Annotated in this window: 99 protein-coding genes and 7 tRNA genes (2 of these 106 cut by a window edge); 87 read left to right on the top strand and 19 right to left on the bottom strand. The window is 30.6% G+C overall.

What is annotated here, in order from left to right; translation table 11 throughout:
- From EII29_RS02000 to EII29_RS01950, 11 genes are all read left to right on the top strand, one after another.
- Positions 1-655 carry the 3' portion of a DciA family protein gene (locus tag EII29_RS02000; RefSeq protein ID WP_125235866.1) on the top strand. 335 nt of this gene lie to the left of the window's left edge, so 655 of the gene's 990 nt are visible here — the last part of the coding sequence; the start codon falls outside the window, past its left edge; its stop codon occupies positions 653-655.
- Between the two features lie 78 nt (positions 656-733).
- Entirely contained in the window at positions 734-994 is a 261-nt protein-coding gene (locus EII29_RS01995) for a DUF370 domain-containing protein (protein ID WP_125235865.1), read from the top strand.
- A gap of 12 nt (positions 995-1006) precedes the next feature.
- Positions 1007-2017, top strand: coding sequence for a tetratricopeptide repeat protein (locus EII29_RS01990; RefSeq protein WP_125235864.1), 1011 nt, complete (start codon positions 1007-1009; stop codon positions 2015-2017).
- Positions 2018-2114: 97 nt separating this feature from the next.
- Positions 2115-2936, top strand: coding sequence for a hypothetical protein (locus EII29_RS01985; protein WP_125235863.1), 822 nt, complete (start codon positions 2115-2117; stop codon positions 2934-2936).
- Positions 2937-2960: 24 nt separating this feature from the next.
- Positions 2961-4943: a DNA topoisomerase (ATP-hydrolyzing) subunit B gene (gyrB, locus tag EII29_RS01980; protein WP_125235862.1), complete on the top strand. Its 1983-nt coding sequence runs from the start codon at positions 2961-2963 to the stop codon at positions 4941-4943.
- Positions 4944-5055: 112 nt separating this feature from the next.
- Positions 5056-5526 (top strand): GNAT family N-acetyltransferase, encoded by a 471-nt coding sequence (locus tag EII29_RS01975; protein ID WP_125235861.1) that lies wholly within the window; start codon positions 5056-5058, stop codon positions 5524-5526.
- A gap of 266 nt (positions 5527-5792) precedes the next feature.
- A complete protein-coding gene (gene gyrA / locus EII29_RS01970) occupies positions 5793-8255 on the top strand; it encodes a DNA gyrase subunit A (RefSeq protein ID WP_125235933.1) in 2463 nt (820 codons plus the stop codon).
- A 67-nt stretch (positions 8256-8322) separates the two neighbouring features.
- A complete protein-coding gene (locus EII29_RS01965; RefSeq protein WP_125235860.1) occupies positions 8323-9078 on the top strand; it encodes a GntR family transcriptional regulator in 756 nt (251 codons plus the stop codon).
- 11 nt (positions 9079-9089) lie between these two features.
- A complete protein-coding gene (locus tag EII29_RS01960) occupies positions 9090-9539 on the top strand; it encodes a YfcE family phosphodiesterase (RefSeq protein WP_125235859.1) in 450 nt (149 codons plus the stop codon).
- A 463-nt stretch (positions 9540-10002) separates the two neighbouring features.
- Positions 10003-10275 carry a hypothetical protein gene (locus EII29_RS01955; RefSeq protein WP_125235858.1) on the top strand — a complete coding sequence of 91 codons (273 nt, stop codon included), beginning with the start codon at positions 10003-10005 and terminating at the stop codon, positions 10273-10275.
- Positions 10275-10547, top strand: a complete 273-nt coding sequence (locus tag EII29_RS01950; protein ID WP_148096395.1) for a hypothetical protein — start codon at positions 10275-10277, stop codon at positions 10545-10547. The genes EII29_RS01955 and EII29_RS01950 overlap by 1 nt, the downstream gene beginning before the upstream one ends.
- A gap of 815 nt (positions 10548-11362) precedes the next feature.
- Here EII29_RS01950 and EII29_RS01945 read toward each other — a convergent pair.
- Both EII29_RS01945 and EII29_RS01940 read right to left on the bottom strand, forming a co-directional pair.
- Positions 11363-12433, bottom strand: a complete 1071-nt coding sequence (locus EII29_RS01945; protein WP_125235856.1) for a S66 peptidase family protein — start codon at positions 12431-12433, stop codon at positions 11363-11365.
- Positions 12434-12906: 473 nt separating this feature from the next.
- Positions 12907-13776 (bottom strand): hypothetical protein, encoded by an 870-nt coding sequence (locus EII29_RS01940; protein WP_125235855.1) that lies wholly within the window; start codon positions 13774-13776, stop codon positions 12907-12909.
- A gap of 142 nt (positions 13777-13918) precedes the next feature.
- Between EII29_RS01940 and EII29_RS01935 the strand changes: the two genes are divergently transcribed.
- The 18 genes from EII29_RS01935 to EII29_RS01850 all read left to right on the top strand — a co-directional run bounded on the left by EII29_RS01935 (position 13919) and on the right by EII29_RS01850 (position 33567).
- Entirely contained in the window at positions 13919-14620 is a 702-nt protein-coding gene (locus EII29_RS01935; RefSeq protein ID WP_125235854.1) for a DNA-3-methyladenine glycosylase, read from the top strand.
- A 145-nt stretch (positions 14621-14765) separates the two neighbouring features.
- Positions 14766-15662, top strand: coding sequence for a peptidylprolyl isomerase (locus EII29_RS01930; RefSeq protein ID WP_125235853.1), 897 nt, complete (start codon positions 14766-14768; stop codon positions 15660-15662).
- 47 nt (positions 15663-15709) lie between these two features.
- Positions 15710-16099 (top strand): hypothetical protein, encoded by a 390-nt coding sequence (locus EII29_RS01925; protein WP_125235852.1) that lies wholly within the window; start codon positions 15710-15712, stop codon positions 16097-16099.
- Positions 16100-16139: 40 nt separating this feature from the next.
- Positions 16140-17600: a hypothetical protein gene (locus EII29_RS01920; RefSeq protein WP_125235851.1), complete on the top strand. Its 1461-nt coding sequence runs from the start codon at positions 16140-16142 to the stop codon at positions 17598-17600.
- Between the two features lie 22 nt (positions 17601-17622).
- The gene (locus tag EII29_RS01915; RefSeq protein WP_125235850.1) at positions 17623-17868 is read left to right on the top strand and encodes an RNA-binding S4 domain-containing protein; all 246 of its coding nucleotides are present in this window, start codon (positions 17623-17625) and stop codon (positions 17866-17868) included.
- A 170-nt stretch (positions 17869-18038) separates the two neighbouring features.
- A complete protein-coding gene (gene spoVG / locus EII29_RS01910) occupies positions 18039-18314 on the top strand; it encodes a septation regulator SpoVG (protein WP_125235849.1) in 276 nt (91 codons plus the stop codon).
- Positions 18315-18598: 284 nt separating this feature from the next.
- Positions 18599-19270 (top strand): ATP-binding cassette domain-containing protein, encoded by a 672-nt coding sequence (locus EII29_RS01905; protein ID WP_125235848.1) that lies wholly within the window; start codon positions 18599-18601, stop codon positions 19268-19270.
- Positions 19267-19923 (top strand): methionine ABC transporter permease, encoded by a 657-nt coding sequence (locus tag EII29_RS01900; protein ID WP_125235847.1) that lies wholly within the window; start codon positions 19267-19269, stop codon positions 19921-19923. The genes EII29_RS01905 and EII29_RS01900 overlap by 4 nt, the downstream gene beginning before the upstream one ends.
- Positions 19923-20699, top strand: coding sequence for a MetQ/NlpA family ABC transporter substrate-binding protein (locus tag EII29_RS01895; protein WP_125235846.1), 777 nt, complete (start codon positions 19923-19925; stop codon positions 20697-20699). The genes EII29_RS01900 and EII29_RS01895 overlap by 1 nt, the downstream gene beginning before the upstream one ends.
- Positions 20700-21080: 381 nt before the next feature.
- Positions 21081-21647 (top strand): aminoacyl-tRNA hydrolase, encoded by a 567-nt coding sequence (gene pth, locus EII29_RS01890; protein ID WP_125235845.1) that lies wholly within the window; start codon positions 21081-21083, stop codon positions 21645-21647.
- 554 nt (positions 21648-22201) lie between these two features.
- Positions 22202-22579: a hypothetical protein gene (locus EII29_RS01885; protein ID WP_125235844.1), complete on the top strand. Its 378-nt coding sequence runs from the start codon at positions 22202-22204 to the stop codon at positions 22577-22579.
- 72 nt (positions 22580-22651) lie between these two features.
- Positions 22652-23521, top strand: a complete 870-nt coding sequence (locus tag EII29_RS01880; protein ID WP_125235843.1) for an RluA family pseudouridine synthase — start codon at positions 22652-22654, stop codon at positions 23519-23521.
- 58 nt (positions 23522-23579) lie between these two features.
- Entirely contained in the window at positions 23580-25169 is a 1590-nt protein-coding gene (locus tag EII29_RS01875) for an AMP-binding protein (RefSeq protein ID WP_125235842.1), read from the top strand.
- A 334-nt stretch (positions 25170-25503) separates the two neighbouring features.
- A complete protein-coding gene (gap, locus tag EII29_RS01870; protein ID WP_125235841.1) occupies positions 25504-26511 on the top strand; it encodes a type I glyceraldehyde-3-phosphate dehydrogenase in 1008 nt (335 codons plus the stop codon).
- A 1109-nt stretch (positions 26512-27620) separates the two neighbouring features.
- Positions 27621-28904, top strand: a complete 1284-nt coding sequence (locus EII29_RS01865) for an autotransporter outer membrane beta-barrel domain-containing protein (RefSeq protein WP_125235840.1) — start codon at positions 27621-27623, stop codon at positions 28902-28904.
- A gap of 506 nt (positions 28905-29410) precedes the next feature.
- Positions 29411-31618, top strand: coding sequence for a glucose PTS transporter subunit IIA (locus EII29_RS01860; RefSeq protein ID WP_125235839.1), 2208 nt, complete (start codon positions 29411-29413; stop codon positions 31616-31618).
- Positions 31619-31692: 74 nt separating this feature from the next.
- Positions 31693-32778, top strand: a complete 1086-nt coding sequence (locus EII29_RS01855) for a glycerol dehydrogenase (RefSeq protein ID WP_125235838.1) — start codon at positions 31693-31695, stop codon at positions 32776-32778.
- A gap of 39 nt (positions 32779-32817) precedes the next feature.
- Complete coding sequence (locus EII29_RS01850; RefSeq protein ID WP_125235837.1) at positions 32818-33567, top strand: DeoR/GlpR family DNA-binding transcription regulator; 750 nt, start codon at positions 32818-32820, stop codon at positions 33565-33567.
- A 284-nt stretch (positions 33568-33851) separates the two neighbouring features.
- On the opposite strand, the gene EII29_RS01845 is transcribed toward EII29_RS01850, so the two are convergent.
- Together EII29_RS01845 and EII29_RS01840 are read right to left on the bottom strand one after the other, a co-directional pair.
- Positions 33852-35312 (bottom strand): carbon starvation protein A, encoded by a 1461-nt coding sequence (locus EII29_RS01845; RefSeq protein WP_125235836.1) that lies wholly within the window; start codon positions 35310-35312, stop codon positions 33852-33854.
- 241 nt (positions 35313-35553) lie between these two features.
- Positions 35554-36270: a transaldolase family protein gene (locus EII29_RS01840; protein ID WP_199726005.1), complete on the bottom strand. Its 717-nt coding sequence runs from the start codon at positions 36268-36270 to the stop codon at positions 35554-35556.
- Between the two features lie 261 nt (positions 36271-36531).
- Here EII29_RS01840 and EII29_RS01835 point away from each other — a divergent pair, with 261 nt between their 5' ends.
- Both EII29_RS01835 and EII29_RS01830 read left to right on the top strand, forming a co-directional pair.
- A complete protein-coding gene (locus EII29_RS01835; RefSeq protein WP_125235834.1) occupies positions 36532-37323 on the top strand; it encodes a glycyl-radical enzyme activating protein in 792 nt (263 codons plus the stop codon).
- Positions 37324-37411: 88 nt separating this feature from the next.
- Positions 37412-39817: a glycyl radical protein gene (locus EII29_RS01830; protein WP_125235833.1), complete on the top strand. Its 2406-nt coding sequence runs from the start codon at positions 37412-37414 to the stop codon at positions 39815-39817.
- Positions 39818-40123: 306 nt separating this feature from the next.
- On the opposite strand, the gene EII29_RS01825 is transcribed toward EII29_RS01830, so the two are convergent.
- Positions 40124-40846, bottom strand: a complete 723-nt coding sequence (locus tag EII29_RS01825; RefSeq protein ID WP_125235832.1) for a biotin--[acetyl-CoA-carboxylase] ligase — start codon at positions 40844-40846, stop codon at positions 40124-40126.
- Between the two features lie 549 nt (positions 40847-41395).
- On the opposite strand from EII29_RS01825, the gene pckA reads away from it, so the two are divergent.
- The 12 genes from pckA (at position 41396) to EII29_RS01765 (ending at position 53767) form a co-directional block, all read left to right on the top strand.
- Complete coding sequence (gene pckA, locus EII29_RS01820; protein WP_125235831.1) at positions 41396-42979, top strand: phosphoenolpyruvate carboxykinase (ATP); 1584 nt, start codon at positions 41396-41398, stop codon at positions 42977-42979.
- A 26-nt stretch (positions 42980-43005) separates the two neighbouring features.
- Positions 43006-44022, top strand: coding sequence for a [citrate (pro-3S)-lyase] ligase (citC, locus tag EII29_RS01815; protein WP_125235830.1), 1017 nt, complete (start codon positions 43006-43008; stop codon positions 44020-44022).
- Positions 44019-45311, top strand: coding sequence for a citrate lyase holo-[acyl-carrier protein] synthase (gene citX / locus EII29_RS01810; RefSeq protein ID WP_125235829.1), 1293 nt, complete (start codon positions 44019-44021; stop codon positions 45309-45311). The genes citC and citX overlap by 4 nt, the downstream gene beginning before the upstream one ends.
- A 105-nt stretch (positions 45312-45416) precedes the next feature.
- Positions 45417-46763, top strand: a complete 1347-nt coding sequence (locus EII29_RS01805) for a 2-hydroxycarboxylate transporter family protein (protein WP_125235828.1) — start codon at positions 45417-45419, stop codon at positions 46761-46763.
- Positions 46764-46858: 95 nt separating this feature from the next.
- On the top strand, positions 46859-48253 hold the full coding sequence (locus EII29_RS01800; protein ID WP_125235827.1) for an oxaloacetate decarboxylase subunit alpha: 1395 nt from the start codon (positions 46859-46861) through the stop codon (positions 48251-48253).
- A gap of 18 nt (positions 48254-48271) precedes the next feature.
- Entirely contained in the window at positions 48272-48598 is a 327-nt protein-coding gene (locus EII29_RS01795; protein WP_125235826.1) for an OadG family protein, read from the top strand.
- A 103-nt stretch (positions 48599-48701) separates the two neighbouring features.
- Positions 48702-49061, top strand: a complete 360-nt coding sequence (locus tag EII29_RS01790; RefSeq protein ID WP_125235825.1) for a biotin/lipoyl-containing protein — start codon at positions 48702-48704, stop codon at positions 49059-49061.
- A gap of 20 nt (positions 49062-49081) precedes the next feature.
- The gene (locus EII29_RS01785; RefSeq protein ID WP_125235824.1) at positions 49082-50200 is read left to right on the top strand and encodes a sodium ion-translocating decarboxylase subunit beta; all 1119 of its coding nucleotides are present in this window, start codon (positions 49082-49084) and stop codon (positions 50198-50200) included.
- 45 nt (positions 50201-50245) lie between these two features.
- Complete coding sequence (gene citD / locus EII29_RS01780) at positions 50246-50530, top strand: citrate lyase acyl carrier protein (RefSeq protein ID WP_125235823.1); 285 nt, start codon at positions 50246-50248, stop codon at positions 50528-50530.
- Between the two features lie 48 nt (positions 50531-50578).
- Positions 50579-51478 (top strand): aldolase/citrate lyase family protein, encoded by a 900-nt coding sequence (locus EII29_RS01775; protein WP_125235822.1) that lies wholly within the window; start codon positions 50579-50581, stop codon positions 51476-51478.
- 4 nt (positions 51479-51482) lie between these two features.
- Positions 51483-53027, top strand: coding sequence for a citrate lyase subunit alpha (gene citF, locus EII29_RS01770; protein WP_125235932.1), 1545 nt, complete (start codon positions 51483-51485; stop codon positions 53025-53027).
- Between the two features lie 653 nt (positions 53028-53680).
- Positions 53681-53767: transfer RNA gene (locus EII29_RS01765), tRNA-Ser, on the top strand.
- 42 nt (positions 53768-53809) lie between these two features.
- On the opposite strand, the gene EII29_RS01760 is transcribed toward EII29_RS01765, so the two are convergent.
- Positions 53810-54178, bottom strand: a complete 369-nt coding sequence (locus EII29_RS01760) for a YbaN family protein (protein ID WP_125235821.1) — start codon at positions 54176-54178, stop codon at positions 53810-53812.
- 174 nt (positions 54179-54352) lie between these two features.
- On the opposite strand from EII29_RS01760, the gene pheS reads away from it, so the two are divergent.
- The 11 genes from pheS (at position 54353) to EII29_RS01705 (ending at position 69783) form a co-directional block, all read left to right on the top strand.
- The gene (pheS, locus tag EII29_RS01755; protein ID WP_125235820.1) at positions 54353-55369 is read left to right on the top strand and encodes a phenylalanine--tRNA ligase subunit alpha; all 1017 of its coding nucleotides are present in this window, start codon (positions 54353-54355) and stop codon (positions 55367-55369) included.
- 54 nt (positions 55370-55423) lie between these two features.
- The gene (locus EII29_RS01750) at positions 55424-56212 is read left to right on the top strand and encodes a hypothetical protein (protein WP_125235819.1); all 789 of its coding nucleotides are present in this window, start codon (positions 55424-55426) and stop codon (positions 56210-56212) included.
- A gap of 9 nt (positions 56213-56221) precedes the next feature.
- Entirely contained in the window at positions 56222-58621 is a 2400-nt protein-coding gene (gene pheT / locus EII29_RS01745; RefSeq protein WP_125235818.1) for a phenylalanine--tRNA ligase subunit beta, read from the top strand.
- Between the two features lie 477 nt (positions 58622-59098).
- Positions 59099-59743, top strand: a complete 645-nt coding sequence (locus EII29_RS01740; protein WP_125235817.1) for a thiamine diphosphokinase — start codon at positions 59099-59101, stop codon at positions 59741-59743.
- Between the two features lie 83 nt (positions 59744-59826).
- Positions 59827-59901 (top strand) — tRNA-Gln (locus EII29_RS01735).
- A 247-nt stretch (positions 59902-60148) separates the two neighbouring features.
- Positions 60149-61873 carry an acyltransferase family protein gene (locus tag EII29_RS01730; protein WP_125235816.1) on the top strand — a complete coding sequence of 575 codons (1725 nt, stop codon included), beginning with the start codon at positions 60149-60151 and terminating at the stop codon, positions 61871-61873.
- 270 nt (positions 61874-62143) lie between these two features.
- Positions 62144-62701: an NADPH-dependent FMN reductase gene (locus EII29_RS01725; RefSeq protein WP_125235815.1), complete on the top strand. Its 558-nt coding sequence runs from the start codon at positions 62144-62146 to the stop codon at positions 62699-62701.
- A gap of 47 nt (positions 62702-62748) precedes the next feature.
- Entirely contained in the window at positions 62749-64104 is a 1356-nt protein-coding gene (locus tag EII29_RS01720) for a glucose-6-phosphate isomerase (protein WP_125235814.1), read from the top strand.
- Between the two features lie 374 nt (positions 64105-64478).
- Entirely contained in the window at positions 64479-65852 is a 1374-nt protein-coding gene (locus EII29_RS01715) for an aminopeptidase (RefSeq protein WP_125235931.1), read from the top strand.
- A 61-nt stretch (positions 65853-65913) separates the two neighbouring features.
- Positions 65914-68988: an alpha-amylase family glycosyl hydrolase gene (locus EII29_RS01710; RefSeq protein WP_125235813.1), complete on the top strand. Its 3075-nt coding sequence runs from the start codon at positions 65914-65916 to the stop codon at positions 68986-68988.
- A 24-nt stretch (positions 68989-69012) separates the two neighbouring features.
- On the top strand, positions 69013-69783 hold the full coding sequence (locus EII29_RS01705) for a DeoR/GlpR family DNA-binding transcription regulator (RefSeq protein ID WP_125235812.1): 771 nt from the start codon (positions 69013-69015) through the stop codon (positions 69781-69783).
- 296 nt (positions 69784-70079) lie between these two features.
- Here EII29_RS01705 and EII29_RS01700 read toward each other — a convergent pair whose 3' ends face one another.
- The 5 genes from EII29_RS01700 to EII29_RS01680 form a co-directional block, all read right to left on the bottom strand.
- A complete protein-coding gene (locus tag EII29_RS01700; protein WP_125235811.1) occupies positions 70080-70310 on the bottom strand; it encodes a DUF3343 domain-containing protein in 231 nt (76 codons plus the stop codon).
- Positions 70297-71400 carry a YedE family putative selenium transporter gene (yedE, locus tag EII29_RS01695; protein WP_125235810.1) on the bottom strand — a complete coding sequence of 368 codons (1104 nt, stop codon included), beginning with the start codon at positions 71398-71400 and terminating at the stop codon, positions 70297-70299. Before yedE ends, EII29_RS01700 begins: the two co-directional genes overlap by 14 nt.
- Positions 71401-71500: 100 nt before the next feature.
- Positions 71501-72658, bottom strand: a complete 1158-nt coding sequence (locus EII29_RS01690) for an aminotransferase class V-fold PLP-dependent enzyme (RefSeq protein WP_125235809.1) — start codon at positions 72656-72658, stop codon at positions 71501-71503.
- Positions 72659-72925: 267 nt separating this feature from the next.
- Positions 72926-74083: an iron-containing alcohol dehydrogenase gene (locus tag EII29_RS01685; protein ID WP_199726004.1), complete on the bottom strand. Its 1158-nt coding sequence runs from the start codon at positions 74081-74083 to the stop codon at positions 72926-72928.
- A gap of 174 nt (positions 74084-74257) precedes the next feature.
- A complete protein-coding gene (locus EII29_RS01680; protein WP_125235808.1) occupies positions 74258-74800 on the bottom strand; it encodes a phosphatase PAP2 family protein in 543 nt (180 codons plus the stop codon).
- A 133-nt stretch (positions 74801-74933) separates the two neighbouring features.
- Between EII29_RS01680 and EII29_RS12985 the strand changes: the two genes are divergently transcribed.
- From EII29_RS12985 to EII29_RS01585, 20 genes are all read left to right on the top strand, one after another.
- Positions 74934-75059, top strand: a complete 126-nt coding sequence (locus EII29_RS12985; RefSeq protein ID WP_255411000.1) for a hypothetical protein — start codon at positions 74934-74936, stop codon at positions 75057-75059.
- A 209-nt stretch (positions 75060-75268) separates the two neighbouring features.
- The gene (locus EII29_RS01675) at positions 75269-75811 is read left to right on the top strand and encodes a type II secretion system protein (protein WP_125235807.1); all 543 of its coding nucleotides are present in this window, start codon (positions 75269-75271) and stop codon (positions 75809-75811) included.
- Entirely contained in the window at positions 75812-77122 is a 1311-nt protein-coding gene (locus tag EII29_RS01670) for a ComEC/Rec2 family competence protein (protein WP_125235806.1), read from the top strand.
- Between the two features lie 209 nt (positions 77123-77331).
- Positions 77332-77955 (top strand): DUF445 domain-containing protein, encoded by a 624-nt coding sequence (locus EII29_RS01665; protein WP_125235805.1) that lies wholly within the window; start codon positions 77332-77334, stop codon positions 77953-77955.
- 13 nt (positions 77956-77968) lie between these two features.
- A complete protein-coding gene (gene ruvB / locus EII29_RS01660) occupies positions 77969-79036 on the top strand; it encodes a Holliday junction branch migration DNA helicase RuvB (protein WP_125235804.1) in 1068 nt (355 codons plus the stop codon).
- Positions 79037-79057: 21 nt separating this feature from the next.
- Entirely contained in the window at positions 79058-79765 is a 708-nt protein-coding gene (locus tag EII29_RS01655) for a 16S rRNA (uracil(1498)-N(3))-methyltransferase (RefSeq protein WP_125235803.1), read from the top strand.
- Positions 79752-81116 carry a tRNA (N(6)-L-threonylcarbamoyladenosine(37)-C(2))-methylthiotransferase MtaB gene (gene mtaB / locus EII29_RS01650; RefSeq protein WP_125235802.1) on the top strand — a complete coding sequence of 455 codons (1365 nt, stop codon included), beginning with the start codon at positions 79752-79754 and terminating at the stop codon, positions 81114-81116. The genes EII29_RS01655 and mtaB overlap by 14 nt, the downstream gene beginning before the upstream one ends.
- Positions 81113-82117, top strand: a complete 1005-nt coding sequence (locus tag EII29_RS01645; RefSeq protein ID WP_125235801.1) for a LytR C-terminal domain-containing protein — start codon at positions 81113-81115, stop codon at positions 82115-82117. Before mtaB ends, EII29_RS01645 begins: the two co-directional genes overlap by 4 nt.
- A gap of 29 nt (positions 82118-82146) precedes the next feature.
- Positions 82147-82491: a ribosome silencing factor gene (gene rsfS / locus EII29_RS01640; protein WP_125235800.1), complete on the top strand. Its 345-nt coding sequence runs from the start codon at positions 82147-82149 to the stop codon at positions 82489-82491.
- A 25-nt stretch (positions 82492-82516) separates the two neighbouring features.
- Complete coding sequence (gene mrdA, locus EII29_RS01635) at positions 82517-84475, top strand: penicillin-binding protein 2 (RefSeq protein WP_125235799.1); 1959 nt, start codon at positions 82517-82519, stop codon at positions 84473-84475.
- Between the two features lie 34 nt (positions 84476-84509).
- On the top strand, positions 84510-86378 hold the full coding sequence (locus EII29_RS01630) for a ribonuclease J (RefSeq protein ID WP_125235798.1): 1869 nt from the start codon (positions 84510-84512) through the stop codon (positions 86376-86378).
- Between the two features lies 1 nt (position 86379).
- Positions 86380-86706 (top strand): YhbY family RNA-binding protein, encoded by a 327-nt coding sequence (locus EII29_RS01625; RefSeq protein ID WP_125235797.1) that lies wholly within the window; start codon positions 86380-86382, stop codon positions 86704-86706.
- Positions 86703-87164: a divergent PAP2 family protein gene (locus tag EII29_RS01620; RefSeq protein WP_125235796.1), complete on the top strand. Its 462-nt coding sequence runs from the start codon at positions 86703-86705 to the stop codon at positions 87162-87164. The genes EII29_RS01625 and EII29_RS01620 overlap by 4 nt, the downstream gene beginning before the upstream one ends.
- 118 nt (positions 87165-87282) lie before the next feature.
- A complete protein-coding gene (locus EII29_RS01615) occupies positions 87283-88020 on the top strand; it encodes a TlyA family RNA methyltransferase (RefSeq protein ID WP_125235795.1) in 738 nt (245 codons plus the stop codon).
- 19 nt (positions 88021-88039) lie between these two features.
- Positions 88040-89344 carry a S41 family peptidase gene (locus EII29_RS01610; RefSeq protein WP_125235794.1) on the top strand — a complete coding sequence of 435 codons (1305 nt, stop codon included), beginning with the start codon at positions 88040-88042 and terminating at the stop codon, positions 89342-89344.
- A gap of 16 nt (positions 89345-89360) precedes the next feature.
- Complete coding sequence (rsmI, locus tag EII29_RS01605) at positions 89361-90068, top strand: 16S rRNA (cytidine(1402)-2'-O)-methyltransferase (protein ID WP_125235793.1); 708 nt, start codon at positions 89361-89363, stop codon at positions 90066-90068.
- The gene (ylqF, locus tag EII29_RS01600; RefSeq protein WP_125235792.1) at positions 90065-90943 is read left to right on the top strand and encodes a ribosome biogenesis GTPase YlqF; all 879 of its coding nucleotides are present in this window, start codon (positions 90065-90067) and stop codon (positions 90941-90943) included. Before rsmI ends, ylqF begins: the two co-directional genes overlap by 4 nt.
- Before the next feature lie 27 nt (positions 90944-90970).
- Positions 90971-92227, top strand: coding sequence for a glycosyltransferase (locus EII29_RS01595; RefSeq protein ID WP_125235791.1), 1257 nt, complete (start codon positions 90971-90973; stop codon positions 92225-92227).
- A complete protein-coding gene (locus tag EII29_RS01590) occupies positions 92121-93152 on the top strand; it encodes a glycosyltransferase family 4 protein (RefSeq protein ID WP_233573222.1) in 1032 nt (343 codons plus the stop codon). The genes EII29_RS01595 and EII29_RS01590 overlap by 107 nt, the downstream gene beginning before the upstream one ends.
- Before the next feature lie 293 nt (positions 93153-93445).
- Positions 93446-94387 (top strand): DUF6602 domain-containing protein, encoded by a 942-nt coding sequence (locus EII29_RS01585; protein ID WP_125235790.1) that lies wholly within the window; start codon positions 93446-93448, stop codon positions 94385-94387.
- Between the two features lie 63 nt (positions 94388-94450).
- Here EII29_RS01585 and EII29_RS01580 read toward each other — a convergent pair whose 3' ends face one another.
- The 8 genes from EII29_RS01580 to EII29_RS01545 all read right to left on the bottom strand — a co-directional run bounded on the left by EII29_RS01580 (position 94451) and on the right by EII29_RS01545 (position 105387).
- Positions 94451-95362 carry a hypothetical protein gene (locus tag EII29_RS01580; protein ID WP_125235789.1) on the bottom strand — a complete coding sequence of 304 codons (912 nt, stop codon included), beginning with the start codon at positions 95360-95362 and terminating at the stop codon, positions 94451-94453.
- Positions 95363-95795: 433 nt separating this feature from the next.
- Positions 95796-96824 carry an endo alpha-1,4 polygalactosaminidase gene (locus EII29_RS01575; RefSeq protein WP_158612444.1) on the bottom strand — a complete coding sequence of 343 codons (1029 nt, stop codon included), beginning with the start codon at positions 96822-96824 and terminating at the stop codon, positions 95796-95798.
- Positions 96825-96981: 157 nt separating this feature from the next.
- A complete protein-coding gene (locus tag EII29_RS01570) occupies positions 96982-97950 on the bottom strand; it encodes an outer membrane beta-barrel protein (RefSeq protein WP_125235788.1) in 969 nt (322 codons plus the stop codon).
- The gene (pelG, locus tag EII29_RS01565) at positions 97950-100259 is read right to left on the bottom strand and encodes an exopolysaccharide Pel transporter PelG (RefSeq protein ID WP_125235787.1); all 2310 of its coding nucleotides are present in this window, start codon (positions 100257-100259) and stop codon (positions 97950-97952) included. The genes EII29_RS01570 and pelG overlap by 1 nt, the downstream gene beginning before the upstream one ends.
- Position 100260: 1 nt before the next feature.
- Entirely contained in the window at positions 100261-101679 is a 1419-nt protein-coding gene (gene pelF, locus EII29_RS01560) for a GT4 family glycosyltransferase PelF (RefSeq protein WP_125235786.1), read from the bottom strand.
- A gap of 25 nt (positions 101680-101704) precedes the next feature.
- Positions 101705-102643, bottom strand: coding sequence for a hypothetical protein (locus EII29_RS01555; RefSeq protein WP_125235785.1), 939 nt, complete (start codon positions 102641-102643; stop codon positions 101705-101707).
- 1 nt (position 102644) lies between these two features.
- On the bottom strand, positions 102645-104471 hold the full coding sequence (locus EII29_RS01550) for a DUF2194 domain-containing protein (protein ID WP_233573221.1): 1827 nt from the start codon (positions 104469-104471) through the stop codon (positions 102645-102647).
- Positions 104461-105387, bottom strand: coding sequence for a hypothetical protein (locus tag EII29_RS01545; protein WP_125235783.1), 927 nt, complete (start codon positions 105385-105387; stop codon positions 104461-104463). Before EII29_RS01545 ends, EII29_RS01550 begins: the two co-directional genes overlap by 11 nt.
- Before the next feature lie 491 nt (positions 105388-105878).
- On the opposite strand from EII29_RS01545, the gene EII29_RS01540 reads away from it, so the two are divergent.
- The 13 genes from EII29_RS01540 to EII29_RS01480 all read left to right on the top strand — a co-directional run.
- Positions 105879-106481, top strand: a complete 603-nt coding sequence (locus tag EII29_RS01540) for a hypothetical protein (RefSeq protein WP_125235782.1) — start codon at positions 105879-105881, stop codon at positions 106479-106481.
- A gap of 193 nt (positions 106482-106674) precedes the next feature.
- Positions 106675-106751, top strand: a tRNA-Pro gene (locus EII29_RS01535).
- 24 nt (positions 106752-106775) lie between these two features.
- Positions 106776-106851: transfer RNA gene (locus tag EII29_RS01530), tRNA-Gly, on the top strand.
- A gap of 31 nt (positions 106852-106882) precedes the next feature.
- Positions 106883-106958: transfer RNA gene (locus EII29_RS01525), tRNA-His, on the top strand.
- Positions 106959-106961: 3 nt separating this feature from the next.
- Positions 106962-107037 (top strand) — tRNA-Lys (locus EII29_RS01520).
- A 22-nt stretch (positions 107038-107059) separates the two neighbouring features.
- Positions 107060-107143 (top strand) — tRNA-Leu (locus EII29_RS01515).
- 194 nt (positions 107144-107337) lie between these two features.
- The gene (locus EII29_RS01510) at positions 107338-107907 is read left to right on the top strand and encodes a xanthine phosphoribosyltransferase (protein WP_125235781.1); all 570 of its coding nucleotides are present in this window, start codon (positions 107338-107340) and stop codon (positions 107905-107907) included.
- A 57-nt stretch (positions 107908-107964) separates the two neighbouring features.
- On the top strand, positions 107965-108747 hold the full coding sequence (locus EII29_RS01505; protein WP_125235780.1) for a metallophosphoesterase: 783 nt from the start codon (positions 107965-107967) through the stop codon (positions 108745-108747).
- A gap of 736 nt (positions 108748-109483) precedes the next feature.
- On the top strand, positions 109484-110710 hold the full coding sequence (gene pgk, locus EII29_RS01500) for a phosphoglycerate kinase (protein ID WP_125235779.1): 1227 nt from the start codon (positions 109484-109486) through the stop codon (positions 110708-110710).
- Positions 110711-110990: 280 nt separating this feature from the next.
- A complete protein-coding gene (nadN, locus tag EII29_RS01495) occupies positions 110991-112766 on the top strand; it encodes an NAD nucleotidase (RefSeq protein ID WP_125235778.1) in 1776 nt (591 codons plus the stop codon).
- A 75-nt stretch (positions 112767-112841) separates the two neighbouring features.
- On the top strand, positions 112842-113255 hold the full coding sequence (locus EII29_RS01490) for a MazG nucleotide pyrophosphohydrolase domain-containing protein (protein ID WP_233573220.1): 414 nt from the start codon (positions 112842-112844) through the stop codon (positions 113253-113255).
- Positions 113252-114994, top strand: a complete 1743-nt coding sequence (locus EII29_RS01485) for a bifunctional UDP-sugar hydrolase/5'-nucleotidase (protein WP_125235777.1) — start codon at positions 113252-113254, stop codon at positions 114992-114994. The genes EII29_RS01490 and EII29_RS01485 overlap by 4 nt, the downstream gene beginning before the upstream one ends.
- A gap of 55 nt (positions 114995-115049) precedes the next feature.
- Positions 115050-115343, top strand: partial view of a hypothetical protein gene (locus tag EII29_RS01480; RefSeq protein ID WP_125235776.1) — the 5' portion only. The gene runs 267 nt beyond the window's last position; 294 of the gene's 561 nt are visible here — the first part of the coding sequence; it begins with the start codon at positions 115050-115052; its stop codon lies off the right edge, out of view.

Genomic DNA, 115343 nt, shown 5'->3' with positions numbered 1-115343 from the left:
GACAGGAAAAATTGAAGAAGAAGAAATAAAAAAAGTTAAAAGTGCAGATATTGAAGAAATAGAAGAAGAAATAGAGCTTCCTTTTTCAGAAATGGAAGACATAAGAAAATGTATAAGGAAAATAGATGAAAAATATGAAGATATCAGAGAAAAACTTGAAAAGATAGCTATAAACAGGAAAAAAAAAGATATATTTCTTATTTCAAGAGGATATATAAAATGTGAAAAGTGTCAGGACATTTTTTATCCTCTCAAAAATCAAAAAATATGTTTTAACTGTTATGAAAAGGAAGAAAATATTAAACAGGAAAGAATGATGAAAATAATAACTGAAAACCCTTTAATCGGAGAAAGGGAGGCAGTAAGTAAAGCAGGAACGGAATGGCAGGTATATTATAAAGTAAGAGATATTTTAGCTCAGCGGTCATATAATGAGCTTTTAGATTTTTATATTACGAAAAATATTGAAATAGAATATAGCGAAGATTATAAAAATGAAATAAAAAATGAGGCAAATATAGATTTTGAAGTATATGTCAAAAATTATATAGATTATAAAATCGGAACTGATGATAAAAATGTTTTTAATATTGAAAGAAAAAAAATAATAAGAAAGTTGAAAAATGAAAGGGAATATATGAAAAAATATAAATAAAATACAATTCATATTTATAAAAAAGACAAAAAATGATATAATATATTTAACACTGAGAAAGAATGGAAAAATGAAAAAATGTATCTGTACATAGAAAATAATATATATATAAACTTAAATGAAATAGAACTGCTTATTGATTATAATGATTTTATTTTAAAAAATGATATTATAAAAACAGCAGGGAAAAGAAAAATACTGAATTTATCAGCTGAAAAAAAGGAAAAGAGAACAATTATATTTACAAAAAGATTTGTTTATATAACATCATATACAAACAGGGCATTGAAAATGAGAGCTGATGAATATGATAATTTAGTAAACAGTGTATTATTTTAAATAAGGAGAAAAATGAAAATAACGGAATTATTGCAGGAAGCTGTAAAATCTTATGATGAAATGAAATATGATGACGCTGTCTTATATTTGGAAACAGTACTTGAAATTAATGAAAATAATTATGAAGCTCTTGTTCTTCTTACGAAAATATACACAAGTGTAGGATTTTATAAAGAAGCACTTATACATTGCGAAAGGGCTTATAAAAATAATAAAGAAGATAATCTGATTCTTTTTAATATGGGATATATACATCAGTCTCTGGGAAAACCTAAAAAAGCCATATATTTTTATAAGAAGTATATGGAATTTCAAGAAGATTATTATGTGCTTTTAAATATAGGACTTGCCTATGTGGATATGAAATACTATAAAAAAGCCATGAGTATTATAAATGATGCTATAAAAATGGATCCTGAAAATTCAGATGGTTATATGGATAAGGCTGAATGTTTTATAAAACAGGGAAAATATGATGATGCTTTAAAAATTTATGAAGAAATATTGGAAAAATTTCAAAATAATGTGGAAGAATATTATATTTATACAAAAATAGCGAATGTGAAAAATAAAAAAGGTGATACAGAAGGATCGGAACATAGTTATAATATAGCTATAAATTGTGAAAATGCCGATGAATACGCATATGAAACATTTTATGAATTTCTTCTGAAAGAAAAAAAATATGAGGAAATAGAACTGTTGTTTATAAATTATGCTAACAGTTCCGTTCAAAGAGAAAAATCACTTAATCTTGAAGGACGGTATGCAGCATATATAGAGGATTTTCAAAGGGCAAAAAAAATATGTGAGAAGCTTCTTATATTGAATCCTGAAAATCCTCTCCATTATTTTAATTCGGCTTATATTTCCGAAATGTTGAAAGATTTTGACAAAGCCCTGGAGTTCATAAAAAAAGTAGAAAAGAAAGTAGATGATAAAGAACTTGTTAAAAGTGCGAGAAAAAGAATAATGAAATCAAAAAGGAAATATGCAAAATTAATGAAACAGAGCGGAAAATAAAATTAAAGAAAACCTCTGACAAAGTCAGTAATTTGAAAAGCCCGTGTTTTTATGATAAAATTAAAATATATAAAGAAGATAAAGAGGCTTTAAAACAATGATAAATAAACAGAACTATAAAATAAAAGAAAATTACAGTAAAGATGTTTTATTTGATGTGTTGGGAAATTTTAATTCTTCCGGAGAGTTTGTCACTCAAGGAGGAAGAAATCAGATAAAAAAATTTAAAATAATAAATAATGGAAAAGAAAAAGAAATAAATATAAAAAAATTCGGAAGAAAAAATATTTTGTCTCAATTTATATATAAATATTTTATTGGTTCAAAAGCAAAAAGATCTTATGAATTTGCAAATAAACTCCTTGAAAAAAATATAAAAACTCCTGAACCGATAGCTTATTTTGATGACTATACAGATAGAGTAACAGGAGAAAAAATAAATTTTTATATAAGTGAAGAGCTGAAATATGATTTTACATGTAGAGAAGTTTTTTGGAATGAGGAAATGCCTCTTGATATGAAAATGAAAATATCAAATAACAAAGATGAGATAATAAAGCAATTCACAGAATTTACTTTTGACTTGCATGAAAAAGGTATAAAGTTTGAAGATTTTTCCCCGGGAAATGTACTCATAAAAAAAGAAGGGGATAAATACGGATTTTATCTTGTAGACCTGAATAGAATGAAATTTTATGAAAAACTTAATTTTAATACAAGAATGAAAAATGTTTCAAGAATGATGGAATTCAGAATTTTTGTAGAGAAGTTTTCCAGAGAATACGCAAAACTTTATAAAATATCTTATGAAAAAGTGTTTAAAAAACTGTACTTTTATGTGACAGTACATAAATATAGAGTATTATTCAAAGATAATACCAGATTTCTGAGGGAGATATTCAGAAAGAAAAAAAATTAAAAATTATGGAAAGTGGAGGAAAAAATGGCCAATAATTACGGAGCCGAGAACATTAAAGTATTGGAAGGACTGGAGGCGGTAAGAAAAAGACCCGGAATGTATATAGGATCGACATCATCCAGAGGACTTCATCATCTTGTCTGGGAAATAGTGGATAACAGTGTGGATGAAGCATTGGCAGGTGTATGTGATAATATAACTGTAAAAATTCTTGAAGATAATATAATAGAAGTTTCTGATAATGGAAGAGGAATACCTTTCACAACTCATGAAACAGGGAAATCAACATTGGAAGTAGTTATGACAGTGCTTCATGCAGGGGGAAAATTTGACAATGATAATTACAAAGTTTCAGGAGGACTCCACGGAGTAGGGGTATCAGTAGTAAATGCTCTGTCCGAATGGTTGGAAGTAACCGTAACAAGAGACGGGCAGGTTGTAAGACAGGTATATAAAAGAGGAGAACCTGTAACTGGTGTCGAAAATTTAGGAGAAGCTCCTCATGGAGTTCACGGGACGACTACAAAATTTAAAGCCGATTCGGAAATATTTGAAACAACAGTTTATGATTTTTCGGTATTGGAATCAAGATTAAAAGAATTGGCATATCTGAATAAAGGGCTGAAAATATCTCTTTTTGATGAAAGAGATAAAGAAAAAGAAAGAAAGGAAGAATTTCTCTTTGAAGGGGGAATAAAGGATTTTCTTGCAGAAATAGCCGATGAAGAAAAAATAACCGATGAGATAATATATATGAGTGATACTTATGAAATCGAAGAAGCAAAAGAAATAGAAGGTGTCGATGATAACGGAAATACCGTAAAAAAAATAAAGTCTGCAAAATTTGTCGAAGTGGAAATAGCTATGAGTTATACTATTTCTCAAAGAGAAAATGTTTATTCTTTTGTAAATAATATAAATACTCATGAAGGAGGAACACATGTAAGCGGATTCAGAACCGCTCTTACGAGAACTATAAATGATGTTGCAAAGCAAATGAATATAATAAAAGATAAAGACGGGACTTTTCAAGGAACTGATGTAAGGGAAGGTCTTGTATGCGTAATAAGTGTAAAAATACCTGAACCTCAGTTTGAAGGACAGACTAAAACAAAGCTTGGAAATAGTGAAGTTACAGGGATTGTATCAAATATAGTAGGAAACAATCTGAAATTTTATTTGGAGGATCATCCTAAAGAGGCTGAAAAAATAATAGAAAAAATGTCAATGTCCAAAAGGGCGAGAGAAGCTGCTAAAAAAGCAAGAGAACTTGTTTTAAGGAAAAATACTCTTGAAGTAGGTTCACTTCCGGGAAAATTGGCTGATTGTTCTTCAAAGGATCCCTCAGAATCTGAAATATTCATAGTCGAAGGTAATTCCGCAGGAGGTTCGGCAAAACAGGGAAGAGACAGAAGATTTCAAGCAATACTGCCTTTAAGAGGAAAAATACTGAACGTAGAAAAATCAGGAATGCACAAGTTACTTGAAAATGCTGAAATAAGAGCAATGATAACAGCTTTCGGAGCCGGTTTCGGTGATGATATGGACTTGGAAAAATTAAGGTATCACAAGATTATTATAATGACCGATGCAGATGTGGATGGAGCTCACATAAGGACATTAATGCTTACGTTCTTTTACAGACAGTTAAGAGAACTTATAAATGAAGGATATATATATATCGCTCAACCGCCCCTTTATAAAGTGCAGGCGGGAAAAGCCATAAAGTATGCTTATTCTGATGAACAGTTAAGAAAAATAACTTCAGTGTTGGAAAGAGATAACAGAAGATACACTATACAAAGATATAAAGGACTGGGAGAAATGAACCCCGAGCAGTTATGGGAAACGACTCTTGATCCTGAGGTAAGGACATTGCTTAGAGTTACTATGGAAGATGCTTCTTATGCAGATAAAATGTTTAATATATTGATGGGAGATAAAGTAGAGCCGAGAAGACAGTTTATTGAAGAAAACGCTAATTATGTACGTAATCTGGATGTATAATCTTATTTAATATACAGGTATAATTTACAGATGAATTTATATTTGTAATCTAAAAATGAAGAAAAAGTAAAGTTTAATCATTTAATTTTACTAAAAAAGGAAAGACAGAAATATGAAAATAAGAAGAGCTTTAAATAAGGACATTCCTCAAATAAATGAATTGCTGTATCAAGTACATAAAGTACATTCCGATAAAAGACCCGATATTTTTAAGCAGGGAGCTAAAAAATATAATGAGCGGGAGTTGGAACTTATTTTAAAAAATGACAAAAAACCTGTATTTGTTGCTTTAAATGATGAAGAAACAGTAATAGGATATGTTTTTTGTATTTTTCAGGAATATAAATCTTCAAGTTTAAATAATGTAAAAACTTTATATATTGATGATTTATGTGTAAATGAAAAAGTAAGAGGTCAGAAAACAGGGCAGAAGCTTTATGAATATATACTGGAATATGCAAAAGAAAATAAATGTTATAATCTAACGCTTAATGTATGGGCATGTAATGAGCAGGCTTTAAAGTTTTACGAAAAATGCGGATTAAAAGTTCAGAAAATAGGAATGGAAAAAATATTGAATTAGAAAAAATATATAAAATAATAAAATTCTGTTATTTTAGAATTAATACAATAGTTTAAAATAAAAATTTCAGACAAGAAATTTTGTCGGAAAATTTTTAAAACAAAGAGAAAGGAGATGTATAATTTTAGGAATAAAAAAATTCCGATTATACATAAATAAACATAATGTCTGATGATTTCAAAGATAATGAAGAAAGAGAAGATGAGGTAATCGAAGAGACTAATGATGATAGAGATATTATCGTTGAAGAAATAAAAGAAACAAATATGACAAATGAAGTAAATATATATATTGAAGATGAAATAAAAGCATCTTATCTTGATTATTCTATGAGTGTCATAGTAAGCAGGGCATTGCCTGATGTAAGAGACGGACTGAAACCTGTCCATAGAAGAATACTTTTTGCAATGAATGAAATGGGAATGACTCATGAAAAACCTTTTAAAAAATCTGCCAGAATCGTAGGGGAAGTTTTAGGTAAGTATCATCCTCACGGAGATTCATCGGTATATAATGCAATGGTGAGATTGGCACAGGATTTCAATATGAGATATATGCTTGTAGACGGGCACGGTAACTTCGGATCGGTAGATGGTGATGAAGCTGCGGCAATGAGATATACCGAAGCTAGGATGGCTAAAATAACTGCTGAACTTCTTGCGGATATAGATAAAAATACAATAGACTTTAGGAAAAACTTTGATGAAAGTTTGGATGAACCTACAGTATTGCCTGCAAAGCTGCCTAATCTTCTATTAAACGGCTCTACAGGAATAGCTGTAGGTATGGCAACCAATATTCCTCCGCATAATTTATCTGAAATATGTGACGGAATAGTGGCATTAATAAATAATCCCGAAATAAGCATAGATGAACTTATAACTTATGTAAAAGGTCCTGATTTTCCTACAGGAGGTATAATAAATGGAAAACAGGGGATATATGAAGCATATAGAACGGGGAGAGGGAAAATAAAGGTTGCCGGAAAAATAAAAATAGAAACTTCAAAATCCGGTAAAGAATCAATAATAGTTACCGAACTTCCTTATCAAGTAAATAAAGCAAGATTAATAGAAAAAATTGCCGAGCTTGTCAGACAAAAAAAATTGACAGGAATATCGGATTTAAGGGATGAGTCTGATAGAGAAGGTATAAGAATTGTAATTGAGCTGAAAAAAGGTGAAGAAAGTGAACTTATACTTAACAGTCTTTATAAATTTACGGATTTACAGAATACTTTCGGAATAATAATGTTGGCACTTGTGAACAATGCTCCGCGAATTTTGAATTTAAAGCAGATTCTGGAAAATTATCTGGTGCACAGATACAATGTTGTCACAAGAAGAGTACAGTTTGAGCTGAATAAAGCTGAGAACAGGGCACATATATTGGAAGGATTTAAAATAGCCCTTGACAATATAGATGAAGTAATAAAAATAATAAGAGGATCAAAAGATGCCAATGAAGCAAGGGAAAAATTAATATCAAGTTTCGGATTTTCTGAAATTCAAGCAAAAGCCATACTTGATATGAGATTACAAAGGCTTACAGGTCTTGAAAGAGATAAAATCGAACAGGAATACAGGGAACTCATGCTGTTAATAGAAGAACTGAGATCAATACTTGCAGATGATTCTAAAAAGTTCAGAATAATAAAAGATGAAGTTATTAAACTGAAGGAAGATTTCGGAGACAAGAGAAAGACGGAAATAAAGGATGCAAGAATAGAAATAGGTATAGAAGATTTGATAAAAGATGAAGATGTTGTCGTTACTTTGACTGAAAAAGGTTATGTAAAAAGAATGGCAACTGATACATATCATTCCCAGAGACGTGGAGGAGTAGGAGTAAGTGCTACAAATACTGTGGAAAATGATGTTATAAAAGATATGTATATAGCTAGAAATCTTGATACTCTCCTTATATTCACTACAAAAGGGAAAGTATTCAGCATGAAAGTCTATGAAATTCCTGAAGCGGGCAAACAAGCAAGAGGTAAGCTCATAAATAATCTTATTAAACTGTCTGAAGATGAAAAAGTAAGTACGGTAATAAGAGTCAGAGAATTTGAAAAAGATAAGACATTGTTTTTTATAACGAAAGACGGAGTAGTAAAGAAAACGGAACTTACACTTTTTGCAAACATAAATAAAACAGGAATAAGAGCATTGACTTTGCGTGAAGAAGACGAGCTGAAATTTGTCGGACTTACGAGCGGAAGCCGTAAAGATGAAGTATTTATTGCTACAAGAAACGGTATTTCCATAAGATTCTGTGAAGAAGATGTAAGAAGTATGGGAAGAAGTGCTGCAGGAGTCAAAGGTATAACATTAAGAGATGGTGACTATGTTGTTGCTGCAGTTATAATAACGTTAGCTATGAAAGAAGAAAATAGAAACTTGAGTGTTATGACGATAACGGAAGAAGGATATGGGAAAAGAACGGATCTTAATGAGTACAAAGTTCAAACAAGGGGCGGAAAAGGAATCATAAACTTAAAAATCAGTGGAAAAACAGGAAAAATAGTAGATGTTAAAATAGTAGATAATACAACAGAAATAATGCTTATAACTTCTGAAGGAACTTTAATAAGAACAAAAGTGGATACGGTTTCAGTAATAGGAAGATCCACATCGGGAGTGAGAATTATGAAAGTAAGGAATGAAGAAAAAGTTGCTTCTACTGTTAAAATAACTGAAAATCCTGAAGCTGAAGAAGAAAAAGAATAAAAATTGTATTGAAAGAAAACGGTAACAGTTTTAAAAATATATAAAATAGTAAAAGGGAGTGATTCTTATGTTGTTAAAAAAAGCTTTGTTTTTAGTTTCAGCTGAAAATGAAATTGAACCGCTGCTTGAATTCGGAAAAGTGTTCAAAAAGAAATATAATGTTGAAATAGATGCATTATATGTAAAAGATATTCTCAAATATGAAATATTTCCTGTAACAATAGAAGGAATAGGGTTAAACATAGGTGCAAATTATGCTTTTAAAGAGTATAAGGAACTTGAGGAGAAAAGTTTTAAAACTGTAAAGGAAAAGATGGAACGGGAATTTTCGGAAGTATATTCCAAAGATGGAGAAACAGTGGAAGTTGCTCTTGATGAATTAAAAAAATATGATTTACTTGTAGTTGTTAAAAATGAAAAAGTAAGTCCATATTTAAAGGAATTGTTAAGAAGCAGCTTTAAACCTCTTGTTATTCTTCCCAATATTGAGACGTTTGAGCTTGATAAAATCGTGCTGTTGGATGACGGAGCTTACAATGCAAATAAAACGCTGTTTACTTTCTTTTATATGTTTGATGAGCAGAAAATAGACGTTTTAAGAGTAAATGTAAATTCAGAAGATAATTTAAAGGAAAAATTCGGTGATAATTACAATCTTATTGAAAAAACAGGAGATACTTTTAAAACTATAATGGAAGAATCTGAAAAGTATGACTTTATTTTAATGGGTGATTTGAGATATACTGTCATGGTTGAAAGAATTACGGGGAAATTAGGCATAAGACTTCTTGAAAATCTTAAAAAACCTATATTTATAGTGTAGAAAGGAAATATATGAAAATACTTATTTGCTCTGACAGTCATACAAGACTTGAGTATTTCCAGAAAGCAATAGAAACGGAAAATCCTGAATTGGTTATTTTTGCAGGAGACCACAGTACAGATGCTATTGATATGTCTTTTGTATATGATAAGATACCTTTTAAGATAGTAAAAGGAAACACCGATTATTACGATAGGGAAACAAAGGATACTGAAATATTTGAACTTAACGGAAAAAAAGTGTTACTGACTCACGGACATCTTTTCGGAGTAAAAGGAAATTTAAACGAGCTTGAGAAAAAAGCGTTTTCTGAAAATGTCGACATATGCATATACGGACATACTCATATAGAGTATATGAAAGAAAAGGACGGAATAGTATATTTGAATCCCGGAGCATTACAAGACAGAAAATATGTAATTTATGACGGAAAGGGATTTGAACAGAAAAGATTAAGATAATAAAACTTCGCTATATAGAATCTCGCTATTTAATAAGATTTATTAAAATCAAACAGAAATAGCGAGGTTTTTTAAATACGGATTTAAAATTAATATTTATAATATATTCAGAAAGGAGACTGTTTTTAAAATAAAAAATTTTTAACTTGTAAAACTTAAAATAAAACAGTAAATAAAAAGTGTTAAGCAGTATATTTTAAAAATTTGACAAATAATAATTCCGTATTGTAGAATATTTATATAAAATAGAAAAGTTGGCAGTCTTAAAAAATGTGGTTATTAAAAGGAGTAAAGAAATGAATGATCCAAAATTTAAAGACGGTGCAGGAAAAATTTATACTATAAATCAGTGAAAACAAATTAAACCGTAATTCTAAATTAAGTAACACTAAAATGTTAGAAATAGCGATAAGAAATGATTATAATTTAACACAGGAACAATAATGCAATATATAGAAATGTTGTGGACAAAGAAAAAATAGAAGTTAAAGATGTTTTTATATTGGCTGCGGGAATTGTAACAAACTATTTTTTAAAAAATTCATATCTTGGAATAATAGGAACACTTTTAACGGTATATGAAGCAGGAGAAATTTTGAAAAAGTTAGTTTCAGGATATGGAAGTGAAAAACGCACAGCATTTAAAATAGCTTACAGCTTGGAAATAGTAAAAACAATAGCTGCAACTAAAATAAATGAAACAGAGATGGAATTTGTAAAAAAATCTTGCATTTAATGGTGGTAGTAAAGATTTTGCATCTTAATATAGCTATATATCCGGGTAACTACAAATTACCAAAAACTGAAGAGGAAACAATAAAAAAAGGATTACTAAATTATAATAAAATAAAAGGAGGAAAAGCATTAACATATCCAGAAATATTGGAAATATTACAAAGAGATTATTATTACCGTAAATATAAAGGAGATTCAAGAATTTATATTAACAATAAGGGAAGAGCGATAGAATTCAAAATTTCTCAGAGAGGGAATGAACATGTGAGATAAAATAAAAAAATTTTATTTTATATATTCCATTTTAATTATGATATTGAGTTGTTATGTTATATCGTCGGTTTTTTGGTTAATTTCATATATTATCTGTCTTATTTTTCACGGATTGTATAATCCTTATAAAGAAATTAATATAAAAATTTATAAATTCCGTTTTATTTTACCAACAATTTTATCTTTATTTTTTATAATTCTGTTTAAATTTTTATTTTAGGAGAAAAAAATTGAAAAAAATAATATTATTTATATATTATATTAGATATATATTAACTATTTTAATATTTTTTAATAGTACAAAATATATACATAGAGAAATGCTCAAAGCTGTAACAATAATTACAATTATTTCAATTTTTTGAGAAGTGACCATATTAAAAAATAAAAATAAATTGAATAAAGATAAGGAAAAAATTTTTTTGTCAATTTTAATTTTTAATGCAGCAGCAGTAATTTTATGTCTGATTAAGGGAATACAGTAAAATATTCAATATTTCTAAAAAAATAACGATATCGGTAATTATAAATTACTTTTATAAATAATTAAAAAACACTTATTTTCCATATGTAAAATTTTTATTTCAAATAAAAATGTTTAAAGATAGGGAACTTATTACTGAAAAAAGTCGGAAGTTTTTAAAATTCCAACTTTACGCTCATTTACTTTATGAAAAATGAGATTGTATCTAGTTTTTTACCTTTATATGAAAATATATGTTATGAAAAAATAATATGTTATACATACTGTACTTAATATAAGTAATATTATTTTTAAATTTATCGGAATCATTACTTAAAAAATTCTATTAAAATTACTGAAACAAAGGTTCTTTAAATAGAATCTTTTTTTCTGAATGATTGTAATCAATATTAAGCCCGTAGGGCAAAATACAACGGGGATAAGCGTGACCGAAATTAACATTATAAAGAATAGGAAGTTCAGTATTATTAATAACTTTACATAAAATTTTTTTATACTCATCATAGTAGACTTCATCTTGGGGTTTTCCCACTATTATTCCGTTTATTACATTAAAAATTTCTTTTTCCTTAAGCGTTTCAAGCATTTTTTCATATTCTTCAGGTAAGGGTTTTCCTTCGGCAGTTTCTATAAACAGTATTTTTCCTTTCCATTCTTCTTTAGAAGGAAAAATTTTGTATTTTTCACAAATTTCTTTCTGTTCGTTAAATCTGTCTCCTGATATGATATTGTAAAGAGATTCCAAACAACCTCCGAGTAATTTTCCACTGAAGGTTTCTTTTCCTTGAAGAAGTTCAAAGCCTCGAGATTCTTTATGTGATATTCTCGGTATTCCCAGAGATTTTTCAGAAAAGTCGGTTCTTTCTTCATACCATATATCACTCGAAATAATTTTATTTAAAGGGTTTCCCAAATAGATATTCCAGTATTTTTCAGTATAAGGTAAAAGGTTGTTATCAAGCTCGGCTATGTCAGTCAGAAAAGTTGGTCCGTAAAAACTTTGCATTCCTAAACGATGAAACATCAAGTGATGAACTGTAGTATCTGAAAAGCCTGTAAATATTTTAGGTTTTTCTTTTACTAAACTGATAAATTCTTGATCTTTCATAAGATAAGGAAAAATCTTATACCCGTCAATGCCTCCTATGGCACAGATAATTCCTTTTATATTATCATCTTTAAAGGCCGCTTTTAAATCTTCAGCTCTTTTTTCAGGATGTTTTTCTATATATTCGATTCCTTTCAGAGAATTAGGCATAAAAATAACTCTAAATCCCATTTTTTTCAATCTTTCAGTTCCAAGTAATTGCTGGTGTTTGCAGAAATTTTCTCCAAGAACTCCTTTTGATAAGCTAACAACAGCAATTTTATCTCCTTTTTTCAATATTTTAGGTTTGTGCATAGCTTTACCTCCTATAATAGCAGATATTTATTGATTTTATAATAAATTTCTGTTTTTCACATTATATCATATTAAATATTCAAAAATAAGTTATAATAATTATGTTTTTACATTAATTTTACAGTAAATTAACAGTTAGTTTACAAAGGAGAAGTATAATAAAACATAGCTATTCTTTTAATAGAGTTTTATCTTATTAAAAAAACATTTTACAAGATGTCTTTTTTTATGTTGATACTTCACCATTTTTTACCCCTTTTTTACACCGGCACTATGCTGATGGACTTTAACTATTGTAGAATTTATACTCAAGTTTTTATAATCAGCCTCTTCATTAAGATGGTGAAATATTGAGATAAGTACTTCAGGAAAATTTTTAAAAGTAGATAAAACTATGAGGGCGAAAATAAGCCCTCATAAATTTTTTTAATTAAAAATCCAATATTTACTATATTTAAATTTAAGATATATCTTTATTCTTTATAAGTATCACATCTTTTAAACCAACCTTCCAGCCATCTTTTTTCATTTCTTGAAGGATCTGAATTATTTACTCTTCTTTGAAGAACATATTTTGCAGAATCGCTGAATTCAATGAGGGCTTCTTTTCCTGGACTGGTTCCTTTCATATTTTCAAGGATTTGAAGTAATCCCCAGCCTTCTTCTTTATATCTTTCCTTTGGATTTGTGCCTTCACCTTTAAAATTTACATAATCAATTAGAGGATAAAGTCCGTTAGGAGAGTTTGCTACCCTGTAAAATTGCTTTTTCACATTTTCCTTATTTTTAGAAATTGCGAGCATTTTTCCGAGGGAAGCTTCCAGACGTTTAAAAATGAATTCAATTTGTATATCTTTAGTATTATATAAGAATTCCGTCAATTTTTCTATAGCGGGATTTTTTTCATCTTTTAATTTCATAAGTTCTTCTCTATTTGTCCATGGTGCATATTTATTTTTTTCAATAATTTCAGGTAATTTTACATTTTTAGATTTAAAATATTCTATAAGAGGAGGAAAACTTTCCTCAAAAATCCCTCTTTCATCTTTTTTATACCATATAAAGTGGCCTATTCCAAGAGAAGGAAAATTTTCTCCTGTATTCCAGTAGACTAAATTACTTTTTATACCTGAAGCTTCATTTTTGAAAACTTTTTCAGCAACTGTATTAAGTTCTTCTTTTGAAATTGAAATTTCAGCTTTTTTCATAGATTTTACCGAATTTTTAGAAAGTAACTTTTTTGATTTTGGTTGATTTGCCGGAAGATAAGAAAATAATAATAGTGATAACACAGAAGTAATGATTAAAACTTTTTTTTTAAATTTGAATTTCAATTTTTCCATTTTAATTCCTCCTTGAGTTTTTTAATATTTTATCATATTGAAAAAGAAAAATACTATAATTATTTTTCATAGTGGAAAAAAACTTTAATATAATGTAAAATGTAGAAAAAATTAAGAAAAATTGAAAAGGAAATTTTAAAAAATGAAAGTAAATAAAGAAAAAAACATATTTAAGGATTTTTTTAAGCAAGATACTGTAACATTGGCAAAAAGTTTACTTGGAAAGCTTTTGATAGTAAAAAGTGGTGAAAATATTCTGTCTGGCTATATTACTGAAACGGAAGCATATCTTGGAATTATTGATAAAGCCTGTCACAGTTATAAAGGAAAAAGGACACCTAAAGTGGAAGCATTGTATGGAAAAGGAGGAACGGTGTACATTTATACAATGCACACTCATAAAATGCTTAATATCGTCGCATGTGAAAAAGGAAACCCTCAGGCAGTTCTTATTAGAGGAATAGAACCTTTAGACGGACTGGGTATAATGGAAACAAATAGAGGGAAAACAGGTATTCTTGTAAGTAACGGTCCGGGAAAGCTTACAAAAGCTGTAGGAATAAATGATAAATTCAATATGTCGGAAATAACGGTTATAAATAGAAATGAAAATGTACAGAAAATAAATGAAAATATATTATATATTGATTTTGAAATGAGTAAGGAACCTAAAAAAATAATGAAATCTCCTAGAATAGGAATACCTGATAAAGGAATATGGACTCGGAAATTTTTGCGTTTTTACGTTAATGGAAATAAATATGTTTCAGGAATGAAAAAAGGGGATTTTAGTGAAAAATGTTGGAAAGAAAAAAATTATAAAATAAAATTTAAAAAATCATAGAGAAATCTAATATTTATGAGTTATACTTTAGTAAAATTCACAGTAAATATTAAATGTAGTTAAAAGGTATGATTAATAAAAAATAAAGCTATTAATAAAATAAAGTTTGTGGATTGTTATATAAATAAATTTATTGGAGGATAAAATGAAAAATAAAATGAAACTGTCAGTTATTACTATATTATGTATTTTTGCATTTGCATGTGGAAATTCAGGGAAAAGTGGAAAGGTAGTGTTTGAATCTGAAGACAAAAAAATAAAAGTTTATGAATCCGAATTAAATTATGAACTGGAAAGAAATCTTGAAGCTGCAGGAGTCGAATTGAAAGAAGTTCCTAAAGAGCAATTGGAACAAATGAAAATAAGTATTATACAAAATATAGCCACAGCAAGAGCTTTTGCCTTTGAAGCAAAAGAAAAGAAACTTGATAAGAGTAAAAAATATATAGATGGAATAGGGATAGCAAAAGAAAATCTTCTTGCATCGGTTGTTATGATGGACAGGTTAAATTCCATAAATATATCCGATGATGAAGCGAAGAAAATATACGAAGCAAACAAGACAAATTTTGAAAGAACAGAAGATGAAGTAAGACTTCAGCTGATTGTGACACCTACAAGTGAGAAAAGTAAAGCTGAAGAAGCTTTGAAAGAAGCAAAAGCAAATCCTGAAAAATTCGGAGAGTTAGTTAAAAAATATACAGGAGTCCAAAATGGTTCCACAGGGGAAACTGAGATAATAAAAATGTCCGATCTTTCTGCAAAATATGCTCCTGTAAGTGAGGCTGTAAAGTCACTTCAAAACGGTCAGATAGCTGACAGTGTAATAGTAGTGGGAGATGAAGCTTATGTAGTGAAACTGTTGGAAAGATATCCTAAAGGAGTGGAAGCTTTTGATAAAGTTAAAGATCAGATAAAAGCTCAGATGAAAGCATCGAAAAGACAGGAAGAAACACAGAGATTCATTGAAGATATTGCAAGAGAGTATAAACTGGATAAAATAAATAAGGAAACAGTAAAGTTACCGGAATCTAAAAAATAAAAATTTTAAAGAAATTAAATATTAAAAAATGTCTGAGAGGGAAATTTATGATAAAGAAAAGTTATCTTATTATGTTGCTGATGTCCGTAGTTATGATTTCATGTACTACAGGTGATCCGTATGCAGGAGTTTCAGGTTCTACAGGAAGTTCTAAAGCATCTACGGGAGGAACTTCAAAAAGCAGTTCAGTCGGTGAAGTGGATGGGAAATTTGATGCTACAGACCAAAAAATAGTCGCTTTTATTGATCAGAAAGTGTATGAAGATTCAGCACAGATTAAGCAAGTAACAGTAGAAAGTCTGAATAAATTATTAAAAGAAAAAAATATAAGAATGACAAAAAGGGAGTTTCTTGCAAGAACATATCAGATTATAAGGGATAATAACATGAATTCCTTTTATCTGGCTGCAGGAAGATTGCTCAATCAGCTGAAATAAAAGATGCTGTGAAATAGAATTTATAAAAAGGAGGCGTAACATGAAGTTTTTAAAATTCCTACTGGTTTTAGTTATGATTGGAGTAATTACAGTTTTGGGAGGAGTGATTTTTTCAAACAAAATTCTTTCTCATATGACAAAGACAGAAGATACGGAATTTCAAAATTTGAGATTTTCAATTAAGGATAGGGAAATTTTATTTGATAATTTTGTATTGGGTGGAGAAAAATTAGGAAGAGGAAAAGCTAAAATCAGTATAAAAGGAAGCGGAACTTTTGGAATAATTCCGAAAATAGAACTATCCGCAATGGAACTTCAAGAAATGGATTTGCAGACGGTGTACAATGCCCCTGATTCCAGAATAGACGCTTTTCTTGAAAAAATCAATATTCCTATAGAAAATGAAAAATTTAGGAAAACGACAGAAAGTTATATAAAAGAAACAATGACGGAAATAAATGGATTGAACAGAGATATAGCTGATTTTTCCCAAAGTATAAAAGAAAAAATTAATTCTACAAATAAAATTAAGCAAGATTATAACGGATTAGTAGATTTAAAGAGTAAAGCTCAGAAGTTGAAAGAGCTTAATAAAGAAACGGGAGTCCTTACAAAAAATATTAATGAACAAAAAGAGAAAATAGCGAAAACCGTATATAAAATTGAAACTGAGAGGAGTACGATTCTGGAAAATATTTCAGGAGATCTGCTAAAACTTGAAAGACTTATATCTTTAAATGATATTCAAAATATAAATTCGTATATATTTTTGGATAAAGGAAAAGAAATAGTAAATTCTTTAAATAAATCTTTAAAAATTCTGAAATTCATAAAAAAAATAAAAAATATTTCGAGTATTTCTATTTTAGATATTTCAATAAATAACGGAGAAATAAAATTTAAAAATCTGGAAAAAGGAAAAAAATCTGTTTCAGGTGAAGTACAGATAAATAATGGAGCAAAGGCTGATATTAAAGAAACCGAAAAAGGTTATGAAGTTATTTACAATGAAGGTACTTTAGGAATAACAGCATTATTTGGAGAAGAATTTTCCGTTGTTATAAAATATTCCAAAAATGATTTAGTAGAAGGGAAAATGTTAAAGTTGGTTTCTGAACTCATTTTTGAAGATAATAATGTCAGAAATATAAATAAAACTGATTTATCCGAAGAAGAGAAAAAAAATCTTTCCGAAAAAATAGAAAATATGAAATCTTCACGTTATGCTAAAATAATGTCAGAATATGAAGAACAGACAAAACTTATAGAAAACTTAGTAAACGGTGTTTACGAAAAGGAAATGAAACTAAGTAAATTACAAAGGGAGCTGCAATCCTTGAACACTATTATAAATATAAACGATTTTGAAAGCGAAGGAAGTCCACGGAATATAGAAACAATACTTCAAGAAAATACTGTAAATACAGGTGATGAAGCAAAATCAGAATCGTCCTCAACGGCTAAAGATGCAAAAAAGGAAATTGACAAATTATTTAATTAATGTTCTGAAAAAGGATAATATTATGAGACTTGATAAATTTTTAAAAATAACAAGAATAATAAAAAGAAGAACAGTAGCTAAAGAACTGGCGGATAATGGAAATATTACAATAAACGGAGAAGAAAAGAAATCTTCTTACAATATAAAAAAAGGAGATATTCTTGATATAAAATATTTTAACAGAAATATAAAAATACATGTAAAAGATGTTCCGCCTGAAAACTTAAAAAAAGATTTTATAGATGAATACATTGAACTAATAAATTAAAATCAGAAATATATTTTATAAAATGAAAAATTAAAATGCGAAAATAAAAGCTATGCTGTTTAATTTTCTGAAATTTGTAAAAAAAAGATTATTATTTTCACTTGTTTTTTGAAAATAATGGGGTATAATAGTTATTAGAAAAACATCTTATTTTTTACAAGGAGAAGCGTATGAAAATAACAGATATCAGACTCAGACTCGGAAGAGGTTCTGAAGAAGGCGGGAAATTAAAAGCATATGTAGACATTACACTTGATGAAAGTTTTGTTGTACACGGACTGAAAATTATTGAAGGACAGAATGGGCTTTTTGTTGCAATGCCATCAAGAAGAATGCCTAATGGAGAATTTAAAGACATAGCTCATCCTATCACTCCTGAACTAAGATCCGAATTAACAAGGGTAATTTTGGAAAGCTACGAAAAAGAAAATACAGCAGCTGTATAAATAATTAATAAATAAAATAAATTGCTTGTTAAACGCCTATAATCAAAAACAGCCGGACATATATTTCAGTCCGGTTTTTAAATTCTTAATGTTTAATTTTACAGTCGAAAAAATAAAAGGATTTTATTTGATATTTTAATTATCAAAAAAATTGTGAAAAAATAGGAATAAAATAAATTTAAAATATAAAAATATAGATTTTGATAAACAAAATATTTTAAAAACAAACTTTCTGTTTTTTAAAAATTATGATATAATTGTATATAAAAAAATCAGGAGGTGAAATGGTAGAATTAATAAACATTGAGAAGAATTATCCGAATTTTAATCTGAAAGTGAATTTTAAAGTTAACGAAGGTGAAATTTTTGGACTTGTAGGGCAATCAGGAAGTGGAAAATCTACTATTCTGAAAATGATACAAGGAATAATCAAATTCGACAAGGGTCTGATAAAAATAAAAAATAATACTGAAACAGCTTATATATTCCAAGAATTTAATTTATTATATAATAAAAATGTATTTGATAATGTATCTTTACCTTTAATATTGAAAAGAAGATTTTCTGAAAAAAAAGTTGAAGAAGTTCTGAAGTTTGTAGGATTATATGATAAGAAAAACTCTTATCCGATTTCTTTAAGTGGAGGAGAAAAACAGAGAGCTGCCATAGCAAGGGCTTTAGTCTCAAATCCGGGATTACTCTTATGTGATGAAGTTACAACTTCCCTTGATAAAACAGTCAAAGATGGGATACTTGATTTATTTGAAGAAATAAACAGGAAATATGGAGTAACTATTATAGTTGTAACTCATGAGTTGGAAGTGGTCAAAAGGCTGTGTGACAGAGTTGCAATAATAGAAAAAGAGAGAATATCGGATATATTTAGTATTGAGAAAAAAGAATACAATAAAGAAAATGTAAATTATACCGATTATGTGAGGGGGGTGCTGAAATGATAGATATTGAGTTGCTTACAGCAATAAAAGATACATTTATCATGGTTCTCATTCCCGCTTTATGTGCAGTTTTTATAGGGATACCTTTAGGAGCTGTGGTTTTTCTCACTAATAAAGGTTCTATAAAAGAAAATATGTATATAAATATACCGTGTAATTCATATATAAATATAGTTAGAAGTTTTCCATTTCTAATATTTGTCGTTGTTCTTATACCTTTTACAAGACTGGTATTCGGTACGGCATTCGGCCTCCTGCCTGCAAGTTTTCCGATATGTTTTGTAGCAGTGGCTTTGTATGCAAGATTTGTAGAGCAGTCTTTTTATGACATTGATAACGGAATAATAGATGTGGCTTTGTCTATGAAAGCGACACTGTTTCAGACAGTATGGCATTTTTTACTTGTAGAAGCAAGAAGCAGTCTTATTTTAGGATTGACTTCATCAATTATAAGTTTTATTTCCTATTCTACTGTTATGGGAGTAGTTGGCGGAGGCGGCATAGGAGATTATGCTATGAGGTACGGATACAATGAATATAACTATATTTTAATCTATAAAGTAGTAATTATAATGATATTTATAGTGTTTTCTATTCAAATATCGGGAAATAGGATTGCAAAAAAATTAGATAAGAAAAGGAGAGTAGACTAATGTCAAAAAAAATATTATTTTTATTATTTATATTTGTTACTGCAATAGGGTTTGCAAATAATAAAGTTATTAAAATAGCTACAGCAGGTTATCCTATGGATCAGATAGCTAAAATAGCAGCAGAAGATTTAAAAAAACAGGGGTATGATGTGAAATTAACTTTATTGACCGACTATGTGACTGCAAATATAGGACTTAATGCAGGAGATTTTGATGCAAATTTTCATCAGCATGAACCGTTTATGCAGGTGTTTAATCGGAAAAATAATGGAAAGCTCGTAAAAATTAAAGGAATTTATGATGTTTATGTAGGATTTTATTCAAAAAAATATAAAAGTAAATCTCAACTTCCTAAAGGAGCCAGAACAGCTATACCCAATGATCCTACTAATCAAGACAGGGCATTAAGAATACTGGCAAGAGAAGGATTAATAGATTTAAAGCCTAAAAATGGTTTATATACTTTAAGTGATGTAATAAATGTAAAGAAAAATCTTAAATTTATATCGGTACCTATTCCTTCCCTTGTGCAGGCTTATCAGGAAGCGGATCTTGCTTTTAACTGGCCGTCACATATGTTGAAAATAGGTGTAAGTGTAAAAAATGCTTTATTTACTGAAAAAGGATCAGCGGGAAAATATGCAGTGAGTCTTGTGGCAAGACAGGATAACAGAAACAGTAAAAAAATTCAGGATTTGACAAGAGCAATGACTTCTGAAAAAGTAAGAAAATTTTTAAAAGAAAAATATTTCAATGAAGGCTTTCCCGTATTTTAATAAAGGATCTTTGTCAAGCGTGGGGAGTGAAAAATTTTAATAACATGAAAAATATTGTTAAACTTAGGATCTCTTAAAGTTGTTGAATTTTTTAATCTCCATAGATATTACAGAGACTAAATATTAAATCAGAGGAAAATTTATATAAAGCGGAAAATTCCATAAAAGAAATGAATTAATTTTATTTTTTATGGAATTTTTGCTTTTTTATTGAATGTTAAATATGCTATAATTATTTAAAATAATAAGGCTATTTCATAAAGTATAAAAATATATCAAATTATAAAATTTTATTTTATATCCATTATTTACAGCTAGTAAGATTATCTTTAAATTATGAAATGGCTTGATATTAATATAAAAATAAATGAAAGGTGAAAAATGAAACTAATTGTCGGATTAGGAAATCCCGGAGAACAGTATAAACTTACGAGACATAATATCGGTTTTATATTTATAGATGAATATTTAAAAGAGAATAGGATAAATGATATAAGAGAGAAATATAAGTCTGAGTTTATCCAGACAAATTATAAAGGGGATAAAGTATTTTATCAGAAACCGCTTACATTTATGAATTCAAGTGGAGAGGCTATAGGAGAAGCAGTAAGATTTTTTAAAATCAATCCTGAAACCGAACTTTTTGTTATTTATGATGATATGGATATGGAATTTGGAAAAATAAAAATAAGAAAAAACGGAAGAGCAGCTGGACATAACGGAATAAAATCCATAATCAGTCATGTAGGCGAAAAATTTATAAGGATAAAATACGGTATAGGAAAACCTGAATCAAAAGATAAGACAATAGGATATGTTCTGGGGAAATTCACTCCTGATGAAAAAGATGTGTTAAAAGAAAGCAGAAAGAAAATTTTCAGTTTAATAGATGATATTAAAGACGAAATGTCTATTGAAAGATTAATGAACAAATATAATACGAAATAACTGAATTCCGGAAGAACAATCCTGAAAAAATATTAAAGATACAAATCCTTTGTATTTGTATTTCGAGAAATAAAACTATATGCTCTTAATCAAAATTTTGGAACGTATTGTATTTTTCCTTTCTAAAAACATAGTCTCAGTAATATTGATAAACAAATTCCTAAAATCAAAATAAAAAAATTCAGAGAATGTAAAAATTTAAATACTGAAACTATAAGTAAAAAATTATTTTTAGGAATTATTTAGGAAAAATAAGGATTGGAGTAAAGTATAAAAGTAAAAAATATTTTGAATCCGGTTTAAATTCGGGAAAAATGCGATAAAGAAAATTATTAAAGCTGTTATATTTAAATTAAAAAATCCTTTCTGACCGGAGTTTTTATTTATTTTATTATAAAAACAGTGAAATAAACAGAAGAAACATAAAATAAATCATAACTTGTTATAAGGTGAAAAATAATGTAAAATTAACTGAAAAATAAATAATAAAGAGGGATTGAAATGGCAAAAATAAGTGTTGAAAGTAGATGCGGTTTAGACATGGAAATAATATTATGAGGGTAAATTTAATTTTAAATGAAATAAAAATAGCAAATGTAAAGTATAGACAGAAACTGAAAAAAACATTAAAAGAGGGTATTTATGAAATACAGGGGCAATATTTTATATTTAAAAGCAGAGGAATTTCAGTAAATGTAAATAAACCTCAAACTAATTTACAGATAAAAATCAACAATATGGTAACAGTTATATTTATTCTAATAAATATAATTACAATTTTAATGCCTATTTTATTCGTGCTGAATCTGAAAATTATGGAAAGTTCAAATATAGCGACATTGTTTATAGGGATTGGACTGATTTCGACGATGATAAATATTTTAAATTGGTTGTTGCTCGTATTAAATGTAATTGGAATGATTGAAGTGTAATAAACTTAATAAATATCATAAATTAACCGAAATAAAGTCTTGGGAAAAATAAAAAATATATAAAGGAAAAACATGAAAAAATTTAAACTTGAAAAACAGTACCACAGAATGAAAATATCTCAATATTTAAGAGAAGTGCAAAATTATTCAGGAAGAAGTTTAAGAAATGTAGAGGTTTTTTTAAATGGGAAACAAGTAAGAACGACCAAAAAACTTCCATCAGGAGGAATACTGAAAGTAATTGAAAAAAGTAAAGTAACAGATATAAAGCCGATAAAACTTGACTTGGATATAGTATATGAAGATGCTGACTTGCTCATTGTAAATAAAGAACCGTTTTTACTGACACATCCTACACAGAAAAAAGCGGATTTTACACTTGCAAACGGGATAGTCCATTATTTTAAAGAAAAATACGGAGAAGAAAGAATACCGAGATTTTATAATAGGTTGGATATGAATACATCAGGACTTATAATTATTGCTAAAAACAGTTTTGCTCAAGCATTTCTTCAAAATTTTTCAATTTTTGAAAAAAAATATCTGGCAATAGTTGACGGTATTATGGAAATCGGTAATGAAATTATAATTGAAAAACCCATTTATAGAGATGGGGATAAGTTGGAAAGGATAATAGACGAAAGAGGGCAGTATGCAAAAACGGCTATAAGATTTTTAAAAAAATATGACGAAAAAAATGTCACATTAGTCGAATGTGAACTATTTACAGGGAGAACTCATCAAATAAGAGTGCATTTAAGGTCCGTAGGGCATCCGATAATAGGAGATGAGCTTTACGGTAAAGGGATAAATCCTGAAAAAGGTATAAAAAGACAATTTCTCCATGCTTACAAAGTAAGGTTCACTCATCCGTCAAAAAATGAAGAAATTGAGTTGGAAATACCCATATCTGAAGATATGAAAAAATTTCTTGAAAGGTAAAAATAAAATTAAAATATGGTTTTGGGAATAGATAGTAATTTCAGAAAGGATGTTTAATATGACAATAATTAATAAAATTAAAGAATTACGGGAAAAATATCCTTATAAAACAGCATTAGTCGATATAAAAACAGGAAATAAACTTACTTTCAGTCATATGGACATAAAATCTGACCGGATTTGTACATATTTTGAAAAAAATGGATTTAAAAAAGGAGATAAAATTGTAATTTTTATGCCTATAGGATTGGAATTTTATCTTATTTTAATGGCGATTTTTAAAATGGGATTGGTAGCGGTAATAATAGAAGCTGATAAAGAAATGGAATGTGTGGACAGATATTGCGGTGCAGTTTCCGCTGAAGGCATATTAGCCGACAGGATAACACTTTTTAAAGGGATTTTATTAAAAAATATAAGAAAAATAAAGAAAAAAATCAACTATAAAAAAATGATTGAAAGCTCTGAAACTTTACCTGTAATTGTAAAGAAAAAGCCTAAAAAATATGAAAAAGAAGAAAAGGAAATAAATGAAAACAGTCTTGCGTTAATAAAATTTAGAGATATAACAGATATAGGAGAAAAAATTTTTAAAACCATTATGGGTACTCATGGATTTTTATTGGGGCAGTATAACGTTTTGGAAAGAAATATGAGATTTAATAAAGAGACAAAAGTTTATTCATTATCACCTCTGTTTATTCTTTCGCACATGCTTACAGGAGTAACAACTTTTATTTCCGATGTGGATTTGAATAATTTTGAGAAGACGGAATACGGAGATGTAGTAAAACAAATCAATGAAAATAATATACAGAATATAATATTGCCTGTGATAATATTTGAAAATCTAGCTGAATATGCTTTAAAGAAAAATATAATATTTAAAAATGTACAGACAGCATATATTACAGGAGCGTCTGTGTTTCCGAAAATTATGAAGAAAATAAAAAAAATCTTTATAAATGCTGAAATAAAAGTGTTTTATGAGATTTCGGGAGTTGAGCCGGTTTCTGTACTGAATTTTGAAGATATTACTAAAGAAGATTTGGAAAAGATGAAAGACGGTAAAGGCTTAATAATAGGAGAAAAAGTAAAAGAAATAGAGTTTGAAATAAAAGAAACTGAAAAAGAAGTTGATGAAGAAAGTGATTCTAAAGAATTAAAAAATACTGACAGAGAAAATAAATCAACTAAAAATACATGGGAACAAACAGGAGAGATATTTGTCAGAGGAGAACATATATTGAAAGGAAACTCGAATACGGATGAAAATAAAAATAGAAAATGGCATAAAACAGGAGTTTCAGGATATGTTGATGATAAGAAGCGGTTAATATTATTAGGAAAAATTGAAAGTAAAATAGATATAGAAGGAAAGGAGTATTATCCTTTAGCTATAGAAACAGCATTTTCTTTTTGTAAAGCAGTCAAAAAATCTGCTTTAATTTCAAAAGATGATAAGTTTTATCTTGTTTTAGAAAGAAATCCCGAATTTACAGGAAATATTGAAGAAAATCCGGAAATAAAGGAATTAAGCAAGAAATTCGGAATATTTAAAATAATTGAAGAAAAAATACCTGTGAATAAAAATTGTAGTGGTGAAGCTGACTCGAAAAAACTGAAAGAGTTAATCGACAAAATATAATTTGAAAATTTATAATATTTATGAATATTTAAATGTTATTGAAGATTTTACGGATATAAAAAATTAAGTATTTTTAAAAGAGGAATTCATTTTCATTTTAAAAGTACAGGATATTAATGATGTCTTCTCAGGTTTGAATCACTTAAAAATTTGATGAAAAATATTTTTATTCTATAACTTTACAGAATGAAATTTTTAAAAGCTATATAAAAGGAAAAATGGAAATTGAAAGTGAAATTTGTTAAAAGAAAAACTTCAAATTTTAAATGAATTGTGATATACTTAACTTGTAAACAAATTATGTTATATAAAAATTTTAGGAGGTAATAGTAATATGGCAGTTAAAGTAGCAATTAACGGATTTGGGAGAATAGGTAGATTAGCATTGAGATTAATGGCTGATAATCCTGAATTTGATGTAGTCGCAATTAATGATTTGACAGATACTGCAATGCTTGCACATTTATTCAAATATGATACGACTCAAGGAAGATTTAATGGGGAAATTCAAGTAAAAGAAGGGGCTTTCGTTGTAAACGGAAAAGAAATCAAAACTTTTGCAAATGCAGATCCGGCTCAATTACCATGGGGAGAATTAGGAGTAGATGTAGTATTAGAATGTACAGGATTCTTCACTTCTAAAGAAAAAGCGGAATTACATATTAAAGCAGGAGCTAAAAAAGTAGTTATATCGGCACCTGGTTCAGGAGAAATGAAAACAGTTGTATTTAATGTAAACCACACTATTTTAGACGGAACGGAAACGGTACTGTCAGCAGCTTCATGTACGACTAACTGTCTTGCACCGATGGCTAAAGTATTAAATGATAAATTTGGAATAGTTGGAGGGTCAATGACTACTATCCACGCTTATACAGGAGATCAGAATACACTTGATGCTCCACACAGAAAAAATGATTTCAGAAGAGCAAGAGCGGCGGCAGCAAATATAGTTCCTAATACTACAGGAGCAGCAAAAGCTATAGGACTTGTAATACCGGAATTAGCAGGAAAACTTGACGGAGCAGCTCAAAGAGTACCTGTACCTACTGGATCATTAACAGAATTAGTAACTGTTTTAGGTAAAAAAGTTACTAAAGATGAAATTAATGCAGCTATGAAAGAAGCTTCAAATGAATCATTCGGATATACTGAAGAAGAACTTGTATCTTCAGATATAGTTGGAATTCATTTCGGTTCATTGTTTGATGCAACTCAGACAAAAGTTATTGAAAGTGGAGATCAGCAATTAGTTAAAACAGTTTCATGGTATGACAATGAAATGTCTTACACTGCTCAATTAGTAAGAACATTAAAATACTTTGTTGAAATAGCGAAATAGTTAATTTGAAAAGATAAAATCGGTTGAGAAATTAACCGATTTTTTTATTTACATAATTTTTTCTTTCCATGGGGCTTTATCGTTATTCTTATACTCTAGTTACTGACTTCAAAATTCATTTCTCATAAATATTCATTATGTTTGAAAAACAGTAAATTTAATTTTCAGAAAATTGCTTTCCTGTTCGGCAAAATTTTATATTCTTTTAAAAAAGTTTGAATGCCGGAGAATAAAGATAAATAAAGTAATTTTAGGTAAAAATTAAAGAATGCATACTATAGAAGTGTACGACATAACGGAAAATATAGGAAATATAGGGACAATAGAAGTAGAAGATAACATAATGTTATAAGGATATATAGGAGCTAAAAGGAATATATCGATAGAAGAAATTAAAAGAAAAATATATATAAAAGCTTCTCAGAGCAAAATAATGATAGATAATAAAAGTGTGAAGGCAAGAATAGTTTTAATATTTAATTTGAATTCGGGGGAGAATAGAAGAAGGGCATTAAAGAAGGTTATAAAGTGTTGAAAGAAGGAGCTAATATAGAAAGAATAGGAAGCTTCATAAAAGGCATATTAAAAGACAGAAGTTTTTTTGAGAGCTTTGAAGAAGAGAAAAGACAATAAATATAAATGGGTATACTGTTTAAGAAATCGAATTTGGGAAGAGTGTCGGAAGGAATAGAACTAAGTATCAAAAGAGCAAAACAAAGAATATGAATGAATATTTACAACACATAACGACAAATATAAGAGCAGGACGGAGTGGTAAAGTAAAGAAAGAGGAAAATTACATATTAAACAAAAAACAGTAGTCTACAGTCTTAAGAAAGAATTTAAATTCATTTTTTATAATAAAATATTAAGAGAAGGTATAAATTAAATGAAAATTTTTAATAATAAAATTGTATATTGAAATAAATACTCAATATACTTGTTATTCAGATATATTTATAATTTTTATTTATGTATATAAATGAATTTTTAAGAGTAAGAAAGAAATTTGACACTTTATGAAAGTTGGGGTATAATATAAAGCAATGAAAAATAAGACAAAAGAAAGTTAAATGTAACAAATTACAAAATAATTTAGGAGGTAACAAATGAAAAAAATATTATTATTAGGAGCAATAATTGCCAGTGTAAATGCTTATTCATTGTCATTTAATGGAGTTTCTACAGGTAGTGGTTCGAGTTATTCAGGAGGAACTATAAGTACAAGTGCAGGAATATTTTCAGGAAATGTTACAATTAATGCAGGAGATTTTACTCTAACATTAAATCCTACTGATAGAATTACAGCAGGAACATCTGTAACTGTAGCACCGGGAGCAAATTTTAAAGTAGTTAATTCAAGCGGTACGGTAATAGGAACAATAACAGGAGGGAATACTTTTAATTTTACAAATCAAGTAACGGGAAGTGATACGTCATTTAATACATTGCCTGCACCGTCGCCGTCACCATCACCTTCTCCAAACCCAACGCCTACACCAACCCCGATACCGGGAACACCGACTACAAAAGTTTATATACCTAGATCAAAAGTTGATTTGGAATTGACTAAAAATATAACTTCAAGCGGATTCAAAAGTTTGGAAGACGCACAGAATAACAACGGAACAGGCTTAGATATCCAATATATAGGAGGAGCAGGACGTTATACTGATAACTCTCAAGTTATAAAATATGATTCAAAAAGTAACGGAGTAGCATTAATAGGAACTAAAAGCTTCGGAAACTTCACATTAGGAGGAGGATTCGGATATCAAAAATCAAAAGTAAAATATAAAGAAACATTTGACGGTATAAAAGAAAACTTGGATTCTTACCAATTTATGTTAAGTGGAAAATATAATTTTACTGAAAATGTTGATTTGGCAAGTGTATTGACATATTCACACAACAGTCATAAATATGAAAATAGAAATAAAGTAGCTATTGAAGGAACTAAATTTAATTCAAATATTATTGATTTTCAAACAAGATTCGGATCCAAATTCAGTGGAAATACTGGTTATGTAAAACCTTATATAGGATTGGGAGTAACGAGAGTTGAAGAAGGGGCAATAGATAAATTAAATGCCTCAAAAGCGAGAGGAACAAGTGGAAATGCAAATGTAGGAGTATATGGACAAGTTGCATTGGGATCAGCAGTTGATTTATTCGGAAATGTAGAATATGAACATAGATTTAACAGAAAATCTTATCATAGAGATAGAGATGTAAAAGACGGATCAAAAATAGAAGGATTGGATTATGATAGCGGAATGAAATTAGGATTGGGATTGAAATATAAATTCTCCAAATTCAATATGACAACAGCTTATGAATTGAATGACAATAAAAACAATGTATTTAAAGTAGGATTCGGAGCGGAATTCTAAGAACGGCTAATAATCTTAATCAATTTTATATGGGCACTTTCACTTGTTTTATGAAGTGAAAGTGTCTTTTTATATAAAAAATTATCAGAATAATTTTTATTTAATCCTATAAATTTATAAACTTTTACTCCGGAACCGGAAAAATCATTTCTTTATAAAACTTGGTAAAAATAATAATTTTTAATTTTTTAAAATGTATGTTGCTTATAGTATAGAAGTATTTTTGATTTATAAAATGATCCTTAAGCGGTAAAGCCAAGAAAAATTAAAAAAATATTATAAAAAAATAACTATATTTAAAAATGCAAAAATATGCAAATTTTAGAATAAAATTTTTAATAATTAAATTAATATACATTCTTTGTAATATAATAATGCAAAAATATGCAAAAGTTTACTTGACTTTTCCGAAAATAGAGTTATAATAAAAATAAAATGAAATAAAAAGAAACTAATCGAAATAAAAATGCTGTTATTAAATATTTTTATTATAAATGGAGGAAATTATGGAAAAAATTAAAAAGGAAAACCACGTTTTTTCAACATTACAAAGTATAGGAAGGTCGTTTTTCCTGCCGGTATCTATTTTGCCTGTTGCGGGATTATTACTTGGATTAGGAGCTTCATTTACCAATCCAAAAACTATAGCATCATATAATCTGGAGTGGTTGCTTGCTCCGGGGACACCGTTAAGTTACGTTTTAACTATAATGAGCGGAGTAGGAGGTGCAATATTTGCAAATTTACCTTTAATATTTGCTATGGCAATTGCATTCGGAATGTCAAAAAAAGAAAGAGGAGTAGCGGTACTTTCAGCTGCCCTGTCATTTATAATAATGCATGTTACAATAAAAAATTTACTTATTTTTAATGGAACTATTACAGCAGACGGTCAGGTAGCTGAAAGAGTTCTGAGCGGAGCTGTAAGTATGGTTTTAGGAATACAGACATTGGAAATGGGAGTGTTTGGAGGGATTGTTGTAGGATTGGGAGTAGCTGCACTTCATAACAGGTTTTACAAAATAAAATTACCTGCGGCGGTTTCATTTTTTGCAGGAGTGAGATTTGTGCCTATTGTGTGTACTTTTGCATATATCGGGATCGGATTTATAGCTTTTCTTGTATGGCCGTTTATCCAACAGGGGATATTTTCCATAGGAAGAGTTGTTACCGGATCAGGAGATATAGGAATATTTATTTTCGGATTTATGGAAAGAATACTCATACCTTTCGGGCTTCATCATATATGGTATATTCCATTCTGGCAGACAGGTCTTGGAGGAAGTATGATGGTAGACGGTCAGTTGATTCAGGGAGCACAGAATATCTTTTTTGCGGAGTTGGCATCTAAAAATACTACACGTTTCAGTATAGAAGCTGCAAAATTTATGACAGGTAAATATTCATTTATGATGGCGGGATTACCGGGAGCGGCTTTGGCAATGTATCATTGTGCAAAACCGTCCAAGAAAAAAGTAGTGGGAGGATTACTTCTGTCAGCTGCATTGACAAGTTTTCTTACGGGAATAACAGAACCTATTGAATTTACATTTTTATTTGTTGCTCCTATAGTATTTGTAGTACATTGTATTTTTGCAGGAATTTCCTTTGTGTTAATGAGTGTGCTGAATATAGCCATTGGTACGACTTTTTCCTGTGGCCTTATAGATTTTACATTGTATGGATTGTTACAGGGAAATGCAAAAACGAATTGGGTTATGTTGCTACCTGTGTTTGTACTTTATTTTGTATTGTATTATATGTTTTTTAGATTTGTCATACTGAAATGGGATTTAAAAACACCGGGAAGAGAAGATGAAGATGTGGAAACGAAACTTTATACAAAAAATGACTATAATGCAATGAGAGAAGAAAGAAAAAAAGGCATGGTTATGGAAGATACAATTTCTCAGTCTATTATAGAGGGTCTGGGAGGATTGGATAACTTCAGTGATTTGACATGCTGTGCAACAAGGCTTAGAATAAAAGCGAATAATCTTGATTTGATAAACGACTCATTATTGAAACAGACCGGAGCAATGGGGGTTATAAAAAAAGGAAATGGAATACAGGTAGTATACGGTCCTACAGTTTCAGTAATAAAAAGTAATCTGGAAGAATATATAGAAAAAATAAAAGAACATGGAATGGAGTCATCTTTTGCAGATAAAGAGACATCTAAAAATATGAATATAAATGTTTTAGGATTATGTGAAGACTGTACAGTGGAAAATAAAGATTCTCTTGAAGAAATTAATAAAGTGATTTCTCCGTTTAAAGGAAGAATAATAGATATTGAAAATATTCAAGATAAAATATTCAGTGCTAAAGTTTTAGGTGACGGTTTTGCAGTGGAAATTGAAAGTGACGAAATAATTGCTCCGATAGACGGAAAAATAATAAATATTTATTCAACCGAGCATGCCTTTATTTTAGAAGATAATTACGGACATAAAATATTAATTCATATCGGACTGGGAACAGTAAGTCTAAATGGTAAAGGTATAAAAGTGCTTAAAAAATTAGGAGATTCTGTAAAACAGGGAGAAAAAATAGCTGAAATAGATAGAAAAGCTATTATGGAAGCCGGATACTCCTTAGTTTCTCCTGTAACGTTTTTAAATGTGAATAAATCCAAATACGGTATACAGGTCGATAAGGAAGGAATGGTCGAACAGGGAGAAGAAGCAATAATTTTTGTAACAAAAAAATAATTGATAAATTTGTAAATAAAAGGTATAATTAATCAGAGATTAAATAAAAAAATAACAAGATGGGGAGTGATTTTATGAGCAAAATTATCAATGCACCTACAAAATATATACAAGGTGCAAATGAAATTGCCAATCTGGCAAAATACTACAAGGTAAAGGGAAACAGCTCTGCTTATATACTTGCAGATAAGTTTATATTTGACAATTTTAAGCAAAAAATAGCTGAAAGCTTTGAGAAAGAAAACATACCTTATCATATGGAGGTATTCGGTGGAGAATGTTCTCAAAAAGAAATTGACAGAAACATTGAGATACTTAAAACTAAGAAGTGTGATGTTCTTCTGGGAATAGGAGGAGGTAAAACTCTTGATGCAGCAAAAGCCATTGCTTATTATGAAAATATTCCTGTGCTTATAGTTCCTACTATAGCTTCTACAGACGCACCGTGCAGTGCATTATCAGTTGTATATACTCCTGAGGGAGAATTTGAAAAATATCTTTTCCTCAGATCCAATCCTGATATGGTTATAATGGATACGGACATTATTGTAAATGCTCCCGTAAGACTTCTTGTAGCAGGGATTGGAGATGCTCTTTCCACTTATTTTGAGGCAAAGGCTTGTGTAGATTCCAATGCTACATCAATTGCAGGAGGTAAAGCTACAAAAGCGGCTCTTGCTATAGCTGAATTATGCCTGAATACATTGTTTGAAGACGGTCTTAAAGCTAAAATAGCAGTGGAAAACAAAGTGTGTTCAAAAGCAGTGGAAAACATAATAGAAGCTAATACATATTTAAGCGGTATAGGATTTGAAAGTGGAGGACTTGCAGCTGCCCATGCAATACATAACGGTCTTACAATACTTGAAGAGGGACATCATATGTATCATGGAGAAAAAGTAGCTTTTGGAACTATAACTCAGATGGTCCTTGAAAATAGACCTCTTGAAGAAATAAATGAAGTGGTGGAACTGTGTAAAAGCATAGGGCTGCCTACTACATTGGAGCAACTCGGACTGGGAAGTGTATCAAAAGAAAGACTTTATAAAGTGGCACAAGCAAGTACGGTAGAAGGTGAAACAATCCATAATATGCCTTTTAAAGTTACAGCTGATGATGTTTATGCTGCAATACTGGTTGCGGATAAACTGGGAAAATGATACAGCTTTTGTAAAAAATTTTAAACAGGGAATGATAAAATGCTGAAAAAGGAACGACAAGATTTGATACTTATGAAACTGAATACAAAAGGGAAAGTAATAGTGAATGAATTGGCTCTTGATTTATCAGTTTCTGAAGATACTATAAGAAGAGATCTTATGGAAATGGACAAAAAGGGAGTACTCAAAAGAGTCTTCGGAGGAGCTCTTCCTTTAAACAGATATGTAATAAATTACTCTGAAAGGGAAAATTTTGAACCTGAGTTAAAGTACGAATTGGCATTAAAAGCAGTAAATCTTATGAAAGAAAATCAAGTAATTGCCATTGACGGAAGTACAACGAATTTACAGTTAGCAAGAGCAATTCCTGTTAATCTCAGTCTGACTGTGCTTACTAACAGTCTGTCTATTGCCAATGAACTTTGTAATCACAAAAATATAGATGTCATAATGATAGGAGGAAATTTATTTAAAAAAATTATGACAAATGTAGGATACTTGGCTGAAAATCAGATAAAGGAATATTATCCCGATATTTGTTTTATGGGAGCTTATGCAGTACATCCTATAATGGGGATTACAAGTCCTTACGAAGAAGAAATTGGAGTGAAACGTCAGTTTATAAAATCTTCGGGAAGAACGGTAACTCTTGTCATACCTGAAAAGTTTAATGTAATCATGCCTTATAAAGTATGTGATATAAAAGATATTACAACTATTGTAACTGATAAAAGAATATCAAGGGAAATTTTGGAAGAATATGAAAAAATTGGAATAGAATGTATATAAAGTCGATATTTTGAAAGTTACTACAATTTTTAAATAAAATTTATGAGGGTAGTGATATGCCCTCATATTTTTGTATTATTTTTTAAAAAACTTAGTGAAATATTTTCAAACTTTTTTGTGAGGATGACGATGCATCCTCACATTCCAATTTCCGGATATAAAGTTTGTTGTTTTTTTGAATAGTTATAATTCATATTTTTTGAGAAAATTTTTTGATATAAGATTTTAAAATGAATGAATAATTTCAAGTATTTCTAAAACTGAGAGTAAAAAATTATTTTTTATTATGCTTTAACTCCTGAAACTGATATATTTGAAATTTTATTTTTATACATAAACAGAAGAGCAGTGCAAATTATCGTAACAATACCCGCTATTATAAATCCGTACATTTCTATTGTATGGACAGGAACATTTTTGAAAAATCTTACAAATCCTTCAGGGGCAATAACGATATATGAAGTAACTACCATTGTCATAAACATGGATGGGAGTAAAGCTATCCAGAAAGATTTTCCTTTTTTTACAAGCCAGACTGTTGCTGTCCATAATGCAACAGTTGCCAATGTCTGGTTAGCCCATGCGAAATATCTCCATATAATATTGAAATCAATAGTAGTCAGATATATTCCTGCTGCAAATAAGGGTATAGCTACTAAGAAACGATTTTTAACAGGTGCCTGCTTTATATTGAAAATTTCAGCAATTATTAGCCTTGCTCCCCTGAATGCAGTATCTCCTGAAGTTATAGGGCAGGCAACAACACCCAGTATGGCAAGGAAAGCACCGATGATACCTAAAAGCTGACTGGAAGCTTTATTTACAACTACTGCAGGAGAACCGACAGCTGCCAGTTCTTTAATTCCCCCGAAAACAGTCATTGCAGCGGCAGCCCATATAAGAGCGACAACACCTTCAGCAATCATAGCTCCATAAAATACTTTTCTTGCTTCTGTTTCATTTTTTATACAACGAGCTATCATAGGTGTTTGTGTAGCATGAAATCCACTTACTGCACCGCATGCAATGGAAATGAATAAATAAGGGAATAAAGATGTACCTTTAGGATGTGGATTTCCTTTAAAAATGTCAGTAATTTCAGGTATGACAAAATTTCCTTTTAAACTTCCGTATATAAGCATACCACCGATACCAATAGCCATGAACAATAAGGCGAATCCGAATAAAGGATATATTTTAGCTATAATTTTGTCTATAGGAAGAACGGTTGCAAGTATGTAATATACAATAATAGCTATTGTAAATATCATTACATCAATTTTTGTCAAATTGGACAGTATATCGGCAGGAGATTTTACAAACACTACTCCTACAAGAAGCAATAATACAATTGAAAAAACACGCATAATTTGCTGCATTGTTTTTCCGAGGTTTTCTCCGACTATTTCACCGATGTTGCTTCCTTTTGACCTCAATGAGAGCATTCCTATCAAAAAATCATGTACGGCTCCACCGAAAATACAACCGAAAACAATCCATAGAAAAGCCGCAGGTCCCCATAAAGCTCCTGCAATCGCTCCAAATATCGGACCTGTTCCTGCAATGTTGAGAAACTGTATAAGGAAAGATTTAGGTGTGCTTAATTCTACATAATCGACACCATCTTTAAATTCAATCGCCGGAGTAGGTCTTTGGGGATTAATCCCGAAAATCTTTTCTACAAGTTTACCGTAGAACACATAACCTAATATAAGAGCGATGATTGACAAAATAAAAGAAATCATATTTATTACCTCCATTTAAAAAAGTTTTTTACTCCTTTAATATAATAATATCCCGATTTTTCAAAAATACAAGGGGATGAAGATTTTTAAAGTATTAAAAATATGATTTCTATATATTTATTTTATTGTGTTTTGTTGAATTATATAAAAAATTTCTGATATATGATTTATTGATAAATGAAGACAATAATAAAATTTTCAATTTTAAAATTTTTTGTCTTCAGAATCTGTTATCTTTAACTTATAATAAATCCAGAAGGGTTTTATTTCCGTATGCTTTTTCCCAGTCGGAGTTAAATGTATCCATACTCCAATCTGTATAAGGATGATATATAAGCCTTTCAAAAACGTCAGGAGCTATAGTAACCGATTTTGAACCGGCAAGCATTGTTTCATGGACCTGTCTTACATTTTTAAAGGAAGCTCCGAGAATTTTCGGTTCAAAAATTCTTTTATATCTTTTCAGACATTCCTCATCGGTTTTTTTAACAGTTTCAAGTATCGTAAAAGCATCTTTAACTATTTCTATTCCGCTTTCTCCTATGTTATCGGATCTGTTTATATAAGGTGCCATATATTCCGCACCTGCTTCTGCCGCCATTATGATTTGTTGAGAAGAAAGAATTCCTGTGGCAGTTATTTTGTGTCCGTCTTTTGCAAGTATTTTCATAGCTTTTATTCCTTCAGCAGTCACGGGAATCTTAGTATAAAAATTTTCTCCGAAAGTGTCTCTTAATAAATTTACTTCTTTAATTATAATATCGGCGGTATATCCTACAGCCTGAGCATGTACTATTTTGTCTTTTCCTATAATATTGTAAATGTCATTTATGATTTCTTTAAAGTCTCTTTTTTCTTTTGCAATGATTGAAGGGTTGGTAGTTACTCCTGTTAAAGGGAAAATATCATTAATTTTTTTAATGTCGTCTAAATTTGCAGTATCTAAAAAATATTCCATAAAATTTATCCGGTAACTTCTGTAAAGAGTGTTACCGCTCCTTTCTTTAATTTTAAAATTGTTTCAAAATAAAACGTTTCTATTTCGATATATTTCGTTTTATTTTGGTTATATTTTAATATTAGCATATTTACTTTAAGAAGTCTATAAAATTTTTAAAATTTTTGTTGACAATAAATGATAAATAGTGTAATATGAAATATATCGAAACAAAACGAAACTTAAAAATATTTTTGTATTAAGGGAGAGAGAAGACAGTTTATGGAAGAAGCACTTGTTACCGGAATAGAAAGAGGAGCAACATTTGATGGTCCCGGTATAAGGACAGTAGTATATCTGAAAGGGTGTCCGCTAAGATGTTTATGGTGTTCGAATCCTGAAACTCAAAAAACTGAAAATGAAGTTTACTGGGATTATGGGGCTATCTGTCCTATTACGGGAGAACTGCCTAAAGTAGCAAAAAAAATGACATTAAATGAAGTATTTAAAGAAGTTATGAAAGATGAGAAATTTTATAGGAAATCAGGAGGAGGGGTCACTTTAAGCGGAGGGGAAATTCTTGTAAATGCAAAGTTTGCAATAAAATTATTTGAAAAACTTAAAGAAGAATATATAGGAACAGCTATTGAAACTACAGGATTCGGCAATTATGAAGAACTTGAAAGTCTGGCAAAACTTACAGATACGGTTTTGTTTGATATAAAACATATGAATAGTGAAAAGCATAAACAATATACTGCTGTTTCAAATAAAGTAATATTGGAAAATCTTGAAAGGCTTTCAAAATGGCATAAAAATATAATAATGAGATTTCCTTTTATAAAAGGAGTGAATGATGATAAGGAAAATATAGCTGAAACTGCAAAGTTTCTGAAAAAAGTAAATTTATTGGATGTGGACATATTGCCATATCATACTATGGGACTTGAAAAATATAGGAAACTCAGAAGACCTTATCCTATGCCGACTTTAGTAAAACATACAAAAGAAGAGCTGGAAGAAGCTGTGGAAATCATGAAAGAAATAGGAGTAAGGGCAAAAATAAATCAATAAAATAAATTTGTCAGTAAAAAATGAATATATATGAGTTATAAGAAAATTACAAAAAAAATGAAAATAAAATATATTGGAGGAAAAAACTATGAAAGAGTATATTTTGAAAAGTGAAAGAGTAAAAAAACTTAGAGAATCGGCACTGTCCAAGTTTCCGGGAGTTAGTGTAGAAAGGGGAAGACTGCTTACAAAAGCTTACAAAGAGCATGAAGGAAAATCCAAATATCTTGTGAGAGCCTATGCAGTAAAGGAAATTCTTGAAAATATGACAATATATATAAAAGATGGAGAACTTATTGCAGGAAACCAGTCTGTAGATGAAAGAACTGCTCCTTTCTTTCCGGAATATGCAGTAGACTGGATTGTTGATGAACTTAAGGAAAAAGGTAATTTTGATTCAAGAGAAGGGGATAAATTCCGTGTTCCTGAAGAAGAAATACCTGAAATGATTGAAATATGCGAATGGTGGAGAGGGAAAACCTTAAAAGACAGAGCTTTTGCACAAATGCCTCAAGAAATAAAAGAAGCGGGAATTGTAAAAATAATCCATGGAGAAGGGAACATGACATCAGGTGACGGTCATATAGTTCCGTCTTTTGAAAAAGTTTTGAACAAAGGGTTAAGAGGTGTAATAGAAGAAGCTAAGGAAGCAAGGGAAAAGGTAGATATAACAGTATACGGAGGATACAATAAAGTAGATTTTCTGAAATCGGTGGAAATTGTAGCGGAAGCAGTTATAAACTTTGCCCATAGATATGCCGATCTGGCACTGAAACTTGCTCAATCGGAAAAAGACGAAACAAGAAAAAAAGAATTGCTTCAAATACATGAAAACTGTCTGAAAGTTCCTGAAAATCCTGCAGACACATTTTGGGAAGGAGTACAGGCAATATGGTTTATTCATCTTGTGATACAGATAGAAAGTAACGGACACTCAGCTTCATTGGGAAGAGTGGATCAGTATTTGTATCCGTTGTATAAACAGGATATAATTGATGGAAATGTGGAAAGAGATTTTGCAAAAGAGCTGTTACAGTGCCTTTGGGTAAAACTGTATTCGGTAATAAAAGTGAGATCCACTTCCCACTCAGGTTACGGTGCAGGTTATCCTACTTATCAGAATGTAACTTTGGGAGGATCAAAGGCTAACGGGAAAGACTGCACAAATGAACTGAGTTATTTAATATTGGAAAGCGTAGGAGAAAATAAATTGACACAGCCTAATCTGGCAGTGAGATACCATGCCAATTCTCCTGAAAGATTTATAAGAGAATGCGCTTCTGTTGCCGCTACAGGGTACGGAATGCCTGCTATGCATACTGATGAAATAATAATACCTGCTCTTTTAAATAAAGGTGTAGATTTTAAGGATGCTTATGACTATACTATGGTAGGTTGTGTGGAAGTTGCCGTACCGGGCAAATGGGGATACAGATGTACAGGAATGACATTTTTAAACCTTGTAAAAGCTACCGAACTTGTTTTAAATGACGGATATGACAATAGAACAGGACTTCAGATGTTAAAAGGTCAAGGTAAATTAACTGATTTTGAAACTTATGATGATTTATGGAGAGCATGGGAAAATCATATAAAACATTATACAAAACTGACAGTTGCTCTTGACACTCTTGCAGACACTCATTTAGAGGAATTCCCGGACATATTGTTATCAAGTCTTGTAGATAACTGTATAGAAAGAGGATTGACAGCAAAAGAAGGAGGAGCGGTTTATGATATCGTTTCAGGACTTCAAGTTGGAATAGCTAATGCTGCAAACTCTTTGTATGCTTTGAAAACGTTAGTATATGACGGAAAAGTGCTGACAAAGGAAGAAGTATATAATGCATTACAAAATGACTATGCAGGAGAAGAAGGAGAAAGAATACGTAAAATATTACTTGAAGTGCCTAAATACGGAAATGATATTGATGAAGTAGATGAATTTGCAGAAAATATTTATTGGTCATATATAAATGAAATACAGAAATATCATAATACAAGATATGGAAGAGGCCCTAAAAATGGAGGCTATGGAGTATCAACTTCCGGAATATCTTCAAATGTGCCTATGGGAACTGTAAGCGGTGCTACTCCTGATGGAAGACGAGCTTATACTCCGGCTGCTGAAGGAGGTTCACCTACACAGGGAACAGATGTAAACGGACCTACTGCAGTACTTAATTCGGTAAACAAACTTCCTACTCTTATGATTACAGGAGGACAGCTATTGAATCAGAAATATTCTCCTGACCTTGTGAGAAGCCCTGAACAGTTTGAGAAATTTGTAGATGTTATAAAATCATTTATAGCATCTAAAGGTTGGCATATACAATTCAATATTATTTCAGGAGAAACATTGAAAGCTGCCCAATGTGAGCCAGAAAAACATAGAGATATTATAGTGAGAGTCGCAGGATATTGTGCACAATTTGTCACATTGGATAAAACGACACAGAATGATATTATTTCAAGAACTGAGCAGAAATTATAATTGACAGTTAAAAAAAATAATGTTATACACCTGATAAATTTGATAAAAAATGCTCTGGATAGGCTTTGTGAAGTTTGTTCAGGGCATTTTTTTAAATAGACTTGTTATCTTTACCTCTCGGTTAATAATCAAAAAACTTTTTGAAGATTCAAAAAGTTTTATTATGAGTCGAAATTGGCAAACTCACTTTGTTCGGACATTGATTTCCGTAATTGGTATAACTCGATTGGCATAACTCATATTTTCTTGGAAAAATTTTTAATATTGAAAGGATGGGGTAAATAATATAAAAAGCTTATATCCCTGCTATTTTTCAATTATAATCTTTTTATTTACAACTTCTCCGAAAGAAAAAGATAAAATACCGTTATTTGCAAGAATTTCAATTTCTCCTTTATTGTTTATATCTCGTGCAATTCCTGAAATAAGAGTGTCAGCTATTTTTATGCTTACTTTTTTATCTTTCAGATAGTTTATGGAATTAATCTCTGACAATATGTTTTTCCAGAGTCTGTTTATAAAGTCATTATAAAGAATTTTAAATTCTTTAATAATGGAAGAAACAATATCTGTAATATCATATTTTTCTCCTGTAATTTCCGAAAGAGAAACTGCAATTTTTTCAAGTTCGACAGGTAAAATATTGTTAATATTTATTCCTATACCTATGTAAAAATTATCTTCAATTCTTTCTACCAAAATACCGCTTAATTTTCTTTCGTTAAGATAAACATCATTTGTCCATTTAAATTTATAATCCAGTTTTTCAAAATGATTTAATCCTTTTATGACTCCCATTCCTGCTAACAAAGGTAATTTCATATATTCCGAATCTTTGATTCCTTTATGTTTTTTTACAAGAAAAGTAAAAAGTGCCATTCCTTTATCGGAAAACCATAAATTTCCTCTACGGGCTTTTCCTTTTGTCTGACTATCGGCAATAACCGCATCAAATTCTTCAAAGGTTTCCATATGATTTTTCATGTATTCGTTTGTAGAATCGAGAGTATCAAATTTATAGATTTTCATAGTTTCTCCTTTTTTTGCTTTGATTTGTATTTTAATATTATATTATAAATAAAGAAAATTACAATACAAATTTTTATTAAAATTTATTGTCTTCAAGAATAAAAATATAATTATTATGGAAGAATTATATTCAAAAACTTTAAAAATGTAATGAAGTATGTTATAATAAACCATAGCATGTTAAGAATAAAAGTAATAAAATGTTTTGCATTAAGAAAAGTGGGTGAAAAAATTAACTCGAAAGAAGAAGCATTTAAAATATAAAAACAGAATGTACAATAAAATTAAAAATAGATGATAAGACAGGATATATAAAACTCAATATAAAAATTTCTAAAAAACGGTTCACGGAAGTAAACGGACTTGATATTTTTTGAAGGGATACTGTTAGATAAGAAAATACAGAGAAAGATACCAAGAAGAACTTTAATTTATTTTGGAATGGGAAATGAAAAGTTTGATTTTAGTTGTTTGAATAAAAAGTTACTATGATAATAACCGTACAGAATTAAATTTTATAAAATAAATAATTTAAACGGAGGTAGTATCATGAGAACATTCGGACTTGAAAAATTGGGAATTATAAACACCGGGAAAATTCACCGTAACTTATCCCCTACAGAATTAATTGAAATTGCTGTTCAGAAAGAAGAAGGCAAACTGTCAAAAACAGGAGCACTTGTTGTAACAACCGGTAAATATACCGGACGTTCTCCTGAGGATAAGTTTATAGTCGACACTCAGGGAATTCATGACTCCATTGCATGGGGGAATGTAAACCGCCCTATTGAAAAGTCAAAGTTTAATGCTATTTACGGGAAGCTGGTTTCCTATTTTCAGAATAGGGAAATTTTTATTTTTGACGGAATAGCGGGAGCTGATCCCGTGTGTAGAAAAAAGTTCAGGATCATAAATGAGCTTGCCAGTCAGAATTTGTTTATTCATCAACTTTTAATAAGACCTTCGGCTGAAGAGCTTGCAAATTATCATAGTCCTGATTTTACTATTATTGCAGCGCCGGGATTTAAGTGTAATCCGAAAATAGACGGAACTCATTCAGAAGCTGCTATCATCATTGATTATGAAGCGAAAATAGGGATAATATGCGGTTCGAGATATTCGGGAGAAATAAAGAAAAGTGTATTTTGCGTAATGAATTATTTAATGCCGAGTATGGATGTGCTTCCTATGCATTGTTCCGCAAATATAGATCCGGTTACAGGCAAAACTGCCGTTTTTTTTGGACTTTCAGGTACAGGAAAAACGACTTTGTCTACAGATCCTAATAGAAAATTAATAGGTGATGATGAGCATGGCTGGTCCAATCATGGAATTTTTAATTTTGAAGGGGGTTGTTATGCTAAGTGTATAAATCTGAAAGAAAAATATGAGCCTGAAATATATCGGGCAATAAAATTTGGAAGTCTTGTGGAAAATGTCATAATGGACCCGAAAACAAGAGAATTGGACTTTAAAGATAAAACATTTACTGAGAATACCCGTGTAGGTTATCCCATTAATTATATAACAAATGCTCAAATCCCGGGAGTAGGAGGAATACCTTCTGTAGTTATATTTCTTACAGCAGATGCTTTCGGTGTACTGCCTCCCATTTCAAGGCTGAATCAAGATGCGGCAATGTATCATTTTATTACAGGATTTACTTCAAAACTTGCAGGTACCGAGCGTGGAGTCACAGAACCTCAACCAACATTCTCCACTTGCTTCGGAGAGCCTTTTATGCCTATGGAACCATCAGTTTATGCGAAAATGTTTGGAGAAAAAATTGAAAAATATAATACAAAAGTGTATCTCATAAATACAGGATGGTCAGGAGGACCTTACGGGATAGGGAAGCGTATGGAACTGAAATATACTCGTGCAATGGTTACAGCGGCTTTAAATGGCGAACTTGATTCGGTTGAATATAAACATGACGATATTTTCAATGTGGATATTCCTCAATTTTGCCCAAATGTTCCATGTGAAATTATGAACCCTGCCGATACTTGGGAAAATAAGGAAGCTTACATTGTCTATGCAAAAAAATTGGCTAAAATGTTTCAGGAAAATTTTGAAAAAAAATATCCTCATATGCCTGAAAATGTCGTAAATGCAGGACCGAGAGCTTAGACAGGATAAATCGGGAGGTTATTTAGATGAATGTATCAAAGCTGGATTATAAAAACAGTTTTGAATTGAGGGAGTTAAAAGAATTTTTAGAGAAATTTGAACTGGAGTTTGACAGTTCAGTAGATTACACTGCAGTAATAAGAGAAAATGAAGAAATTATAGCTACTGTCTCTAAAGACAGGAATATTATAAAAGATTTCGCAGTGGATAAAAGTCATCAGGGAAAAGGACTATCTAATATCCTGCTAACAGAAATAAGAAATAAGCTTGTTGAAGAGGGATACTTGTCATCAATGATATTTACTAAAATTGAAAATAAGTTTATTTTTGAAGACATGGGATATAAAAAAGTTGCATGTACGGATAAAGTTATTTTGTTAGAACAGGGGAATGAGGATATCGAAGGGATAATTTCAAACATTATAAAAAATAATAATCTGGATATCAGACATAAAAGGGCTATGATAGTAATGAACTGTAATCCTTTTACGTTAGGTCACAGATACCTTATTGAAAATGCCGCGAAAAATAATAATGAAGTTATTATTTTTGTACTGGAGGAAAATAAATCGACATTTTCTTTTAAAACGAGGATACAACTTGTAAAAAAGGGGACGGAAGACCTTAAAAATGTAAAAGTAGTTCCATCTACGAAATATATAATTTCTTCAGCAACCTTTCCTTCCTATTTTCTGAAAGACAAAAATTCGATGCTCACTGAATATGCAAAACTTGACTCTGAAATAATTGCAACAAAATTTTGCAGACGGTTGAATATAAATCACAGATATTTAGGGGAGGAACCTTTTGATGAAGTGACATCAGTTTATAATAGAATCATTTCAGAAATTTTACCTAAATATGGAATTGAAGTTAATATTATTCCACGTAAATCTATTGATGGAAAAATTATTTCCGCCTCTTCAGTGAGAAAGCTTTTAAAGGAAGGAAAAATGGAAGAAATTAGAAAGATTGTTCCTTATACGACTTTTGAATATCTGGATTCTCTTAAAAATAAAGAAATTTCAGGTAAATTAAAATGAACATAGGAAATTTTTTAAATGATAGAGAAAAAAGAGTGGAATACCAGAAAAAGTTAATTGAAAAATATAAAAAAACTCTTGTTGTATTAAAGGCGAATTTTCCCGGAAAAAATAAGAATCTTCCTTTAGCAGATAATATAGTAGATGCAATTTCTGAAGAAATTGACAAATTATTTGAAAAAAATATAATTTTTAGAGAAAACTTCAGAAATGAGGAAGGGAAATTTTTCTTTTATATATTGGAAGGTAATGCCTATAATATAAAAAAATCTATGATTATTCTTGAAGAAAGTCATGAATTGGGAAGATGTGCAGACATAGATGTTCATACTCCCGAAGGAAATGTACTTTCAAGAAAAGATATCGGAAATTCTTTCAGGAAGTGTTTTCTTTGTAATGACAAGGCTTATAATTGTGTAAGAAGTATGAAGCACAGTTATGAGGAGCTTTATAATTTTCTTGAAGAAAAATACAGAAATTACATAGCTCACAAATTTTCATTGGCAGCACTTGAAGGACTTATTTATGAAGTTTCCGCTTATCCGTCTTTCGGTCTTGTGTCACCTGTTAATACAGGTTCTCACAAAGACATGAATTTTTATACTTTTCTGGAGAGCGGCTTTGCCATAGAAAAAGCTTTTTATGAAATAACAAGGATAGGGTATTCTGATATAGAGCTCGATACTGCATTTTCTATTGCAAGGGAAATCGGGAAAAAAGCTGAAATTTCCATGATGAGGGCTACAAAAAATGTAAATACTCATAAAGGGCTTATATTTCTTATGGGAATAACAGTACTGGCAACAGCAAGAAATTTTTATTTAGGAAAAAATATAGAAAAAATTCCTGAGTTGATAAGGAAAATTACTAAAAATATTTTAGATGATTTTAAAAATATCGGAAATAAAGAAAATCTCACAAATGGTGAAAAATTATATGTAAAATATGGTTTTACAGGAATAAGGGGAGAGGTCAGAGAAGGTCTGACCGGCATTTTTGATGATATATTGCCTTTTTATGATGAAAATCTCAAATGTTACAGTAAAAATACAGTCTGTTCAATGACTCTCATAAAACTGATGAATATTATAAATGACAGTACGATTGTTCATCGACACGGGATAGAAATGTTGAGTGAAGTCAAAAAAAGGACGAAATCTTTAATAGGTATATCAGAAAAGGAAAAACTTGAAAAATTTGAAAAATGGTGTATTGAAAATAATATCAGTCCCGGAGGTTCTGCAGATGTTCTTGCAGTCGTAATTTTTCTGCATAACATTTATTATTGAGTATTTAGGAGACTGAGTTTGATAAATTATTAATTTACAATAATTATATAAACTAAAAAGAAAGGAGTTACAGTATACACAGAAGTGTACTGTATAAATGAGAAAATGAAAAAATTTAAGGAATTATTTGATGAAAAAGAATTTAAGTGGGGAGGGGCAAATTTATTCATGTACCTTTTCATGCTTGCGGTTACATTAGTTGTTGTTTATGTACCTTTTGGAGGAAAGGAACTGGCATTTTTAAGACCCAATTTCCTGACAATGTTTTCTTTATTAGCTGTTTTCGGGATCTTTTTTGGAGTAATCGGAGATAGAATACCGTATTTTAATGATTATATCGGTGGAGGAACGGTTCTTGTATTTCTTATGGCAGCTGTTTTCGGAACTTATAAACTGGTTCCTGAAAAGTTACTGGAACATATTGATATTTTTTACGGAGAGCAGCCTGTGAACTTTTTGGAAATATTTATACCTGCACTTATAGTGGGATCGGTTTTGACAGTTAATAGAAATACTCTTATAAAATCCATAGCAGGGTATATACCTCTAATAGTATTGGGTGTAATTGGAGCGGCAATAGGCGGAATCGGAGTAGGGCTTATATTCGGAAAATCACCTTTGGATGTAATGATGAATTATGTACTTCCTATTATGGGAGGAGGAACCGGAGCAGGAGCTATACCTATGTCCGAAATGTGGGCGGCAAAAACAGGAAGACCCGCTAAGGAATGGTTTGCGTTTGCTATATCCATTCTTACAATAGCAAATATTATATCAATATTATCAGGGGCTCTTTTAAGCAAACTGGGAGAAAAGAAACCCGAACTTACAGGAAACGGTCAACTTGTTATTGATAATTCAAAAGAAGCTGTAAAAGATAAAGAAGTAGATATAAAAGCTGAACTTTCAGACGTTGCTATTGCAATATTCTTCACAGGTATACTTGCTATGACGGCACATATATTTGCTGTAATATGGAAAAGTTGGAAATTACCTTTTGAAATTCACAGACTTGCTTTTCTTGTTATTCTAGCTGTACTTTTAAATGTGTTTAACGTTGTTCCTGACAGAATAAAAGCGGGAGCAAAAAAAATGCAGACATATTTTTCAAAACATACAATATGGGTATTAATGGCAGCAGTAGGATTCGGAACTGATATAAATGAAATTAAAAATGCACTGACAGTTCCTAATCTGATAATAGCATTAGCAATAGTATTCGGGGCAGTTGGAATGATAATGCTTGTTGCAAAAAAAATGAAATTTTATCCTGTGGAAGCTGCTATAACAGCCGGATTATGTATGGCAAATAGAGGCGGAGCAGGAGACGTAGCGGTTCTGGGAGCTGCAAATAGAATGGAACTCATGTCTTTTGCACAGATTTCTTCAAGAATAGGTGGAGCTATGATGCTTATTTTAGGTTCAGTATTGTTCGGATTATTTGCAGGATAGAAAACTTGAACGGAATCGGGAGTTTTAAATAAATTCCCGTTCAGTTTTATTAATAGTAAAATATATTTATTATAAACAAGTTAGGAGGAAAAATCTTGAGTAAAGTGAAGATAACGGATACTACATTGAGAGATGGACATCAGTCATTAATAGCAACAAGACTGACAACTGCGGAAATTCTTCCTGCAGTTGAAATGATGGATAAAGTCGGGTATCATTCCCTTGAAGTATGGGGAGGGGCGACATTTGATTCGGCAATAAGATTTTTAAATGAAGATCCGTGGGAAAGACTGAGGGAAATAAGAAAAAGGGCAAAAAATACAAAACTTCAGATGCTCTTGAGAGGACAAAATTTACTCGGATACAGACATTATGCCGATGACATAGTGGACAAATTTGTAGAAAAATCCATAAAAAACGGAATAGATATAATAAGAATATTTGATGCACTGAATGATGTAAGAAATATAAGGCAAGCATGTGAGAGTACAAAAAAATATGGAGGTCACAGTCAGTTGGCAATATGCTATACAATAAGTCCCGTTCATACTACCGAATATTTCAAAAATCTGGCTAAGGAAATGGAAGATATGGGTGCCGATTCCATTGCTGTAAAAGATATGTCGGGGATACTGCTCCCTTATAAAGCTTATGAGCTTATAAGTGAGTTGAAAAAAACGGTAAATGTTCCTATTGAACTTCATACTCATGCTACTGCAGGGCTTGGAGCAATGGCAAATCTGAAAGGGATAGAAGCAGGAGCAGATATAGTTGATACTGCAGTTTCCCCTTTATCAGGAGGGACATCCCAGCCTACAACGGAATCTCTTGTAAGAACACTTCAAGGAACTGAATATGATACGGGGTTTGATTTGGAACTTTTAAAGGAAATAGCCGAATATTTCAAACCGATAAGAAAAAAATATCTGGATAACGGAACATTAAATCCACAGGCATTATTTGTCGAACCGAGCATAGTTGAATATCAGCTTCCGGGAGGAATGCTTTCAAATATGTTGTCACAACTGAAGGCGCAGAAAGCGGAACATAAATATGAGGAAGTGCTCAAGGAAATTCCTAAAGTAAGGGCCGATCTCGGGTATCCTCCTCTTGTAACTCCTTTAAGTCAGATGGTTGGAACACAGTCTGTATTTAATGTACTTACAGGAAACCGATATAAAATGATTCCCAAAGAAATAAAAGATTATGTAAAGGGTCTGTATGGTAAATCTCCGGTACCTATTTCAGAAGAAATGAAAAAAACTGTAATAGGCGAAGAAGAATTATTCACAGGAAGACCGGCGGATTTAATAGATAGTGAATATGAAACAATAAAAAATGAGGCGGGGGATTTGGTAAAATCTGATGAAGATATACTGATGTATGCCATGTTCCCTCAAACTGCCCAACCTTATCTGGAAAATAGGAATAATCCTGAAAAAGGGAAAAAAGAAGAAGTAAAAGAGCAGACTATAAATGTAATATTTTAAAAGAAAGGGAAAATTTATATGAGAATAATATATGGAAGTTCACCGATAACATTGACGGAAGCATTATTTGTAACAGTTATAAGTATGACGGTAGTATTTTTAGTATTGATTTTAATTTCTTTCATTCTATCTCTTTTTAAATATATTCCTTCGGAAAAGGAAGGAAATAAACGGCAATCACAACCGACTGTTTTTAAACCTTCCCAAGAAAACAGGGCAAAATTGAGTCCTGAAGATATAAAGGATGATAAAATGTTGGCAGCGGTAATGGTGTCGGTAATAGAAGCTGCGGGTGAAGATGAAAATGCATATGTGAGAGTAAAGTCAATAAGAGAAGTTAATTAATTCGTATAAATTCAAGGATTTTAATAATTAAATGGATAAAGTAATAAAGGATTGGATGTTATCCTGAAAAAACGTAAATTATATTTTTATAAGGAGATTGACTATGATAAAAATGTACAAAATAAAAATAGGAGAAAAGGTCTATGAAGTGGAAGTGGAATCTGTAAGTGAAAAAGAAGGAAAAATAGAAACGGTTTCTCCGAAGAAGGAAGAATTAAAATCAGGAGGAAATACTCTATCTTCAGTAGAAGGAACAAAAGTGGAAGCCCCGATGCAGGGACTCGTATTAAATGTTGACGTTTCCATAGGACAGAAAGTAAAAGCGGGGGAAACTCTCCTTGTACTGGAAGCCATGAAAATGGAAAATCCCATAGTAGCACCTGTGGATGGAACAGTATCAGGGATAAATGTAACAAAAGGAGATACAGTAGAAACAGGAAATACATTAATTACAATAGCATAATTTAAAGAAAGGAGAAAAAAATGGAGTTACTGTTAACCCTTTATAAGACAACAGGAATATCGATGCTTACTTTAAGTCAGTTTATTATGATTATTGTAGCATTGGGGTTATTGTATTTAGCAATAAAAAAAGAATATGAGCCGTATCTGCTGCTTCCGATAGCCTTCGGAATGCTACTTGTGAATTTGCCGGGAGTTCCAAAAGAAGGATTGATGGAATCGGGAGGACTTCTGTATTATTTATATCAGGGAGTAAAAATGGGAATTTATCCGCCATTGATTTTTCTGGCAATAGGAGCATCCACTGATTTCGGTCCTTTAATAGCCAATCCGAAAAGCCTGCTTCTTGGAGCGGCAGCACAGTTCGGAATATTTGTGGCATTTTTAGGTGCGATATTACTTGGACTTACAGGGAGGGAAGCCGCTTCTATAGGGATAATAGGAGGAGCTGACGGGCCTACTGCAATATATTTGACAACGAAATTAGCACCTCATTTATTAGGTCCTATAGCAGTTGCCGCATATTCATATATGGCATTGGTACCTGTAATACAACCGCCTATAATAAGAATGCTTACAACTGAGAAAGAAAGAAAAATCAGAATGGTGCAATTAAGAAATGTAAGTAAAAGGGAGAAAATACTGTTTCCTATAATAGTAACAGTTGTAGTTATTCTGCTTGTGCCTTCATCCGCTCCTCTTATAGGGATGTTGATGCTTGGAAATCTCATAAAGGAAGCGGGTCTTGTGCCTAACCTTGTGGAGCATGTGAGAGGAGCTATGCTTTACTGTATAACGATAGTACTTGGAATAACAGTGGGAGCAACTGCAAATGCACATACATTCCTGAATTTTGCAACACTGAAAATAGTTGCATTGGGTCTTTTTGCCTTTTCATTCGGGACAATAGGTGGAGTACTTTTCGGAAAGCTGATGTGTAAACTAAGTGGAGGAAAAATAAATCCAATGATAGGAGCGGCGGGCGTTTCGGCAGTTCCAATGGCTGCAAGAGTTGTACAAAAAGTAGGACAGGAAGAGGATCCGGGAAATTTCCTTCTCATGCATGCAATGGGTCCTAATGTGGCGGGAGTAATAGGATCGGCAGTTGCCGCAGGAGCACTGCTTATTATATTTAAATAAGAAATAAACATTATATATAAGAATTTTTACAGTACAGGAGGAAAAATGGAATTAAAAGTCAGAGCTGTGGCAGGAACACTTGAATCAAGTGATATTTATGTCGTTATGGAGCCGGGAGCTTCAGGTATAGAACTTGAATTGAAAAGTACGGTTGCAGATCAGTATGGAGATGACATAAGAAAAGTTGTAGATGAAACTTTAAATGAAATGGGAGTAAAAGCAGCAAAAATTACCCTTGATGATAAAGGGGCATTGGACGTAGTCATAAAGAGCAGGCTTCAGACAGCTATAATGAGAGCTGCACAAAGTAAAGAATTTAAGTGGGAATAAAAATTTAAAGAATAAAATTGAGCAGAAAAAACGAGAACGGAGGAAAAAATGAAATTAAGAAGATCAATGCTCTTTGTTCCCGCAAATAATCCGGGAATAATAAGAGATTCATATTTATATAAACCTGATTCAGTTATGTTTGACTTAGAGGATTCCATAGCAATAACTGAAAAAGATTCAGCAAGATGTTTGTTGTTTAATATGATAAAAAAATTAAAACCTCTTTATAAGGAAGCAGGTGTGGAAACTGTTGTCAGAATAAATTCCCTTGATACGGAATTCGGAATACAGGACTTGGAAGCAATGGTAAGAGCCGAGATAGAAGTTATTAGAATACCTAAAACAGATACACCTGAAGATGTCTATGAAGTTGAAAAACATATAGAAAGAATAGAAAGAGAAGCCGGAATAGAAATAGGGAAAACTAAAATAATAGTAGCAATAGAAAGCCCTTTAGGAGCTTTAAATGCCCTTTCCATTGCAAAATGTTCTCCAAGACTTATTGGAATGGCAATAGGAGGAGAAGATTATGTGACTAATCTTAAAACCACAAGGTCTACCGACGGAGTGGAAATGATGATGGGAAGAGCCATGATTGTAATGGCGGCAAGATCAGCAGGAATAGCGGCAGTTGATTCTGTTTATTCAGATGTAAATAATGATGAAGGATTTATAAAAGAAGCTCAGATGATAAAACAGATGGGATTTGACGGAAAATCTCTTATTCATCCGAGACAGATAGAATTAGTACATAAAGTTTATACTCCTGATGAAAAAAATATAAAAAAATCGTTGAGAATTATAAAAGCAACAGAAGAAGCTATGGCAGAAGGAAAAGGAGTATTCACGGTAGACGGAAAAATGATAGATAAGCCTATTATAGAAAGAGCACAGCATGTGCTTGAATTGGCAAAAGCGGCAGGAATAAAAATGGGAGGAGATGAATAGTATCATGAAAAATGCGAGAGTTACCGAAGAAATTTTAAAAAATATAAAAGACTATGAAAACAGAAAAATCTACACATCTCCTTTTGCCCTTCAACCTGAAGGAACAATGGAAGAAAGGGAAAATTTAAAAGATAAAGTAAGAAGAGACAAGACTGTTTCCTCACTAAAAGAAGTAATAAAAAAGGTAGGATTGAAAGACGGTATGACAATTTCTTTTCATCATCATTTTAGAGATGGAGACAAAGTTTTACCTCTTGTAATGGGAGTAATAGCAGAAATGGGATTTAAGAATATAAGAGTTGCTGCAAGTTCCTTTACAGGAGCTCATGAATGTATGGTTGAACATATAAAAAACGGAGTTGTTGACAGAATTGAAAGCAGTGGACTTAGAGGAGAGCTGGCAAAAGGAATATCTGACGGAATACTCCCGACAAAGGCTGTAATAAGATCTCACGGAGGTAGAGCAAGAGCTATTGTTGAAGGAGATTTAAAAATAGACGTGGCATTTATAGGAGCTTCTTCTTCAGATTGTATGGGAAACAGTAACGGAGTAGTAGGTAAATCAGTCTGTGGATCATTGGGATACGCAATGGTTGATGCTGAATATGCCGATAAAGTAATCATAATTACCGATACTCTTGTAGACTACCCTAACTATCCTGTAAGTATTCCTCAAACAAAAGTGGATTATGTAGTTACTGTGGATGAAATCGGAGATTCAAACGGAATAATGAGTGGAGCTACGAGATTTACTTCAAATCCTAAAGAGCTTCTTATAGCTAAAAAAGTTCTTGAAGCAATGTTGGCATCAGGATACTTTGTTGACGGATTTTCTATGCAGACAGGAACTGGAGGAGCTTCCCTTGCGGTTACAAGATTCATAAAAGAAGAACTTATAAAAAGAGGAATAAAGTGCAGCTATGCACTGGGAGGTATAACTAAAGCCTTTGCAGAACTTTTAGAAGAAGGACTTGTAGGTAAAATATTTGATGTTCAGGATTTTGATCTCGGAGGTGTGGAATCACTTACTAAAAATAGTTTACATCAGGAAATCAGTGCTGATTTTTATGCGAATCCGTTTAATAAATCAGCGGGAGTAAACAGACTGGATTTTGTAATTTTAAGTGCACTGGAAATAGATAGAGATTTCAATGTAAATGTTATTTCAGGTTCAAACGGAATAATAAGAGCTGCATCAGGTGGGCATTCGGATACGGCAGCTATGGCTAAAATGTCTGTAGTAGTTGCCCCCCTCATAAGAGGAAGACTTGCAACTATAATGGATAAAGTAACTACAGTAGTAACACCGGGAGAAACAGTGGATGTTGTCGTAACTGAACTTGGAGTTACTGTAAATCCTTTAAGACCTGATTTGAAAGAAAAATTTGAAAAAGCAGGTATTGAATTAATAGAAATGGATGAGCTTATAGAAAAAGCGAAATTTTTAGTAGGAGAGCCTAAACCTATAGAGTTTACTGATGAAGTTGTTGCAGTAGTGGAATATAGAGATGGAAGTATTATAGATGTTATAAGAAAAGTAAAAAAATAAATTTATGTTTTTTTCATGAGGGCTCATTGCCGCCCTCATACACTTGCTATCGACTGCAAAATTTTTTAGTCCTAAAAAATACTCATTATACTTGAAAAACTGCAAATTCACTATGCTCAGACAGCAGTTTTTCTGAACAGCATAATTTATATTTTATTAGAAAAATTTTGAATGTCGGAGGAGAAAAAAAGCATAAAATACGTATGTATTAAATTAATAATGAAATGGGAAGTTTTATATGAAAATATAAGAATTTCCATTTTTTAGTAAATTGGAATTTTATATTTTGAAAGAGATTTTAATATTGAAAAAATACAAAAAAATAAATGATATTAGGTTATTTTAAATAAGAATTGAAGTTATATTTTTTATAATTATATAATATAAAATTGAAATATTAGATAAAAGTCCCAACATTCAAATTATTTCAATAAAAAAAGTGCGAGAATGAGCGTGAAGAAAAATCATTGTTTGAGTAAAGCAAGTTTGTCATTTTTCAGTGAACGGAGTGCTTTTGAGTTTAGAAATAATTTGAGTTGGACAGTTGTTGATACAACCTTTTTTGTGTTGGAAATATCAATTACTTCTCATTAGAAATATCCCATTGACTTTTAACTTCAAGTTTAGTATAATAATTTTCGTGGAACTTTTATGGAAGTATCGCCTAATGGTAGGGCAGCAGCTTGGAAAGCTGTGGGCGGTTAAACGTCTTGTGGGTTCGAGTCCCTCTACTTCCGCCATTTAAAAAAATAAAACGGTTTATTGATAAAACAGCCTTTAGATTAAGGCTGTTTTTTTATAGTTTTTATTTTGAATATAAAGTAATAGTATTTAAAAATGACAAGTAAAATAAGAAAAAAACGTAAATAATTATTTTTAGTTATAAAAATAGGAAAAGCAATCATTGTACTTGATAAAATGAGTAAACCTATTTTTCCCTTTAAAGTCATGCTTTTGTTTTTTTCAAAATCTTCCAGATGTTTTTTATAAAGTTCCGTTCCGACAAACCAATCATGAAAACGGCTAGAACCTTTTGAAAAACAGAAGCTTGCCAGAAGCAGAAAAGGAACGGTCGGAAGTATCGGAAGAAAAGCACCTGTAATTCCTAAACCGAAAGAAATAAATCCTGTTATGATGTATATTATTTTCATATATTCCTTTCTTGAGTGTAAATTTTCTCTCATTTTGATTGTAACAGAAATTCGGAAAAAATAAAAGAAAAATCTCAAGGTACCAATATATCAAATTTTGTGATATAATCATAATAAAATCTAAAAAATAAAATTAAAGAATATTCGGGAAAGCAGTATTAATAAGGAGGAAGTATGCTGGGAAAAATATCCCAATTAAGGGAAGAAGTATTGGAAAAGCTGAATAATGTTGTCACTCTTGATGAACTGAATGATTTAAAAGTAAAGATTTTAGGGAAAAAAGGTGAATTTACAGCTATAATGAAAGGAATGTCCGAAATATCCACTGAAAAAAGGGCTGAATTCGGAAAAGTAACTAATGAAATAAAAACAGTTTTGCAGGATAAATTTGATGAAAAGCTTAATATGTTAAAAGAAAAAGCAAAACAGGAAAGACTGGAAAATGAAACATTGGATATTACGCTTCCGGGAAGAAAAGTTGATGAAGGATCTCTTCATCCTCTTACAAAAACAGTTATGGAGATAAAGGAAATAGTTTCAGATATGGGATTTGATATAGTTGACGGGCCTGAAATCGAATATGCAAAATATAATTTTGATGCATTGAATATACCTGAAACACATCCTTCGAGAGAATTATCCGATACATTCTATATTAAGAATGATGTGCTTTTAAGAACACAGACATCGGGTATGCAGATAAGATACATGTTAGACAGAAAGCCGCCTTTCAGAATGGTTTCTATAGGGAAAGTATACAGACCTGACTATGATGTATCACATACTCCTATGTTTCATCAAATGGAAGGACTTATGATAGGGGAAGATGTATCTTTTGCAAACTTTAAGGCAATACTTGAAAATATTGTAAAGAAAATTTTTGGGAAAGAGAGAAATGTAAGATTCAGACCTCATTTTTTTCCGTTTACCGAGCCGTCTGCAGAAATGGATGTAGAATGTGGAGTGTGTAAAGGTATAGGGTGCAGAGTATGTAAAGGCACAGGATGGCTTGAAATACTGGGTAGTGGAATGGTAAATCCGAAAGTTCTTGAAGGTGTAGGTATAGATCCTCAAAAATATCAGGGGTTTGCTTTCGGATTAGGACTTGAAAGAATTACGATGTTAAAATATGGAATAGATGATTTACGGGCGTTTTTTGAAAATGATGTGAGATTTTTAAATCAATTTTAAATTATAAAGTTTAATGACAATAGAATGAAGAAACTATAAGGAGAAAAAGAAAAAATGGAATTAGGTAAAGTAAAAAAGAAAATGGAACTTTCTTCATGGATAAAATTCAAGCATTTGTTTATGGCGGTAATAAGTTTAGGAGTAGGATTGTTTTTAATGATTTTATCCATTATAGGCAGAGAAAAGAAAGATTCAAATTTAATATTGTGGATAGGATTGGGACTTGCTCTGTCGGCAGGGATACATGTACTGAATTATATAAGGGAAAAAAAGCTTGCAGGAAATTATATATTTTATGAAAAAGGTTTTGAAGATATAAACACACATACAAAAGTATTTTATAAAGACATAAAAAATTATTATTTTTCAATTTGGAAAGTTCTTAGGGAAGACGTGCAGTATATGATAATAGAAGGAAAAGAAGATAAATATGTTCTTACTTCAAGACTTGACTCAAAAACTTTCGATACATTTGTCAGAGATTACCTGAAAGAAATTCTTCCTATAGAGATCGAAAATATAAAAAACGGAGGACAGAGAAAATTCGGTATATTAAGTAAAGGAGGAATGATAAAATCCAAATTCGGATTGAATGAAAATAAAATAATAGAAGATTTGAAAAACATAGATATTAAAGAAGAACTTATTATTTACGGTTCGGGAATAAAAATCGGAGATAAGTTTTATTCCATGAATGACATAAAAGCCGTTAAAAAAGATTTGACAGGAACACTTTCAATAACTGATAATGAAAATAAAGTAATATTCAGTAAAAATAAACTTTTTATTCAAAGTTTCGATTTAATGGTAAGATTACTGAATGAGTTTTTAGATAAAAAATAAGGAGGAAAAATGCTGATTTCTTTAAACTGGTTAAAGCAGTATATAGATCTGGACGGGATAGAAACAGGAGAAATGGAGAAATCCCTTACGATGATAGGTCAGGAAGTTGAAAAAACCGAAATCAGAGGAGAGAATCTTCGGAATGTAGTGACTGCTCTTCTGATAGAAGTAGAAAAACATCCTAATGCCGATAGTCTGACTTTATGTAAAGTAGATAACGGAAAGGAAATTTTACAAATTGTTTGTGGAGCTACCAATCATAAAACAGGAGATAAAGTGGTATTGGCACAAGTTGGAGCAAAATTGAAAGAAAATTTTGAAATAAAAAAAGGGAAAATAAGAGGGGAAGAATCAAACGGAATGCTTTGCTCTGAAGATGAACTGGGGATAGGAAATGACAAAGACGGAATTATAATACTCCCTGAAGACACTCCTGTGGGAATACCTTTTAAGGATTACCTCGGAATTGATGATATCATTTTTGAACTTGAAATAACTCCTAACAGACCTGATTGTCTTTCTCATATAGGTATTGCAAGGGAGCTTTCGGCTTATTACGGAAAACATTTGAAATATCCTGAAACAGAAATAGCAAATGAAATAAAAGAAAAAACAGAAGATAATATAAAGATTTCCATAGAAAATAAAGATTTATCGGAAAGATATACTGCAAGGATATTAAAAGGAGTGACAGTAAAGGAAAGTCCGAAATGGCTCAAAGAAAGAGTGGAATCCATAGGATTGAGAAGTATAAATAACATAGTGGATGCTTCAAATTTTGTTTTAATGGAAATGAACCATCCTAACCATGTATTTGATTTGGATAAAATAGCAGGAAATCTAATAGTTGTAAGAGCTGCAAAAGAAGATGAAGTTCTGGTTACTCTCGACGGACAGGAAAGAAAGCTGGAAGCGGGGGATATTGTAATATCCGATAAAGAAAAAATTTTAGCTTTAGGAGGAGTAATGGGAGGGGAAAATTCACAAGTAACTGCCGGTACAAAAAATATTCTGCTGGAAGTAGCACAGTTCAATTCTCAAAATGTAAGAAAAACGTCCAGAAGATTGACATTGTCAAGTGACTCTTCATATAGATTTGAAAGAGGAATAGATAAGGAAAATGCTCTTAAAGTAATAAACAGGCTTGCAAATCTTATACAGGAAGTGGCAGGAGGGGAAATATTAAAAGGATATACCGATGTTTATCCGGTTCCACATGAAAACAGAACAGCAGTACTTAATTTTGAAAGACTTAATAAATTTGTGGGAAAAAGAATACCTAAAGAGGAAGTTAAAGCAATTCTTGAAAATCTTGAAATAAAAATTATTGATAACGGAGAAAGTTTGACATTGACTGCTCCTTCATACAGAAGTGATTTGGAACTTGAGCAGGATTATTTTGAGGAAATAATAAGAATGTACGGTTTTGACAATATAGAAAATATCTTACCTAAAGTGAATATAAATGAGAATACAGTTCTTGATACTACAAAACTTACGGATATTGTAAAAAATATAGCGGCAGATACAGGATTGAAGGAAGTTATCAATTACAGTTTTATACCTGAAAATGCACTTAATAATATTAGATTTAAAAATATTTCCGAAGACAGATTAATTAATATTTCAAATCCTATAACGGAAGATTTTGTAGTAATGAGACCTACTTTGCTTTACAGTCTGATAAAAAATGCCAAGGATAATATAAACAGAAATATCGATAATATAAGATTTTTTGAGGTTTCCCGTACTTTTGAAAAAGATACGGAATTGGCAAAAGAAGAAGTTAAGTTAGGTGTTATTCTTGCAGGAGAAAGTAATAAAACTTTATGGAATCCGAAGCCGCTACCTTATGATTTTTATGATTTAAAAGGAATTATAGAAGAAATTTTTTCAAAGATGAATTTTAAAAATTATTCATTGAAAAGATCAATGCAGAGTGTATTTCATCCGGGAAGATCGGCGGATATTTTTGTAGGAAATGAATATATTGGAAGTTTCGGAGAAATTCATCCTGATGTACTTGAAAATTTTGATTTGAAGAAAAAATCAGTTCTTGTAGGAGAATTTAATATTGATCTCATAAAAAAATATATAAGAAAACCGTTTACATATCAGGAAATAGTTAAATATCCTGCTGTTCCGAGGGACATTGCATTAGTAATGGATGAAACCGTTTTAGTAGGAGATGTGTTACGTACAATTGAAAAAATTGATAAAAAAGTGGAAAAGGTGGAACTTTTCGATATATACAGAGGAACAGGAGTGGAGACAGGAAAGAAAAGTGTGGCTATAAGCATACTTTTAAGAGATAAGTCGAAAACTTTGGAAGAAAAAGAAATAAACAGTATTATTGGAAAAATATTGGAAAAAGTGAAAAAGGATTATTCAGCAGAGCTGAGACAGTAGTTTTTATATTTTTTGAAGGAGAACCAGTAGTTTTTTTCAACATTTTTTATAAAAAAGCTTGTGTTAAAAAACTGTCAACTCAAATTATTTCATTCATTGAAAATTATAAACTCATCAGGCAGTGATTTTCTTTGTGAAATTTTCGTATTTTTTTATTTGAAATAATATAAATGTTGTAGATTTTATTTAATGCTTTAATAATATATAATATAATTTTAGTTTTATTTAAAATCATTCTGTATCATTTTATATTTTTCCTAAAAAAACAAAAAATAAAACCCTAATATATAAAGAATTAAAATTTTATACTTTTATATAAAATTTTGTAATTGATGGATAGAGTTTAAGGGGAGTAGTGGATTCTTACGGAAAAAAGATTTTAATTACAAAATAATTTGAGTTGAACAGTTTCTATCAAGTTTTTTTCAAAAAAATTTAATATGATAATTTAATATTATGAAGGAGTCTTTTGAAATTATGAAAAACTGTATAATTTTTTTAAATGGAGAATATACATATTCACAAGAATTTATAGACAGTTTATTTAATGATGATACAGTCTGTCTATGTGCAGACGGTGGTGCCAACTTTGCACATAAATACGGCAAAATTCCTTCATATATAATCGGAGATTTGGATTCTGTAAATTCCGAAGTTTTAAATTATTATGAGACAAAAGAAGTGAATATTGTAAAATACAATCCTGAAAAAGATTATACGGATTTTGAACTTGTCTTGCAGAAAATGGAGCAAGTTGAAAGAGAAGGAAATTTTAAATTTAATTCTGTAAATATACTGGGTGCTTTAGGAAAAAGAACGGATTTTACTCTTAATAATATTTTCCTTATGGAAAATTATAAAAATTTAATAATTTTAACGGAAAATGAAGAAATATTTTACAAAGAAACCTCGTTTTCAATAGAAAATAAAAAAAAATGGGGATTTTCTTTAATTCCTTTAGATACGGTTATTAAAAAACTGTCTCTAAAAGGATTTAAGTATGAGCTTGACAGTATGGATGTGGAAAGGAAATCATCAAGACTTGTAAGTAATGTTATTGAGAAAAATGTGTGTAATGTAAATTTTACAGAAGGAAAAATGATTGTAGTATTAAGAAAATAAAAAAAGTCTTGACAATCGAAAAAAAATTATATATAATAACATTTGTCTTGAGAAGATTACGGAATATCTCAACAAAATTAGATTGGGCTGTCGCCAAGCGGTAAGGCACTGGACTTTGACTCCAGCATGCAATGGTTCGAATCCATTCAGCCCAGCCATTTTAAAACTAATAAAGAAATATATAGTTGCCGTTAAATGCGGCATTTTTTTATTTATGTTATATAAATATCAGTTATTGTTTTTTAGAGAAGCTGTTTTATGAGTTTGAAAATGAATAGTCTTTAAATTTTATATATTTTCTTTTTTCCTTTTGTTTAAGCCTATTATAAATTTTCGTTTTCAATATATTGTAATTTGATAGGGGTTCTGCTATAATTTATTATAATCAAAGGGAGTAGAAAACTGATGGAAAAAAAGAAAAGAATAGCCGGAATTGATATTTTAAGGGCTGTCGGCCTTATTATGATATGCTTATATCACTGGTTTCCATATAAAGGGACATATATAGGAGTAGTTATATTTTTTGTTATGAGCGGATATCTTTTTACAGAATCATTAATATCAAAAGAATTTTTATGTTCCGATGTAATAAAGAAAAGAATGGGGAAAATTTATCCAAGTCTTCTGGCAGTGATAACGGTTTCTACTGTTTTGATTTTTTTTATGAATGGAGGATTGGAACAAAAATATAGAAACAGTGTCTTTTTTTCTGTAACAGGTCTAAACAATATATATCAAGGAATATCGGGGATATCTTACTTTGATACTTATAATACGATTTTACCTTTAACTCATATATGGGCTTTGTCTTTTCAGATTCAGATGTATGTATTGCTTCCTTTCCTTTTGAAAGGATTAAAAAAGCTGAAACTGAAAAATCTAGGGATAGTCTTTTTTATTATCAGTATTTTATCCGCTTTTTATATGGCTTATAAATATTATAAAGGTGTAGAAATTTCTTCAATATATTATGGAACAGGTACAAGGGCATTTTCATTTTTTATAGGTGCGGGAATGGCCGCGGTTTATCAAAAAAAGGGAATAAAAACTGAAAGTGAAAAAATAAAAATACTGCTGTTTGGAATAGCAGGATTTATTTTTTTAATATTATTTTCTTTAACGGTTGATTATAAAAACAGCTTAAATTATTACGGATTACTTTATTTAATGAGTATTTTTACAGCATTTACAGTGATACTCTGTTCTAAACTGAAATTGAAAAAATTAAAAATACCTTTATCGGGATTTGTCGGAAAAATTCTTTTAGTATTGGGAAGACACGAGTATCAATATTATTTGTGGCAATATCCTATAATGATATTTACAAGGGAATTTTTTAAATGGTCGAAAATAAGCTTTCTTTATCAGTTTATATTACAAATTTTTCTCTTAGTAATAATCTCTGAAATAAGTTATTATATTTTTGAGAAAAGAAAAATAAGAAATTTGGGATATATAATGGCCGGGATTATAGTATTATTTTTATTTTTCTCTCCTGAATATATAAATAAAGATTTGGAAGAAATGAAGTTGATACAGTCGGAAATAAAAAAAGAAGAAAAAATTGAAACCGGAGAAAAATCCGTTTCAGAAAGTAAAATTTCTGAAAAATCGGAAAAAAATAATAAAGGAGAAATACAAAATTTAAAAAATGTTGATGAAAGAAAAATATTGTTTATTGGAGATTCTGTTTTGGAAATGGCGAAACCTGTATTGGAAAAGAAATATCCAAACAGTGTAATAAGTGTGAAAGTGGGAAGACAGTTTTCCGAACTTCCGGGGTTGCTGAATGAATTTAAGAGTAAGGGAGAATTGGACAGAATAGTTGTAATTGCTCTTGGTACAAACGGGTCATTTTCTAAAGAAGATATAAGTAAAGTAATGGAAATATTATATGATAAAGAAATATATCTTGTAAATTCGGTTGTTGCACGACCTTGGGAGAAAAGTGTCAATAAGATAATTGGCAATGCAGGGAGAACTTATAAAAACATAAAAGTTATAGACTGGTATTCTTATGCAAAAGGGAAAAGGAACTATTTTTATAAAGATGGAGTCCATCCTAAACCTGAAGCTGTCAAAAAATATGTAGAGCTTGTATATAAGAAAGTGAGTGAAGAGAAAAAATAGAATCAAAATTTTTAGTATTTTCGGGAAAAGTTTGAGTATTCACAGAAAAGTATAAAATAATTTTATATGAGAACATACGAGAAAAATGTAAAATTAAAATAAAAACACATCGACATTATTATCAATTAGTGATAGAATAACTATGAAAAAATGTTGATATCATCAAGAGTGCTTTATTAATGTAATAAAAAATTTTAACAGCACTAACAATAAAGTAAAAGGCTGATTATAAAATAAGATTAATAAAACTAAGAGTGAGGAGGAATTTTTATGAGTAAGAAAAAAATACTGTTTATTATAGGATCGTTGAGAAAAAAGTCTTTTAATTCAACAATGGCAAAGTATGTTGAAGAAATAGTCAGGGATAAAGCAGATGTCGAAATTCTTGAGTATTCGAAATTGCCTTATATGAATCAGGATATTGAGTTTCCGACACCTGAAGAAGTTGAAAAAGTGCGTGAAAAAGTAAGCTCTGTTGACGGAATATGGATATTTACACCTGAATATAATTATAATATTCCGGGTGTATTGAAAAATTTATTAGATTGGTTATCCCGTCCGTTAAAACCTTTTGCTTTTCAAGAGCCTACTGCAATATCAGGTAAATTTGTAACAATCAGTGGAGCTGCAGGAAGATCGGCCGCAGCAGGAGCAAGAGAAAGTTTGGCTGAATTATTAGGATTTGTAAGAACCGAAGTCATAGGAGAAGCGGGAACCGGTGTTTCAGTTCCGGCAGAAGCGTTCGAGACAAATGAACTGACATTATCCGAAGAGAATAAAGAAGCATTGAAAAAGCAGGCAGAAGAATTTTTAAGTGCTTTAAAGTAATAATGTTTTAAGTTAAAGAAAAAATATATAGAAACGGAGTAGTAACAATGAAATTAAATTTTAGTTATCAATTTGCAAAAAATTTTTTTGGTGGAGAAGAACTTAATCAGATAAAACCTTATGTTGAGCTGGCAAATGAAGTATTGATGAAAGGAACGGGAGCAGGAAACGATTTTCTTGGTTGGGTTTCTTTGCCTAAAAACTATGATAGGAAAGAATTTGAAAGAATTAAAAAAGCTGCAGAAAAAATAAAAAATGATTCAGAAATACTGATAGTAATCGGAATAGGAGGATCGTATCTGGGAGCGAAAGCAGCGATTGAGTTTTTGTCTCATAGTTTTTACAATAATCTTCCGAAGGAAAAAAGAAAAACACCTGAAATCTATTTTGCAGGAACAAATATGAGTAGTACGTATTTGAATCATCTTATAGAATTAGTGGGAAATAGAGATTTTTCAGTAAATGTCATTTCAAAGTCCGGAACGACTACAGAACCGGCAATAGCATTCAGAATATTTAAGAAAATGCTTGAAGAAAAATATGGTAAAGAAGAAGCAGGAAAAAGAATTTATGCTACTACGGATAAATCAAAAGGAGCGTTGAAAACTCTTGCGGACACTGAAAATTATGAGACATTTACTGTACCTGATAATGTAGGAGGAAGATTTTCAGTATTAACCGCGGTAGGGTTACTCCCAATAGCTGCAGCAGGGATAAATATAGATGAACTTATGTCAGGAGCTATGGATGCTATGATTGACTATGAAAAGGATTCTATGGAGGAAAATCAAGCATTGCAGTATGCAGCTGTGAGAAATATTTTACATAGAAAAGGAAAAGATGTTGAGATTCTTGTAAATTATGAACCGAAACTGCATTATTTTTCTGAATGGTGGAAACAACTGTTCGGAGAATCCGAAGGAAAGGACGGAAAAGGTCTTTATCCGTCATCGGTTGATTTTTCAGCGGATTTACACTCTCTGGGGCAATATATTCAGGAAGGTAAGAGAATAATGTTTGAAACAGTTATTTCTGTAGGAAAACCTGAAAGTGATTATATAATAGAAAGTGATGTTGAAAATCTTGACGGATTGAACTTTATAGCAGGAAAAACATTAGACTATGTAAATAAAAAAGCTACTGAAGGAGTTATTCTTGCACATATTGACGGAGGAGTACCGAATTTGACTATAAATATACCTGAAATGACACCTTACCATTTAGGTTATGCTTTTTATTTCTTTGAAAAAGCATGCGGAGTGAGCGGATATCTAGCGGGAGTAAATCCTTTTGACCAGCCGGGAGTGGAAGCTTATAAAAAGAATATGTTTGCACTTTTAGGTAAGCCGGGGTATGAAGAAGAGGGAAAAAGACTTCAAGAAAAACTTAAAGAAATGAAATAAATAATTTAAATGTAAAAAGCTATTTTAAAACGTACTGTAAAGTTTGGTACAAAATTAAAAAAAGTACTCTTAAAATGGCTTTTTTATTGGAAAAAATTATTTTTTGAAGATTCATTGTTATGATATTATTGTTTCGATTATAGAATTTTTTAAGTTTCAAAAATATTTATTATATTTGGAAAATAGTAAATTAAATATGTTCAAATAAATATTTTACTAATCGGTATAATTCATATTTTTTCGTAAAATTTTAAAAATATAAAATTATTTTATGAAAAAATATTTGAGAATATTTGTATTTTATTGTAAAATATATAATCTAAAAAAGTAAAAAATATATGAATAAATATTAAATGAAAGGTCGTGATATATTTATGACAAAGGAAAATTTATGGAAAAGCTATAGTGAAAAGGAAAAGAAACAGATTTTTAAATTTGCGGAAGAATACAAAAGCTACCTTGATTCGGCAAAAACAGAGAGAGAATTTGTAACGGTAACGGAAAAGGAGCTTATAAAAAATGGATTCATAGATATAAACAAGAAAAAGACATTAAAAAAAGGAGATAAAATCTATTATAACAACAGAGATAAAAATATTGTTGCAGTAATAGTAGGGAAAGATATAAAAAGTGGAATTAATATGATAGTATCCCATATTGATTCTCCAAGACTTGATTTAAAACCTAATCCTATAAAGGAAGATGAAGAATTTGCTCTTTTAAATACTCATTATTACGGAGGAGTAAAAAAATATCAATGGGCTGCCACTCCTCTTGCCTTACATGGTGTAGTATTTTTGAAAAATAATAAAAAAGTATCACTTTCAATAGGGGAGGATGAAAATGATCCTGTTTTCAGTATTCCTGATTTACTTCCGCATCTTGCACAGAAAGTACAGGGAGAAAGAAAAGCGGGAGAAGTGATTCAGGGAGAAGAATTGAAGCTGCTATTCGGAAATATTCCTTTAAATGATAAAAATGTAAAACAGCAAACAAAGCAATTTGTACTGGATAAACTGAAAAAAGATTATGGAATAGAAGAAGATGACTTTTTTGCTGCAGAGCTGGAAATAGTTCCTGCAGGGAAGCTGAGAGATGTAGGGATAGATAGAAGTATGATAGGAGGCTATGGTCAGGATGATAGAATATGTGCCTATACTTCTTTAAGAGCTCTTTATGAAGTGAAAAATAATGAAAAGACTGTAATGGCATTTTTGACAGATAAAGAAGAAATCGGAAGTGAGGGTTCTACAAGCCTGAAAGCCACATTACCTGAACTTATTATAGGAAAAATGCTTCTTATGACTGAAAAGAACTATAATGACCAAATTTTGAGAGAGACATTATGGAACTCCAAAGCTTTGTCATCAGATGTAACTGCAGCTATGAATCCTTTATTTAAATCGGTACATGACGGAGATAATGTCGCAAGACTGTCCTACGGTCTTGCTTTTGCAAAGTATACCGGAAGTAGGGGAAAAGTCTCGGCAAATGATGCAGACGCGGAATATTTGCAAGAAATAAGACAAATATTTGATAAGAATAAAATAAAATATCAGTCGGGAGGATTTGGAAAAGTTGACGAAGGTGGAGGAGGAACGGTAGCTAAATATTTGGCACATTATGGAATAAAAACTGTAGATGCGGGACCTGCCTTATTGTCAATGCATTCATTATTTGAAATATCTTCCAAAGCTGATTTGTACGAAACATACAGAGCCTATAAAGTATTTTTTGAGCTTAAATAAGAAATGAGAGTATCAGGATTTTTCCGGTGAATGATACTCGGAGAGAAACAGGGAGAAAATTATGAGTTGTAAAATTCTGATATATAAAAATAATAAATTTTATAAAGAAGCTGATTTAAAAAAAATAAAAAATGGAGTATATATATATAAATGGGGGAATGTAGAAGCAGGGAGTTATTTTTTTGAACTGAAAGATGAAAATGATGTTTTAAAAAGTATCACTTACAGTCATACGGCTCCTTTTGCCACTGATTTTGAAGGAGTAGTTGAAGAAAATGCTTCTCCAAAATCCATAACGGGTTTTCAAAACGGAATAGATATTTTGGTATCGTATATTCCCAACAAAAAGTTGCTTATTCTATCCAAAAAGAAGTTTTTCCGTATGAAGTTGGATATATCCGATTTTGGTTTGAAAGAAGTCGAGAAAATAGAAATATCAGGGAATTTTAATAGTTGGATACCTGAAGAAGAGCCTATACGTCACTTGTCAGGAACAATTTATGAAATAATTCTCGCAATTCCTGAGGGGGTATACGAATATAAATATCTTATAGATGGAAAATGGTATCCTGAAAATGAAAATAAAAAGTTGATTATAGGTGAGAATGGGGCATTATTTCCTGCAGGAGATTTGGGAACGGGAAAATTTGTTTATGAAGCTGTAGACAGGAATATTGATTTAAAAGCGATTGTCCATAACAATAAAAGTTTAAAATACTTTAATAAGTTATCCGACAGGGAATATGAGTTTACAATAAGAACTCAATCTGAAGATGTGGAAAGAGCATATATAAGTATTGTACTTCATGAAGAAGATAACTATGAAATGATATATGAACTTGAAAGATTTAAAGATGGTACAAACGGATTTGATTATTTTAAGAGAATAATAGATTTCGGAAGAAAAGTAGATAAAATATCTTATTTCTTTATTCTTGAGGATGGAGATACGAAAGCCTACTTTAACGGTAAACTAGGTTATAAAAAGCCAAAGAGAATTTCAGTAAGGACTGCACATGATGATATAGAAATATTTAATATTCCTGAATGGTCTAAAGAGGCAATTTGGTATAATATTTTTCCTGACAGGTTTTATAACGGAAATCCTTACAATGATCCTATTTTCAATGAATTTGGACCTGAAGCATACAAGATAAATGAACTTCATGAAAACGGTTTTGTGGAAAATTATAAATGGAACAGAAATAACAATTTATACGGGAAATTTGACAGAAACAGATGGACGGCAGACTTTGGAAAACAGGTTACGTGGGAAAAATTAGGAGAAAAAGGAATTGATTATAGTTTGAAATACGCAAGGATGTATGGAGGAGATCTCGAAGGGATAAAGAAAAAAATTCCTTATATGAAAGAACTTGGAATTAATGCAGTATGGCTTAATCCTGTATTCTTTTCATATCAGAACCATAAATACGGAGCTAATGATTTCAGGCATATATCCCCTGATTTGGGAGCAATAAGGACAAGCGGAAGCAGACATAATGTTGAAGTAAGCAAAGATAATAAGTACGGAAATAAAGCATATACAGATATTTTAGGTAAAGAATCTGTAAACAATAGTGAATTTAAGCTTCTTGAAGTAAATTTGAAAGGTGAAAATAAAGGAAAAAACGGATATGGAGAAAATGAAGATCCGTCAACATGGGTGTGGACTGAGTCTGATCTTATAATGGTCGATCTTATAAAAGAGTTTCATAAAAACGGGATAAGAGTAATATTTGACGGGGTATTTAATCATAGCAGCGACAGACATTGGTCGTTTAATATGGTACTTGCTGAAGGGGAAGAATCTCCTTATAAGGATTGGTATAAATTTAATGATTTCAGTCAGCATATACCTGTCACCGATGATATGACGGATAAACAGGCATATGAAACTGTAACAGGAAATAAAAACAGGGTAAAGTATAATTCATGGGCAGGATTTAATTCTCTTCCCGAATTTAATACATTTAATCAGGAATATAAAGAATACATTTTCAATATAACAAGAAAATGGATGTACGGGCCTGACGGAAAAACAAGTGAAAACTGGCAGGAAGATGACGGTATAGACGGTTGGCGACTGGATGTTCCTAATTGTCTTGAAAATCAGAATTTCTGGCTTGAATGGCGAGAAGTAGGAAAAGAGGTAAAGCCTGATTCATACATTACTGCCGAATTGTGGGGAAATGCATCAGGGGATATAAACGGTGGAAATAAATTTGATGCGGTAATGAACTATGAATGGCTGAAAACGGTCATCGGATTTTTTATAAATCAGAGTAGAGAAGGCGGAGACAGATATAAGCTGAAAGCAACTGACTTTTTCAATGAATTGAGAGAAAAAAGGACATGGTACCCTTTCCAGTCATTACAGGCATCACAAAATTTAAACGGGTCTCATGACACTGACAGACTTTATTCAAGAATAGTAAATGACGGAGTAGGAAGAAATTTGGAAGAAGGAAAGCAACTTGAAAAGGGGTACAACGGAATCAGACCGGATCTTGCTTCGGATTATCATCCTAATACAACCGTTAACTGGAGGCAGAGTGAAATAAAGCCGAAAGATGTACTTAAACTTATATCCATATTTCAGATGACATATATAGGAGCACCTATGCTGTTTTACGGAGATGAAATCGGAATGTGGGGTGCAACGGATCCTTATTGTAGAAAACCTATGCTTTGGGATGAATTTATGTATGATGATGAAAGAAATCCTTCGTATATAAATCAGGGAGAAAAGTATTCTCAAAAACCGGATAATGATTTATACCAATGGTATAAAAAATTAATAAAAATAAGACGGGAAAATAGAGTTCTCATATATGGGAAGTTTAAAGAACTGATAGCGGATAACGATAGAGAACTTGTCGTATATGAAAGAGCAAATGAAGGACGCTCTATAATCGTAGCAATAAATAACTCTTTCAGTGATTGTGAAAATATAGAAATTCAGACTGATTACCCAAATGAAAAATATTTGGATCTCATAAAAGGAAATATTATAAAAACAGGTATTACAGGGAAAATGAAAATTGATTTGAAAGCAAAACAGGGGGCAATATTAAAACGTTGGATAAGCGGAAGCGGCATAAACGGTTCAAATGGACCGATGTTCAGATATTAAAAATTATAATATGGAGAATATAATATGTTTTTAGATGAAAGACTGGAAAAAATACTGGAAATTTTGAAAAAGGAAAAAAAAGTGAAAGTAAATGAACTTTCTGAAGAATTCAGTGTTTCTGAAGTTATTATAAGAAAAGATCTTAAAAGGCTTGAGCTTGAAGGGAAACTAAAAAGAACTCACGGAGGAGCGATACTCTTAAAAGAACTGGTACATACAATAACCCTTGAAGACAGGATAATTAACAGGACAAAGCAGAAAGAGATGATTGCCAAAAAAATAGTTGAAAATATAAAAGAAGGCGAAGGGGTATTTTTTGACGTTTCAAGCATAAATTATATCGCTGCCGAGTATCTTTCCAATAGTGAGAAATCCCTGAATCTTTTTACAAATATGCCGAGTATTGCAGCACTGTTCAATAAAAATTCCAGAATAAAACTTACGATAATTGGCGGTGATTATCATAAGGAAATAGGTGGGATAATTGGAAGTGAAGCTATAAACAATATAATAAAATATAATGTAGACAAGGCGTTTATCGGTTGTGCCGGAATTGATTTGGATACAGGGAAAGTAATGAATTTTGAATCGAATGACGGAAATACAAAAAAAGCGATTATGAATATATCAACTCAGAAATTTTTAATTACAGAGCTTAGAAAATTTGAAACAGAGGGAAGTTTCAATTTTAGTAATTTAGCAGATTTTACAGCTATATTTTCTGAAAAAAGAAGAGCGGATTATCCGTCAACTATGAGAAAAAAATTTCAGGAGTTGGATGTGGAAATAGGATAGTTTATTTTCCTCGAAAATTCATTACAAAACCTAATCTTTCATTCTCATACTGTTAAATATTTTTTAAAATTTCAAAAATATCTATTATGCTTGAAAAATATGAAATTGGATATTTCCAAACAGCTGTTTTATGATTAGTATAATTTATATTTTTTAGAAAAATTAATGTCAAAAGATCAAAAAAATAGTAGATATAAGCATATTTAATAACATATAAAAAATGGAAACCTTTATGTTAAATACAAGGATTTCCATTTTTTTATAAATTAAAATTATTTTTAGTTGTAAAAAGATTTTTACATTTCAAAAATTTCTCCTATGTTCGCTTTGTTTTGACCGATTATTTTTATTATGCCTTCTTTCAGTTCAATATCTGAACACCATGCTATTCCACAGCCCGACGAAATTTTTCGAGGTACAGGAATAAGTCTTCCTTTTACTTTTTCGGCCTTAAGAATTTTTTCAACATATATTGCATCCGACATACTTTGAAAAGTTATAATAACTTTTATTTTATCTTTTTTCATTAATTTTTCCTTTTTTAATACCTGTTATTCCTACACTAATTAAAAATATTATGCAGAAAAGTAAAGCTATTTTTCCATTCAAGTTTGGTCCCCCTAAAGTTTCAGGAGATGTTGCAGTTGCTTTTGTCGCTACTGCCGCAGCAAGTTTAAAGTTATGAGCTACAGCCGCTCCGATAAACAACCCTATTACTGTTATTATTGAATCTGATGATCCTTGCCCTGCAAGTATGAGCTGTCTTAAAGGACAACCGCCCATTAATACTCCTGCCAATCCCACTGTATATAATCCGAGTATATTCCATATAAACTGAGGATGAGCTATAGGACCGTATGCTGTAAATTTAAAATTTCCTGTAATGATATTATAAATTAATATAATAATGAACATACCGAAGATAGGTGTTATCATTTCAAAATTTTTCATAAGAAAAATATTTCTTATGCTTCCTGTAAAGCACATTCTTACTTTTTGAGCTATTATACCGAAAAGTATTCCTCCTACAAGAGATATAATCAAAGGTGCATGAATACTTCCGGGACCTTTTTTACTTATGGCAAATAGACCTGTAGTAACACTAAGTATAAGTAATAATAATAGGCTTGTTGGAAATATATATCCATTTTCCTTTTTTATTTCAACTTTTTTTTCCAGTGAATATCCTTTTTTCAAAAAGAAAACACCTGTTCCTATACCTGCTAAAAATCCTATAAATCCTATGTATGCACTTAAGTCTCCTCCTGCTATACGGAGAATCATTCTTGTAGGACATCCTAAAAATATTAAAGCTCCTATCATCATTGCAATACCTGAAAAAAATCTTATTACGGGAGAAGAACCGCCGGTAGCTTTAAATTCTTTTGTGAAAAGGGAAATTATAAATGAACCTAAAACAATTCCCGGTATTTCAGGTCGAAAATACTGGACTGCATTTGCATTGTGAAACTTCATTGAACCTGCTATGTCTCTAATAAAACATGCTACACATATAGCCATATTTTGGGGATTTCCTGAAACGGCAAGCCATATGGCTATTAAACCTGCTAAAATACCTGATATAAGTAATCCTTTTTTTGAACTGATAAATTCCATGATACCCACTCCTTAGTAATTTTATTTTGTTTGAATTATTTATTATTAAACATTTAAAAAAATAACAAGAGAAATTTTTAACTTGAAAATGTTGAAATAACTATTTATAATAAGAAACAATTTCTTTCAGAGCATTTACAGTATTTTTTACATCATTCTCGCTATTAAAATATGAAAAACTGAATCTTACGGCTCCTTGTCTTTCAGTTCCCAGTGCTTTGTGCATTAAAGGAGCGCAATGTCCTCCTGCTCTCGTAACAATATTATATTCTACATTAAGTATATCACATATTTCTCCGGAGTCAATATCTCCGATATTAATAGAGATTAAAGGTATCCTGTTAATTTTTTCGTTTTGTCTGTTAAAGAAAGTTCCATATATTTTAATATTTTTAATATTTTTAATTCCGTCATAAAATTTCCACATTAGTTCACTTTCTTTTTTATGGATATTTTGAATACCTGTTTTATTTATAAAATCTATTGCAGCGTTCAGTCCGGCTATTCCATGTCCGTTTAATGTACCTGCTTCAAGCCTTTCAGGCATACTTACAGGGTGGTTTTTATTATATGTATCAATGCCGCTTCCTCCGACTTTCATGGGATTAATATTAATACCTTTTTTCACATAAAGACCTCCTGTACCTTGAAGTCCCATTAATCCTTTATGTCCTGTAAAACAGAGGACATCAATATTATCAGAAATAATATCAATAGGAATTATTCCAGCCGTTTGAGAAGCATCAACTATAAAAAGAAGATTATTTCTTCTACAGAATTCACCTATTTTTTTAATATCGGTTATATTTCCTGTAAGGTTTGAAGCATGGGTACATATAACAGCTTCAGTATTTTTTCGGATATATTTTTGCATAAAAGAAATATCAGGATTTTCTATTTCGTGCGACTTTAAAAAAGTTATGGAAGTTCCTTTTTTTTCAAGGAGATAAAGAGGTCGCAGTACAGAATTGTGTTCGGCTTCTGTCGTAATAATATGACTTTTTTCTGAAAAAAGTCCATTTATTGCCATGTTTAATGCTTCAGTGGCATTTGAAGTAAATACTACTTGTTTCGAACTTTCACCGTTAAAAAAATCACATATTTTTTCTCTTGTTTCATAAATTTTTCTTGCAGAACTCAAAGAAGCATCATTTGCTCCTCTACCTGCATTTCCCATAGTTTTCATGGCTTCACAAACTGCATTTATTACTTCTTCGGGTTTGTAATAGGAAGTTGCCGCATTATCTAAATATATCATTTTTCTCCTTTTCTTTAATTCTATCGGATATTTTCATTAAATTATACAATAATAAGGAGAATTTGTCGATATTAAAGATTTTTCGATGAGAGCTCATTGTGGCTCTCATGCTTCCGTCATCGACTTCAAAATTTTTTAATTTTTATATGTTTACAAAGGAACACGCTAAAAGATATGAAGTCTTTTTGTAATAATATGAAGAATATTCATAAAACAAAGTAAAAAAGATAAAATCGTATTATTGGTAAGATTAATGTTATTTTTGATTTATAATGATGATTTTAAAATATTTATTACGTCATTTTTTGTTAGGTTATACACAGAGCCTAAAACAGGTCGATCTGTAGCTATTTCAGCCATTTTTTTAATATTTGTGCTGTCAATTCCAACTTCTGAAAGATGTGTAGGGGCTCCGAGAGATTTCCAGTAAGATTGTAATTTCAAAATTCCTTCTTTTCCAATTTCTTCATCTGATTTTTCTTCGGGATTTACATCCATTACATTTATTGCAAACTGTTTTACTCTGAGAATATCTTTCGGTAGAATATATAATAACCAGTTAGGCATAATTATAGAAAGCCCCTCAGCATGAGCGATATCGTATACTGCACTGACTGCATGTTCTATTCCGTGAGTCGCCCAGTCGCCCATTGTTCCCCAACTAAGAGAATAATTCAGACCTATAGTTGCCGACATCATAAGAACTGCTCTTATATCGTAATTATGAGGACTTTCGAGTACAAGAGGGGCATATTTCATAACAGTTTTTAAGCTGCTTTCAATAAGTCCGTCCATAACGGGATTGTGTTCAGCATTAAAATATTGTTCAATCATATGTGACATTGTATCTACAATTCCATTTACAGTCTGACTCAAAGGGACAGTAAATGTATACACAGGATCGAGTATGGAAAATTTAGGATAAGCCAGAGGGCTGCTCCAACCTATTTTTTCTTCAGTTTCAATATTTGTAATAACACTTCCCGGATTCATTTCGGAACCTGTTGCAGCAAGAGTAAGAATATCTCCAAAAGGAAGAGCTTTTTCAGGAAAATATTTCTTTTTTACAATATCCCACGGATCGCCGTCATAGTAAGTTCCGACAGATATAAGTTTCGCACAGTCTACTGTACTTCCTCCACCGGCGGCAAGGAGAAAATCAATATTATTTTTCCTTATTATTTCAATAGCCTTTCTTGCCGTTGATACACGAGGATTAGGCTCTACTCCGCCCAGTTCAAATATTTCAAAGTCTTTCAATTGACTGTAAATTTCATCATATAATCCGTTTTTTTTAATACTGCCTCCTCCATAAAGAAGCAAAATTTTCTTTCCATATGTTGAAATTTCTTTTGAAAGATGTTTGATTTGACCTTTTCCGAATAGAATTTTTGTAGGATTCCGGTAAATAAAATTGTTTATCATGAATAAAACCTCCCTTTGTTATATTATAAATTTACTTTTTCACTTTATATTTTATACTGTAAAACTTAGTTTTTAGAGTATAAAATTATATAAATAGTATTTTTAAACTTAATAAGTATTAAAATTGAACTATAATAAAAATATACTATATATTTTTGATATTAGTTTTTTTCCTTATTTTTTTTTGAAAGTATCAAAAATTTTCTGTCCTGCATATCCTGAAAATAATCCGATTAATATTCCTGCTGCTACATCACTTACATAGTGAACCGTTAAATATAGTCTTGAAAATGAAATAAGAATAGCAACGGTTAAAATAAAAGCAGAATATTTCTTTATATTTTTAAAAAATATATATGTCATTACGAATGAAGCGGCAGTGTGTCCTGACGGAAAGGAATAATCTTTTGGTGCATTTATTAAAAGTATGATATCTGATATTTCATTAAACGGTCTTTCTCTTTGAACTAGCGGTTTTAAAGTAATATTTACTATAATGGAGCATATTAAAAGAGAAAGCAAGGAAATAAAGCCGACTTTTCTATATTTTTTAGTCAAAAGTAGAACTGTTGAAAGTCCGATCCATATAATTCCATGGTCTCCCAAACGAGTAAAAAATATCATAATTTTACTGAATAAATCATTCTGCAATAAGTGTTGAAAGGTATAAAAAAATTTTACGGCTAATATATCCGCATTTTGTATGATATTAAACATATTTTCTCCTAAAAAATTTATTTTTACTATAATATTATATATTAAAAATAAAAAAAACAAAAGCAATAAAAAATTAACTTATTTTTAATTTTATGAATTTGTGATATAATATAAAAAAACTTCAGGAGGGATTATGGATGAAAAAGCAATAAATTTAATAAACAGGATATGTGAACTTACAAAAGGAAATGATGGGAAAATGTTTATATATGCACGAAATAAAATATGGATTTATCAATTATATAAAAATGTTTTTTAACAGGAGCTGATATTTTTTGTTGGAAGAAATGGCTTATTTTAATAATAACGAAAGTATGAAAAATACATAAATGAAGATAAAGTTAAATGAGGGAATACCGGATTTTATGAGAAATAATACTAAAGATATAAAAGTAAATAAATTTTTAAATATATTTATACAGAAAATATAGTTAAGAGATGTTGAAAGGATAAAATGGGAGGATTAATATGAAAAATAAAAGGGATAGCGGGTTTACAATCATTGAGGTTTTAATGTATATGGCAATTATTTCAATTCTTTTTGCTGTTGTTTTCAATGTTTTGCAAAATCAGAAAGAGAAGCAAGAATTTTCAATTCAGAAAAGAAACATAAGTCAGTTCATAAGAAAAATTCAGCAATATGCTCAATACAATAAAAAAGAGTATATAATTGATTTTAAAATATCTGAAAAGACAGTTTATTTTATAAGTGAAGAAAATGGGCAAAGGGATATAATAGGGAAGCTTGGAATATCTGAAAATATATCGTACATGACAAATAATTCAGATAAAAATTCCGATTTTAAAAGAAAAACCACTATAGAAGGGAATTTTGAAAAAGGTTTTTCCATTTATCTTTTAAATAAAAAAGGAACCGAAATATATTACAGAATATCCACAAATACCATAAATGCTGCAAAATATCCTATAATTAGCATTTATAGAGCAAAAAAACCTATAAATATAAATGTTGACTATGAAAAGTCAAATTTATGGGAAGAGGAGCTTTAAATGCAGAAAAATATATTTTTTTTGAAAAGAGAAGAAAATGGAAAAATTATCAAAAATTTTTCAAGTACTTTACTTTCAATGATATTTTTAATTTGGCTATTTGTTTTATATGTAAATTTTGTTACATATAAAGGTAATTTTGAAGGGATAAGAACTTTGTATGTTAAAATGGATGGAGGCACAGGTACAGTTTTAAAAGTGAATAATAAATATTTAAAGAAAAAAATAGTGATAAAAAATAGTAAAAATCTCAGTTACGGCTTTTATTTAATAAAATATGAAATAAAAAATATAAAAGAGAAAAGCGGTTTTATAACTTTGAACGGGAAAATTTTAGGTTATAAGGAATCAAAACTGAACAGTATAAGAAAATATATTTCAGATATATTTGATGAGTTGTTTATAACTGAAAATAACCTTTATGCTTTTTCAAAAACAGCTGTATTAGGGGAAAAATCATACATGTCAAAAGATATGAATGATAAGTTTAAATATACAGGACTTGCTCATCTGACAGTTATTTCAGGGACGCATATAAGCCTTGTCATTATGGGAATAATAAAAATACTGGATAAAATTAATGCAGGGTATAAGATGAAGTATATATTGGCACTAACAGTTCTGACTTTTTACTGTACTGTTATAGGAATGTCTTCAGGAATATTGAGAGCTTATATAATGGGAGCAATAATGATTCTCGCAAGAATTTTGTTTGAACAGGAAGACAGTAAAAAATCACTTTTAATTTCAGCAATTATAATAGTTGTCTTAAACCCATATTCGATATTTGATATTTCAGTTCAATTATCTTATGCAGCAGTTATTGCGATAATATTTGTTTACCCTGTCTTTGAAAAAGTGTTTAAAGAAAAATATTTTGATAAGATACAGGACGGGATATGGAAAGATACGGTAAAATTGTTATTTTTAAGTTTGTCTGTACAAATTGTGAGTACGCCTTTGTTCCTTTATTATTTTGATAAACTCCCTCTTTTTTCGTTTTTATTGAATATTATAGGTGTTCCTTTGGGAACGGTACTTATAGAGTTTTTATTCGGAACAGTTTTTCTGAATATATTGAAACTAAGTATATTTAATTCTATCCTTATAATATTTTTGAAAATAATTTATAATGCTTTTGAAGGATTCATATATATAGGGAGTAAGCTGCCTTTTTTACAAACTGAAATTTCTATAAAAGTAAACATTTATTTTGTGATAATTTATTATATGCTTTTATTAATAATTTTATTTTCCATGAGAGATCGTTGTCGCTCATATATCAATGCTATCGACTGCAAAGTTTTTTAAGTTTTTAAAAATATTTATTATGATTGAATAACGGCAAACTTATATTGTTCAGATATATATTTTCATGATGTGAATGAGTTCTTACGGATAATAACTTAACTTGAAAAATAAAGGTAAATGTGCTATTATAGAATGCAACGGTAATTTTAAGTACTAAATATAAAATAAAAAAATGAAAATAAATGAAGTAAATTATGGAGGAAAGAAAATTGAAACATTTGGCAGTACAGTTTATAGTAATGGTATCTGTGGGAATTTTAATTGGTTGGTTTACAAACTATCTCGCAATAAAATTACTTTTCAGACCTTATAAAGAAGTAAATTTTCTATTTTTTAAAATACAGGGGCTTATTCCTAAAAGGAGAGATGAAATAACAGAAAATATTGCAGGGGTTGTAGAGCAGGAGCTTATTTCCGTATCTGATATAGCTGAAAGATTTAAAGGAAGTGAGCTGGACGAAGAAATAATAGATGAACTTGTGGATAAAATAATAGGGGTAAAGCTTCAAAATAGTATTCTTGAAAAAAATCCCCTGCTGAAAATGTTGGTAAATGATTCTTTAATGGAAAAATTGAAGTCATATTTTAAAAAATCGATTTTGGAAAATAAAGAAGAAATACTTGCGGAAATTTTAAGAGTAATGGAAGAAAAAATAGATTTTAAGGAAATTATGGTTGAAAAAATGACTAATTTTTCTTTAAATGAAATAGAAAATATAATATTAAAAATTTCTAAAAAAGAATTAAAACATATTGAAGTGATAGGTGGAATTTTGGGAGGAATTATAGCTGTATTCCAATTTTTTTTAATGTTACTGTTAAAACAGATTTAGTTGAGGAGAGTTAATGGAAAATGAAAGAATATTGGCCTCTGAAGAATTAGGTGAAGACAATATTCAGAAGACTTTACGACCTAAAACATTCAGTGAGTATATAGGTCAGGAAGATTTAAAAGAAAAAATGAATATTTTTATAAAAGCTGCAAAAATGAGAAATGAAGCAATGGATCATATACTTCTTTATGGACCTCCCGGATTGGGAAAGACTACTTTAGCCGGAGTTATTGCTACCGAAATGGGAGTCAATCTGAAAATAACTACAGGTCCGGTATTGGAAAAAGCGGGAGATTTGGCAGCTATTTTAACATCTCTTGAAGAAAATGATATTTTATTTATAGATGAAATTCACCGGCTTAATACATCTGTGGAAGAAGTTCTATATCCTGCAATGGAAGACGGAGAACTTGACATACTTATAGGAAAAGGACCGTCTGCGAGAAGTATAAGAATAGAACTGCCTAAATTTACTCTTATAGGAGCTACTACAAAAGCGGGACAGCTCAGTACACCCTTAAGAGACAGATTTGGAGTAACTCACAGAATGGAATATTACCGTTTGGATGAATTGAAAGAGATAATAAGGCGGGGAGCAAACATATTTCAGGTTTCCTATGAAGAAGACGGAATAACGGAAATAGCTAAAAGGAGCAGAGGAACACCGAGAATAGCGAACAGACTTTTTAAAAGGGCAAGGGATTACGCTCTTGTAGAAGGAAAAGGAATACTTGATAAAAAAAGTGTTGACGGAATCTTAAAGCTTCTCGGAGTAGATGGGAGCGGACTTGATGAGCTTGACAGGAACATACTGAAATCCATTATAAACGTTTATAATGGAGGTCCTGTGGGGATAGAAACACTTTCTCTTCTTCTTGGAGAAGATAAAAGGACAATAGAAGAAGTTTATGAGCCTTATCTTGTAAAAATAGGTTATATAAAAAGAACCCAGAGAGGACGTGTAGTTACTGAACATGGATACAGACATTTGGGATTGGAGAAAATCTTGGATAAAAAAACTGATAACAGAATAGAAGAGGGTTATGAAAATACACTGTTTGAAAAAGAAAAATCTGAATAAAATTAATCGAGGTGCATTAACTTGTTCACAGTTATAAGTGATAAGGAAAATATAAATGGAAATATTATTATAATAAACAACAGTTCAGATGTGAATCATATGCGGAATGTGTTCAGACTGGATATCGGAGATAATGTGAGGACAGTGGATGGAGAATTTGAATACATAACTGAAATAACAGAAATCTCGAAAAAGGAAGTAAAACTAAAAATAATAAAAAAAAATGAGGATAATTATTCGCTGAATGTTAACATAGATGCTGCAATCGGTATTTTGAAAAATGAAAAAATGAATATGGCAATAAAAAAACTGACTGAAATTGGAATAAATAAAATAATCCCTATTCAGACAGAGCGTGTAGTGGTAAAAATAAATCAGAAAAAGGAAAAATGGGATGTTATTGTAAAAGAAGCATTAAAACAGTGTAGAGGTGTAAAGTTTACAGAAATATCTCCTGTTACAGAGTTACAAAGCATAAACTATGAATTATATGATAGAATTTTTTACGCTTATGAAAAAAGTGATGAGTCTGTATCATTAGTTGAAGCAATAAATAAAAATGATAAAAATATTCTTTACATAATAGGTCCTGAAGGCGGAATAAGTCTTGAGGAGGCTGATTTTCTGAAAAAAACAGGAGCTGTGGAAATCAGTCTCGGAAAAAGAATACTGAGAGCGGAAACAGCGGCAATTGTCATAGGAGGGATATTGGCAAATGTCTATAAATGACGGAAATGTAGGAAACGAAAAAATAAAAAACATTGAAAATAATCCGGAAAAAACAGTGGCGTTTTATACTTTAGGCTGCAAAGTGAATCAGTATGAAACTGAAGTTATTAGAAAGGATTTTCTTGATAATAATTATAAAGAAGTGGAGTTTGATCAGAAAGCGGATATTTATATTGTGAACACATGTACAGTTACAAATGTGGCAGACAAGAAAAACAAGAAAATGTTGCGACGTGCAAAAAATACAAATCCTGATTCCATAGTTGTGGCAACAGGATGTTATGCTCAAACAAATCTTGATGATTTGAAAGAAATGAGGGAAATTGATTTTATAATCGGAAATTCAAAAAAAGAAAATGTTTTCAGTATAATAAGTAAAAATGTCTCTCACTATCAGGTAGACAATATATTTGATGAAAAAGAATACAGTTCAAAAAAATATACTGTATTAAGGGAAAAAGCGAGAGCTTTTGTAAAAATACAGGACGGTTGTACAAAATTTTGTTCTTATTGTAAAATACCCTATGCAAGGGGACTTAGTAGGTCAAGGGACGAAAAGAGCATTCTTGAAGAAATAAACTATCTCGGTGAACAGGGATATAAGGAAGTAGTATTGACAGGAATAAATATGAGTGAATACGGTCTCGATCTTGAGCCTAAAACCGATTTTGATACGATACTTGAAAAGATATTGGCAATAAAATCCGTAGAAAGGGTAAGAGTAAGCTCGGTTTATCCCGATACAATAACTGATAAGTTTCTGGATATGCTGAAAAACAATCCTAAACTTATGCCGCATCTTCATGTATCTGTACAGACACTTGATGACAAGATTCTACATTTGATGAGAAGAAATTACAAAGCCGATTTTGTAGTAAATGTGCTTGAAAAAGTAAAAAAAGAAGTTCCTGAAGTTTCTCTCACCGCAGACATAATCGTAGGATTTCCTCAGGAAGAAAAGGAAAACTTTGAAAATACGTTGAAAAATCTTGATTTACTTGGATTTTCAGATTTACATGTATTTCCTTATTCAGACAGAGAGAAAACTACAGCAATGCTCTTAGATGGGAAAATAGACTCTCAGGAAAAAAAAAGAAGAGTGAAAAAAGTTGAAGAACTGAATAATGTAAAGTATGCAGAATTCAGAAAAAAAACTATAGGATCAAAACAGAGAGTTTATATTGAAGAAATAGTTGAAGACAGAGCTTTTGGTTATACCGAAAATTATTTGAGAGTATTTATTAATCTGAAAAAGGAAGGAAAGAATCATCTGGAGATAAAAGTTTCGGATCTGGTAAATACTGAAATAATCAATTTTGACGGAATACTATTAGAAGGAGATATAATATGAAAAAGATTTTATTAGTAATGATAAGTTTACTGTTTTTTATTTCATGTTTTGAAAATACGGAAACTTTAAAAAGTGAAAACAGAATATTTCGAACAGGAGATAAATACTATGTCTACTATAATGGAAATACTTTTGAATTGCCTAAAGACTTATATTTGACAAAAACAAAAAAAGTAGAGCAGTATTTTACAACCGGAATACTTAAACAGCTGAATATAGGAGTGCTGAATAAAGCGGAACTGTTAAATGATCTGAATAAATATTTTCCTTCAGGAATAAAATATATAACTGAAAATGAACAACCTGTCGGAAGTGTTTCGATTCCTGTGACAACGGTGGGGAGTGAGAAACATGTGGACAGTATAAAGTTTGAAAAAATAATTGTTGCATTACCTCAAGGAAATGATAAGGGAAGAGCTGAAGAAGAAAAGGAAGAAACGGTTGTGAATATTAATCCTGAAGAAACACTGAAAGGGAAAAAGATAGAAGTGCTTAATGCCAATGGCATTGACGGATTTGCAAAAAATATCGGAGAAAAATTAAAAGCAAAATTTGGACTGGAATATAATGCCGAAAATTATACTAAGCCTGAAGTAATGAATTATGTTGTAGTCCGAAAACTTAATGAAACCGAAGTTGAAGCTATTGTCAGTGAGACAGGGTTGAAATATGTAAAAGTATTTGAAGATAATAATGTAAAACCTGAAGCGGATTTTATAATAATAACAGGAAATGATGCTCAGATAAATTTTCCTGTGGAAATATTAACTTTAGGGAATGAATCCGCAGTGTCAGAAAAAATACAGGGATATAAACCGAAAACAGTTAAAACGTCTGAATTTAAAGGGGAAAAGTTAGACAGTATAAATGATATAAAAGTTATTTATAATCCTGCAGATATTTATACCGCTAAGTTGATTGCAAAAAGTATCGGAGGAGGAGTAAAATTAATAGCTGATAATGAAATAAACGGTAAAATAACAGTTATATCAAAAAATTAAAAACGAAATTTCAATAAAAGGAAGGTAAAATGAAAGAAAGTAGCGAATTGCAGAAAGAAATCGCTTCAATTATATCTATAATTGAAGATAAGAAAGGTCAGGATATTAAAGTATTTGACATGCAGGGGAAATCTCCATTTTTTGATTACTCCATATTATGTACGGGAAGTTCTTCAAGAAATATTGAAGCTATAGCCAATGATATAAAAAAGAGTTCTGAAAATATAAGGAGTATAGAAGGTCTGGAGGAATGTAACTGGGTTCTTATAGATTTGGGAGATATAATAATAAGTATATTCAGTAAAGATGCCAGAGAGTATTATCAGCTGGATGAATTTTATGAAGGTGTGAACGAGGAAGGCAGTGTAATTTAGGGAACAGGGAGTAAAGAGAAAAATTATGAGAGAATTGGATAAAGAAGAGAAAAACCCCAGATACGTGACGTTCATATTGGCAGTAGGATTGATTTTTTCCATTTTGATAGCAAGACTTTTTTCACTTCAAATATTAAATGCATCGACTTATGAAGAGCGGGCATTGCAGAATAGGATAAGGACAAATATTATTAAGGCTACAAGAGGAGAAATATATGATAGAGAAGGGAGACTACTTGCTAAAAATACAACGGGATACAAGCTTATACACATTGATACTAAACAGTTATCAAGCAGTGATATAGCACTTCTTAGGGAAATTCAGAGTTATGATAAAGAGCGTATAGAAGAAAGACTTTCTCGCGAAAAAAAACAGAGAGCTCAAAAAATAAGAGAAACAATAGAAGACATACAGAAAATAAATGAAATAACAGGATATACAATTGACTATATTATAACAAGATTTAACAAACAACCCCGTATGGGAACCGATAAGGTTATTCTTGTTATAGAAGATTTAGATAAGAATATTGCATTAAAAGCGATAGAAAAAATAAAAAATAACAGAATAGATATAGTTGAATATAATAAGCGATACTATCCTGAAGATAGTATCGCTTCGCATGCAATAGGAAATGTAAAGCCTATAAGTGAGAAAGAGTATAACGAATTGAAAAAAGAAGGGTATCAGAACGATGATCTTATCGGGAAAAAAGGTGTAGAAAAAGAATACGACAAACAGATGAAAGGTCAGGATGGAGTAGAAGAAGTTGAAGTCGATGTTCACGGTAATGTAATAAAGAAAATAAAAGACATTTCCAGTGTTACAGGAAAAAGTATATATTTATCAATTGATTTGGATTTACAGAAGCATATGACAAATGCTTTTGCAGGGAAAAGCGGAGTATTTATTGCTATGGAGGCAAAGACGGGGAAAATCATAACATTCGTAAGCAATCCTGAAATAAGCCTGAATCTTCTCAGTTCAAGAATTCCGGATGATCAATGGAATGAGCTTGTTAATTCTAAAGCAAAACCTCTTGTAAATAAAGGTATTGCAGGACTGTATCCTCCGGGCTCCACTTTTAAAGCTATAACAGGTATCGGAATACTGGAATCAGGAATATCTCCTTATGATACTGTAATGTCTACAGGACAGTATAAGTTCGGAAAACTTATTTTTAGAGATTCAAGCAGTCGGGGATACGGAATTACGAATTTTAATAAATCAATAGAGTATTCCGTAAACACGTATTATTATATTTTTTCCCAGAGGGCAGGAAAAGATAACATAATAAAATATGCAAAGGAATTCGGAGTAGGAGAGAAAACAGGAATAGATATTCCCGGAGAACAGGCAGGAGTATTGCCTACACCTGAATGGAAAAAGAAAAGGTTTAAAAAGAAACAGGAACAGGTATGGTTACCCGGGGACCTTATAAATATGTCGATCGGTCAGGGTTATGTTTTGATGACCCCTATACAGGTGGCTTCATCTTATCAGATTATAGCTAATAACGGTGTTATGATGAAACCTACTATTGTGGATAAATTTGTCTCTTATGACGGAAAAGTTGAAATAAATGAGCCTAAAATATCAAGAAAAGCAAATGTAAGTGAGAAAAATCTGAAACTTATGCAGAATGCCTTGAAGCTTCCTGTAAACTCGCATGGAGGAACGGCAAGAATATTGTATATACCTAATTATCCTGTTTCAGCTAAAACAGGAACTGCACAGAATACAGGATTTAGAGATCATCATTCATGGATAGCAGGATATTTCCCGTCAGATAATCCTGAGATAGTTTTTGTGTCTATAGTAGAAGGTGCAGGATACGGAGGAATAGTGTCAGGACAGATGGCAAGGACATTTATAGAAAGATACCGGGACAAGTATGAACTGAAAAAGAATATTTCATTAAATGCAAAAGAAGAAAATATCGGCGGGACAACAGGGAAAAAAAGAAAAAGAAGAAAAAGATAAAAATAATATTAAATAAAGAAAAGGAGGTCGTTGAATGTCGGAAAAAGAAAATAAAAAAGGAAATGAAAAAGCAGATTATCCTTTTAAAAGAGATTATTCAAGAAGTCTACTGAATAAAACAAGAACAAAAATTCAGAACAGTGGACAGAATTATGAAGGGCGTTTAAACGAAACAAATAATTCACAATTTTTCCCGGATAAGACAGACGGGATAAATGCGAAAAATGAAAGTAAAAAAAGAGAAGAAAAAATGTATATTATTCCTTTAGGAGGAGTAGAGGAAATAGGAAAAAACATGACTGCATTTCAATATAAAGATGAAATAATTATAGTAGATGCGGGTCTTACTTTTCCTGAAGATGAACATTTGGGAATAGATGTCATAATTCCGGACTTTTCATATTTGGAAAGCAACAGGGAAAAAATAAAGGGTCTTCTTTTAACTCACGGGCATGAAGACCATATAGGAGCGATTCCTTATTTGTACCAAAAACTCGGTACAGAAGATATTCCCATGTATGGAGGAAGGCTGACATTGGAGTTGGCAAAAGCAAAATTTGAAAAGAAAGATGCAAAACTTCCCAAAGAAAAAATAATAAAAGGAAGAAGTATACTGAAAATCTCAAAATATTTCACAGTGGAATTTATAAGCGTGACACATAGTATAGCGGATTGTTATGCTATATGTATAAAAACTCCTGCAGCTACTGTAATACATTCAGGGGATTTTAAAGTAGATTTAACTCCTGTGGACGGAGAAGGATTTGATTTTGGAAGATTTGCACAGCTGGGAGAAGAAGGTGTGGATCTTTTGCTTTCAGACAGTACAAATGCTCAAATACCCGGATTTACATTGTCGGAGAGAACTGTCGGAGAAAGTTTAAAAGAAGAATTTGCAAAGGCAAACGGTAGAATAATACTTGCAGCTTTTGCATCGCATGTACATAGATTACAACAGATAATATATATAGCTGAAAAAAATAATAGAAAAATAGCCATTGACGGAAGAAGTATGGTAAAAATATTTGAAATATGTTCAAACTTGGGATATCTAAAAATACCGAAAGGGATAATGATAGATATAGATAAAGTTGAAACACTGCCTGCAAATAAAGTGCTTATTTTATGTACAGGAACTCAGGGAGAACCCCTTGCAGCACTGTCAAGGATAGCTAACGGATCACATAAATATATTTCTTTAAGAGAAGGAGATACGGTAGTAATATCTGCAAGTCCTATACCGGGAAACGAAAAAGCTGCGTATAAGAATATAAATCAGTTACTGAAAAGGCATGCGAATGTAGTATTTGAAAAAGGAATAGGAATACATGTTTCAGGACACGGGTGTCAGGAAGAACAAAAATTATTGATAAACCTTGTAAAACCTAAGTTTTTTATGCCTGTTCATGGAGAATATGTAATGCTTAAAAAACATAAGGAATCTGCAGAATCGGTAGGTTTATCACCACAGAACATAATACTTGCGGAAAACGGAATGAAAATTGAGCTGTCAAAGACAAGTTTCAAATCTGTAGGGAAAGTACCGAGCGGGGTTACATTAATAGACGGTTTCGGCATAGGAGATATAGGGAATGCAGTGCTGAAAGATAGACAGAATCTGGCTGATGACGGAATTGTCATAATATCAGTTTCCCAATATAAAACAGGGAATTTCAATAAACAGATAGAGCTTGTAACAAGGGGATTTGTATATAATAAAGATGCGGAAAGTTTATTGTCCGAAACGAAAGAGCTTATAAAACTTGAGCTTGAAAATATGGAAACTCAGGGAATTAAAGAAATAGGTAAAATAAAACAGAGATTAAGAATTAAAGTGGGAGAATTTTTAAATAAAAAAACAGATAGGGAACCGATAATTCTTCCTATAATAATGGAGGTTTAAAATGAATCTTTCCAGTAAGGAGAGAGCTTTTCTAAAAAAAATTACACATGGGTTAGAGCCTGTAGTAAGAATAGGAAAAGACGGAATAGATGATAATGTAATAGAAAGCATGGCAAGTGTTGTAAAAAAAAGAGAATTAATAAAAGTAAAAGTATTACAGAATTCAGATGTGGAAATAGGAAGAGAGCTGGGGAACGAACTGGCTTTTAGGACAAAATCCTTTTTTGTAGACAGTATAGGTAAAATAATGATTTTTTTCAAACCTAATAATAAAGATGGAAAAATAACTAAAGACTTTAATGAGTTTAAAAAGAAAGGTAAAAAATGAGTAACGGGATATTATTTGGAAACAGACTTCTTGATGTTGCCGCAATTTCGTGTTTTTCAGCCCAGTTTTATAAAGTATTTTATCCTTTGCTGAAAAAGGAAAGAATACAGTGGATTAGAATGTTTCAGACAGGAGGTATGCCCAGTTCACATGCTTCCACTGTAGTATCTTTGGCGACGGGAGTATTTCTTCTGAAAGGGGCGGCTTCTCTTGAATTTGCAATAGCCATGGTATTTTCCGGAATAGTTCTGTATGATGCTACCGGAGTAAGAAGACAGGCGGGGAAACATGCGAAAGCTCTAAATACCCTTGTAGACAGTATAGAAAAAAGAGACGGAATTGAAATAATAAGTGAAGAATTTAAAGAATTTTTAGGGCATACTCCTCTTGAAGTATTTTGGGGAAGTATTCTTGGAATTATTATAGGATTGCTGTTTAAATCCTATATATTAGGATAAATAATAGTTATCCATAGTTTTAATAATGTAAAATAAATGAAAAAATAAGAAATATATTTTATTATTTAAAATGCAGAAGCTATTAACATCAGAATCATTTAAAAATAGAGGATAAAGCATGAAAAAAAGGTTGGACTTAATTCTTGTGGAACGTGGAATTTTTGAAACAAGGGAAAAAGCCAGAAGAGAAATAATGGCGGGAAATGTTATTATAAATGAACAGGCTGTAACTAAAGCAGGGACAAATTTCAAAGATAATGATGAACTTATAATAAGAATAAAAAACAGACTTAAATATGTAAGTCGTGGAGGATTGAAACTTGAAAAAGCTATAGAAATATGGAAACTTGATTTTTCAGGGAAAACAGTACTTGATGTAGGAGCATCTACAGGAGGATTTACAGACTGTGTATTACAGAATGGAGCAGAAAAAGTTTACAGTGTAGATGTAGGGACAAATCAGCTTGACTGGAAACTGAGAAATAATGAAAAAGTTGTTTCAATTGAAAATACTCATATAAAGGAGCTTCAATCTGAAAGTTTGGGAAATGGAAAAGTTGATTTCATAGTTATAGATGTGTCGTTTATTTCATTAACAAAAGTAATTCCTCATCTCGGTAAATTTTTAAATGATAATGCAGGTATTATTATGCTTATAAAACCTCAATTTGAAGTAGGAAAGGAAAAAATAAGCAGAAACGGTGTTGTAACTGATGAGCGGTATCATGATGAAGTAATAAAAAAAATTATTTCCTTTATAAAAGAAAATAATTATAAATTAATAGGTGTGGAAGAATCACCAATAAAGGGAACTAAAGGAAATAAAGAGTTTTTAATGTACATTGTGATGAATTAATCAAATTAGGAGGAAATTAATGAAAAAAAATAAACTGTTATACTTCATATCGGGACTTGTATTAATAAGTATACCCGTGTTTTGTGCATCAACAATAATAAAATCTGCAAGAAATGAAAAAAACAGCAGTGCGAATTACAGTAGAGATACAGCTGAATTGAGCAGAATAGTTGATGTAATAAATATTATAGACAGTAAATTTGTAGGAAAAGAAACACCTAATAAAGACGAGCTTTATAAAGCTGCCGTATCCGGAGTGATAAATAAACTGAATGATCCTTATTCAGAATATTTGTCCCAAGAGGATCTGAAAAATTTTGCCGAAGATTTGGAAGGGGAATATGTAGGTGTAGGAATGAGTATTCAAAAGAAAAAGGGGGAGGTTCTTGAAGTAACTTCACCTTTCATAGGAAGTCCGGCAGAAAAAGTGGGAATAAAAATAGGAGATAAAATTACAAAAGTTAATGACAAGGATATATTACCTCTTACTGCCAATGAAACTGTAAAATTGCTGAAAGGTAAAGAAGGAACTAAAGTTAGTGTTGAGATTATAAGGGCAGGAAGGAAGGAACCTTTAAAAGTTACTATGACAAGGGCGAAAATAAAACTTGAAGTAGTTGAAAGTAAAATGATGGAAAACGGTATAGGTTATGTGAGTCTTCTGAGATTCGGCAATCATGTGGGAGATGAAGTTCAGAAAGCTATTGAGAATCTCCAAAAGCAGGGTATGAAAGGGCTTATACTGGATTTAAGACTGAATCCGGGGGGATCTTTGCAAGAAGCACAGGATATATCATCATTGTTCTTAAAAGAAAATCTTATAGTTTCATTGAAATATAAAGACGGTCAGGAAAAAAAATATAACAGGACAATAAAATATTTAGGAGATTTTCCTTTAGTAGTCCTTGTAAATAAAGGAAGTGCTTCGGCATCTGAAATAGTTACGGGAGCGATTAAAGACTATAAAAGGGGGACTGTAATAGGAGAAAAGACGTTCGGAAAAGGAATTGTCCAGCAGATATTACCTTTGAAAACAGGAGATGCAATTAAACTGACTATTGCACAATACTTTACTCCTAAAGGAAATTATATACATGAAAAAGGTATAGAGCCTGATATAAAAGTTCCGATGGAAGAGCTTCTTACATTAAAAGGATATACAAATGATTCTGAACAAGCCAGAAAGAATAGAGAAAAGGAAATAGAAGATATCCTTATAAAGGAAAAGGGAGCTGAAGAAGCTAAAAAGATTATAACAGCAGGGGATGTCCAACTGAAAAGAGCAATAGAAGAAATGAATAAAAAGTTACAAAATAAAAAATAAAATAGTAGGAGAATATATGCTTTATGTTATCGGTACACCTATAGGTAATCTTGAGGATATTACATTCAGAGCAGTACGGCTTTTAAAAGAAGTTGATTATATATTTGCAGAAGATACTAGAGTGACAAAAAAACTGCTTAATCATTATGAAATAGAAAAAACGGTTTATCAATATCATGAGCATAATAAAATTCATCAAATTGGAAATATACTAAATTTATTGAAAAATAATAAGAAAATTGCTTTGGTAACTGATGCGGGAACACCCTGCATTTCGGATCCGGGTTTTGAAGTTGTAAATGAAGCATTAAAAGAAAATATAAAAGTGACTGCTATACCCGGGCCTTCCTCAATAGTAACAGGAGGAAGCATTTCCGGTCTGGATATGAGAAGAATGGCATATGAAGGCTTTCTTCCTAAAAAAAAGGGAAGGCAGACACTTTTCAATAAGTTGAAGAATGAAGAACGTATGATAGTCATACTTGAATCTCCCAACAGGATATTGAGAACTCTGAAAGATATAAAAGAGTATCTTGGAGAAAGATATGTTGTAATAACAAGAGAATTAACAAAAGTATATGAAGAAGTCATTAGAGGAGAAGTTTCCGAAATTATAAAAAAATTAGAAAAGAAACCTGTCAAAGGTGAGATAGTATTGTTTATAAGAGCTTTGAATGATGACGGAATATATTTGAAAAAAGAAGCAAAGGGAGAAGAGGAATGAGTATAAACTGGTATCCGGGTCATATGAAAAAGACTAAAGATATAATAGCCCAAAATCTAAAAATAATAGATCTGGTTATTGAAATACTTGATGCAAGAATACCGTTATCAAGTAAAAATCCTGATATATCAATATTGGCTAAAAATAAACAGAAAATAGTTGTACTGAATAAAGTGGATCTTGTTGATACGAAAGATTTGAAAAAATGGGAGGAATATTTTCTTGAAAATAAAGTATCTGATTATTTTGTTGCTCTCAGTGTGGAAAAAGGGACAAATTTTAATGAATTGAGAAAAATAACGGATAAAGTTTATACGGATAAACTGGAGAAAATGAAAAAGAAAGGGTTAAGAAAAACTGAAGTAAGGACAATGATAGTCGGAATTCCGAATGTGGGAAAGTCAAAATTCATTAACAAATTTGTAAATAAGAATAAGGCAAGAGTAGGGAATACTCCGGGATTTACAAGAGGAAAACAATGGATTAAAATAGATGACAGACTCGAGCTTCTTGATACTCCGGGAATTTTATGGCCGAAGTTTGAAGATGAAAATACAGCATATAATCTTGCAATAACAGGCTCTATAAAAGATAATATACTTCCTCTTGAAGACGTAATGATGAAATTTCTTGATAAATTAAAAAAACTGGATAAAATAGGAAATTTATTAGAAGTGTACAATCTTCAAGAATATGCCGACAGAGAAAATATAAAAGAATTTGAAAATTATAAAATAATTGAAATACTTGAAAAAAGACTGGGCATTTCAAAAAATGAGGAATATAACTATGAAATAATATCCAGAAGAATTTTAAAAGATTATAGAAGTGGAAAAATAGGGAAATTTTTTCTGGAACTTCCCGAAACAATTTAGGGAATTTTTGATACAAAAGGAGAAAATATGAGAGTAGGAATATTTACTGACACTTACAGACCACAGGTCAACGGTGTTGTAAGCTCTATACTGACATTGGAGAAAGAATTAAGAAAAAAAGGTCACAAAGTTTATATTATAACTACTACAGACCCTGATGCACCTACAGTGGAGCCTAATGTACTGAGAGTACCGAGTCTGGAATTTAAACCTTTACCTCAGTATAGGCTTGGAATGCTGTATTCATCAAGAATAATAAAAAAAATAAAAAGATTGGAACTTGATATAATACATTCACAGACTGAATGGGGAGTAGGGACATTTGCAAGATTTGCAGCAATAAATCTTGAAATCCCTCTTGTCCACACATATCATACTCTTTATGAATATTATACACATTATATAACTAAAGGGCATTTTACAGTGCCTGCTAAAAAGCTTGCGGCAGCAATAAGTAAATTTTATTGTGAAAAATGTAATGAACTTATAGTACCTACAAGAAAAGTGGAAGATATACTTTATTCATATGATGTGGATAAAAATATGAATATAATTCCTACAGGAATAGAATTGGATAAATTTTATAGAGAAAATTATACTGATGAAGAAATAAAATTTATGAGGGAAAGTTTTGGAGTACAGGATAGTGACTTTCTTTGTGTATATATAGGAAGAATAGCAAAAGAAAAAAGTCTTGATGTATTAATTGATATGTTTTCAAAAATAAGTGAAGAAGAATTTAAGTTTATGATAGTAGGTAGGGGACCTATAGTTGATGAGCTTAAAACTCAGGCTCAAAAACTCGGAATAAATGACAGAGTAATTTTTGCAGGAGAAGTTCCTCATGATAAAGTTCCTGTTTATTATCAAATAGGAGATGTATTTTTAAATGCCAGTATTTCTGAAACTCAGGGGCTGACATTTATAGAAGCTATGGCTGCAAAGACACCTGTAAATGCAAGATATGACTTGAATTTAGAAGATTTACTTGTAAAAAACGAGGCAGGTCTCGTTTATAAAAATGAAGAGGAATTTATAAATAATATAAGGTTGCTGAAAGAAAATAAAGAATTTAGAGAGAAAATAATACAAAATGCTTATAATGTATCTCAAAATTTCACTGCAGAAAAATTTGGTGAAAGAGTAGAAGAAGTGTATAAAAAAACAATAAAGGAGTATGATAGTCGTGAAAGTTTTACTATTTTCAGAGGGAAAAAATACATTCAGCAGATCAGGCGTTGGGCAAGCATTAAATCATCAGGTAGAAGCCCTTGGAGCAAATAATGTGGAATTTACTTTAAATCCTGATGAAGACTATGATATTGTTCACATAAACACACTGGGAATAAAATCATGGAGAGTATTAAAAAAAGCAAAGAAAAAGAAAAAGCCGGTAATATATCATACACATACAACTTATGAAGATTTTAAAGGAAGTGTAAAGGGAAGTAATCAGTTAGCACCTATAATAAGATTCTGGGCGAAAAAATCATACAATGGTGCTGATTATCTTATATCGCCTACAGAATATACAAAAAATCTTATAACTGAAAAGTATTTGAATAAAGAAAAAGAAATAAGAGTAATATCCAATGGAGTAAATATAGAAAAAATAAAAAAAGATGAAGAATTGAAAAAAAATTTCCTGAAAAAGCATAAAATAAATAAGCCGCTTATAATAACTGCAGGTCTTCCTTTTGAAAGAAAAGGGATAAAAGATTTTGTAAAAATAGTTGAAAGATGCAGTGATTACCAATTTTTATGGTTCGGTTCATCAAGTATAAAGTCTATGCTTCCGAAAAAAATACAGAAAATAATAGAAAATCCTCCTAAAAATCTTATTTTTCCCGGATATGTTGAAAAGGAAGAGCTTATAGGAGCATTCGGTGCGGCAAAATTATTTCTTTTTATGACTTATGAGGAAAATGAAGGAATAGTAGTTTTGGAAGCTCTTTCAGCTAAACTTCCTTTAGTTGTAAGGGATATACCTGTTTATGAAAATTGGCTTCAGGACGGAATAAACTGCTTTAAAGCCCGGAATAATGACGAGTTTTATAAAAAAATGGTAAGTATAGTAAACGAAAAAGTGGAAAATATAAATGAAATAATAGAAAACGGATATAAAATTGCAAAAGAGAGAGATTTAAAAAAAATAGGAGCAAAGTATAAGGAATATTATGAATATATACTAGAAAATAAAAATATATAATTTATAGATAGAAGAGTCGAAATATAAAGAATAAACGTATATTTTCGACTCTTTTTTCATATTTTTCATAAAAATATTTTTTATTGTATTTTAAATGTTAATAACGTGTAAACGAAAAGAATATATATTTGAAACAATTAGTTAAATAATTATTTTTTGTTTTAAGTATATAAAATTTAAATGTAGTACAAAATTAGGATAAATAATTTTATTATGAGGTATAATTATTATGAAGATATAAAAAAATAAATGAACTGTTAAAAAATATTAAAAATTATAAGGAGGAATTATTTATGGTAGAAGAAAGAGTACATTTAAAAAATATTATTGCAAATTATAAAAACTGGGAAAAAGAATTAGTAACACAGTTGACTTATGAGTGGAAATCACATGGTTCAACAATCGGAGAAAATCGTGAGGAAGTATGGAAATCCTTATTTGAAAGAATTATTCCTAAAAAATTTCATATTGCAAGAAGTGTGTTTATTATTGACTCAAAACGTAACTGTTCAAGGGAAGTAGATTTGGCTATTTATGATGAGCAGTATACCCCGTACATTTTTAATTACGGCGTTTTAAAATTTGTTCCTATTGAAGCTGTTGCAGCAGTTATCGAATGTAAAAGTTCAGGAATAAAAAAGGAAAAGATTAAAGACTGGTTGGACAGTTTTAAAGATCTGAAAACTTCACAGGAAGCTTCCGTTCGTATTGCAGGGCGTATCCATCATGGAAATGATAAAATTAATTCTACAAAGGCTTTTATTAATACACAAACAGAAACAAGACCTATCAAAATATTATGCCGTACTTCAAAAATAAAGGAGTGTTTTGATGGATTTGATATTACAATGGGTACGAAAAAAAATAAAGAAAAATTACAAATTATATTTGATTCAAAAAATGAGAATTTAATGGAATGGTATTTAAAATTGAATCACAATGAAGATACAAAAAAAGATATTGAAAAAGAAATAATTGAAAAGAAAAATATTGAAGAAGGGACTGCTTTAAATTCTATTATAAAATTAAAAGATTACTTCTTAAATAATAACAGTCATAATAAGTATGCCGTTTTTGATAAAGGAGATAAAATACCTTTATTGTCATTTATTTTTGAGTTTAATCAGTTACTGATGCTTATTAATAATCCGATTTTTTTTCCTCATAGAGCATATGTAAACATGTTTAATGATTTTTTAAAAGAAAATGCTGATAAAGAAAAAAATAAGAAATAGAATTTCATATAAATAAAAAGGGGATTAATTTCCCCTTTTTATTTTTTCAGAATATTTCTTAAATTAATTTTTTCTTTCTTTTTTCTCTTTATAATACTTACTGGAAGGAGTAACCGTACTTGTAGTAGGAACGTAAATTACCGTTTCTCCCGTTCGCAGCTTAACTTTTTTTAAATACTCTTCAGACTGCTTTTGGAGTTTTTCCAATTCCTCTTCATAAAGGGAATAGATTTTAAGATTTCTTTTTTCTCCCAATCTAAAAAGCTTTGATGACACAATACCGTCAAATTTAAAGATAGGATTTTTAATATAATTAGAGTCTGAAGCCATTCTGAATGTCTTATACAGATTATTTATTTCAGATACAGTTTCATCTTTTAATCTCGAATTGGCTTTTAATATATTATAATGAGAATCTTGAAGTTTTTTTATTAAGTTTTCATCTAATTTTTCCTGACTGTTTTCTGTGACATTTAACTCGTCAACAGCCATCTTCCTATCAATAGTTGAATCAGTTTCCTCACTTTTAAAAATAACATGGGAAAATTTGTCGAAAGTTTCTATAGCTTCATACTTAGAGCCCATAATATATATAAATTGTTTCAGAAGATGTTGTATTTCCTCATCTGAAGCATTTTCAGGAACAGGATTAAGCTTTTCCAGTTCTTTTATAACCATTTTTTCCCATATTTTTTCATTTTCATTTTTATCTACAGAATAGTAATTTTCATCTTGAGTATGGACTATTCCACCCGGTTGATTTATAATTATTTTATATTTATATTCCAAAGATGGAAGATTACGATTTATTTTATTACTTTTTTTTGATATTTCCTCACTTATGTATTTTTGATTTTGAAATTCAAGCTTGCTTGTTTTTATTTTACTTTTTTCGTTAAAACATCCCAATAAAAAAAATATAAAAAAGATAACTTCTAACAATTTTAAAAACTTTTTTCTAAATAACTTTTTCACTTTTTCACTTCCTTTAAAATTATTTATTGAATTTTTTATAACATTTTAATTTAATTAAAAACTCCTTATTTTATTTATTTTTAAAAGAGTATATAATTAGGCAGGCGGTAAATTTGTGAGATAAAATAGCTGTTTTATAAGTTAAATATAATTTTCTGATGAAATCTGTAAAATTATTCTAGAATTGGAGTACAGGAAAATATTGGAAAATCATATAAAAATAAAAGTTCTTTATGTTCTTACAAAATTTATGTTATATTCAGTTTAATTTTAAAGAATTTTTCCTGTATGACATGCAATAGATAATATAACTGTCAACACCATAAATCAAAAATAATTCCATAACTGTAAATAATATATTTTAAAAATTATAATTTTATGTATTTTTAAGCTCTATGAGTCAGTTATAAACCGACTCATAGATATTTGAAAATTAGTCAGGAATTTTTTTCCCCTTCTCTGCTTTATCCTGAAAATAATAATAAGAATCCACCGTATCAAGAAGATAGCCATCTACACCTATTGCATCGAGTTTTTTCTGGTATCCTTTTACAATATTTTTCCATTCAGATCTCCAGTATTTCACTACATAATTTCCTTTCCAGTCAGGATTTTCGCCAACAATCCATTCAGGTCTTTTTTTACTCCATGATTTATTCCAATAACTTCTATAATCTTCAGCTTCTCCTATGCTAAAATAGGCGATTACTATTCTTTTTCCACCGTTCTTTTTTGTTTTCAGCTGTTCCGTCTGCTCTTTTGTAAAAAATATCCCATTATGGGAAGGTTCTATGAGCAGTAGATCATAATCCGTATTTTTCAGATATTCAAAATATTCGTTAATATCCTTAAAGTTTTCAGGATTTAAAAGACATAAGAAATTTTTGACCTGATTTAATGAAGTAATATTGCCGGTATTATATCCTCTGACAGGAGAATATATATTTTTAGCTTCAAAGTTAGGCAATATTTCACTTATAAATCCTGTTTTTATATCTTCCTTAATAAGAAAATCTTTTTTTGTCTGCCCTTTTCCATAATTAATAACAAAGACAGGTTTTCCGGCTTTTCTTACAGGAATAGCGAGGTTCAGTAATTCATTTTTCAGTTTTTTTGAAGTAGGAATGTTGAATTTTAACACATCCCCATAATATAGAGATTCTTGTGTAGTTCCATTAGTAACATTAAAAAAATTCATATCAATTTTTCCGTTACTGAAGTATAGTTCATTTCCGTTCTGTGTAATAATGATTCTGTTTTTTTCTGTATTGTTACGTATCTCCCTTATAAAATTCTTCATTCTGTTACGATATATTTCTTCGGGAATTTCTTTAGCAGAATCCTGCACGAAGGTTTCCTTTTTTGTTTCTTCTTTTTTTAAAGATATTTCCTTTGAAGGATTTTCCTTTGAAAAACATGAGATACAGAATACAAAAATCAGTAAAAATATATATTTTTTCATATAGTACAGTTCCTTTCAAAAATATTACTTAATAAGAAATTTAGTTTTTTATATTTTCTTGTTGCATAATAATAGAAAATATTTGAAAATAAGATTATATTTTTTATTTTGAGTTAAAATATTGTATCATAAATATTAATCTTATAAAAATAATGATTTAGAAAATATATTCTATACCGAGTCTGGCATAACCTGCAAATCCAGATTTTGAATAATGGAAATCCTTAGATTTACTTTTCTCTATTCTGTATGAAGGTCCTATTTTCCCGAAAATTCTTAGACGATCATTCAAATTTTTTGAGTATAGTATATAAGATCCGATTGTTGATTCAATAGCATAATTTTCCTGTTTTTTCGGAATAAAGTTTTCTATTTTGAAATTCAGTTCAGGAGAAAATGCCCAATTTTCATTCAGTTCATATGTCCACTTTAATAAAGTTTCCCATTTGGATTTATTTATTTTTCTATATTGATTGTAATTCATATATTCATTTTCAAAAGTATTGCTCCATTGTATTCCATATCCGAGATTACTGCCTGTTTTAAGTGATACAAGTAATGAATATCCGTTTTTTAAGCTTCCTTTAACTCCACCTGCAGCGGCTTCAAATTCTACATAAGTTCCTCCTTTTCCTAAAGAAAGAAAAGATGAAATTTTCTGCCCTCCATAAAATTTATAAGTAGAAGTTCTTTGTATTTTTTTCCCGTCGGTTTCAGCATGATTAATTTTAAAGAAAGTTCTATAAGCCCATGTCGAATTTCCAATTTTTTTATCCTTATTTCTTCTTACAAGAGATATTTCATTATCCCAGACATGCGAATCAGGCTTTTCCCTGTTTTTTTCCTGATGAAATTCCTTTTCTATTTTATAGTTGAAGTCCCATAAGTTAGTGATGGATTGATATCCTTCGGCTAAAGTCCACTGATAAATGTTTTTATCGGGGCGGAAGTCAAATTCTGTAAAAGTGGAAAATTTATTTTGTTCTTTTACAGGATGATAAAAATTCAACTTTTCCACTCCTCTGTCTTTTAGTACAATATCGCCTTTTTCAAGATTTTCTTCTTCTGAAAAGGAAAATATCGAAAAAGCTGTTAAAGCAAAAAGTATTTTTAATTTTATTTTCATTAGTACCCCTTTATATATATTCCTTTTTTGTTAAACCCGTTTTTATCGTATTCATCTTCAGGTCTTTGTCCTTTTCTGTATCCTTCTCTGTCAAAGCCCTCTCTGTTATATCCTTGAGGATTGTAATAAGTTTTTGTTTTTTCATGTAACCCGTAGTAAGTCCAACCGTTTTTATCATATTCCCTTTTGGTGTCTTTGTTTATACCTTCATAATTAAATCCGTATTTATCATAAAGAGAGTGTGTAAAATGATTGTACTGATTTACATCAAATCCTCTTTCGTCATACTTTTTTTTAGTAACTTTATGAGTACCGCTTAAATCAAATCCTCCCCCGTCATACTTACTTTTAGTTTCTATATTCCAACCGTCTTTATTAAATCCTCTTTTATTAATTCCTTCTACATTCCACCCTTCAGGATTATAGTAATCTTTTGTTTTTTCATGTAATCCGTAATAGTTCCAACCATTATGATCATATTCTTTTTTAGTATCCTTATGAATTCCTGAATGATCAAAACCGTTTTTATCATAAGGGGAGTCGGTCAGAATATTGTAAAGCTCGACATTAAATCCCCTTTCATCATAAGATTTCTTTGTTTCTTTATGTATACCGTCAAAATCAAATCCGGCATAGTCATAAGGAGTTTTAGTAGCAGTGTTAAGACGAGACTTATTAAATCCTCTCTTATTAATTCCCTCTCTTGTGTAACCGTCTATATCATAGCCGTCACGGTCATATTGGCTCATTGTATGCCAGTTATTACGTGTTTTCGGATTAAATCCTCTTTTATCATATGCTGCATGAATATTGCAGCTTCCTAGAATAAAGAGAAGTCCTACTATTATTCCGATATAGATTTTTCTGTCTAACAGTAAACTGATTTTTTTCAAAAAGACACCTCCAACTTTATAATTAAAATTTTGTCTGAACATGGTTGTATAATTTAATGTATCAAATATTTTAGGGAACATATATATTGCCAGTCCGAAACTTATGAAAGAGGAAAGGAAAAATCCCATTCCTGTAAATTCTTTTCCCAGTTTTCCGAAAAAATATGTAAATATTAAGCTTGTTCCAAATAAAGTTGTAGAAAGTATAAGTGATTGCAGTCTTAAATCAAAGTAAAGGAACAAAGTAATTAAAATAGAAATAAATATTGCACAGAAAGTTCCGAAAATAGTTATACGAAATAAATCCAATAAATATGAGTCCATATCAAAATGGCTGAATATTACGTTTGCCAGTAAAATAAATGTCAATGATATAAGGAACTGAAGTTCCATAGCATAAAGAATTTCCTGATATAAAATTCGTTTCATTCTTTTTAGTGAATCCTGAATTTCCTCATAACGACCTGTCTGGGAAATACGGCTGTAATATTCCTTGTATATAGGTAAAAATTTTGTTTCAAGAAAAATTGTAAAGTAAATAATACTTGGAATAGCAGTACAGTATGAATAGAAAACTGCAACTTCGTATAGTGGGGAAATAATGAATACATTTGCAAGGAGATAAGAATCCCCTACAATCCAGTTCATAAAAACGTGTCCCCAGACACCGAGTATATAAAGAATTCCTATTGATACCAAACTGAAATATCCTTTTAAATAAACAAGGAATTCAAACTGATTTTTCCCTTTTCCCTGAAAGGCTCTAAGTATATACATTGAAGTTAGTACAAAATTCAGAAAGATACCTGCACTGTAGGAAAATAACATCCAGAAAGTCGGGGTTTCATTAATAAAGGAAACAGGATATTTTAGAAAGTAGTACCCTAAAATTACTGAAGTCATATTTCCTAGAAAAAAACTGAAAATTATAAAATGATATTTTTTCAGTAATGAAACAAAAATCATAGTAATCCATGAAAGACACATACTCATAAAAAGAAGTACAAAAGCTGATTTATAAGCCGGTGATAAATGTCCCCTACTTATAAAGATAAAACTTATAAAAAATGAAAGAATCCCTGTCAGTTTTATGCTTCCTAAATATGCTCCTCTTATTTTATGTATTTTTTCCTGAAAAATACAGTCTGAAACATATCTTGTAATAAGATACTGGAAAGCTCCTGTTAAAATCTGGGAAAAAATAAAAGCATAAAAAATACTGCTCATAAAAAGAGTCTGTTCAGTTCTTGATAAATTAATGCTTTTGGAAATCAAAATGAGTAGGTTCAGGGAAGTCGAAGTTATAATCCATGGTCCTACACTGATTGCGGCAGAAAAAACAAGGGCTTTTATATTCCCGAAAAGTTTTTCCTGTTCTAAAAATAATTTTTTTAATTCAAATCCTATTCCTGCCATTTTAACCTCCCAACTCATCATATATTTTTCTATAGTTTTCAATAAAATCTTTTTTTCTGTAATATTTATTTATTATTTTTTTCCCATTTTCAGAAAATTTCTGCAGTTTTTCAGGATTATTGTAAAGATTTACTAATGCTTCAGCCAAAGCTATATATGAAGTTGGAGGGATAATTACTCCTGCTTCTCCTATTTCTTTTTTTTCTATGAGTATTTCTCTACAGTTTCCTACATCAGTGGCAATAAATGGAATCCCTGAGGCAAGGCCTTCCAATATGCTGAGAGGTTGTCCCTCGGATATGGAAGTCAGAAGGAGAAGGTCGAGAAAAGAATAATATTCTGTTACGTCAGCCCGTCCCGTAAAGATGACTTTTTCCTTTAATTCCAGATTTTCCACCAATTGTAAGCATTCTTTATAGTAATCCTCATCTTCATCTGTAGGTCCGATAAGCCAGAGGACGGCATCAGGCATTTTTTCCGATGCAATTTTAAATCCTTTTATCATCATCTTCAGATCTTTAATTGGAACAACTCTTAAAACTGAACCTATATGAAATCCTTCTCTTTTTTTCTTTACAATGGAGCCATATTTATTTTCATCCACTCCGTTAGGTATAACTAAAGTTTTTTCTTCGGGAGCTCCGTATTCTATCTGTATCTGTCTATTGTATTCAAACAGAGAAATAATTTTATCGGCATATTTATAAGCGAGTTTTGAAAGATAATAAAAATAATCAATCCATATACTTTTAAAATCCCTGTCAATCCATGTAGCTCCTAAAATTTCCTCCTCCCTTTCACGGGGATAAATTCCGTGTTCAGTCAGAAGAAATTTTCCGTTTTTTCTATGAGCTATAAGGGAACATATAAACCCTGCATATCCTGTAGTAACACTATGATAAATATTCGCTTTAGGTACATTTTCCTGTCCTATTTTCAGCAGATTCAGTATAATGTTCCTATATGTCCAGTAATATGTACTGAAATTACCTTTGGAATGGTATTTTTCGTAGTATTTAAGTAAGACATTCCAATATTCTTTACTTAAAACAATTTCAAGAGGTGTACCTAATTCCTTTGAAAAAACATTTTCCAGTCGATCCAATTTTTCCTGCTCTTCGGTTATCTGAAAACGAAGCAGCTCTTCAATACTTTTTTCCTTATTTTGATTTTCTTCCATACCGTCTTTTAAAACTTTCAAGTAAGAAAAATCTAAATAAGGATCCATATAGAGATTTTTAATTTCTATGACATTTTTAGGTATTTTATATTTTAGTTTTGCAAATTCCTTATTGGGAATGATGCAGAGTATTTTAAAAAAATGTTGAGGGTTGGATGTAATCAGTTCATGAACCCATGATGAAACTCCCCCGACTATGTAAGGGTATGAACCCTCGCATATAAAACAAATAACAGCCATTGCTTAACTCCTTTTTACCTTATTTTCAAATTTCAGCCAAAAAATAAGGGGCTTCAATATCAGTATGTAATTCACTGTATCTTTTATATTCTGAAATCATTTCTTTAAGACGGTTTTCTTTATATAGAAATTTTAAATATTCTGAAATAATTAATGTATCTGAATACTTCTCAATGTATTTTTTTAAAAGCACTTCATATTCTTTTTTCATATTCATCTGTCTGTATAAGCTCAGTTGCTCTATTTCAAAGTCTTTACTGTTTAATTTCAGTTCATTCAGTAATTCGAACATTTTTTTCTGGTAAAATTCCAGAATTGGACCGAAAAGAAGTCCTGAAGCGGTATATTTTTTATATAATTTATAAATTTTGTAAGTATCCTTTTCTCGAGAATTTTCAGCAATATTTATTTCTTCCTGTATTTTAGTATCTATTTTATTGAGCTCTGTAGCGGCATAATGTATTACGTCTATATTTTCATCTAAAAGAGCTCGCTGTAATATTTCAGTTTTCATGGAAATATCCTCGGGTTGATAGGAAAAGAGAAATTTTTTCTTTTTTTCCGTATTATCCGACATAAGCAAATCGTAAGAGTTCATTACATCAAAATCAGATTTCAGAAAACTTTCACTACTTGTATCCTTCTTTTTCAGCTCCTCATAAAGTATTTCTTCTACAAGTGACTGAGAAACTGTCCATTTCAGTAGGAGGAGGTCAAGAAATAGCAAAGAAACTCCTATTAAAGGAAAAAATATAAGAAAAATATCATAATAGCCTATATCTTCCTTTAATAAAAAATGACAGATTCCTATAAAGGTAAGAACCGAAATTTCGTGAAGAATCCAAAAAGGACTTTTAAAAGTTGAAAGATTTTTTGGAGTATAAAAATATTTTATTATTATTATTTCTATAACAAACAAAACTGCTGTTAATAAAAACGTAATCATTTTTTTCCGTTTAAACATTTTAATCACCTAAATAAATTGTGGTATCTTCATTATTTATTGAAACAAGATAAATCCTTGTATTTCCAGTGTTGTAAACTTCTCTGAATGTACCTGAAGAAATTTTATTAATTTTTTTGTTTCTTACTCTTATTAATGTATCAAAAGGATCTCTAAAATTTTCTACTCCTACATGAATTTCATTTCCCAGTTTTTCAGAGAAAATTTTAATATCTTCAATGTTTGCATATTTTTTTGTCATATCTACGGCTCTCATAGATGTAAGAAAAGGTATATTTGCCTCAACATCTATAAGAATTTTTTCAAATTCTCCTTTTAATTCCGCCCATGATTTGTTTCTACTTCTGTCTTTGGATATAAGATCATCAGGATGAACAAAATGTGACCAGTAGCCATAAGTGGCAATGGCATTGTACAAACTCCACATTTCATTATTATCGTAATAGAATCCTGAAGAAAATCTGGGAAGATTGTATAAAGACGGAAAATCTCTATTACGTTCAACTTCCTGTACATACGCTCCCTCATCTGAATTACCATAAAATATTGCAGAAACGGTATTCATATCAGGAAAGTTTTTTACAATAGCTTCCAGTCCTTCGTTTCTTATGATGTTACTTGGAGGAACATATGTATATAGTTTTACTTTGCTTCCGAAAAGTTCCTTTACATAGCTTTTTATCTGATTTATACTTGCCGCCATATCTTCCTGATTTTCCCATGGAACATAATTAAGCGCTTTAAAATTTACTTCCTTTCTGTTATAAACTAAAGGATTATGGTTATAGCCGTGGACTCCCAATTCGCCGTGATGTAGAAACAGTTCTCTTCCTTCAAGACTCAAATCCTTCAATGTAAGATCGGAGATTCTTTTCATATTTTCCTTACGGACTGTATGATTATAATCAATGATTATAAATCCGCTGAAAATAATATTTCTCCGTTTGGCAATTTCGAGCATATCTTTCCACCATATCTGCTTATAAAAATCCCTTGTACTTATATGATAGTGATTGTGGATATTTGAGTTTAATGTACGGGGTACAGGGGCAGGAAAATCATCTATATGCATCAGTTTTGCATTTAAAATGGGTGTGATATACCAGTCATTTCCATATCCAATCCATTGATTCATAAGTCCTCGTGTTATTCTGTCGGCAAAAAATGATGCATTTGTATATAAAATAAGACCTTTTCCATAAGTTTTTTCCCAAAGTAAGGGAATATTTTCCTTACTTCTGGCAAGGATTCTAACATCACTGTCAATTTGTACCTTCATGGTAGGATGTACTACTATTTCTTTTGTAGGACTGTATTTATCAAGACCCGGAAAAAGTTTTTCAGAAAAGAAAATTTCTGAAGAATTTTCAACTAAGGAATCTACTTTTTTAATTCCTGCAATTTCATTAAAGGGATTATACGGGGTATTATTTAAAAATATAAGTTTTTTTCCTTCAAAAGTTTCTTTCCGTATAGTTTCAAACATACTTTTTTGAAACCCTATAAAAGTTTCCGTTGCAAAAATAAAAGTATCGTAATCCGATGTAGGTATTATTTCTCCGATATCTGCCACAGTGTAATTTATTTTATTGTACTTGAACATATGCTCAAGATTATAAAGTATATTCATTGACTGTTCAGATTTTTTATTATAATATACAAGCATTTTCTGAGTACGTTTAAATGGATATTTGGAATTTTTAGGAGCTTTTTTTTCAAAAGATACTTCCTGTGATATTGAAAAATAGCTTCCCTTGTTTACTATACGATTTACTTGTAAAAATAATTCTATAATGAGAATTATAATGAAAAAATACTTAAATTTCATAATCTTTTTTTTCCTTACTTTTATTTCTTTCTTGAATAATTTTCAATGCATTGTTAATCTCCGAAGCTATAATTTTAAATACTTCAAAGTTATAGCTTTTAGATGTACTGTAAGTAAGACTTTCTACTTCCAGAAATCCGTTAATTTCCTTTCCTGTAAATAAAGGAGCGATAAAAACGGGATTTTTTCCGTTTAAATCAATGGGAAATTCTAACGGTACTCCTTTTTTAAAAGTTTCCATAAATCTGTGGGCATTTTCTGAAGTTATCGGCATTTCATTTTCAATGAAAGAATCTGAAAGCTGTACTTTATTTTCCAGAATATTATTTTCAAGAGTAAAAATACCCGCTTTTTCACAGTCCAGAAACTGTTTCAGAATATTCATGGAATCTTCGTAAACTGCCTCTATATTCGTTTTTTCGAAAAGGTTTTTCTTTACATTCTGAAAGGAAAGAATGCTTCCTTTACTTTGTATAATCTGGTTTTTCAATGAAAGATTTATATTTAACAATTCTGAATTTGTTTTTTCCGCAGATTCCAATAAAGATTTAAGGTTGTACATTTCTCTTTTAAGATCTTCTTCTCTAGTTTTGTAATTTGTCTGAAACCTTCCAAGAAACATGGCAATAAATAAAAACATAAGGAAAAACTTATAATACTGAAATTTTAGAAGAAAAAGAACCATGTCATTTCCTAAAGCTGAGTATACATAAATATATCCCAATGTAGTAACCAACGCACTTACAAATCCGAGATAAATCCCGTAACGTAGAGCCATAAAAGCTACAACTATTGCCAGAGGATGTAAATTCAAAATTAAAAAATGTTCTTTTGAAAAAGGGAGAAAATAAAAAATAACGATAACTACTAAAGTATACACAGAACTTTCAAGTAAACATCTGAATAAATTTTTCATAAATGTCCTCCATTTCTTTGTTGAGTTTTAAATTGAAGTTTTAACAAACAAAAGAATCCATATTATTCATATTATAAATAAATATGAATAACTATTTCTTTTATTTTAATTAGTAATTTAAAAATAAAACTTTAAAGTATAATTATAAAAAAGAAAGATTTCTTTATAATTGTATAGTTGAATTTAACTCACTAAGTATAGCAAAATTAATGTTTTTTTTCAACAAGATTTTAAAAGAAAAAAAGTGTTTTTTTTATTACTCTAAAAGCCTTAAAAATCAAAAGGAAATTTAAAATACAGATTGTTTTTATAATATAAAAATAATTTATTCATTTTAGTAATATATTTTTTATAATTTATTAACGGAAGAAATAGAAAAAAGAAAATTTTTATATTTTGTTGTGGGAAAGTTAATAAGAATTTTATAAGAAAAATAATGTATAATATGAAACAGAATAAAAATAGTTTATCTGAATGAATAAGGAGAAGAAATGAAAAAGTGGAGTTTACTGTTTTTTTTAATTTTGACGGTATTAGGATTTTCAGCAACCGATAAGGAAGCTGAAGAAAAAATAAAGAAGGAAATGGAAAAAATAATGGAATATCATAAAACAGGGGGAAGGGATGAAAGGGAAAAACTTCTGATATCAAACAGGTTAGACAGAAATTCCGTCAGTTATTTTATTATGGGAAAAATGGGAAGTATAATGTTAGAAGGACATAAAAAGTCCGAATATAAAATAAACAGCATTCAAGTACGTGGGAATGAAGCGGAAATTGATATTGACTATAAAGGACCCGATTTAAGACAGGAAGCGGAAAAGTTTCAGAATGATTTTGAAAAAAAAGCTGAAACTGTTGAAAAAATTAAGCAGATGTCAAAAAAAGATTCTAAAAAATATATAGCTCAAGAATTTGAAAAATATATGATAAAAGAATTAAAATCCGGAAATGTAAAATATTACACTAAAAAGAATTTAAAATTAAAAGTGAAAAAAATAGGTAACTGGGATAACCTGAATTTGGATAGGGATTTTCTCAATATACTGTCTTTGGGAATAATGGATACTTTCCATTCAATAGCCGGTCTTTAGACAGAGATTTGTAAGAATAGTCATATGACGGGCGGATATTTGAGCAAATTTTATGAGGCTTTAATATTCGCTCTTTTTAAATGTCTGAAAGTAAGAGTTATAAAAAAGAAAAGAAATAATAAAAAAGTTATTGACAAAAAAAATAAAAAATGATAATATAATTTTTGTCTGATAGAAATATCATTTTGTATAACGGTGCATAGCGCAGCCCGGTAGCGCACCTGCCTTGGGAGCAGGGGGCCGCAGGTTCGAATCCTGCTGCACCGACCATTTATTTTATAATACATTTTTAATGCGGGAGTAGCTCAGTTGGTAGAGCGTCAGCCTTCCAAGCTGAATGTCGCGAGTTCGACCCTCGTCTCCCGCTCCATTTTTTTTTAAAAGAACGGTGAAATATTATGGTGACCGTAGTTCAGTTGGTAGAGCGCCAGTTTGTGGCACTGGTTGTCGCGGGTTCAAGTCCCGTCGGTCACCCCATATGAGCCATTAGCTCAGTCGGTAGAGCACATGACTTTTAATCATGGTGTCACTGGTTCGATTCCAGTATGGCTCACCATTATAATTAAATAAAAAATGATGCGAGGGTGGCGAAATTGGCATACGCACTAGACTTAGGATCTAGCGTCTCTGACATGAGGGTTCGAGTCCCTCCCTTCGCACCATATTTAAAGATTTATTTAGTAACTATAGTTTAAACTTCAAAATAATTTATAAATATTATTAAAGTACCTAAATGACCTAACAGTCGTAATTTAATTTTACGATATTTCATAGCAATGAATAACCTAATTTTATGAGAGAGTGTTTCTAAAAATGCTCTTTTTTTATAGATTTTAAAAGAGAGGGTGAATATAAAGTGGAATATTTAAAAAGAAAAATACTTAAAGACGGGGAAATAAAAAAGGGAGGTATACTGAAAGTTGATTCTTTTCTGAATCACCAGTTGGATATAGAATGTCTGAATGAGATAGGTAAGGAATTTCAAAAGCTGTTTTCAAATATGGATGTAACAAAAATACTTACTATAGAAGCCTCAGGAATAGCTGTGGCAGCAATAAGTGCTCAATATTTTAAGGTTCCCGTTGTTTTTGCAAAAAAAACGGAAAGTAGAAATTTAAGTGAAGTAATTTATGTAAGTAAAGTATATTCATATACAAAGGATAAAACTTATAATATAAAAGTATCCGCTGAATATTTGGATAAAAAGGATAAAATATTAATTATAGATGATTTTTTAGCTAACGGTTCTGCAGCACTTGGATTGCTTGATTTAGCGGAACAGGCCGGAGCTGAAGTTGTAGGAATAGGAATTGTAATAGAAAAATCATTTCAAGATGGTGGAAAAAAGTTAAGAGAAAGAAACATAAATCTGCATTCTTTGGTAAAAGTAGAATTTAATGATAAAGATGAAATAATTTTCAGATAATTTGAGGAATGTCAGAAAATATAAGAAGTACGATATTCTCGGAAAGGAGATAAATAAATGTCAGATAAAATAAAAAAATTACTGTCAAAATTCAAAATGGTTAAAAAATCAAAATTATCTAATGGAACTTTATTCCGAAACAGTATCAAAATAGAAAAAATTCATGAAGAAGATTACGATAGAATTTTTATAACTTCAGATATACACGGACATTATTCTTTATTTCAGAAATTATGGGGTAAAATAAGACCCACAAAAAATGATTTGCTCATTATACTTGGGGACAGCTGTGACAGAGGTCCTCAATCATATGAGTTGTATAAAAAATATAAAAATCTGTCAGAAGAGGGATATAACATAAAGCACATTTTAGGGAATCATGAAGATATGCTGAATAAAGCATTGAAATCGGGAGATAATGGATTATGGTATCACAATGGGGGAGAAGAAACCGATATTTCTTTTTTTAACAATTCCGGTATGACTTCTGAAGAATGGGAAAAAATGGGGAAAATAAAAAGTGTAGAATGGTTTGTAAATTGGCTGGAAAATTTACCGTTAATAATAGAAGGGGATAAAAATATATTTGTTCATGCGGCTTATGATACTACAAAAAACATTCAAAAACAGGAACATAGATTTTTAGTTTGGAGCAGAGATGACTTCTGGACAGGAAATAAAACGGGAAAGGCTATTTATTTCGGGCATACTCCTAGTAATGACGGGAAAATAAGATATTATGTAAATGATGTATGCTGTATTGATACGGGATCATACAAGACCAAAATTTTGGGCTGTATAGAGTTAAATTCAAAGGAAGAGATTTATGTCAAGAATTAGAAAATACAATCAGACTTACTGAGATTTTTTAAGCAACTAATAGAAAAATAAATTTGCCGTCAGGGATGAATGAGAAAAAACTTATGGAAAGTAATATTAAAAAAATTGGAGAAGGACTGAAAGGTCTTTTTCTTTTATTATAATTTAAAATATAATTTATAATAAATAAAACTATGGGGAAATTATAGTAAAATAGATTGGAAATAATAGTGAAATATTAAATAACAAATTATTTTAAAAATTGAAAAAGATGATAATTTTTAAATTTTACATATTCCGATTTCGATTATTTTTTGAAAAATTTTATCATAAGAGGAAAAATAAGTCAAATTATAAATTTTATATGTTTTTATTTTTTATAAAATTAGTTGAATATGGTATTTTTTAAATATTGTTTATAGTTAGAAAAAGACAGTTTTGAAAATATTGATCATAGTATACTAAGAAATTGTTTTAATTTATTAAATCATATGTTTATCTCAACCAGATAATTTTTATAAATCCGGCAAGATTTTTTATTAGTGTACAAAAAATAAAAAATGTTTATATTACACTGAAATAAAAGTTTCCTTGGAAAAGTACAGATAAAAATGAAACTGTAAAAACGGAAAATATATATTCAGTATTTTACCGGAACTTTGTTTTATATATTGAAATATCTCTTGAAAATACACTCAAACAATGCTATAATGCTAATTAAATAGAGAAAAAAATAATTTAATTTTAGGAGGAAGCAATGGCTAAAAAGACATTAAAAGATTTAGATGTAAAAGGGAAAAAAGTATTAGTAAGAGTTGATTTCAACGTACCTATCAAGGAAGGTGTTATTACTGACGATAACAGAATAAAAGCGGCTTTGCCTACATTAAACTATATTCTGGATAATGGAGGGAAAGTAATAGCATTTTCTCACCTTGGAAGAGTTAAAGCTGAGGAAGATAAAGCAAAAACTACTTTAGCTCCTGTTGCTAAAAGATTGGAAGAAGTATTGGGTAAAATAGTGAAATTTGTTCCGGAAACAAGAGGGGAAGCTTTGGAAACTGCAATTAATGAATTAAAAGATGGGGAAATTTTAATGTTTGAAAATACAAGATATGAAGATTTGGACGGGAAAAAAGAATCTAAAAATGATGCTGAGTTAGGAAAGTACTGGGCTTCATTAGGAGATGTTTTTGTAAATGATGCATTTGGAACTGCACATAGAGCACATGCATCGAATGTCGGAATTTCTTCAAATATTGCTGAATCCGCAGCAGGATTTCTGATGCAAAAAGAGATAGAATTTATCGGAGGAGCTGTTGATAATCCGGTGAGACCTTTTGTTGCTATTTTAGGAGGTGCAAAGGTTTCTGATAAAATAGGAGTTATTGAAAACTTACTTGATAAAGCCGATAAAGTAATTATCGGAGGAGGAATGATGTTTACATTCCTTAAAGCATTAGGTAAAAATACAGGAGCTTCATTACTTGAAGAAGATAAAGTGGAGCTTGCAAAATCATTAATTGAAAAGGCAAAAGAAAAAGGTGTGGAACTTGTGCTACCTATAGATACCGTTGTAGCTAAAGAATTTAAAAATGATACTGAATTTAAAACAGTTTCCGTGGATAATATAGAAGACGGATGGATGGGTCTTGATATAGGTGTTGAATCTATAAAATTATTTGAAGATAAATTAAGAGGTGCTAAAACAGTAGTATGGAACGGACCTATGGGTGTATTTGAAATGTCCAATTTTGCTAAAGGGACTATCGGTGTATGTGAAGCAATAGCTGAATTAAAAGAGGCTAAAACAATAATCGGTGGAGGAGATTCGGCGGCAGCGGCAATTCAATTGGGATATGCTGAAAAATTTTCACATATTTCTACAGGTGGAGGAGCTTCTCTTGAATATCTTGAAGGAAAAGAACTTCCGGGAGTAGTTGCAATTTCTGAAAAAAAATCTTCCGGATGTGGTTGTAAATAAATGAATAAACGGTTATCTCAAAATATAAAAACGGTTTTTATTTAATAAAAATCTTATTATTGCAGATAGAAATTATAATAATAAGGAGTAACGACCGAATATAGGACATTAAATGTTCTCATTTGAGGTAACCTTTTTTATATACTGTATGAAAAATTCATGAAAAGGTCTTAAATAAATATAAATAAAATTTTTCTGGCTTTTTTTCAAAATCGGGGTATACTTTAATGAAAAATAATGACATAAGAGTCATTACATAATTAAAATTTAAGGAGGAATCATGAAAAAACTACTTATATTGGCTACTATAGCTATAAGTATGACGGCTTTAGCAAAACCGGCTAAAAAAGCAGTCACTTCAAAAGGGAGAGGACTGGAAATAAATATTATACATGTAAATGACCATCACTCTCATTTAGAAGAAGAAAAGATGGATCTTGTTCTGGACGGTAAAAAAACTACTGTCCGTGTTGGAGGATTTCCGAGAATGAATCAGAGGATATCGGATCTCATGAAAAACGGTAAAAATAATCTGGTACTTCATGCAGGAGATGCTCTGTCAGGGACACTTTATTATACTTTATTTAAAGGGAAAGCAGATGCGGCATTAATGAATGCGGGGAAATTCGACTTATTTTCATTGGGAAATCACGAATTTGACGATGGAAACAAAGTACTGAAAGATTTTCTCGATGAATTGAAAATACCCGTAGTTTCAGCAAATGTAGTTCCTGATAAGGGAAGTATTCTTGAAGGAAAATGGAAACCGTATATAATAAAAAGAATAGGCGGACAAGATGTTGCAATAGTAGGCCTTGATGTAGTAGGAAAAACGGTACAGTCTTCAAGTCCGGGAAAAGATATCAAGTTTTTTGATGAAGTTGAAACCGCTGAAAAAGTTGTAAAAGAACTGGAAGCAAAAGGAATTAACAAAATTATATTTTTATCTCACGCAGGATACGAAAAAAATCTTGAAATAGCTCAGAAAGTGTCAGGAGTAGATATTATAATTACAGGGGATACTCATTATTTATTAGGGGAAGGATTTAAGGAATACGGATTAAATCCGGTTGCCGAATATCCTAAAAAAGTTATTTCTCCTGCAGGAGAACCTGTATACGTTGCGGAAGCATGGAGTTATTCGTATCTTGTAGGAAATCTGAAAGTCGGGTTTGACGAAAAAGGTGTAATTATAAAAATGGAAGCTAATCCTACAATAATGCTCGGAGATGAAATATTTGAAAGAAAAAATGAAAAAGGTGAAGTATATAAACTTGAAGGAAAAGAAAAGGAAGATGTTATAAAATATGTAAAAAGCCGTAAAGATATAAAGTTCGTAAAAGAAGAAGCCAATTCTAAAAAAGTGTTGGAAAAATATAAAGCGGAAAAAAATGAATTAGGTAAAAAAACAGTAGGGAAAATTAAGGGAGAAATACCGGGAGGTTCTGCTAACAGAATTCCGAATGATAAAAACCCTCACGGTTCTATGGCTACAAGACTTGTTTCAGAATCAGTTTTACATAAACTTAAAAATATGGGGACAGGAGATATTGATCTTGTTATACTTAATTCGGGAGGAGTAAGAATCACTTTGGATCCGGGAGAATTTTCTTACGATAATGTTTACACATTATTACCGTTTACTTCAAATACAATTTACATATTGAAAATGTCGGGAGCTGAAATAAAACAGGTTATAGAAGATGCATTGAACTTTGTTTTTGAAGGAGGATCTTCAGGAGCATTCCCTTATGGAGCGGGAATAAGATATGAAGCATCTAAGGAAGGAAGTCTCGGTACAAGAGTTAAGAAAGTTGAAGTATTTGATGCAAAAACAAATAAATGGATTCCTATTGATATGAAAAAAATGTATAATGTAGGAACAAACTCATATATAGCAGCAGGAAAAGACGGATATGCCACATTCGGAAAAGTAAATAGTGAAAGACCGGGAGTAAATACATTCTTAGGAGTGGAAACTGCATTTATTGAATATCTGAAAGAAAAAGGAGAATTGGAAAAACCTGATTCAGCAAATGTAATTTTTAAATATTAATCCGAAAATATATAAAAGAAATCGTGCCGCTCTCAAAAAAAGCGGCTCGGTTAATGTTATAAGGAGGTGGAAAATTTGTCAGGTAAAGATAAAACTGAAAATATGACAATAAAAGAATTTCAATTTTTGATAAAACATATAGAACAGGGAAGTCTGAAAGAAGAAAAAAGAGACGAAAGAAACCTCAATGGAAAAAAAGAGAATGGGCAACGACTTATATTAAAGTTAATTGAAGAATTTGGAGAACTTGCGGAAAATATAAGAAAAAATATCAGATACACCGGAAATAATATAAAAGGGACTATTGAAGAGGAACTTTTTGATATTTTTTATTATATTGCTGCAATAGCGAATGATTACGGTATTGATTTGGAAGAAATTTTTTATATAAAAGATGAATTGAATAAAATCAAATACAGTAGAGAATTTACAATAGAAGAAGGAAGGGAAAAGTATAAAAAATTGAAGAAAGAAGGTAAAGTAAAATGAAAAAGAGGCTGATAAGTTTATTTTTAATGATGGCAATGTCTTTATTTGCCAAAGAAGTAAAAATTGTATTTTTAGAAACATCTGATATTCACGGAAGACTTTTTTCATATGATTATGCGGTTGATGAGCAGAAAAGTGATAATGGTCTTACAAGAATAGCTACTCTTATAAAACAGCAAAGAAAAGAAAATAAAAATGTAATTTTAATAGATAATGGAGATTTGTTGCAGGATAACAGTGCCGAGCTTTTCAACAACGAAAAAGTTCATCCGTTAATAAGAACTATAAATGATTTGAAATTTGATGTTTTTGTATTGGGAAATCATGAATTTAATTTTGAAAAATCTTTTCTGGAAAAAAATATAAAGGCATTTAAGGGGGATGTTCTTGCAGCTAACGTAGTAAGAACTGATAATGGAAAACATTTTGTAAAACCTTATATAATCAAAAACATAGAAGGAGTGAGAGTCGCTATAGTAGGATTTCTTGTGCCGCATATTCCCACATGGGAAGCATCTACTCCTGAGCATTTTGAAGGTCTGAAATTTTTATCAGGAGAAGAATCTCTGAAAGATATTCTTAAAAAATTGGAAGGAAAGTATGATGTACTTGTCGGTTCTTTTCATTTAGGGAGAGAAGATGAAAAAGGCGGTGACGGTATTCTCGAACTTGCCAAGAAATTTCCTCAGTTTGATATAATTTTTGGAGGACATGAGCATGCGGTGTATAATACTGAGGTGGGAAATGTAAAAGTAATAGAACCGGGAGCTTATGGAGCGTATCTTGCCAAAGGAACGGTAACTTATAATACTGCAACAAAGAAAAAAACAGTAATAACTGAAAATATTTCTTCTAAAAATGTTCCTGAAGATGAAGAAATAAAAACAAAATATTCATATGTAGATAAAAAATCGAAAGAATATGCTAATGAAACTGTGGGAGAAGTAACTGAGACATTTATAGCAAGACCGGATTTTATAACAGGAGAAGATAAAATTACCACAATGCCTACAGCAATGCTTATGGAAACACCTATAATCCAGTTAATTAATGAAGTTCAGAAACATTATGCAAAAGCTGATGTTTCAGCTGCCGCAATATTTAATTTCGGATCGAATTTGAAAAAAGGTCTGTTTAAAAGAAAAGATGTAGCATTTATTTACAAATTTACAAATACTCTTATAGGAGTGAATATATCAGGAGAAAATCTTCTGAAATATATGGAATGGTCGGCAAAATACTATAATCAGTTGAAACCGGGAGATTTAACAATAAGTTTCAATGAAAATGTAAGGGGATATAACTATGATATGTTTTCAGGGGTAAACTACAAAATAGATATAACAAAACCTGAAGGACAAAGAATAGTAGATGTGAAAATAAACGGACAGCCGATTGATAAAAATAAAATTTATAAGTTGGCGGTAAACAATTATAGATACGGGACTCTTTCCACTTTAAAATTAGTAACCGATAAAGATAAATATTATGATTCTTATTTGGAAATGCAGGATAACGGAAGAATGAGAGACTTAATAATAAAATATATTACTGAGGAAAAAAACAGAAAAGTAACACCTAAACTTGATAAAAATTGGACAATTATAAATTATAATTTTAAAAATCCTTTATTAAAAAAACTGGAAGAAAAAGTGAAAAAAGGAACGGTGAAAATTCCTGTTTCCAAAGATGGAAGAACTTTAAATATACAGTCTGTAAAAGAAAGTGAAGTGAAATAACGGGAATTAAATACAATACTGCAAATATGCAGTGTATTTATAAGGAGATACGGAGATGAGGAAAAAGATAATAGTTTCGTTATTGCTGTTATTTTCAGTGTCAGGTTATGCAGTAAAGAAGACAGTTATAAAAGTGCTGCCGAAAGTTGAAATAGAAGGTAAGTTTAACGAGGAAAAAGCAATTTTAAACTATGTGAAAAAAGAAGGGTATACTCCAAAATCGGACATAAGAAACACAACTGACAAGACTATGGAAGAAGAAGTGAAAGAAATCGAAGCTGAAAAAAACGGAATTACTTACACACTGTTTGTCAAAGCTGATGAGGCAAGTGGAGTTGTAGTAACCGTA

The organism is Leptotrichia sp. OH3620_COT-345 (genome assembly GCF_003932895.1).
GTDB lineage: Bacteria > Fusobacteriota > Fusobacteriia > Fusobacteriales > Leptotrichiaceae > Pseudoleptotrichia.
The sequence above is the reverse complement of the archived record's forward strand: the minus strand, read 5'-3'. Positions and strand labels throughout refer to the sequence as shown.

What these genes read in the sequence shown, in the direction of transcription:
- EII29_RS01805 (WP_125235828.1), top strand. Translation starts at nt 45,417, where the DNA reads ATGAAAAAATTTAAGGAATTATTTGATGAAAAAGAATTTAAGTGGGGA.
- citD (WP_125235823.1), top strand. Translation starts at nt 50,246, where the DNA reads ATGGAATTAAAAGTCAGAGCTGTGGCAGGAACACTTGAATCAAGTGAT.
- pelF (WP_125235786.1), bottom strand. Translation starts at nt 101,679, where the DNA reads ATGGCTGTTATTTGTTTTATATGCGAGGGTTCATACCCTTACATAGTC.
- EII29_RS01825 (WP_125235832.1), bottom strand. Translation starts at nt 40,846, where the DNA reads ATGAAAATCTATAAATTTGATACTCTCGATTCTACAAACGAATACATG.
- EII29_RS01775 (WP_125235822.1), top strand. Translation starts at nt 50,579, where the DNA reads ATGAAATTAAGAAGATCAATGCTCTTTGTTCCCGCAAATAATCCGGGA.
- EII29_RS01685 (WP_199726004.1), bottom strand. Translation starts at nt 74,083, where the DNA reads ATGATAAACAATTTTATTTACCGGAATCCTACAAAAATTCTATTCGGA.
- EII29_RS01570 (WP_125235788.1), bottom strand. Translation starts at nt 97,950, where the DNA reads ATGAAAATAAAATTAAAAATACTTTTTGCTTTAACAGCTTTTTCGATA.
- EII29_RS01575 (WP_158612444.1), bottom strand. Translation starts at nt 96,824, where the DNA reads ATGAAAAAATATATATTTTTACTGATTTTTGTATTCTGTATCTCATGT.
- EII29_RS01875 (WP_125235842.1), top strand. Translation starts at nt 23,580, where the DNA reads ATGACAATAATTAATAAAATTAAAGAATTACGGGAAAAATATCCTTAT.
- spoVG (WP_125235849.1), top strand. Translation starts at nt 18,039, where the DNA reads ATGAAAATAACAGATATCAGACTCAGACTCGGAAGAGGTTCTGAAGAA.
- EII29_RS01965 (WP_125235860.1), top strand. Translation starts at nt 8,323, where the DNA reads ATGTTGTTAAAAAAAGCTTTGTTTTTAGTTTCAGCTGAAAATGAAATT.
- EII29_RS01730 (WP_125235816.1), top strand. Translation starts at nt 60,149, where the DNA reads ATGGAAAAAAAGAAAAGAATAGCCGGAATTGATATTTTAAGGGCTGTC.
- EII29_RS01960 (WP_125235859.1), top strand. Translation starts at nt 9,090, where the DNA reads ATGAAAATACTTATTTGCTCTGACAGTCATACAAGACTTGAGTATTTC.
- EII29_RS01935 (WP_125235854.1), top strand. Translation starts at nt 13,919, where the DNA reads ATGAAAGTAAATAAAGAAAAAAACATATTTAAGGATTTTTTTAAGCAA.
- EII29_RS01850 (WP_125235837.1), top strand. Translation starts at nt 32,818, where the DNA reads ATGCTGAAAAAGGAACGACAAGATTTGATACTTATGAAACTGAATACA.
- EII29_RS01715 (WP_125235931.1), top strand. Translation starts at nt 64,479, where the DNA reads ATGACAAAGGAAAATTTATGGAAAAGCTATAGTGAAAAGGAAAAGAAA.
- pelG (WP_125235787.1), bottom strand. Translation starts at nt 100,259, where the DNA reads ATGGCAGGAATAGGATTTGAATTAAAAAAATTATTTTTAGAACAGGAA.
- EII29_RS01880 (WP_125235843.1), top strand. Translation starts at nt 22,652, where the DNA reads ATGAAAAAATTTAAACTTGAAAAACAGTACCACAGAATGAAAATATCT.
- EII29_RS01950 (WP_148096395.1), top strand. Translation starts at nt 10,275, where the DNA reads ATGGTGGTAGTAAAGATTTTGCATCTTAATATAGCTATATATCCGGGT.
- pth (WP_125235845.1), top strand. Translation starts at nt 21,081, where the DNA reads ATGAAACTAATTGTCGGATTAGGAAATCCCGGAGAACAGTATAAACTT.
- EII29_RS01615 (WP_125235795.1), top strand. Translation starts at nt 87,283, where the DNA reads ATGAAAAAAAGGTTGGACTTAATTCTTGTGGAACGTGGAATTTTTGAA.
- citF (WP_125235932.1), top strand. Translation starts at nt 51,483, where the DNA reads ATGAAAAATGCGAGAGTTACCGAAGAAATTTTAAAAAATATAAAAGAC.
- EII29_RS01985 (WP_125235863.1), top strand. Translation starts at nt 2,115, where the DNA reads ATGATAAATAAACAGAACTATAAAATAAAAGAAAATTACAGTAAAGAT.
- EII29_RS01595 (WP_125235791.1), top strand. Translation starts at nt 90,971, where the DNA reads ATGAGAGTAGGAATATTTACTGACACTTACAGACCACAGGTCAACGGT.
- EII29_RS01840 (WP_199726005.1), bottom strand. Translation starts at nt 36,270, where the DNA reads ATGGAATATTTTTTAGATACTGCAAATTTAGACGACATTAAAAAAATT.
- EII29_RS01835 (WP_125235834.1), top strand. Translation starts at nt 36,532, where the DNA reads ATGGAAGAAGCACTTGTTACCGGAATAGAAAGAGGAGCAACATTTGAT.
- nadN (WP_125235778.1), top strand. Translation starts at nt 110,991, where the DNA reads ATGAAAAAACTACTTATATTGGCTACTATAGCTATAAGTATGACGGCT.
- EII29_RS01690 (WP_125235809.1), bottom strand. Translation starts at nt 72,658, where the DNA reads ATGATATATTTAGATAATGCGGCAACTTCCTATTACAAACCCGAAGAA.
- EII29_RS01630 (WP_125235798.1), top strand. Translation starts at nt 84,510, where the DNA reads ATGTCGGAAAAAGAAAATAAAAAAGGAAATGAAAAAGCAGATTATCCT.
- yedE (WP_125235810.1), bottom strand. Translation starts at nt 71,400, where the DNA reads ATGGAATTTATCAGTTCAAAAAAAGGATTACTTATATCAGGTATTTTA.
- EII29_RS01975 (WP_125235861.1), top strand. Translation starts at nt 5,056, where the DNA reads ATGAAAATAAGAAGAGCTTTAAATAAGGACATTCCTCAAATAAATGAA.
- EII29_RS01675 (WP_125235807.1), top strand. Translation starts at nt 75,269, where the DNA reads ATGAAAAATAAAAGGGATAGCGGGTTTACAATCATTGAGGTTTTAATG.
- EII29_RS01895 (WP_125235846.1), top strand. Translation starts at nt 19,923, where the DNA reads ATGTCAAAAAAAATATTATTTTTATTATTTATATTTGTTACTGCAATA.
- EII29_RS01545 (WP_125235783.1), bottom strand. Translation starts at nt 105,387, where the DNA reads ATGAAAAATTTATTCAGATGTTTACTTGAAAGTTCTGTGTATACTTTA.
- EII29_RS01505 (WP_125235780.1), top strand. Translation starts at nt 107,965, where the DNA reads ATGTCAGATAAAATAAAAAAATTACTGTCAAAATTCAAAATGGTTAAA.
- EII29_RS01740 (WP_125235817.1), top strand. Translation starts at nt 59,099, where the DNA reads ATGAAAAACTGTATAATTTTTTTAAATGGAGAATATACATATTCACAA.
- EII29_RS01925 (WP_125235852.1), top strand. Translation starts at nt 15,710, where the DNA reads ATGATAAAGAAAAGTTATCTTATTATGTTGCTGATGTCCGTAGTTATG.
- EII29_RS01550 (WP_233573221.1), bottom strand. Translation starts at nt 104,471, where the DNA reads ATGAAATTTAAGTATTTTTTCATTATAATTCTCATTATAGAATTATTT.
- EII29_RS01725 (WP_125235815.1), top strand. Translation starts at nt 62,144, where the DNA reads ATGAGTAAGAAAAAAATACTGTTTATTATAGGATCGTTGAGAAAAAAG.
- EII29_RS01900 (WP_125235847.1), top strand. Translation starts at nt 19,267, where the DNA reads ATGATAGATATTGAGTTGCTTACAGCAATAAAAGATACATTTATCATG.
- pheT (WP_125235818.1), top strand. Translation starts at nt 56,222, where the DNA reads ATGCTGATTTCTTTAAACTGGTTAAAGCAGTATATAGATCTGGACGGG.
- pgk (WP_125235779.1), top strand. Translation starts at nt 109,484, where the DNA reads ATGGCTAAAAAGACATTAAAAGATTTAGATGTAAAAGGGAAAAAAGTA.
- EII29_RS01540 (WP_125235782.1), top strand. Translation starts at nt 105,879, where the DNA reads ATGAAAAAGTGGAGTTTACTGTTTTTTTTAATTTTGACGGTATTAGGA.
- EII29_RS01590 (WP_233573222.1), top strand. Translation starts at nt 92,121, where the DNA reads ATGATAGTCGTGAAAGTTTTACTATTTTCAGAGGGAAAAAATACATTC.
- EII29_RS01785 (WP_125235824.1), top strand. Translation starts at nt 49,082, where the DNA reads ATGGAGTTACTGTTAACCCTTTATAAGACAACAGGAATATCGATGCTT.
- rsfS (WP_125235800.1), top strand. Translation starts at nt 82,147, where the DNA reads ATGAAAGAAAGTAGCGAATTGCAGAAAGAAATCGCTTCAATTATATCT.
- EII29_RS01585 (WP_125235790.1), top strand. Translation starts at nt 93,446, where the DNA reads ATGGTAGAAGAAAGAGTACATTTAAAAAATATTATTGCAAATTATAAA.
- EII29_RS01920 (WP_125235851.1), top strand. Translation starts at nt 16,140, where the DNA reads ATGAAGTTTTTAAAATTCCTACTGGTTTTAGTTATGATTGGAGTAATT.
- EII29_RS01705 (WP_125235812.1), top strand. Translation starts at nt 69,013, where the DNA reads ATGTTTTTAGATGAAAGACTGGAAAAAATACTGGAAATTTTGAAAAAG.
- pheS (WP_125235820.1), top strand. Translation starts at nt 54,353, where the DNA reads ATGCTGGGAAAAATATCCCAATTAAGGGAAGAAGTATTGGAAAAGCTG.
- mtaB (WP_125235802.1), top strand. Translation starts at nt 79,752, where the DNA reads ATGTCTATAAATGACGGAAATGTAGGAAACGAAAAAATAAAAAACATT.
- EII29_RS01625 (WP_125235797.1), top strand. Translation starts at nt 86,380, where the DNA reads ATGAATCTTTCCAGTAAGGAGAGAGCTTTTCTAAAAAAAATTACACAT.
- EII29_RS01700 (WP_125235811.1), bottom strand. Translation starts at nt 70,310, where the DNA reads ATGAAAAAAGATAAAATAAAAGTTATTATAACTTTTCAAAGTATGTCG.
- EII29_RS01750 (WP_125235819.1), top strand. Translation starts at nt 55,424, where the DNA reads ATGGAATTAGGTAAAGTAAAAAAGAAAATGGAACTTTCTTCATGGATA.
- EII29_RS01670 (WP_125235806.1), top strand. Translation starts at nt 75,812, where the DNA reads ATGCAGAAAAATATATTTTTTTTGAAAAGAGAAGAAAATGGAAAAATT.
- citX (WP_125235829.1), top strand. Translation starts at nt 44,019, where the DNA reads ATGAACATAGGAAATTTTTTAAATGATAGAGAAAAAAGAGTGGAATAC.
- EII29_RS01930 (WP_125235853.1), top strand. Translation starts at nt 14,766, where the DNA reads ATGAAAAATAAAATGAAACTGTCAGTTATTACTATATTATGTATTTTT.
- EII29_RS01555 (WP_125235785.1), bottom strand. Translation starts at nt 102,643, where the DNA reads ATGTTTAAACGGAAAAAAATGATTACGTTTTTATTAACAGCAGTTTTG.
- gap (WP_125235841.1), top strand. Translation starts at nt 25,504, where the DNA reads ATGGCAGTTAAAGTAGCAATTAACGGATTTGGGAGAATAGGTAGATTA.
- EII29_RS01940 (WP_125235855.1), bottom strand. Translation starts at nt 13,776, where the DNA reads ATGGAAAAATTGAAATTCAAATTTAAAAAAAAAGTTTTAATCATTACT.
- EII29_RS01680 (WP_125235808.1), bottom strand. Translation starts at nt 74,800, where the DNA reads ATGTTTAATATCATACAAAATGCGGATATATTAGCCGTAAAATTTTTT.
- EII29_RS01795 (WP_125235826.1), top strand. Translation starts at nt 48,272, where the DNA reads ATGAGAATAATATATGGAAGTTCACCGATAACATTGACGGAAGCATTA.
- EII29_RS01830 (WP_125235833.1), top strand. Translation starts at nt 37,412, where the DNA reads ATGAAAGAGTATATTTTGAAAAGTGAAAGAGTAAAAAAACTTAGAGAA.
- EII29_RS01645 (WP_125235801.1), top strand. Translation starts at nt 81,113, where the DNA reads ATGAAAAAGATTTTATTAGTAATGATAAGTTTACTGTTTTTTATTTCA.
- gyrB (WP_125235862.1), top strand. Translation starts at nt 2,961, where the DNA reads ATGGCCAATAATTACGGAGCCGAGAACATTAAAGTATTGGAAGGACTG.
- EII29_RS01995 (WP_125235865.1), top strand. Translation starts at nt 734, where the DNA reads ATGTATCTGTACATAGAAAATAATATATATATAAACTTAAATGAAATA.
- ruvB (WP_125235804.1), top strand. Translation starts at nt 77,969, where the DNA reads ATGGAAAATGAAAGAATATTGGCCTCTGAAGAATTAGGTGAAGACAAT.
- EII29_RS01885 (WP_125235844.1), top strand. Translation starts at nt 22,202, where the DNA reads ATGAGGGTAAATTTAATTTTAAATGAAATAAAAATAGCAAATGTAAAG.
- EII29_RS01990 (WP_125235864.1), top strand. Translation starts at nt 1,007, where the DNA reads ATGAAAATAACGGAATTATTGCAGGAAGCTGTAAAATCTTATGATGAA.
- EII29_RS01710 (WP_125235813.1), top strand. Translation starts at nt 65,914, where the DNA reads ATGAGTTGTAAAATTCTGATATATAAAAATAATAAATTTTATAAAGAA.
- EII29_RS01620 (WP_125235796.1), top strand. Translation starts at nt 86,703, where the DNA reads ATGAGTAACGGGATATTATTTGGAAACAGACTTCTTGATGTTGCCGCA.
- gyrA (WP_125235933.1), top strand. Translation starts at nt 5,793, where the DNA reads ATGACAAATGAAGTAAATATATATATTGAAGATGAAATAAAAGCATCT.
- EII29_RS01760 (WP_125235821.1), bottom strand. Translation starts at nt 54,178, where the DNA reads ATGAAAATAATATACATCATAACAGGATTTATTTCTTTCGGTTTAGGA.
- EII29_RS01720 (WP_125235814.1), top strand. Translation starts at nt 62,749, where the DNA reads ATGAAATTAAATTTTAGTTATCAATTTGCAAAAAATTTTTTTGGTGGA.
- rsmI (WP_125235793.1), top strand. Translation starts at nt 89,361, where the DNA reads ATGCTTTATGTTATCGGTACACCTATAGGTAATCTTGAGGATATTACA.
- EII29_RS01790 (WP_125235825.1), top strand. Translation starts at nt 48,702, where the DNA reads ATGATAAAAATGTACAAAATAAAAATAGGAGAAAAGGTCTATGAAGTG.
- EII29_RS01945 (WP_125235856.1), bottom strand. Translation starts at nt 12,433, where the DNA reads ATGCACAAACCTAAAATATTGAAAAAAGGAGATAAAATTGCTGTTGTT.
- EII29_RS01905 (WP_125235848.1), top strand. Translation starts at nt 18,599, where the DNA reads ATGGTAGAATTAATAAACATTGAGAAGAATTATCCGAATTTTAATCTG.
- citC (WP_125235830.1), top strand. Translation starts at nt 43,006, where the DNA reads ATGAATGTATCAAAGCTGGATTATAAAAACAGTTTTGAATTGAGGGAG.
- pckA (WP_125235831.1), top strand. Translation starts at nt 41,396, where the DNA reads ATGAGAACATTCGGACTTGAAAAATTGGGAATTATAAACACCGGGAAA.
- EII29_RS01915 (WP_125235850.1), top strand. Translation starts at nt 17,623, where the DNA reads ATGAGACTTGATAAATTTTTAAAAATAACAAGAATAATAAAAAGAAGA.
- EII29_RS01865 (WP_125235840.1), top strand. Translation starts at nt 27,621, where the DNA reads ATGAAAAAAATATTATTATTAGGAGCAATAATTGCCAGTGTAAATGCT.
- EII29_RS01485 (WP_125235777.1), top strand. Translation starts at nt 113,252, where the DNA reads ATGAAAAAGAGGCTGATAAGTTTATTTTTAATGATGGCAATGTCTTTA.
- EII29_RS01860 (WP_125235839.1), top strand. Translation starts at nt 29,411, where the DNA reads ATGGAAAAAATTAAAAAGGAAAACCACGTTTTTTCAACATTACAAAGT.
- EII29_RS01610 (WP_125235794.1), top strand. Translation starts at nt 88,040, where the DNA reads ATGAAAAAAAATAAACTGTTATACTTCATATCGGGACTTGTATTAATA.
- ylqF (WP_125235792.1), top strand. Translation starts at nt 90,065, where the DNA reads ATGAGTATAAACTGGTATCCGGGTCATATGAAAAAGACTAAAGATATA.
- EII29_RS12985 (WP_255411000.1), top strand. Translation starts at nt 74,934, where the DNA reads ATGGATGAAAAAGCAATAAATTTAATAAACAGGATATGTGAACTTACA.
- mrdA (WP_125235799.1), top strand. Translation starts at nt 82,517, where the DNA reads ATGAGAGAATTGGATAAAGAAGAGAAAAACCCCAGATACGTGACGTTC.
- EII29_RS01845 (WP_125235836.1), bottom strand. Translation starts at nt 35,312, where the DNA reads ATGATTTCTTTTATTTTGTCAATCATCGCTCTTATATTAGGTTATGTG.
- EII29_RS01855 (WP_125235838.1), top strand. Translation starts at nt 31,693, where the DNA reads ATGAGCAAAATTATCAATGCACCTACAAAATATATACAAGGTGCAAAT.